The 115,343-nt window shown below is 55.7% G+C and carries 91 protein-coding genes (2 of these 91 cut by a window edge); 40 read left to right on the top strand and 51 right to left on the bottom strand.

Features of this window, described 5'->3' with window-relative positions:
- Positions 1–1,303, top strand: partial view of a serine hydrolase gene (locus VFX97_14300; GenBank protein HEX5704371.1) — the 3' portion only. It extends 539 nt beyond the left edge of the window; only the last 1,303 of its 1,842 coding nucleotides appear in the window; its start codon lies beyond the left edge, outside the window; its stop codon occupies positions 1,301–1,303.
- 550 nt (positions 1,304–1,853) lie between these two features.
- On the opposite strand, the gene VFX97_14295 is transcribed toward VFX97_14300, so the two are convergent.
- Positions 1,854–2,552 carry a hypothetical protein gene (locus VFX97_14295; protein HEX5704370.1) on the bottom strand — a complete coding sequence of 233 codons (699 nt, stop codon included), beginning with the start codon at positions 2,550–2,552 and terminating at the stop codon, positions 1,854–1,856.
- A gap of 414 nt (positions 2,553–2,966) precedes the next feature.
- On the opposite strand from VFX97_14295, the gene VFX97_14290 reads away from it, so the two are divergent.
- Positions 2,967–3,845, top strand: a complete 879-nt coding sequence (locus VFX97_14290; GenBank protein HEX5704369.1) for a dienelactone hydrolase family protein — start codon at positions 2,967–2,969, stop codon at positions 3,843–3,845.
- Between the two features lie 188 nt (positions 3,846–4,033).
- Entirely contained in the window at positions 4,034–4,477 is a 444-nt protein-coding gene (gene tnpA, locus VFX97_14285; GenBank protein HEX5704368.1) for an IS200/IS605 family transposase, read from the top strand.
- A gap of 192 nt (positions 4,478–4,669) precedes the next feature.
- Here the strand turns inward: tnpA and VFX97_14280 are convergent, their stop codons facing one another.
- A complete protein-coding gene (locus VFX97_14280; protein HEX5704367.1) occupies positions 4,670–5,944 on the bottom strand; it encodes an NAD(P)/FAD-dependent oxidoreductase in 1,275 nt (424 codons plus the stop codon).
- Positions 5,945–6,429: 485 nt separating this feature from the next.
- The gene (locus VFX97_14275; GenBank protein ID HEX5704366.1) at positions 6,430–6,972 is read right to left on the bottom strand and encodes a winged helix-turn-helix domain-containing protein; all 543 of its coding nucleotides are present in this window, start codon (positions 6,970–6,972) and stop codon (positions 6,430–6,432) included.
- A gap of 292 nt (positions 6,973–7,264) precedes the next feature.
- Here VFX97_14275 and VFX97_14270 point away from each other — a divergent pair, with 292 nt between their 5' ends.
- Positions 7,265–9,955, top strand: a complete 2,691-nt coding sequence (locus VFX97_14270; protein HEX5704365.1) for an alpha/beta hydrolase — start codon at positions 7,265–7,267, stop codon at positions 9,953–9,955.
- 168 nt (positions 9,956–10,123) lie between these two features.
- Here the strand turns inward: VFX97_14270 and VFX97_14265 are convergent, their stop codons facing one another.
- Positions 10,124–11,242 carry an alanine racemase gene (locus tag VFX97_14265; GenBank protein ID HEX5704364.1) on the bottom strand — a complete coding sequence of 373 codons (1,119 nt, stop codon included), beginning with the start codon at positions 11,240–11,242 and terminating at the stop codon, positions 10,124–10,126.
- Positions 11,243–11,505: 263 nt separating this feature from the next.
- Between VFX97_14265 and VFX97_14260 the strand changes: the two genes are divergently transcribed.
- Positions 11,506–12,474 carry a quinone oxidoreductase gene (locus VFX97_14260; protein HEX5704363.1) on the top strand — a complete coding sequence of 323 codons (969 nt, stop codon included), beginning with the start codon at positions 11,506–11,508 and terminating at the stop codon, positions 12,472–12,474.
- A gap of 430 nt (positions 12,475–12,904) precedes the next feature.
- Positions 12,905–15,451: a protein kinase gene (locus VFX97_14255; GenBank protein HEX5704362.1), complete on the top strand. Its 2,547-nt coding sequence runs from the start codon at positions 12,905–12,907 to the stop codon at positions 15,449–15,451.
- 270 nt (positions 15,452–15,721) lie between these two features.
- Here the strand turns inward: VFX97_14255 and VFX97_14250 are convergent, their stop codons facing one another.
- Positions 15,722–16,024, bottom strand: coding sequence for a DUF4199 domain-containing protein (locus VFX97_14250; GenBank protein HEX5704361.1), 303 nt, complete (start codon positions 16,022–16,024; stop codon positions 15,722–15,724).
- Positions 15,954–16,286 (bottom strand): DUF4199 domain-containing protein, encoded by a 333-nt coding sequence (locus VFX97_14245; GenBank protein HEX5704360.1) that lies wholly within the window; start codon positions 16,284–16,286, stop codon positions 15,954–15,956. The genes VFX97_14250 and VFX97_14245 overlap by 71 nt, the downstream gene beginning before the upstream one ends.
- A gap of 458 nt (positions 16,287–16,744) precedes the next feature.
- On the opposite strand from VFX97_14245, the gene VFX97_14240 reads away from it, so the two are divergent.
- Positions 16,745–17,902 (top strand): GSCFA domain-containing protein, encoded by a 1,158-nt coding sequence (locus VFX97_14240; GenBank protein HEX5704359.1) that lies wholly within the window; start codon positions 16,745–16,747, stop codon positions 17,900–17,902.
- 11 nt (positions 17,903–17,913) lie between these two features.
- Here VFX97_14240 and VFX97_14235 read toward each other — a convergent pair whose 3' ends face one another.
- Positions 17,914–19,116, bottom strand: coding sequence for a hypothetical protein (locus VFX97_14235; protein ID HEX5704358.1), 1,203 nt, complete (start codon positions 19,114–19,116; stop codon positions 17,914–17,916).
- A gap of 14 nt (positions 19,117–19,130) precedes the next feature.
- Positions 19,131–20,576 carry an MBOAT family O-acyltransferase gene (locus tag VFX97_14230; protein HEX5704357.1) on the bottom strand — a complete coding sequence of 482 codons (1,446 nt, stop codon included), beginning with the start codon at positions 20,574–20,576 and terminating at the stop codon, positions 19,131–19,133.
- Between the two features lie 163 nt (positions 20,577–20,739).
- Here VFX97_14230 and VFX97_14225 point away from each other — a divergent pair, with 163 nt between their 5' ends.
- Positions 20,740–21,075, top strand: a complete 336-nt coding sequence (locus VFX97_14225; GenBank protein ID HEX5704356.1) for a hypothetical protein — start codon at positions 20,740–20,742, stop codon at positions 21,073–21,075.
- Positions 21,076–21,395: 320 nt separating this feature from the next.
- Here the strand turns inward: VFX97_14225 and VFX97_14220 are convergent, their stop codons facing one another.
- The 7 genes from VFX97_14220 to VFX97_14190 all read right to left on the bottom strand — a co-directional run bounded on the left by VFX97_14220 (position 21,396) and on the right by VFX97_14190 (position 29,890).
- Positions 21,396–22,145 (bottom strand): DUF72 domain-containing protein, encoded by a 750-nt coding sequence (locus VFX97_14220; GenBank protein ID HEX5704355.1) that lies wholly within the window; start codon positions 22,143–22,145, stop codon positions 21,396–21,398.
- A 174-nt stretch (positions 22,146–22,319) separates the two neighbouring features.
- Complete coding sequence (locus tag VFX97_14215; protein HEX5704354.1) at positions 22,320–23,012, bottom strand: hypothetical protein; 693 nt, start codon at positions 23,010–23,012, stop codon at positions 22,320–22,322.
- A gap of 203 nt (positions 23,013–23,215) precedes the next feature.
- Positions 23,216–25,219, bottom strand: a complete 2,004-nt coding sequence (locus VFX97_14210; GenBank protein HEX5704353.1) for a hypothetical protein — start codon at positions 25,217–25,219, stop codon at positions 23,216–23,218.
- Positions 25,220–25,568: 349 nt separating this feature from the next.
- Complete coding sequence (locus VFX97_14205; protein HEX5704352.1) at positions 25,569–26,291, bottom strand: DUF305 domain-containing protein; 723 nt, start codon at positions 26,289–26,291, stop codon at positions 25,569–25,571.
- A 65-nt stretch (positions 26,292–26,356) separates the two neighbouring features.
- Positions 26,357–27,997, bottom strand: coding sequence for a DUF885 family protein (locus VFX97_14200; protein HEX5704351.1), 1,641 nt, complete (start codon positions 27,995–27,997; stop codon positions 26,357–26,359).
- Positions 27,998–28,286: 289 nt separating this feature from the next.
- Positions 28,287–28,745 carry a CARDB domain-containing protein gene (locus VFX97_14195; GenBank protein HEX5704350.1) on the bottom strand — a complete coding sequence of 153 codons (459 nt, stop codon included), beginning with the start codon at positions 28,743–28,745 and terminating at the stop codon, positions 28,287–28,289.
- Positions 28,746–28,861: 116 nt separating this feature from the next.
- Positions 28,862–29,890 carry a hypothetical protein gene (locus VFX97_14190; protein ID HEX5704349.1) on the bottom strand — a complete coding sequence of 343 codons (1,029 nt, stop codon included), beginning with the start codon at positions 29,888–29,890 and terminating at the stop codon, positions 28,862–28,864.
- A gap of 269 nt (positions 29,891–30,159) precedes the next feature.
- Here VFX97_14190 and VFX97_14185 point away from each other — a divergent pair, with 269 nt between their 5' ends.
- The gene (locus VFX97_14185; GenBank protein ID HEX5704348.1) at positions 30,160–31,803 is read left to right on the top strand and encodes a serine hydrolase domain-containing protein; all 1,644 of its coding nucleotides are present in this window, start codon (positions 30,160–30,162) and stop codon (positions 31,801–31,803) included.
- 299 nt (positions 31,804–32,102) lie between these two features.
- Here the strand turns inward: VFX97_14185 and VFX97_14180 are convergent, their stop codons facing one another.
- Together VFX97_14180 and VFX97_14175 are read right to left on the bottom strand one after the other, a co-directional pair.
- Positions 32,103–33,431 (bottom strand): alpha/beta hydrolase-fold protein, encoded by a 1,329-nt coding sequence (locus VFX97_14180; GenBank protein HEX5704347.1) that lies wholly within the window; start codon positions 33,429–33,431, stop codon positions 32,103–32,105.
- A gap of 188 nt (positions 33,432–33,619) precedes the next feature.
- Positions 33,620–35,023: a serine hydrolase domain-containing protein gene (locus VFX97_14175; protein HEX5704346.1), complete on the bottom strand. Its 1,404-nt coding sequence runs from the start codon at positions 35,021–35,023 to the stop codon at positions 33,620–33,622.
- Between the two features lie 370 nt (positions 35,024–35,393).
- Between VFX97_14175 and VFX97_14170 the strand changes: the two genes are divergently transcribed.
- Complete coding sequence (locus tag VFX97_14170; GenBank protein ID HEX5704345.1) at positions 35,394–37,103, top strand: hypothetical protein; 1,710 nt, start codon at positions 35,394–35,396, stop codon at positions 37,101–37,103.
- A 1-nt stretch (position 37,104) separates the two neighbouring features.
- On the opposite strand, the gene VFX97_14165 is transcribed toward VFX97_14170, so the two are convergent.
- The 5 genes from VFX97_14165 to VFX97_14145 all read right to left on the bottom strand — a co-directional run bounded on the left by VFX97_14165 (position 37,105) and on the right by VFX97_14145 (position 42,913).
- Positions 37,105–37,551 carry a hypothetical protein gene (locus VFX97_14165; protein ID HEX5704344.1) on the bottom strand — a complete coding sequence of 149 codons (447 nt, stop codon included), beginning with the start codon at positions 37,549–37,551 and terminating at the stop codon, positions 37,105–37,107.
- A 482-nt stretch (positions 37,552–38,033) separates the two neighbouring features.
- Entirely contained in the window at positions 38,034–38,516 is a 483-nt protein-coding gene (locus VFX97_14160) for a hypothetical protein (protein HEX5704343.1), read from the bottom strand.
- Positions 38,517–38,720: 204 nt separating this feature from the next.
- On the bottom strand, positions 38,721–39,758 hold the full coding sequence (locus VFX97_14155; protein ID HEX5704342.1) for an amino acid dehydrogenase: 1,038 nt from the start codon (positions 39,756–39,758) through the stop codon (positions 38,721–38,723).
- Positions 39,759–39,771: 13 nt separating this feature from the next.
- A complete protein-coding gene (gene speB, locus VFX97_14150) occupies positions 39,772–40,680 on the bottom strand; it encodes an agmatinase (protein ID HEX5704341.1) in 909 nt (302 codons plus the stop codon).
- Between the two features lie 238 nt (positions 40,681–40,918).
- Entirely contained in the window at positions 40,919–42,913 is a 1,995-nt protein-coding gene (locus tag VFX97_14145; protein HEX5704340.1) for a CocE/NonD family hydrolase, read from the bottom strand.
- 320 nt (positions 42,914–43,233) lie between these two features.
- Here VFX97_14145 and VFX97_14140 point away from each other — a divergent pair, with 320 nt between their 5' ends.
- Positions 43,234–43,827, top strand: coding sequence for a ferritin-like domain-containing protein (locus tag VFX97_14140; GenBank protein ID HEX5704339.1), 594 nt, complete (start codon positions 43,234–43,236; stop codon positions 43,825–43,827).
- Between the two features lie 275 nt (positions 43,828–44,102).
- On the opposite strand, the gene VFX97_14135 is transcribed toward VFX97_14140, so the two are convergent.
- Positions 44,103–44,312, bottom strand: a complete 210-nt coding sequence (locus VFX97_14135; protein HEX5704338.1) for a hypothetical protein — start codon at positions 44,310–44,312, stop codon at positions 44,103–44,105.
- Positions 44,313–44,579: 267 nt separating this feature from the next.
- Here VFX97_14135 and VFX97_14130 point away from each other — a divergent pair, with 267 nt between their 5' ends.
- From VFX97_14130 to VFX97_14100, 7 genes are all read left to right on the top strand, one after another.
- Complete coding sequence (locus VFX97_14130; protein ID HEX5704337.1) at positions 44,580–50,771, top strand: DUF4214 domain-containing protein; 6,192 nt, start codon at positions 44,580–44,582, stop codon at positions 50,769–50,771.
- Positions 50,772–50,821: 50 nt separating this feature from the next.
- The gene (locus tag VFX97_14125) at positions 50,822–51,451 is read left to right on the top strand and encodes a hypothetical protein (protein HEX5704336.1); all 630 of its coding nucleotides are present in this window, start codon (positions 50,822–50,824) and stop codon (positions 51,449–51,451) included.
- A 280-nt stretch (positions 51,452–51,731) separates the two neighbouring features.
- The gene (locus VFX97_14120; GenBank protein HEX5704335.1) at positions 51,732–53,426 is read left to right on the top strand and encodes a glycosyltransferase family 39 protein; all 1,695 of its coding nucleotides are present in this window, start codon (positions 51,732–51,734) and stop codon (positions 53,424–53,426) included.
- A 175-nt stretch (positions 53,427–53,601) separates the two neighbouring features.
- Positions 53,602–54,453 carry a ribonuclease HII gene (locus tag VFX97_14115; protein ID HEX5704334.1) on the top strand — a complete coding sequence of 284 codons (852 nt, stop codon included), beginning with the start codon at positions 53,602–53,604 and terminating at the stop codon, positions 54,451–54,453.
- A gap of 77 nt (positions 54,454–54,530) precedes the next feature.
- Positions 54,531–55,193, top strand: coding sequence for a DNA polymerase ligase N-terminal domain-containing protein (locus VFX97_14110; GenBank protein HEX5704333.1), 663 nt, complete (start codon positions 54,531–54,533; stop codon positions 55,191–55,193).
- A gap of 306 nt (positions 55,194–55,499) precedes the next feature.
- A complete protein-coding gene (locus tag VFX97_14105) occupies positions 55,500–57,647 on the top strand; it encodes a M3 family metallopeptidase (protein HEX5704332.1) in 2,148 nt (715 codons plus the stop codon).
- Between the two features lie 230 nt (positions 57,648–57,877).
- A complete protein-coding gene (locus VFX97_14100) occupies positions 57,878–58,462 on the top strand; it encodes a M23 family metallopeptidase (GenBank protein HEX5704331.1) in 585 nt (194 codons plus the stop codon).
- 171 nt (positions 58,463–58,633) lie between these two features.
- On the opposite strand, the gene VFX97_14095 is transcribed toward VFX97_14100, so the two are convergent.
- Positions 58,634–60,811 (bottom strand): prolyl oligopeptidase family serine peptidase, encoded by a 2,178-nt coding sequence (locus VFX97_14095; GenBank protein HEX5704330.1) that lies wholly within the window; start codon positions 60,809–60,811, stop codon positions 58,634–58,636.
- A 250-nt stretch (positions 60,812–61,061) separates the two neighbouring features.
- On the opposite strand from VFX97_14095, the gene VFX97_14090 reads away from it, so the two are divergent.
- Complete coding sequence (locus VFX97_14090; protein ID HEX5704329.1) at positions 61,062–62,135, top strand: VWA domain-containing protein; 1,074 nt, start codon at positions 61,062–61,064, stop codon at positions 62,133–62,135.
- A 10-nt stretch (positions 62,136–62,145) separates the two neighbouring features.
- Here VFX97_14090 and VFX97_14085 read toward each other — a convergent pair whose 3' ends face one another.
- From VFX97_14085 to VFX97_14045, 9 genes are all read right to left on the bottom strand, one after another.
- Positions 62,146–62,400, bottom strand: coding sequence for a hypothetical protein (locus tag VFX97_14085; protein HEX5704328.1), 255 nt, complete (start codon positions 62,398–62,400; stop codon positions 62,146–62,148).
- A gap of 67 nt (positions 62,401–62,467) precedes the next feature.
- On the bottom strand, positions 62,468–63,502 hold the full coding sequence (locus VFX97_14080) for a polysaccharide biosynthesis/export family protein (GenBank protein ID HEX5704327.1): 1,035 nt from the start codon (positions 63,500–63,502) through the stop codon (positions 62,468–62,470).
- Positions 63,503–63,741: 239 nt separating this feature from the next.
- Complete coding sequence (locus VFX97_14075; GenBank protein HEX5704326.1) at positions 63,742–64,689, bottom strand: hypothetical protein; 948 nt, start codon at positions 64,687–64,689, stop codon at positions 63,742–63,744.
- A gap of 142 nt (positions 64,690–64,831) precedes the next feature.
- Positions 64,832–66,925 (bottom strand): elongation factor G, encoded by a 2,094-nt coding sequence (gene fusA, locus VFX97_14070; protein ID HEX5704325.1) that lies wholly within the window; start codon positions 66,923–66,925, stop codon positions 64,832–64,834.
- 127 nt (positions 66,926–67,052) lie between these two features.
- Complete coding sequence (locus VFX97_14065) at positions 67,053–67,529, bottom strand: zinc ribbon domain-containing protein (protein ID HEX5704324.1); 477 nt, start codon at positions 67,527–67,529, stop codon at positions 67,053–67,055.
- A gap of 75 nt (positions 67,530–67,604) precedes the next feature.
- Positions 67,605–69,326 carry an ABC transporter permease gene (locus tag VFX97_14060; GenBank protein HEX5704323.1) on the bottom strand — a complete coding sequence of 574 codons (1,722 nt, stop codon included), beginning with the start codon at positions 69,324–69,326 and terminating at the stop codon, positions 67,605–67,607.
- A 13-nt stretch (positions 69,327–69,339) separates the two neighbouring features.
- Positions 69,340–70,212 carry an ABC transporter ATP-binding protein gene (locus VFX97_14055; protein HEX5704322.1) on the bottom strand — a complete coding sequence of 291 codons (873 nt, stop codon included), beginning with the start codon at positions 70,210–70,212 and terminating at the stop codon, positions 69,340–69,342.
- 109 nt (positions 70,213–70,321) lie between these two features.
- Positions 70,322–70,819, bottom strand: coding sequence for a permease prefix domain 1-containing protein (locus tag VFX97_14050; GenBank protein ID HEX5704321.1), 498 nt, complete (start codon positions 70,817–70,819; stop codon positions 70,322–70,324).
- Between the two features lie 25 nt (positions 70,820–70,844).
- Positions 70,845–71,177: a PadR family transcriptional regulator gene (locus tag VFX97_14045; GenBank protein ID HEX5704320.1), complete on the bottom strand. Its 333-nt coding sequence runs from the start codon at positions 71,175–71,177 to the stop codon at positions 70,845–70,847.
- A 261-nt stretch (positions 71,178–71,438) separates the two neighbouring features.
- Here VFX97_14045 and VFX97_14040 point away from each other — a divergent pair, with 261 nt between their 5' ends.
- The 5 genes from VFX97_14040 to glgP all read left to right on the top strand — a co-directional run bounded on the left by VFX97_14040 (position 71,439) and on the right by glgP (position 76,326).
- The gene (locus tag VFX97_14040) at positions 71,439–71,840 is read left to right on the top strand and encodes a DUF393 domain-containing protein (protein HEX5704319.1); all 402 of its coding nucleotides are present in this window, start codon (positions 71,439–71,441) and stop codon (positions 71,838–71,840) included.
- 188 nt (positions 71,841–72,028) lie between these two features.
- On the top strand, positions 72,029–72,730 hold the full coding sequence (locus tag VFX97_14035) for a hypothetical protein (GenBank protein HEX5704318.1): 702 nt from the start codon (positions 72,029–72,031) through the stop codon (positions 72,728–72,730).
- A gap of 271 nt (positions 72,731–73,001) precedes the next feature.
- Positions 73,002–73,394 (top strand): hypothetical protein, encoded by a 393-nt coding sequence (locus VFX97_14030; GenBank protein HEX5704317.1) that lies wholly within the window; start codon positions 73,002–73,004, stop codon positions 73,392–73,394.
- Between the two features lie 3 nt (positions 73,395–73,397).
- On the top strand, positions 73,398–73,958 hold the full coding sequence (locus VFX97_14025) for an O-acetyl-ADP-ribose deacetylase (GenBank protein HEX5704316.1): 561 nt from the start codon (positions 73,398–73,400) through the stop codon (positions 73,956–73,958).
- Between the two features lie 208 nt (positions 73,959–74,166).
- A complete protein-coding gene (gene glgP / locus VFX97_14020) occupies positions 74,167–76,326 on the top strand; it encodes an alpha-glucan family phosphorylase (GenBank protein ID HEX5704315.1) in 2,160 nt (719 codons plus the stop codon).
- A 570-nt stretch (positions 76,327–76,896) separates the two neighbouring features.
- On the opposite strand, the gene VFX97_14015 is transcribed toward glgP, so the two are convergent.
- Positions 76,897–78,441 (bottom strand): hypothetical protein, encoded by a 1,545-nt coding sequence (locus VFX97_14015; GenBank protein HEX5704314.1) that lies wholly within the window; start codon positions 78,439–78,441, stop codon positions 76,897–76,899.
- Positions 78,442–79,125: 684 nt separating this feature from the next.
- On the opposite strand from VFX97_14015, the gene VFX97_14010 reads away from it, so the two are divergent.
- From VFX97_14010 to VFX97_13960, 11 genes are all read left to right on the top strand, one after another.
- A complete protein-coding gene (locus VFX97_14010) occupies positions 79,126–81,084 on the top strand; it encodes a protein kinase (GenBank protein ID HEX5704313.1) in 1,959 nt (652 codons plus the stop codon).
- 81 nt (positions 81,085–81,165) lie between these two features.
- The gene (locus VFX97_14005; GenBank protein ID HEX5704312.1) at positions 81,166–82,065 is read left to right on the top strand and encodes a DUF4384 domain-containing protein; all 900 of its coding nucleotides are present in this window, start codon (positions 81,166–81,168) and stop codon (positions 82,063–82,065) included.
- A 39-nt stretch (positions 82,066–82,104) separates the two neighbouring features.
- On the top strand, positions 82,105–84,966 hold the full coding sequence (locus VFX97_14000; GenBank protein ID HEX5704311.1) for a CHAT domain-containing tetratricopeptide repeat protein: 2,862 nt from the start codon (positions 82,105–82,107) through the stop codon (positions 84,964–84,966).
- A gap of 198 nt (positions 84,967–85,164) precedes the next feature.
- Positions 85,165–85,503: a bacillithiol system redox-active protein YtxJ gene (gene ytxJ / locus VFX97_13995; protein ID HEX5704310.1), complete on the top strand. Its 339-nt coding sequence runs from the start codon at positions 85,165–85,167 to the stop codon at positions 85,501–85,503.
- Between the two features lie 51 nt (positions 85,504–85,554).
- Positions 85,555–85,875 carry a DUF971 domain-containing protein gene (locus tag VFX97_13990; GenBank protein HEX5704309.1) on the top strand — a complete coding sequence of 107 codons (321 nt, stop codon included), beginning with the start codon at positions 85,555–85,557 and terminating at the stop codon, positions 85,873–85,875.
- A 30-nt stretch (positions 85,876–85,905) separates the two neighbouring features.
- The gene (locus VFX97_13985; protein HEX5704308.1) at positions 85,906–86,292 is read left to right on the top strand and encodes a hypothetical protein; all 387 of its coding nucleotides are present in this window, start codon (positions 85,906–85,908) and stop codon (positions 86,290–86,292) included.
- Positions 86,292–86,564, top strand: coding sequence for a hypothetical protein (locus VFX97_13980; GenBank protein ID HEX5704307.1), 273 nt, complete (start codon positions 86,292–86,294; stop codon positions 86,562–86,564). The genes VFX97_13985 and VFX97_13980 overlap by 1 nt, the downstream gene beginning before the upstream one ends.
- Positions 86,565–86,865: 301 nt before the next feature.
- Positions 86,866–87,606, top strand: a complete 741-nt coding sequence (locus VFX97_13975; protein HEX5704306.1) for a CDP-alcohol phosphatidyltransferase family protein — start codon at positions 86,866–86,868, stop codon at positions 87,604–87,606.
- Positions 87,607–87,813: 207 nt separating this feature from the next.
- Positions 87,814–88,035, top strand: coding sequence for a hypothetical protein (locus VFX97_13970; protein HEX5704305.1), 222 nt, complete (start codon positions 87,814–87,816; stop codon positions 88,033–88,035).
- 275 nt (positions 88,036–88,310) lie between these two features.
- Positions 88,311–88,847, top strand: coding sequence for a DinB family protein (locus tag VFX97_13965; GenBank protein ID HEX5704304.1), 537 nt, complete (start codon positions 88,311–88,313; stop codon positions 88,845–88,847).
- Positions 88,848–89,382: 535 nt separating this feature from the next.
- Complete coding sequence (locus tag VFX97_13960) at positions 89,383–89,673, top strand: hypothetical protein (GenBank protein ID HEX5704303.1); 291 nt, start codon at positions 89,383–89,385, stop codon at positions 89,671–89,673.
- A gap of 88 nt (positions 89,674–89,761) precedes the next feature.
- Here the strand turns inward: VFX97_13960 and VFX97_13955 are convergent, their stop codons facing one another.
- Positions 89,762–90,538: a 3',5'-cyclic-nucleotide phosphodiesterase gene (locus VFX97_13955; protein ID HEX5704302.1), complete on the bottom strand. Its 777-nt coding sequence runs from the start codon at positions 90,536–90,538 to the stop codon at positions 89,762–89,764.
- Between the two features lie 87 nt (positions 90,539–90,625).
- Positions 90,626–91,804 carry a PrsW family intramembrane metalloprotease gene (locus VFX97_13950; protein ID HEX5704301.1) on the bottom strand — a complete coding sequence of 393 codons (1,179 nt, stop codon included), beginning with the start codon at positions 91,802–91,804 and terminating at the stop codon, positions 90,626–90,628.
- Positions 91,805–91,955: 151 nt separating this feature from the next.
- On the opposite strand from VFX97_13950, the gene VFX97_13945 reads away from it, so the two are divergent.
- The 4 genes from VFX97_13945 (at position 91,956) to VFX97_13930 (ending at position 99,961) form a co-directional block, all read left to right on the top strand.
- Complete coding sequence (locus VFX97_13945) at positions 91,956–92,213, top strand: hypothetical protein (GenBank protein ID HEX5704300.1); 258 nt, start codon at positions 91,956–91,958, stop codon at positions 92,211–92,213.
- 70 nt (positions 92,214–92,283) lie between these two features.
- On the top strand, positions 92,284–94,209 hold the full coding sequence (locus VFX97_13940; GenBank protein ID HEX5704299.1) for a tetratricopeptide repeat protein: 1,926 nt from the start codon (positions 92,284–92,286) through the stop codon (positions 94,207–94,209).
- A gap of 207 nt (positions 94,210–94,416) precedes the next feature.
- The gene (locus VFX97_13935) at positions 94,417–94,935 is read left to right on the top strand and encodes a Spy/CpxP family protein refolding chaperone (GenBank protein HEX5704298.1); all 519 of its coding nucleotides are present in this window, start codon (positions 94,417–94,419) and stop codon (positions 94,933–94,935) included.
- 454 nt (positions 94,936–95,389) lie between these two features.
- A complete protein-coding gene (locus VFX97_13930) occupies positions 95,390–99,961 on the top strand; it encodes a hypothetical protein (protein ID HEX5704297.1) in 4,572 nt (1,523 codons plus the stop codon).
- Positions 99,962–99,974: 13 nt separating this feature from the next.
- Here the strand turns inward: VFX97_13930 and VFX97_13925 are convergent, their stop codons facing one another.
- From VFX97_13925 to VFX97_13900, 6 genes are all read right to left on the bottom strand, one after another.
- Positions 99,975–100,745, bottom strand: a complete 771-nt coding sequence (locus VFX97_13925) for a class II aldolase/adducin family protein (protein ID HEX5704296.1) — start codon at positions 100,743–100,745, stop codon at positions 99,975–99,977.
- 2 nt (positions 100,746–100,747) lie between these two features.
- A complete protein-coding gene (locus VFX97_13920) occupies positions 100,748–101,326 on the bottom strand; it encodes a hypothetical protein (GenBank protein ID HEX5704295.1) in 579 nt (192 codons plus the stop codon).
- Positions 101,327–101,549: 223 nt separating this feature from the next.
- Positions 101,550–102,428 carry a hypothetical protein gene (locus tag VFX97_13915; protein HEX5704294.1) on the bottom strand — a complete coding sequence of 293 codons (879 nt, stop codon included), beginning with the start codon at positions 102,426–102,428 and terminating at the stop codon, positions 101,550–101,552.
- A gap of 47 nt (positions 102,429–102,475) precedes the next feature.
- Positions 102,476–102,955: a VOC family protein gene (locus VFX97_13910; GenBank protein ID HEX5704293.1), complete on the bottom strand. Its 480-nt coding sequence runs from the start codon at positions 102,953–102,955 to the stop codon at positions 102,476–102,478.
- A 49-nt stretch (positions 102,956–103,004) separates the two neighbouring features.
- Positions 103,005–104,000, bottom strand: coding sequence for a VOC family protein (locus VFX97_13905; GenBank protein ID HEX5704292.1), 996 nt, complete (start codon positions 103,998–104,000; stop codon positions 103,005–103,007).
- Positions 104,001–104,012: 12 nt separating this feature from the next.
- On the bottom strand, positions 104,013–104,630 hold the full coding sequence (locus VFX97_13900) for a sigma-70 family RNA polymerase sigma factor (protein HEX5704291.1): 618 nt from the start codon (positions 104,628–104,630) through the stop codon (positions 104,013–104,015).
- Between the two features lie 384 nt (positions 104,631–105,014).
- On the opposite strand from VFX97_13900, the gene VFX97_13895 reads away from it, so the two are divergent.
- Positions 105,015–106,817, top strand: coding sequence for a Calx-beta domain-containing protein (locus tag VFX97_13895; GenBank protein ID HEX5704290.1), 1,803 nt, complete (start codon positions 105,015–105,017; stop codon positions 106,815–106,817).
- A 94-nt stretch (positions 106,818–106,911) separates the two neighbouring features.
- Here the strand turns inward: VFX97_13895 and VFX97_13890 are convergent, their stop codons facing one another.
- The 9 genes from VFX97_13890 to VFX97_13850 form a co-directional block, all read right to left on the bottom strand.
- The gene (locus VFX97_13890) at positions 106,912–108,357 is read right to left on the bottom strand and encodes an MFS transporter (GenBank protein ID HEX5704289.1); all 1,446 of its coding nucleotides are present in this window, start codon (positions 108,355–108,357) and stop codon (positions 106,912–106,914) included.
- 13 nt (positions 108,358–108,370) lie between these two features.
- Entirely contained in the window at positions 108,371–108,769 is a 399-nt protein-coding gene (locus VFX97_13885) for a hypothetical protein (protein ID HEX5704288.1), read from the bottom strand.
- Between the two features lie 159 nt (positions 108,770–108,928).
- A complete protein-coding gene (locus VFX97_13880; protein ID HEX5704287.1) occupies positions 108,929–109,753 on the bottom strand; it encodes a DUF3667 domain-containing protein in 825 nt (274 codons plus the stop codon).
- Between the two features lie 17 nt (positions 109,754–109,770).
- The gene (gene ettA / locus VFX97_13875; GenBank protein ID HEX5704286.1) at positions 109,771–111,453 is read right to left on the bottom strand and encodes an energy-dependent translational throttle protein EttA; all 1,683 of its coding nucleotides are present in this window, start codon (positions 111,451–111,453) and stop codon (positions 109,771–109,773) included.
- Between the two features lie 298 nt (positions 111,454–111,751).
- A complete protein-coding gene (locus VFX97_13870) occupies positions 111,752–112,303 on the bottom strand; it encodes a hypothetical protein (protein HEX5704285.1) in 552 nt (183 codons plus the stop codon).
- Between the two features lie 87 nt (positions 112,304–112,390).
- The gene (locus VFX97_13865) at positions 112,391–112,825 is read right to left on the bottom strand and encodes a DUF1801 domain-containing protein (protein HEX5704284.1); all 435 of its coding nucleotides are present in this window, start codon (positions 112,823–112,825) and stop codon (positions 112,391–112,393) included.
- Positions 112,826–113,021: 196 nt separating this feature from the next.
- Positions 113,022–113,396, bottom strand: coding sequence for a DUF2255 family protein (locus VFX97_13860; protein HEX5704283.1), 375 nt, complete (start codon positions 113,394–113,396; stop codon positions 113,022–113,024).
- A 12-nt stretch (positions 113,397–113,408) separates the two neighbouring features.
- The gene (locus VFX97_13855) at positions 113,409–115,028 is read right to left on the bottom strand and encodes an amidohydrolase (GenBank protein ID HEX5704282.1); all 1,620 of its coding nucleotides are present in this window, start codon (positions 115,026–115,028) and stop codon (positions 113,409–113,411) included.
- 72 nt (positions 115,029–115,100) lie between these two features.
- Positions 115,101–115,343 carry the 3' portion of a CoA-binding protein gene (locus VFX97_13850; protein ID HEX5704281.1) on the bottom strand. Its footprint extends 201 nt past the window's final position, so 243 of the gene's 444 nt are visible here — the last part of the coding sequence; its start codon lies off the right edge, out of view — the gene reads right to left on this strand; it ends in the stop codon at positions 115,101–115,103.

Raw genomic sequence — 115,343 nt, 5'->3', positions numbered from 1 at the left:
CTTCGGTAAGTACGCGTACACCAATCTCGGCTACAACATTTACGGTCTCCTGCTTCATTACAATTTGCAGAAGAAATGGCAGGACGTGCTGCAGGAGCGCATATTCACTCCCGCGGGTTTACAACACACTACTGCCTACACTTCAAAGGCGCGCGCCAGGAAGTACAACATCGCGGCGCCATATGTGATCGACACCGACGCGGCCAACGCAGGCAAGATGGTGCGAAGCCAGCTTGAAAAGACTGATGAGAACATGCAGTCGGCCGGTGGCATGTTCATGAGCATCTCGGATCTGGGCAAGTGGCTTAACCTGAACATGAACAGCGGCAAACTCGGCGGCAAACAGGTCTTCCCTGCCGATCTTATCCGCAATGCGCACACTGGACTCACCACCAGCACACGTAATGAACCGCCATTTTCGGGCGAAGGTGAATACGGGTTAGGCTGGCAGATCGGTAAGTACCGCAACGAAAAGGTGATCTATCACCATGGCGGGTATCCCGGGTATCGCAGTCATGTTTCATTCATGCCTGACAAGAAAATCGCAGTCGGGGTGCTGGTAAACAACGACGCGCTCGGCGGGCGATTGGCGGACATGTTGGCTGCCTATGCTTATGACTGGTGGCTGCGAACGGAGAATTTTGAGGCAGATTTTGAAAAGCAATTACAGCAGGACGCTAAGACTTTTGAGAACAGAAGACAGCGCGTGGTGGATGAAGCCGCTGCGCGGGCCAAGAGAGAGTGGCAGCTGAGCAAGCCGTTCACTGACTATGCCGGCATTTATAAGCACGACATGCTTGGGACAATCGAGATCGTCGCAAAGGATAAAGCGCTCGCGCTCCGCATGGGTAAGCTCAACACAATAGCTACGCCGTATACCGAACCGGACACCATTCGCGTCGTGGTGCTGCCCGGAGGAAACGGTGAAGTAATCAGCTTCGCGAAGGATGCCGAAGGAAAGATCGTGTCTTTGAATTACGGAGGAGGCACCTTAATGAGGGTCTCTAAATCAGAGGACGTTACCGGTCGTGAGGTTTTGGCGATTGTGACGAAGTTCGAACCGAAGGCTTACACCGACGATCTCGGAGACGGAAAGGTTTTGGTTTCCGACATCGTTCGTTTTGCAGTGGTCGAGCCCACCGAGCTCAAGCACGTCACCGTCATGGCTTATTATCAAGGCGCCCCCAACCTCGAGGGGAAGAGATTGAAAGTCGGCGATCACGTGCGCTTCGAACTTCCAACCGCCGCGCAACGTAACGGCATTCTCCTGCAGGATCTCAAGGGCCTGCGCTTCCGGGAATAATGAGCTGGGTGTCAGTACCGCGGCGGTAGCGACCCGAAAAATAATAAGGTTCTGAGCGAGTGGAGCGCGGCTTTGCCGCCGCACATGGCGGAAAGGCTCCGCCTTTCCGGTGTGTCATCATTGTGAACATTCGAGGCTACGCCTCGAAACGGCGGCTTAGCCGCAAATCTTAAGAAGTAACTCCCGGTAAGCCGAAGGCTTACCGCTATGTGCTGCGGCAAAGCCGCATGTGAAAGCCATGAGCCCCCACTACCCGATACCCTCTCCTATTCACGCTTTACCATTTTACGATTTACTATTTCCCATCTATGAAACCCTTCTCCAGAAAAGTCGCATGGTTGGTCCTGATGGCGGTCATCATCGCGAGCGTACGTTCAAAGAAGAATTGATCGAGTTTCTTGACGAGCACGCTATCGAGTACGACGAGCGATATCTCTGGAAATGAATCCGACCCTTACAGGTCGATAAATCATTGGGCCGATTTCCGGTGGCGTTGCCACCGGCTATTAAATCCGTCCCCTGCGGGGACGATCGATTCACGATTCACGGTTTAGAAAGGCTTCTTCAAGATCCGGCCGGCTTTCTTAAAAAGCGACTTGATTTTTGAATCCTTGTCCTGGTTTTGCGTTTTGGATTGAGGAGTGGGTTTGTCCGGCGAGGGCTTAGGAGGAACCGAAATCGTGTTGGATCGCACTGCGGCTTTCGGGCTTTCAGCCGGCGCCGGTAATGTCTGGTTTGGCGTCGGTTTCGGTGCGTTGATGACCGGGGCAGGCGTTGAAATCTGAACGCGAGTTGCCGGCTCAATTGAAATTCGCTTCTCTGTAATGCGCTTCTCGTTGGCGGAAGACCTGGGCTGGCTCGGCTTAGCAAATGGATCTCGCGCGTGCGTTGCGGGCACCGGGGAAGCTTCAACCGGTTTTGCCGGACTAGCCGGCTCAGCTACCTCCGGGCTGTCTGAGACAGGAGCCTTCGGAACTTCATTCGCAACGGCCGGTTGGGACGTGGCAGATGATGCACTGGATTTAGGTGGCGCGGCGCGATAGAGAGTCACCAGCACACTGCCAATCACAATCAGGGCGAGCAGTGGAATCGCAAGAACGCTCCGAATGGATTTCAAGTCTTTTCTTGCCGTGGGTTGGGGAGGTGCAACCTGTGGCAGGAAGGACGTAAACCTCAGCACGGTGCCGTCCATATCACAGCACTCCTGCTCGTCCCCGTAAAGAAACTCACACTCCGGACAGCGTTTCATACGAGCCTCCTCAGCATGATTGGGGGGCGCGGGTTCTGGTGGGACCTGATCGGTAGCTTACCGAAAAGCCGGTCGCGAGGGGAAGAGTTTTGTCAGAGATGCATGGATTCGACAGCGATTCTGCGGTTTTAAGTGCATTCCCTCATCACGCCGCAGGCGTGGGAGAAGTAGCCAGGCCGGGGTCCCCACGCGGGCATCCCGCGTGGGGTGGGAGAGGTAAGTCCCGACTTGTCGGGACGCCACGCTTGGATCATGAGGTCAGTACCGTGAGCGGTACTGACATATTCGATCCACCAAGTTCGGAACCAAACTGACTAGGCGACGTTAAAAGGACTAAGTTTCATGTTCGACTGCTGCACGGACTCTACCGGAACTGCGCAGAAAATTGATTGAAAAAGATGTAAGTTAAGAAGCATGTGTACCAGCGACAATTGTAATGAGGACCGGCGATCGTTCCTCGTCGGCGCCACCGCCGCGGTTATCGGTGTCGCGGTCTCGCCAAAGATAAGCGCGCAGCAGCCGCCACCAACAAACGCCTTAAGCGACGAAAGCGTTCTTCAGAACATGGTCTCGTTCAAAAGTGGCGCGGATACCATCGAGGGCTATCTCGCGCGTCCTAAAAAACCCGGAAGGTTTCGCGCCGTTGTGGTGCTTCATGGAAATCTTCATCTGCCGGAAGACCATCGTTATACCGCGGCTCAATTGGCGCAAGCCGGTTTCGTAAGCCTCGCCATCAAGCGTTTCTCCCGCACGCCCGACCTGACAATGGCTGAGCTCAATCGATCGGATCGAGAAGACCGGCGCTACCTCAGCGGTGCTTTTAGCCAGCAGGAACTTCGAGATGCGCAAGCGGCGATCAACTACCTAAAGTCTCTACCTCAGGTGAAGCGTGGCGGCGTTGGCATGGTTGGTTTTTGTGGCGGCGGCTATCAAAGTCTGATGCTGGCCACCAAGTCTCGCGACGTCGATGCGGTGGTCGCGTTCTATGCCCCGCCCGTTCTGCTTGAACAGTTTCAAACACCTAATGATCGCAAACCGAATGTCATGGACGTGGTAAAGGAGATCAAGGTTCCGATCCAGGGTCATTATGGAACTGCTGATTATGCGATTAAGGTCACTGAGGTGCAGAACTTTGAGCAAGCGTTACGAGCGCAACGCACGCCCGCGGAGTTCTTTTATTACGAAGGAGCCCGCCACGCGTTCTGTGACTACACTCGCGGTAGCTATGATCCAGAGGCTGCGAAGCTGGCCAAGAGTCGGATGTTGGATTTTCTCAAGCGGCGGCTGAAGTAACGTTAAGAACTCGAGCGTCCTCCACCGCAGAAGCACCATACGCAACCCGAAGGGTTGCAAGAAAGTAGCCGGTGGTCGGAGTCTGCGGAGACCACCGGAAAAGTCGTCCTTACGACCCGCACCCCGGAGGGGTGCCAGACCTTCGATGTAAAGATCTTTTACGTTGACCTGTGATTTAGACTTCGTTCATGGGCTCAACCTTCTTCAGCCTGCACTATCACCTCGTGTTCTCGACCAAAGAACGAAGACCTTTCATCAAGTCCGAATGGCAGCCACGTCTTCATGCCTACCTCGGCGGGATCATTAAAGGAATGCACGGTTTGCCCGAGATTGTCGGGGGAGTTGACGATCATGTCCATATCCTGGCGAGTCTCAGGCCAGTGCACTGCATTGCCGATGTCCTTCGCGACTTGAAGAAGGAGTCGTCCACGTGGGCTAAGGAGAATTTTGATCGCAGATTCACGTGGCAGGAGGGTTATGCAGCGTTCACAGTAAGCCCCACGGCGACCGACTCGGTGCGGCGGTACATTGCCACGCAAGAGGCGCATCATCATAAACATTCCTTTGTTGCTGAATTGACAGAGCTTCTCAATGGCGCGGGTATCGAATTTGACGAGAAATATCTATTGTGAGGTCTGGCACCCCTCCGGGGCGGGTCAATTAATCTCGCACATCCGGTGGTCTCCGCGGACTCCGACCACCGGCTACTTTCTTTGCACCCCTGCGGGGTGCGTTAACGCACGCTCCCGATCCGGAGGTCTGCGCTTCGCTCCGACCACCGGCTACTTTCTTCGCAACCCTTCGGGTTGCTGCTCGATTCCACGTTACACAACCTGACCGGCGGCGAAAGCCGAGGCCCAAGCCCACTGAAAGTTGTAGCCACCTAGTTGGCCTGTCACATCCACCACTTCGCCGATAAAGTAGAGCCCGGGAACGCGCCTGGCTTCCATTGTTTGTGACGAGAGTTCCGCGGTAGAGACGCCTCCGACTGTCACTTCAGCTTTGTTGAAGCCTTCCGTTCCGGCCGGCGTAAGCTGGAGCCGGTGAATGTTAGCCGCAATTTCCTGAAGCTCCTTGCCGTTGTAAGTTTTCAGCGGCCGGGACGCTCCATAAAGATCGCACCAGGCGTGGGCAAACCGTCGCGGCAAGTAACGTGATAACAGATTAACCAGCTCAATCCGGGAGCTCGCTCCTCCGGTCGCGCCCTGTGTGACCCCCTGGGCAGAACCTGGTGCTGAATCGCCCTCGCTTATTCTGGCCGCCGAAATGATCTCCATTACGTCTTCATCGGGTAACAGGTTGATTGAGATCGACTCGCCGGGTTGCCAGTAATTTGAAACTTGCAGTATCGCCGGCCCACTCAAGCCGCGATGTGTAATCAAAATGTTTTCCCGAAACGATGGAGACGATGGAGACTGGGGACAAGTGACCAGGGCGTCAATCGAGACTCCGCTAAGCGCCGCCAAAGCTTTCAGAATCTGTGCCGGCAGCGTTAAAGGCACCAGGCCAGCGCGTGTGTCTTCAATGCGCAGCCCAAATTGTCGCGCAATGCGATAACCGAAGTCGGTCGCTCCCAGCGGGGCGATAGATAACCCGCCAGTGGCAATAACCAAGGAGGAGGAGTGGAAAGTGCCTTGATTGGTTTGCAGCATGAACGAGCGCCCGGCAACAGGTTCGTGGCTATTAATGTTTTGGGCCACCTGAAGGACTGCGCAGCCGCAGCGAATCTCCACGGCAGCGTCTCGGCACTCGCGGAGCAGCATGTCGATGATCTGTTGCGAGCTGCCGTCACAGAAGAGTTGGCCCAGCTTCTTCTCGTGATAAGCGATGCCGTGTTTTTCAACGAGGGCGATAAAGTCCGCAGGTGTGTAACGGGCGAGCGCTGACTTGCAGAAGTGTGGGTTGCGGGAAACGAAGTTATCGGGGCTGGTCCCGGTATTGGTGAAGTTGCAACGCCCGCCGCCGGAGATGGCAATCTTTTTGCCGACCCGGTCGGCGTGTTCAATTACTAAGACTCTACGCCCGCGTTTGCCCGCCTCGATTGCGCAAAAAAGACCCGCCGCCCCGGCGCCAATGACAATAACGTCCCACTCATGCATAAAGACGGCCCAGGCAGATCAGATTATTACGACGACGAGCATTGAGGCCAGGGCCGAAGGGACCGGCATTGAATAGCCACGGCCGTCAGGCCGTGGAAGATGAGTTATTACAGCCGAGCGCCGAAGGTGCGGCATGAGCCGGAACAATCGGAACGGAGCCACCGGTTATTCCGGTCCTTCGGACCTCGCAATCACTTCCTAACCGGATTCCCCGACCTAACGGTCGGGGCTATTGCATGACTGCGCTTCGCGCCTCTAGACCGTCGCTACCGCTCTCGGTACTGACTTGGTTGACGTCGCGCACCGAATTTGGAGTGCGCCGGCCTGACGGTGCTTTGTATTGCGTATGCAAGCGGCGACTAGTCGCCGCACTCCATATATCTGTCGCCCGCTTCGCGGGCTAAGCATCATTTTGGGTTCGTGAACCTGGGGCTTACGCCCAGGCTTTATCTGCCGTGCGCTCCGCGTACTCTGGCTGCAATTCTTCAATGCTGATGCATGATCCTGCCGATCAAGAAAAAGAGGAAAACCAGAAAGACCATCATCATTCCCACTCCGGTGAGAGTTGTTGGCAGGACCCACCACTGCCGAAAGACCCGTGGCCGCGGAGCCGGAATAGGATTTTGACGCAAGCCGGTTGCGATATCGCGCGCAGCGTGTTTGTCTTCCTCCGGGTGGGCCTTTGAAAGTTCGGCGATTAGCCGGTAGCCAGTTTTGGGAATGGTTTCTATGACGTAAGGACTCTCAGGGTCATCATGGAAGATTTTGCGGAGTTCCGATATTGCGCGGGTCAGCACATGTTGGGTGACATGCGTGTCGGCCCAGACGGTCTGGAGCAGATGCTCTTTGGTCACCACCCGGCCCGGCTGATTGGCCAGGCACATCAGAACGGCCATCACTTTGGGCTGAACCTGTATCACTCGGCCCTGATCTTCAATTCTGTTCAACTGCGGTCGGATGATCCGCCCTTCAATGACTACGTCGTCCTCAAGGCGACTCCGGCTGGTCTCATGCTCCGGGTTTTGCATTTCTTCGGTTCCAGGCTGATTGGGTTGTTCGAGCTACTAACGAGATCCGATGTGGCGCAAGTTCATACGAACTGGGCACCCTTCGGGTTCCTGCCGTCTGCCGATAAGCAACCCAAAGGGTTGTTAGGGTGACTCAACTACATCGTTACCCTCATGCCGTTTCTCCCGGAAAAGACTGCACTCACCGAATTCAGCGAAAGCTCAGGGAAAACTTAGCCATTTAATCCACGTCAGCGGCGTATTGATAGCGTGGCCCGGAGAACCTATTCCATACCTCGAAGGAGACAGCCCCGTGAAGATCGCCATTTGTACGACTCTCGCCATCCTGACTTTCCTGGTTTTAGACAGCACATCGTCGTTTGCCCGAAAAGCAAATAGCACACTCGATAGTGAGCGCCCCGCAATCTTTGCCGGGCGCGCACTGGCAGACACAAAGTTCCACGGCGTGTACCAAATTGATGCCGCGCACCAGCTGGTGATCGCCAACTGCGATCACAGCTTCCGCGGACAAGAGCCTAACCTTCTCTGCTTTCTGTATCCTCCGACTGGGCGCATAGGTGTTTTGCGGCGCACTACGGAAACCTCCTTTACATACGGCGCGAGTGGACCGGCAGGTGGAAAAAGCAATTTCTTGGGGGAAATCAATTTCTTGCTTACGACGGATGGAAGCGTCATCGGGATGCACTGGCGCGAAGGGGCCGCTTTTCCGGTGTTCGCAAAAGCAACTAATAGCATCCGCTTCGAAGAGGTCACCTTCACTAACCGCCGCGTGAAGCTGGCCGGAAGACTAACGCTGCCCATCACCCCGGGACCGCACCCGGCGGTGGTGATGATTCAGGGCTCGGGCGCGGGTGGCCGCGACTACGCTTATTACGGTCTGTTGGCAACCCACCTCGCCCGGCAGGGGGTGGCGGTGCTCACTTACGATAAACGCGGCTACGGATCTTCCCTGGGACCGAGTTGGAGTAATGCTGGGATTGAGGAGTTGGCAGACGACGCGCGCGCGGCCGTGAATTACCTTAAGCGGCGTCCGGACACGATCGCTAACCGGATCGGACTTTATGGTCACAGCCAGGGTGGCTTTATCGCGCCGCTCGTACCTGCGCGCGGCACTGACGTCGCCTTCGTCTGTCTGCTCGCGCCACCGGCAACTAACACCTGGGACCAGGAACTCAACGAGGCCGAGAACGATATGCGCAGTCGCGGTTTTTCCGAAGCCGACGTAGCTGACGCGCTTGACTCAATGAGACTGATGTTTCGCGTCGCAGCAACTGGTCGTGAGTGGGAAGCCTTAAGTCGGGCAGTGCAAAAGGCGCGTTCGGCAAAATGGTGGGGTGTGGTGGAACTCAGTTCATCCGAGCGTGACCTGGCGCGTTGGCGGCAAACTGCCTATGACCCGCGCGCAGCACTCGAAAAACTAAGGACGCCCGTACTGGCCATGTTCGGAGAATTAGATGGGGTGGTGCCGCCCAAACAAAATTTGCCTCTGTGGGAGCGCTACCTGCGCGCTGCGGGCAACAAGGATTTCACATTGCGCACAGTCCGAGCCGCCAATCACGGGCTGCTGCAGGTGAAAGATGGGGGAGCCGGACATATCCCGGATAACTACAGCGAGGAGAACCCGACGCAACTGGCGTCCGGAGTCCTGCAAGACATAACTCAATGGATAGCGAGTCGGAGCGGACTAAGAGTTTCGCCGTCGGATTTGAAAGCAACTGCCGGCCAGGAGACGGCAGCGCCCGTGAGTTTACTGGATCAAGAGAAACTGATCGGCACTTACGCCATTGGAGCGAAGGAAACAGCTGTGGTCTACAAGTTCGGCGATTTCCTTATGCTGCAGGACTTCAACACCGGTCGCACGGGAGGACTTTTTCCCGCGCCGGACAAACCGAACGTCTACAACCTGGTGGCCCATGGTCCGCGAACTTCTCCGGTCAAGGTGGCCTTTGAACAAACGGCCGAAGGCTCGCGCATTATTTTGCGGGAGCCGGATCGGCCTGAACGGAGTGGGAGCCAGATCGAGCTGAAACAGGAGGAGGTCACTTTTCGAAACGGCGATACGACGCTGGCCGGGACGCTGATCACGCCCGCGTCAAAGGGGCCGCACCCGGCGATTGTCTTCGTGCACGGTGGCGGAGCCGCGACCCGTCGGGGCTTCCTGACTTGGGCGATGTTGTTTGCGCGACACGGAATCGCCGCGCTCGCGTATGACAAGAGAGGAACAGGAAAATCTACCGGAGACTTTCGGACATCTCGCTACGAGGATTTGGCGGGCGACGTGTTAGCCGGCGTGCGTTTGCTCAAGTCACGCGCCGACATAAGACTGAAGGACATTGGTCTGCTCGGCACCAGCCAGGGGCCCTGGGTGATGGGGATCGCAGCAACAAGCGAGAAAGACCTTGCGTTCCTGGTCACCTCGAGCGGCGGGCCGATTACGCCGGCACTGCAGGAAACGTACCGACGCCTCTGGCTGGTCCGCGATGCGGGCCATTCAGCGGAGGAGATCAAGCAGGCCGAGGAGGTGCTCGGCAAATATTTCCCCTACCTTCGCAGCAACGGCAAAGAAGGCGCGATTGAAGTGAGCCGTTTGTGGCAGGCCCACAAAGACAAGCCCTGGTTTAAGCTGCTCGATCTTCCGGCGTCCGATCCGACAGTCGGAGAGTGGCCCGCCGCCCGGCGTAGTTTTGCGGCTGAGCTATTCTTCGACCCCGTCGTTCACTACCGCCAATTAAGGTTGCCGATCCTGGCGCTTTTAGGTGAAGCGGACAAAGTGGTTCCGGCCCAGGAGACTATCGCAGTCTTCAAGCGCACCTTGCCCGAGATGGGAAAAGGACAATTAACGATCGAGGTGTTTCCCGGAGCTAACCATGACTTCACGCTGCCGCCGGCTCCTGGCGACATCCCTCGGACCGCGCCCGGGTATTTCGACAAGATGGTCTCGTGGGTGAAGCAGCAGGTGAAGGTTGTTGCTAATCAGCCATGAAGCGAGGACGGTAAGGACGGGGGACAGGCGTGCGGATTTTTGGGATCCTCATTAGATCTTAACCAGCTCGGCGATTTTGATTGGGCGCTTTTGTTCGACGCTCTTTCGCGCCGCGATGCCGGCGACTGCCCGGCTCCTCGCCGGGGCATTGTCATGTTTGACCACAGATTACCAGCCGGCATGAATCTTCCAGTGGTCCACAATGTGCTCGCCTTCGAGCACGTTGTAGTAGGAATGTTGGGCCGCGGTCAGACACGAATGGTTTGCCAAAACTCTGACGCGCGACCCAACGCGTAGCCGGTCGAAAGTGTTCTCATCCTTCACCATGACGACGCCGTGCTCTTGTGACATCTCGCTGACGGTTAGATTCAGATCCTCGCCCAAGAGGTTCAGTACTCTGCCATAGCCACAATCCGGATTGAGACCCACCGGACCGCGGTCCTTCGATAGCGCGATGGCGCCGGCATCGATGATCACTTTTTGTCTGCCCCGGTCGCGATGCACGACTGAAGCGAGGACCGTCAGTGCGCAGTCTTGAAATGAACAGCTACCCAGGGTCGCCTGGAACGCGTCGAAAAAGATGTAGTTTCCAGGGCGTGCTTCGTCGATGCCGTCGAGATGATCGACACTCGTGATAGTTGGAGTTGAGCCAATACTTACGATTGGTACCGGGCCGACTTCCTGGCGGAGCGTCGCAGCAAAGCCGGCCATCACATCGCGTTCATGTTTCGCGAGGGCCAGAACCTCTGCTTTTGTCTGACAGTTATAACTGTGACCCGCGTGGGTCAGGATTCCCGCAAACCGCAGGTTTGACGCGTTGGATATGCGGCGGGGAATCTCGGTAGCCGCTCCTTCAGTGGGCTCGACACCGCACCGATGATATCCACAGTCGACCTTCAGAAAGAGATCCAGATGAACGTTCGCCTGTTTGGCGGCCGTATTCAGAGGATCGGGCAGATCAGAGTCGTCCGTTATCAAAGCCAGTTCGCAATCTCTGGAGAGCTCAATCGCTTCAGCAAATTTGCCCGGCTCGATCGGGATGGCGTAGGTGATTTTGGAGAATCCATTCGCAGCGAACGCTCGTGCTTCGGCAAGGGTTGAGACCGTGACGGCGCCGGAGTGCCCGGCAGTTTGAATGCGAGCAACTTCAATACACTTGTGGGTCTTGATGTGCGGGCGAAGATCAGCACCAAATTGGCTGATCCGTTGGCTCATGCGGTCGGCATTGCGCTTAACCTTCGCGACGTCGAGTACGAGACTCGGTGTTTTCAGAGTTTCAAGGTTCATTGTTCGTGAGGCCCGAAGGGGCCGTCATTAAATAGCCACGGCCGTCAGGCCGTGGTTTGATTACGGAAAAATAACCGAGCGCCGAAGGTGCGGTATTGATCATGTCGGCCCTTCGGGCCTCGATGCGGTCTGCGTATGTTACTCCGACCTGACGGTCGGGGCTATTGCATGACAGCGCTTCGCGCCTCATACCCACCCGCTAACGCAGATGGTACTGACTCTCTATTTCTCAAATAGCCTCCCACTGAATTACGATCCCAACTATGAAAGCCATCCAGGTTACGCAAACGGGCGGGCCCGAAGTGCTCACACTCGCAGATCTGCCAACGCCTACGCCTAAACCAAACGAAGCGCTCGTCGAGATCAAGGCGATCGGAATCAATTTCATCGATGTCTACCTGCGCGAGGGCAGATATCCCGCGCCGCTGCCATTCATTGCCGGACAAGAAGCGGCGGGTGTGGTTGCGGAAGTCGGCGCTGACGTGACGAATCTCAAACCGGGTGATCGCGTGGCGTACTGCGGAATAACCGGGAGCTATGCCGAATACGCGTGCGTGCCTGCGGATCGCCTCGTCAAGGTGCCGGCGCAATTGGATTTCGACACGGCCGCCGCGGCGATGCTGCAAGGCATGACCGCGCATTATCTCTGTCGCAGCACCTATCCGGTAAAAGCCGGTGAAACTGCCTTGATTCACGCGGCGGCGGGCGGCGTGGGCCAACTGCTGGTGCAGATGTGCAAAGGTCTCGGCGCACGTGTTATTGCCACGGCCGGCAGCGAAGAGAAGGCGGATCTGGCGCGCGCAGCCGGAGCGGATGAGTGCATCGTCTATACGAAAGACGATTTTGAATCAGAGACAAGACGCCTGACGGACGGCCTTGGCGTTCACGTGGTCTATGACGGCGTGGGCAAGGCAACTTTTGATCGCGATCTGAATGTGTTGCGCCCGCGCGGGTACCTGGTTCTGTTTGGCGGCGCGAGCGGGGCGGTGCCGCCGTTCGATTTGATCAAGCTGTCGCAGAAGGGTTCGCTGTTTATCACGCGACCGACGCTCGCACATTACTCCGCGACACGAGAGGACTTGGAATGGCGCGCGGGCGACGTGCTCGGGATGATTGTTAATGGTGAATTGAAAATCCAGATTCATCATCGATATCCGCTCGGTGAAGCGCAGCAAGCGCACCGCGACCTCGAGGGACGAAAGACAACGGGTAAGTTGTTGTTGATTCCGTGAGGGGTAGATGGACAACCGCGGAGGGGCGACAGATTTGGAGTGCGCCGGCTGACTTCCGACTTGTCGGGACGTCGACAGCGCTTTGGATCTTTTCGCGCCCAGCGATAGTTGCATCCTGGATGAGTTTGAATCCAAGCGCTGTCGCCGCTACGACCACCCCAGCGCGGATGCCGCGCCGGGGACCCCGGCGCGCTCTGTTGCGCACCCCAAATTCTTTCGCCCGCTTCCCGGGCTCACCGATATTGGGGGCTGCTATCTGGGGCTTACGCCCCACGCTCCATGTTGTCGTGCGCTGCACCCAAGAATGGCAAAATCGCAGGCCATGACCCCGATCAATTCTGACCTGACCCCGATTAATTCGACCCCGATTAATTCAACACATTAGAGCTATTCCTAAACTCCTTTCCTGAGTAAAATAGCCAGACCCTCAATGGCCTTAACTCCCGGCACAAAACTCGGCCGTTACGAAATCCGTTCGAAGATTGGCGCGGGTGGAATGGGAGAAGTGTATCTGGCTGAAGACACACGGCTCCGCCGAAATGTCGCCTTAAAAGTTCTTCCCGCCGAACTCGCTTCAAACAAAAATCGAATGCGGCGGTTCGAACAGGAAGCGCAAGCCGCGGCGGCTCTCAACCATCCCCACATCGCGACGATTTATGAGATTGCCGAACATGAGGGCTACCACTTCATTGCGATGGAATTCGTCGATGGCGTGACGCTGCGTAAGAAGCTCCGTCGTCAGCATACCGAGCTGCGCAGGTTCTTGCGGTACCTGCAACATGCGGCGGAGGGTCTGGCCCAGGCACATGCTGCGGGGATCGTTCATCGCGATCTCAAGCCTGAAAACATCATGATCACGCGCGACGGGCACGTGAAGATTCTGGATTTCGGTCTGGCGAAACTTGTCGAACCTCAAACCAGTTTAGGCGGGGGCGAGGTGGCGGGGGGTAGCCCGCCTCTAAACGAGAATGAGAGTTCAAACGAAGACGCTGAGACGGCAATCATGCAGCAGCAATCAACGCCCGGCGTGATTATGGGCACCTTTGGTTACATGTCTCCGGAACAGGCCCAGGGTAAGACAAAAGAGATCGACCAGCGATCCGACATCTTCTCGTTCGGATGCATCCTGTATGAAGCGGCCACCGGCAGCAAGCCTTTCGAAGGTGAGTCGCTCATTAAATCCTTACACATGGTTGTTTATGAACCGGAACCGTCCATCGCTGATTCCAATCCATCCGCGCCTCCGGAACTACAGCGTATTGTGAGACGTTGTCTCGCGAAAGATCCCAAAGACCGCTATCAATCGATTAAGGAAGTTGCAAATGAGTTGAAAGAGCTGCGGCGCGAGGTTCGCGGCGCCGGCATCGATACAACTGTGCCACCGGCCAGAAGCACCACGACTGAGCCGGCGGGCGCGAAGTCCACCGGCAGCGAAAGCTTCGGTCCAACAATCAGTACGCCATCGGCTTCGATTGAGACGAGCGCCTCCAGCGGCGAGAATGTTGTCTCCCGCATCAAACAGCATAAATTCGCGGCGGGAATTGCTTTGCTCACGTTGCTGGCGGCGGCCACGGCCGTCGGCTTTTATCTGCGTGGCCGCACTTCAAGCGCGACTATTGAATCGATCGCGGTGATGCCCTTCATCAACGAAAGCGGCAAAGTGGACGTCGAATATCTCGCGGACGGGATGACCGAAACCCTGATCAGCAGCTTGTCACAATTGCCGAATCTGAACGTTAAAGCGCGCAGTTCTGTCTTTCGCTACAAAGGAAAAGATACCGACCCAAAAATCGTGGGCAGCGAACTGAATGTGCAGGCGATTTTGAATGGCCGGGTTGCTCAATACGGTGATCGAGTGACGCTAAATCTTGAATTGGTTGACGTCCAAACCGAAAACGTAATTTGGAGCGAGCAATACAATCGCAAACAAACCGACCTGGTGTCTTTGCAGAGCGACATTGCGCGCGACGTTTCCAGTAAACTCAGAATCAAATTGTCAGGCGCGGACGAACAGAAGTTAGCCAAGCACTACACGCAAAATACCGAGGCTTACAAGCTTTACTTGCAGGGCCGCTTTTACGCCAACAAACGCACGCCAAAGGACTCGCATAAAGCTATCGACTGTTTCGAGCAGGCTGTGCGCATCGATCCAAACTATGCCCTGGCGTACGCCGGACTGGCGATCAGTTATGCCTACCTCACGATTTTTGGTGATGAGCCGTCCGGAAACACATTTCCCAAAGCCCGCGCGTTTGCCTCAAAGGCAACCGAATTGGACAGCTCTTTGGCTGAACCCCATATCGTGCTAGGCGTGCTCAGGTTTCTTCAGGACCACGATTTTGCCGGCTGGGAACGCGAGGTTCAATTGGCACTGGCGGCTAATCCCAATTCAAGTGACGCTCATCGCCTGAATGGTTTGCGACTTCTCTATCTGGGCAGGTTTGCTGAGGCGCTCGCCGCGACCCAGAGGGCGTTGGAGATAGAACCTTTATCAACCGCCGGTAACGTCAATTATGCCGTCTGTTTTTTCTATTCGGGGCGAATCGACGAGGGCGAGGCGCAAATGAAAAAGGCGATCGAGCTGGCGCCCGATTACTGGTTTTCGCATTACTATCTCTACAACGTTTATCGCTTTAAGGGTAACTATGCTTCGGCTATCGACGAACTTGCGAAGAGCAAAGACTTACGAGACGAAGCGGAAGCCGCCAGATTGATCAGAGAGAGTTTTGCCAAGCGAGGGTGGCAGGGATTTTTGCGCGCGGTGACCGCTCAGCCTGCGGCGATGAAAATGAGTCCCTACAACATGGCGGGGTTTTACGCGGAAACCGGAGACAATGAGCGGGCTTTTGCGGCACTCAACGAAGCAGTCAAGGCTGATCAATTGGTGGGCTTTGTGAAAGTCGATCCCTTCATGAAACCGCTGCGCGACGATCCGCGCTTTCCGGAGTTGCTAAAGAAAGTCGGTTTCCCACCATAAGGCAAGCTGTTGGCTGGCTGTCCGCAGCTATCAAGTCAGACAGTAGAATCCTGATGGGCTTCTCTGTGCATGCTCTGTGATTCTCGGTGTCTCTGTGGTGGTAAATTTCTGGCGGCAAATTCATCACAGAGGCACGGAGTTCCACAGAGTCCCACAGAGATTACGAAATCAGGTCACAACCCAACGGGTGAGGACACGACCCGCAACCCAACCAGGTCAGGCCGGCGATTTTGCGATTCTCAGAAGCAGTCGCCTACGGCTGACGCCCGCTCACCCTGTTACGGGTGCAATTTCCGCGTCGCCTGAGTCCCCGTCACGCTTCGGTAGCTTCCTTCTCAGAATCAAAGCAGAGATTACGGTAATCAACAGTCCCACCGGAAAAGGCTCCATCAGCGTCATGGCGTAACGCAGGAAAGGATTCTTGTACCACTCCTTGAATTGCTGGTACTCCTGAACCGTCTGGTTGAGCGCTTCCGGCGTCGCTCCCTGCGCACGCATCTTCTCAACCATGTAGTTTGAATATTGATCGAGAAAGTCCGGCAGGAACCAGTGGTAAACAAATTCCCAGGTCACGATGTAAATCGCACAGGAAATCAGCGTGATCAAAAATTCCCACTTTGAAGGCCCGTCCAAATGTGATCGTCCCTCCCGCAACCCGGTCGCGATATGAGCGGATGCCGAAGAACACCATCACAAAACAGGTGACGAATGTCGCGTAACCAACAACCGTGAGATATTCAAAGGGAATGCGACCGATGAGCGGGATGGTGACGAACATCATCAAGGCCGCGATGGCACCCGAAAACAATCCGAAGTACAGAACAGTCTTTTTCATGCGTTCCCACTCCTCTGCGTTTTGAAGTCGAGTGGAAGGTAATCTTTAAGCACTCACCTTGTCGTCATCCTTTTGAGTGACTTTGGCCGCTGGAGTGAAAATCACTAAAAAGGGTGACACCGGCGCGGGCACTAGTCTCTCTAGCATGAATCCGATGTTTCGGGACAGGGACCTCATTGATTCCAAATGACGGTTCAGGCAATCATTTCACTGAAACAGGCGCACGTTTACCCGTAACGGACCTTTGAGTATAAACTGCCCGCTCAAATGCCGCCTGAAAGTTTGGACGACACCGTCAAGGAATCAGAATGAGCCACAACATTACGGATATTGAATTGCAGGAGATCGTACAGCATCGGCCCGCCGGCGAAAGCGAGAAAGAAATTGGCAGCTCCTTTTTTCGTGGAGACACTTGCAATTTCAACCCGTACAAAACGGATTTCGCGAATCCGGATTTTTTGGAAAACTTCGTGCTGCAGGGATGGCTCCCGGAAAGACCGTTCCTGAACAGTCGTACAAGAATCACCGCCTTTGGGAGTTGCTTCGCTGCACATCTGGTCAACTATCTGAGGCAAATCGGATACGACGTCGCCAGGGATCGCCACCCGGAGATCTACATATCTTCAATGGGCGAAGGTCTGGTTAATACTTATGCCCTGCGCCAGCAGTTCGAGTGGGCGCTGGAAGACCTGGAGCCGCCCGAAAACCTCTGGTATGGATTCCGCGCTGAAGAATTTGGCTATCGGCCTGAAATAAAAGAAAGAACCAGGAAAGTATTTCTCGAGACGGATTTTTTCGTTATCACTCTGGGCCTTTCGGAAGTTTGGTATGACGAAAAGACCGGCGGCGTGTTCTGGCGCGCTGTTCCGATGAGGTTATATGATCCCTCTCGACACAGGTTTCGCGTCTGCTCGTTTGACGAGACGAAGCAGAATATCCGCCGCATATGCGAATTGATTTTCAAGCACTCTCCCCAGGCCAGAGTGTTGTTCACTTTATCTCCGATTCCGCTCGCTGCAACCTTCCGCCCAGTGAGCTCCATGACCGCAAACTCCGCATCTAAGTCCATCCTGCGGGCAGCGCTGGATGAATTTCTGGGGGAGAATTCGGAAATCCTCAACAAGAAGATTTTCTATCTACCGTCCTACGAAATATTCAACGAGCTTTTCCCTAATAAGTTTACCGACGACAACCGCCATCCTTCTGACGATCTCATTCTCTTTTTCCTGAAGCTTTTCGAAGCGATCTATTGCGAAACTCCTCTTAGCCTCGATGACGTTGGTTCGCTTTTTCGGGAAACACGCGAAAAGAATATTGCCTCTCTGTCTGGCGCAGCCGGAAGCGAGAAACCTTCGCCACTTCAGAAATCGCTCGACGTGGAAGAGCGCGTGCGCGCCGTGATTGCCAGATTGTTTGAACTTTCCCCTGAGGAAGCTAAAGGTCAGTTGAGAATTGGCAATCCTCCTCGATGGGATTCAATCGGACATTTGGAGTTGCTGGTTGGAATCGAAGAAGAATTTGGGATCAGATTTCCGACTTATGAAATAGCCGGACTGAATACCGTCGAGGCAATCAGTGAAGCCGTCCGGGCGCAAAATGGACACCAATCGGGGTAACCTCGACGGCGCTAAGGCTCGGCGTCAATGTAATTGGTATTAAACTTGAACGAAACCCTTCCCTTTCCTTCCGACGTCAACAGATCAATCTCCGACAGGTCCGCCGGCGGATCGTCCACCAGCCTCATCTCTGCCATTTCCTGGATCACGATATCGGCACGCTCGGACGCAATCAGCACCGGATCAAGTCGGGGGGCCGCGACAAAAACTGCCCGACTGAAGTTCTGAGGAAAGAACTGGATCATGAATTTGTTCATTGAATCACCGAACATTACCAACCGGGGCAGATCCTCCCCTCTACGTTCTGCAACTGTGGCGTAAAGCGGCTCTGCCAAAACGGTAATCGGCTCGTTGCTAAGCATCGAAAAAGCCGGCTTGCGCACGCGAAGGTCTGCCGAGTTTTCTTTATCGTGGCCCCCCAGACCCAACATGCCCACGAGATTTCCCGCCCGCTGGCGATTAACCAGCACAAGATCAGACTCGGAAACGGGCTGCAAATCAGGAAATGATTTGCGAAGTTCGTTGATGATAGCCTGATACCCCACGAAGCCTCCGGCAGAGTTCCAATGACTATCCACCTTGTAAAATACCGGGCGACGAGTCTTCGCTTCATGAAGCGCCGGCCGGAGATCGAGGATTTTCAGATCTGAATTCTTCCTGAGGTAGGCCAGCAGCTGGTCGAGGCGTGTTTCATTCTTCCGGCGAAACGTCGACGGAAGATACTCGGGGTAAACGGACTCTTTATTTGGGCAGACTACGAACAGATAGCGAATTCCCCGCCGCGCCAGCCAGTCGCGTCTTCCTTCCAAAAGCTGCCGCCATCGATCCAATTGCTCTTTAGTGTAAGCCGGAACCGTAGGTTGCCCGTGGGCCGTGTACTCGCCCGCATAGAAAAGCCAGCCGTCCTTTCCCACGATTACGTTTGGCGAAGCCGATTTAAACAATCTCAGCTTGGCCAGCGCCTGCCAACGAACCAGCGAGGCCCTAAAACCAAAATTGTCGTTAAAGTAAGCCGTAAACTCTTTCGGAAAGTTAGAAATCGCTTCTGAGTTTGCCGGTAACGCAGGGAGCTTCGCTAATCGCCGGTTCTCGAGCTGCTCGGACATTACGTCCCAACGGAACACCAGACCAACCATCGGTAAGCTTATGGCGACGGTGAAAAGAAACGTCAGTAAGGTGTCTTGAACCGCGCGAAATTTTTTAGAAAGCTGCAAAGTGTCTCCTCACTCTAGAACTTGAAGTAGATGAAGGGACTGTAGGTTCCCGCCGCCGACAGTGACACCGAACAAAGAAAAATCACGGCCAGGCTCGCGGTATTGAAAACCCCGAACCCGGCGTCTAACAGATTCCCCCGCGCATCCCCAAGTCGACTGCTCAAGCTCTCCTGCCAATTTCTAATCGTTGGAGCCAAGGGCAAACAGCCCAGTATTCCCGCACTGAGAGCGAGGAGAAACATCGGGGTCAAGTATGTACTTAGGACGTGTCCAGCTCTCCCGGAGTTAAGCGCAAACATGGCCTGATAAAAACGCAACGCGTCGGAAAGCGAAGGCGCGCGCACTAAAATACAGGTGACTAAGATCACAAACACAACGTAGAGATGGCGCAGTAGTCGCGGCCATCGCGCCAGCAATTTCGCGAAGCCCATGCGCTCAACGGCAAGCACACTGCCAAACGCAAAACCCCAGACAACGAACTTCCAGCTCCCCTCGTGCCAGAACCCGCAAAGCACGAACACGATTATCAGATTGAGATGAATGCGCCAGGTTGGGCGCCGGTAGCTTAAAGGGAAAAACAGATAGTCGCGAAACCATCCGACCAACGTCATGTGCCATCTTTGCCAGAAGTCTGTGACTGACTGAGCAACGTAGGGATAGTTGAAGTTTTCCGGAAGATGAAAGCCGAACATCAAACCCAGACCAATCGCCATATCGGTGTAGCCGGAAACGTCAAAGTAGAGTTGCAACGCGTAAGCAACCGCCCCCAGCCAGGCGATCCCCGGCTCTAATTCCGCGAACGGAACTTTGAAGATCGTGTCCACCGTCAGCCCGAGCGTGCTGCTGATTAGCATTTTTTTGCCCAGACCGATAGTGAAACGCCTGATGCCGGCTGCGAAACCGCCAAGACTAACGTGGCGTTCGACGAGTTCTTTTGCAATGCCCGCATATCGCACAATGGGGCCGGCAATCAAATAGGGAAATAATGTGAGATAGAGCAGGAAGACATGAAACTTTTTCTCTGGCTTGATTTGTTTTCGGTAAACATCAATCACATAGGACATGCCCATCAGAGTGAAAAACGAAATACCGACGGGAAGGTGCGAGCGAGGCGAGGGTATGGAGCTCAAGTCCAACATCCCGAGCAAGCGGTTGAGGTTCAACACTATGAAGGCCGGGTACTTGAAGGATCCGAGTAACAGAAGGTTCGCAGCGATGGCCAGCGCCACAATCAGTCGACGCGGTTTCATTTCTTCAAAGTTGCCGATCGCCCGCCCTAGCCAGTAGTTGAGCAGAATCGAGATCAACAGCACGACGACGTAAATATTCTGGCCCCATGCATAAAACAGAAAGCTGGCGGTCAAAAGTACCGCATTGCGGATCGGGCGGGGAGAGGCGAAGTAAATTGCTAAGAGCGCAGGCAGAAAAAGAAATAGAAATAACGGCTCAGTGAACAACATTGTCGGGTAGTTTCGCCGCCGAGTTGAAAAATTCAAAGTTGCGGCATTGCTCAGCTTTCAACGCTTCTCTGTGGCCCGGAAAACTGGTCGGTCATTGGTATGTCTGCCCCTGGTGCTTGAGCCAGCCGCCCGGATGTCGCCCGGCAGGGTCGTCGTGAGTCCAATGAACGACCCCGCCCTCCGGATTCCAGTCGTATTCCCCGCGAAAATACACCTCGTCTCCCACGTGTGGGCCAGGTACTCGTGGCGCCAGGTCAATGTTGTGGGCAATGAGCAGGGTCTGCCCCGAGCTGAGTTCCAGGATAAAACGTTGATGCCTGCTTCCCTTGTAGTCGTCAGGAAGAATCTGCTTGACCACGCCCCGGCCTTCGACTTGAAGCTTGCGAGCCTGACTCTCGAAGGCGCGTCGAAGTATTTGGTCGTTCTCGGAAGAGAAACCTTGCTCTATTCGCGGCGAGCAGCCGAAAACACTTATCGCGAGAAGGAAGACGAGAGTTAGGAATCGCATTGTTTTAGCCAAGCGGGAACTAGCCTGCGAAGCGGTGTCAACATAAAGACTTTCACCCCACTGACGGTCGGGGGTTTTGCATCTCGGGGCTGCGCGCATCACCACGAGAGGTCCGAAGGACCGTTATGAAATAGCCACGGCCGTAAGGCCGTGGTTGACGAGTATATATGACACCGAGCGCCGACGTTGCGGCATGAATCATGTCGCCCCTATCGGGCCTTAACTATTTCTTTTGGACCGCAACCCCGACCTGACGGTCGGAGCTATTTCATAACGGCGCTTCGCGCCTCACTCGGGCTGGCTCCCATCTTTCATGCCTTCGGCGTACGAGATCCCAGGAGCTTGCAGAACCTCAATGCATCTTCGGTCATCTTGTAGTTATTAAAGAAGACGTAAGACTTTTTCCGTTTCGGCAGCGCGAGGGTCAACTCTTCGAGCTCGCCCTCTTCATATTGATACCGCCAGCCGTTGCGCCCATGAAGCCGGAAGTAGGGGCGATTCGAAGTCGTAGTTTTGTTTACGAACGGATCGACTACATGCCACAAGCGAAGCTCGTCACAGATGGACTTGACGACGACGCCGTCCCAATCTCCGCGTGGCTCCCAACCAAGATTCAGGCCCTCTCGATCAATGGAGGTAACGAATTTCTTAAGGCTGGCAATGTGCTCTTCTGTTTGAGTAAAGCTAGCCGGACATTGGAAGAGTATCGTCCGGGCGTTCAAAGCCCTGGCGGACGCGAGGGTAGTTTCCCAGGCTTGCCGCACGATGGCTGAATCACGAAAATAACCCGCCTCTTCCTTTTCAATGTCTGAGAGTTTCACTTTGAGCCGTCTGTAGGTGGGGCTCCTGGCGTCATGGGTGATCAATTGCCAGGCCTTGAGGACGAATTCAAAGTCAGGAGGCATGAGAGCGCGCCAGCGTTCCAGGGTACTAAGTTTAGGTGGCTGGTAGAAGGTATGTTGAACTTCGACGCAAGAGAAAGTGCGTGCGTAGTCGGCCTGCGCCAAACCAAAACCACAGGTTCCGACTCGAGTGCCCCCGGTTACTTCTCTACAAGTCATTGAGTCGGATTAGGATTTGCCTGAAGAGTGCTCATCAGTTTTCTTGCCGGGTCAGGTCCGAAGGACCGTGATGAAATAGCCGCGTCCGTCAGGCCGTGGTTACGTCGTTGAGAAACGTTCCGAGGGTCCGCAGGATCGATATGAACCAGAACATTTCGAGGCGCCAGGTCGGGGCTATCGAATCTCGGCGCTGCGCGCCTCACTGGCTCCAGCCCTTTCCAAACTGTACTTTGCCAACTCGAGCGGATGCGCTTTGTCCGCAGATTCCAAATGGCGCAGGAGCCTTTCGCGTCGCGCCTTCTCTGCCGCATCCACGCCGGGGGCAGAGATTAATTCGCGCAAGTCGCGCTCGGCGTCGGCCTTCGTTTCGTTTTTTAAACAGACCAGGGCGAGTCCGGCAAGCTGAAACCGGTCGAAGCCTTCCATCAGGAAGTCCCGCAGCGCGGGACTGTGACGCAGATGAAACCTGATCGTCTCTTCAACGCCACGGACCGGATATTCAGGGAACACAGCTGAATGAATGATCGCAGAGGCGAAGTTGTTCAGGATTAACTCCGCCATGGCCTTCACCTCATTGAGGCTCGCGGCGTCGCCTTCGACCCAGGCTTTGTTGTCATAGAAGTAAGGACGCAGGTAAGGCTTCTCGATCAGGATCTTCAAGTGGTCAGACGTCTCGGACATCGCCCGCTGCACCAGTTGGATCTGAGGCTGCTGCCGGGCGCTCTCCAGCTGCCGCCGCGCTGTCTCAAGCTGGTCCCGCGCGGCGCGTAATTGTCTGACGAAGACGGAAAAATTCAGGAGGCCGGTCAGGACCAGCAAAAGGGTCCCGCCGAATGTTAGTAGAGGGATTAAGAGTTCAGAGTTCACTGGTTAATGAGGTCAGTACCACCTGCGGTCGCGGCTGGGTTCATGAGGCAGGAGGGGCCGGCATTGTCATTCCAGTCTTCCGACCTCTAGATTAGGTATTCGATGCTACCCCGACCTAACGGTCGGGGTATTGCATTCCGGCGCTTTGCGCCTCTACCCACCCGCTACCGCAGGTGGTACTGACCTCATTATCCAACTCACTCTTACCGCACCGGCCTAAGCAAAACATCCGCAAGGCTTCGCAGCCGATTCGAGTCCGCCGCGCTCTTGGCCGTTGTCGCACTCTTTTGCACCGACATCCCCAGGCCACGCAGCTTCACCAGCGAAGCGCGACTCAGGTTTGAGCTTTCCGCAGTTCCAATCGCCTGCCGCACACTCGCGATTTGATCGGCCGGCAGGGCCTGAGATCGTTCCAGCTGATCAAGATACGCTTTCGCCACGCTCAACTTGCGTGGCCAGACAATCTTTTGCTGGTTCTGCACGTTGAACTCAGTCATCCGCACTGTCTTCGCCGCATCGATCTCGTTTTGAGACAGATCCTTCGTCGGTACGAGCTCAAAGACATCCAGGCCGCGGGCGATCTCAGAGGCGTAGATGTAGCCGTTGTACCAGTAAGCTGACCAGTCGCCGCCCAACACCAGCAGGTTGGGAAGAATCGGCCCGCGATCGAAGTAGCCGATTTCAACCGGATGCTCGGCGTCGGTGAAGTCCATGATTGAAATACCGCCCTGGTACCAGGCCTGCACTTTGATGTCGCGCCCCGGCACCGGAAGCAGCGAGCCGTTGTGCGCCACGCAGTTTTCGCTGTCCGTCTGGGCCGCCGGCAGTTTGTAGTAGCTGGCGAAACTCAGCTTGTTGTTGCTCAAGTTGAAAATCGCATTAGCACCCCACTTGTTCGGATCGGTAGCGCGACAACGCGCGCCGAGTCCGCCGCCCCACTCGTCGGTGAAGACGACTTTTTTCCCGTCGTTTGAAAACGCGGCGGAGTGCCAATAGGAATAATTAGGATCGTTGACCGCGTCCACCCGTTTCGGATGAACCGGATCTCTGATGTCCAGGAGGATTCCATTTCCCGAGCACGCCCCGGCCGCCAGTCCGAGCTGTGAATACACGGTGATGTCGTGACACTGATTGGTGAGCGCGGGCTTTTCCATCGCCTCTCCCGCTTTGCCGTGAAATGGGCCACTCGTGAGTCCCGCGACGTTGCCTGATCGCGGATCGATAAAAATGCGGGGACTGGAAACTACTTTTGCATTCTGCGGCGCCGCCAGCGGCACCTTGATCACTTCAATGCGAAAGAGCGCCGTATTCGGATCCTTCTCAGGCTGTTCGCCCGAGCACCCCGCCAACTCTTCGTTTCGGCGCACGTAAGAAGTGCCCGAAACATAGAGGTAAACGTTTCGTTTATCTTTCGGATCGACCACGAGGGTGTGCGTGTGCGAGCCGCGGCAAGTTTGCACGGCGGCCACCTGTTTGGGATTGCTGATGTCGCTGATATCGAAAACTCTCACACCGCGGAAACGATCCTTTTCTGCGGGCGGTGGAGGCGGATCCTTCTCTTGTCCCGCCGGCGGTGGAGGTGACGGTGGAAATCCCTGGGGGCCGCAATCGAGCCGGCCGTTCGACATCTCAACCGACATGAACAAGAGATTCTTGTAAACCGACACATCGTTCTGTCCTCCGGGACAGATTATCGAAGTCAAAAGCCGGGCGTTCGCGGGAGTTGAAATGTCGTAGATATTTAAGCCATAGAAATTTCCCATGAACAGACGGTTGCCCTGAAATGCCAGGTCAGAGTTGGCAAACGCCAGCTGCGCCGTCGGCAACACAGCCGACTTCTCAAGCTTCGAGGGCTCACCGATACCAAGCAGCTCCAGGGTCTTCTGGACTCGCGGATCGTCAGGATTGTCGGATTCGAGTTGAAAGGCGTCGGGCTTCTTCAGTAGTAAGAGATGCTTTAGCCCGAGCGCTGCTTCACCGGCGTCGTACATTCCCGGCTTCAGATTCGCGCGAGGGTCCGACGTATCTGAGCCCGTCATTCCCGGCGGCAGCGCCGGCGCCGTTTCCGGAGCAAACGGGTTTTCAGGCGTAGGCGAGGGTGACGGCGAAGCTGAGGGATTCTGCGCCTGCGTCCCGGTTGAAAAATAAAACCCCAGAACGAGCGATGCGATTAGCACCAGGAAAGCGAGACTATGTTTCCGATTCATTCGTTGTCTCCTTCAAAGAAGGTTATTTTTGTTCAAAGCCCGCGAAGCGGGCGATAGCATAAAGACTTCCACCCCAGCCGAGATGCTCGGCCGGGGAGCCCGGCCTGGGGCGTAAGCCCCAGGATCAGGCAAGCAACCAATTTGGAGCCCACGAAGTGGCGACAGCCGAGTCATTGCCGTTGGCCGATCTCCGATCTCTAACCTGCCCGAGCGGCAAATTGGAAATTTGCAATCAAAGCGGTCTGTCGCCCGCTCCCGCGGGCTCGTTCGATACTTCTGACTGATCCCGGGGCTCTACGCCCCGGGCTTTATGCTGTCGCGCGCTCCGCGCGCTTTGTCACCGGCAAATTCACGGTCGGGCTACTGCCCCCGCTCCCAGCATCTTTTCCATGACCTTAATCTCGGCACGTTGGCCACTGTCAACGTCGGTCGCAAAACTGAATAGCTCGGCGTCCTGACCCGCGCCGGCGGTGTCGAATAACTGCTTCACCATCACGAGAGCGCCGTTGTGATGCTGAATCATTCCACTCAAGAACAGTTTGTCGAACTCGGCGCCTTTTGCTTTTCGCAGCGCCTCCATCTGCTTCGGCGTCAGCATGCCGGGCATGAGCATCGAGTGGCTCGTCATATCCATACCCGGCATGTGGGTTCCCATCGACGGCATCTGGGGCACAACCGGTTCACCTCTGGCGGCGAGCCAGCGTTTCATGAACGCCATCTCGTCTGACTGCGAATGGCTGATGCGCGCTCCGAACAAACGCAGCTCTTTGTTCGTCGTGTGCGATGCAATCAGCGCCGTCATTTCCACGGCTTGAGCATGATGCATGATCATGCCCTGCATGAACTCAATATCCTTTGGCGACGTCGGCGGTAGAGTGGGTCGCGTCGATGACGGCAGCCTGCGCGTCGGCTGACCGGGCGCGCCCGGCTGAACGACGACCGGTGGCGGCGGATTAGTCTGCTGTGCGCAGACCGGCAGCAAGAACGAAGCTGCGAAAATACTGACGGCGGCAAGCAGCACACTTCGTGCCGGCAGGAGCTTAGTTTGCAAGCTGAGTTGAAGATCCTTCATCGGCCTGGAAAGAGAAGGATAACCCACCCGGTAATCACGACAAATCGGGAGTGGGATTGAACCCCTTACGTCGCATCCAATCGTTCAATCTCGTCACTCAAACCAAGGTACTCCCAACGCAATAACGCAATCGGTACGTTGCCGTTCTTCCACAAGTAATCGTGGAAGGCGCGCAGCTCAAACTTCTCCTTCTGATTAAGGCGCGCGTCGGCGAGAAACTTCACGATTTGGAGTTTGCCAATCTGATAGGTGATCGCCTGACCCGGTGAAGAAGCGAAGAAGACGGCCTCTTGTCGCGCGGTGCCACGATCGACCGGGACGATCGTTTCCAGGTAGTCGGCGGCTTGATCGATGGTGAATTCGCCGGTGGCCAGCTTCACATCAACTTCCACCCGCAGCGCGCGCAGGCGCATGAAGTTGTACATGACCTCGCGCAGCTTTGGCTTGTCATCAAAGAAACCAAACTGCAGCATCATCTCTTCGGCGTAAAATCCGATGCCTTCGTTCGCACCCGAATCGTAGTAGCGGCGGCGAATTTTGTTTTCGTGCGCCCACGAGAGCGTCATTTGAAAGTAATGGCCGGGGACGCCTTCATGCACGATCAGAGGTCGCGGGTCTTTGGCGATCGACAACGAAAAATAATCCAGATCGGGAGACGGCGGCTTGATGTAACTAACGCCATCCTCTTCCAGTCTGGTGTCGGAAGTAAGATCGTCAGTCACACCCATGAATCCCAGAGGCGCGATGTACGACGGCAGAGGCAGGTTGCGATAGTGCTTCATCCATGAAGGCACGGTGAGAATGTTCTTCGCTTCGAGAAAGCGTCGCGCCTCCCCTTCCCAGAATTCTTCCTGCGCCATCTGGGTCGCTTGATCGGGAAACAAGTCGAGTTCCGGTTCGCCGCCGTTCCGGGTTTGTTCTAATGATTCGAACGTGACCGAGCGTTCCCATTCCGACGCACCCATGACCAGCAGTTGCTCAGGCGTAAATGGCATCAGCGCGACATGCTTGAGGAAGTAGATGTAAGCCTCGCGGCCGACGGCCGTCTCTTCCGTCATGCCGTCGAGTTCAGCAGTCAACCAATCGTGCAACGATTCGAGCGCAGTGATTGCGTCCATGACCGACTGGTCAAATTCCGATCGATCGACACCTGAGAGGAACGGGCCAAGTTCGGTGCCGACTTTTGTGAGCCGGGACCGGGCGTCCACTAACTTCTCAAGCGCAGCGAGCGCAAACGGTTTGACTGCTTTGCCGGCGAGATTCTCTTTGGCGGCCGTCACGGTTCCGCTGAAGCTTTGCAGGTACCGGATGATGTCGCGGCTGCGCGCTTCCGTAAATGGAGGGGGTGTCAGCACCGACTGGAACAGCAACCCCAAAGTCTGTTCTACATAGAAGCCGGGGTTGGTCTCCTGGCCGCGGGTAACATTCAACTCCCAATGCACGCGCGCGATCGCCGAGCCGATCAAGCGGTAATCAACCTGCTGCGGCACCGGCCAGGCACTCGCACTTATTCCCTGATGGCGGTTGGCGAAATCAGCTGCCTCCGTCCGACGCCGCTCAATTGCCGTACGAGACCAGTCCGGTGTCCAACCGTCAGGGCGCTCAATACGGGGAATGTCATCACTGGATATTGGTTGATTAGCAGCGCGCCAGACCCAGAATTCTTCCGCGAGTTGTTGCAGTTGATCGTAGGTGGATGTGCTCATGTTGGTTCGTGAATTTTAGCCTCGGACATCAATTATTGCAGGCTACGACTCGCCCCGGGCGGAGCGCAAATAAGGAAGAGTCACTTGCGGGTTAGCCGGAGGCTTACGCGCTGTGCGGCGGCAAAGCCGCAGTAGAAGAAAAGAAGCGGGGCGCCTTCTGCAAATGACGCCTCCGCTTCTCAGCAGTCGCTGCTTCGCACCCTCGCCCCAGCCCTCTCCCAAGGGGAGAAGGAGAAAATCCAGAGGGAGAGAGGAAAGCCGCAAGGTGGTGCTGATTCGCCACGAAGTCTTACGGCAAGTTGTGCCATTTTTCATTATTGTCTTCGTTGGACTCGGCATTGAGTTTGGTCGCGTCGGCGATCACTTTAAAGGTTGTGTCTTTGAGATTGACGGCGTTGGGCAGAATACTTGACGCGTCCACCGGGATTTTTACGAACTTGCCCGGCTCTATCACTGGAATTGTCGCCCTCTTAGTTCGGCCCACGGCGGCGTCACCGATTTTGCGAACCGTCAACTCCAGAATGCAACGCTTTGATGGAGCATCACCGTTATTGGAAACATAAACGTTCACCGTTTTGTTCCCGGCGAATTCAAACTCATTTCCCCTGACAATTAGATCCGGCATTGGCGGGGTCAAATTCACGGCGACGCTTTTATGCTCGACATTGTCTTTGAACCCCGAATTGCTCGCTAAAGCGACTTGCAAGGCGCAGACGGCGATGAAACACAAGCAGATGATTTTTTTCATTTTTCCTTCTCCTTTTCTTTATGCCACTAGTTGCAGCAGAGGCGGGTGGGTTAACTACGCTGAAATCCAAAGCAAAGGCCCGCAGCCCGTCAACGGCGGCGGCACTATACCACCGGTCACGGATTGCTGGGCGTGTTTACTTTAACGTCCTTGATCTCGGTCGAGAAGCGAATGTAGTTGCTGAAGATTGAAATCGACTCAGTGTCGATTCCGTCGAACAGCTTTTGGTAATCGGCGCCGTTAATACGAATAATCCGCGGCAACCAAATGCCTTCGGGTAGACGCTGCATCTCGACATACACGGCCGGCGGTCTTTCGCCAGACGCTGGCGGTGGATTGGTTGAGCCGGGAATACTCGCCACGGGGGATGGCCAACCCGTGAGCCGGGTCACGATTCGATCGTGGGCGTCGATCCAAATCTCGCCAGTTAGTTGGGCAATGTATTTCTCGCTGTCTTTGAATTGCGCGTCCGGCCGCGGCGTAAAATTGAAGACTAATATCTCCCGGCCTTCATGCTGGCCGCGACGCGTCAGAGTCAAATCACACGTTCTGAGAAAAGTATGAATCCCGAGCCTCGCGCTGCCCTTTTTGAAGAAGCTCGACCGGCCGTTGGTCGTGTAAGTGTACATACCGAGGGGCAGCATGCCCTTCGCACTCGAGTCCGTCTGTGGCGGTAGTGACTGACGCTCACGCGCGCTCTTCTCTTCCGCTTTTTCCAGACGTTCGCCCGCCTCAGTCCGCGCCTTCTCCAGCTCCGCCGCCGGCACGGGCACGCCATCACGAGCGGTAATCACCAGAACTCCCTTGCCCCGCGTCCCGCTCTTCAAAGTCGGAATGAAAACTTCGTAGGTGGTGGACCCTTGTTTTGTCTGTCCCTTCTTATCGATCGAGCGCCCCAGGGAATTCATTACGTAGCTGTACTCAGTGATCATATCGCCGGCGCCTTTACAGTATGCTTCTTTCACCAGAGCGGGGATGTCGACGGTGCCTTCGATTGAAGCCGGGACTACTGACTCGCAAACTTTGGGGATTCGGCCCACCTGTTTCCCCACCGTGACGGAAGCATTTTGGGCGAAGGCGGGCAAAGCCGGCAGCAACATCACGAGCAATAGATTGCAAAGACTGTGGGGGAATTTCATCCGCATTATGTTTTCCAGGGGTCGGTAAAAAGTCTTGTGGAGAGAGCGCGCGGAGTATAGCAGCGCGTGCGAGTGTGCGGCTAGACTCAAGGAATGATCCAAGATTACGTAGATTCCACAGAGGTCTTTGGTCTTTGAAACTTTGACTTGAGACTTTTCGATCCCGCCGTGCCTTTCTGTTATTCGTTGTTTTCAATCTGTGCAATCTGTGTAATCTGTGGATAATCTCTTTCGGCCGTTGACTAATGCTTATTAACTAAGAGGTGATGAACTTTATGAGAAGAACAAACTTCTTATTCGTTTTCGCTCTGGTTGTGTCTCTTTCTAGCGCAACCTGGGCTCAGGCGCCCAACAGAGAGAAAGTCATCGCCGGCGCGGAACGAGCATTCGAGAAATTTGCCAAGGCTTACGTCGGGCCAGCACCCGGTTGTGCCGCCGCAGTGTCGCTGAACGGCGAGACAGTGTTCGAAAAGGCGTTCGGACTTGCCGATCTCGAGCATAATGTTCCGAACACGCCGCAAACAATTTTTGAGTCAGGCTCAGTCGCGAAACAGTTCACCGCCGCCGCGATCGTACTGCTGCATCAGGATGGAAAGCTCAATCTTGACGATCCGGTCATGAAACATATTCCCGAACTCCCCGACTACGGTTATCCGCTGACGATCCGACATCTGTTGCATCACACTTCCGGACTGCGCGACTGGGGCTCAGTCATGAGTCTGACCGGCGCGGGTCGGGGTGATCGAGTCGTCTCTCAGGATCTCGCACTTGACGTTATTAAGCATCAGCGCGCACTCAACTTCACACCCGGCGCGGAATACTCGTACACAAACAGCGGATACAACCTGGCCGCGATAATCGTCGAGCGTGTTTCGAAACAGAAGTTTCCCGCGTTCGTCGAAGAGCGGCTATTCAAACCGCTCGGGATGAAGAACAGTTCGTGGCGAGACGACTACCAGCGCGTTGTGCCGGGCCGCGCCCAGGCGTATGCGCGGCAAGGCACCGGACCGTGGCGACTTAATATGCCTTTCATGAATGTGTATGGAAACGGCGGCATGCTCACAACGGTCGGCGATTGGATGAAATGGAACGCGATGTTTGAATCGAAGTCGCTGGGTGCGCCTTTGGTTAATACGCTGGAGACACAAGGCGTGCTTAATGATGGGAGGAAGATTGCGTACGCGCTTGGGCTCGAAGTCGGGACACACCACGGATTGAAGGATGTCTCGCATGGCGGCGCAACTGCCGGCTATCAAACGTTTCTGGCGCGTCTGCCCGACAAGAAGTTCTCAGTCGGTGTCATGTGTAATGGCACATCACCGGGCGCAGGTGGAATCGCCGAGGCCATCACTGATGAGATCTTCGGGCCATTTCCAGAAACCCCGATCGAAGCTGCCAAGGTCTCAGAAGACGAGCTGAAGAAACTTGCCGGTATCTGGCGGAATGAAAAAACGCATGCGCCGGCGCGTTTCGTAGTCGAAAACGGCGTCTCGCGCTGGGGCGGCGCGCGCCTTGTACCAACCGGAAGCGGACAGTTTGCTTTTGGTGACAACCGATTGAAGTTCACGCTGGATAAAGACGGCAAGCCGCTGTTTGCTGAGACCGTCGATACCGATGGTGAAGTCAGGCGCTTCGCACCGGAGAAGGAATGGACGCCCACGCCAGCGGACCTTGCATCATTTAAGGGAGATTGGTTTAGCGAAGAGGCTGGCGCGAGATTGACTGTCGCTGTCGAAGCCGACAAGGCCTTCATCAAGCAGCGACCGGTTACGAGTCTGCCGATGCAGCCGCTGTATCGGGATCATTTCTCCGTGCCGGGATTTATTGTCTGGTTCACACGGGACAAAAATGGGAAGGTCAATGCCATGCACGTGGGCGCATCACGATTGCGCGACATGCCGTTCGTACGAGTGAAGTAGATTGTGGGGTCAGTACCGGGAGCGGCGGCGACCGGGTGAGGTCCGAAGGACCGAAATGTAATAGCCCCGACCGTCAGGTCGGGGTTACATCGTTTACATTGTTCCGGAGGTCCGAAGGACCGGCATGATCAATCCGGCCCCTATGCTGCGCACCCTCACCCCTAACCCCTCTCCCAGAGGGAGAGGGAAAGACTAATTGTGGGACACCTTACCCCGACTTTACGGGGGGACTATTGTGCAACGGCGCTTCGCGCCTTACTTTCTAAAGACCTCGCGCTGCTCCACTCACCACCCTGACGCTACTGCTCTCGACCGGCGAGTGCAATCAGGCCATCAGACACCGAGGCACGCCAGTTAAGAAACTCATGACCTCCGGCTACCTCGGAATAGACGAACGAGTACCCTTTGGACTCCAACACATCGCGCAAGCGCCGGTTTTGAGCCAGGAGGATTTCCGGACAATCGTTCTCGAACAATCCGGCTTCCATATAGAATCTGATGGGCAATTTTCGCGTCGTCACGTATTGCCTAATCAACCATCCGAACGGAGAGGTATCGTTCTCTTCTACCTCGTCCCAATCCGGGAAATAGCCGAACGCGCCCGACTGTGAGAGGACGTTGCCGAAGACTTCCGGATAACGGAGCGCACAGTATGCGGCGTTGAGGCCACCGAGACTCACGCCCCCCACAATGGCGCGTTCTGGTTCAGCACTAAAACGATAACGCTGGCGCGCCCACGGAACCAGTTCTTTGGCCACGAAGTCCGCGAATGGTGGATAACATTCAAGGTCGCGATCGCGCGACGCTTCATTCAGGTTGTCTATCAGAATCGCCACCAACGGGCGAATCTTTTTCGCGGCCACCAGGTTGTCCAGAATCGTCGGAATGGGCATGGGTCCCCGATAATCCTGGCCGTCAAAAAGAACCAGCAAACCGTACGAGCCGCCCTTCGGGTCATAGCCCGGAGGCGTGTAGATGGAAACCGATCGATCTTCCTTCAGGATTTCACTTCTGAGCTTCTCGGGCGTGACTGTCCCTTTTGGAACCTCCGGCTGGACCACGGTCCAGGTCTGCGGAGGTGCGGCTGGAAGTTCGGCGTATGAGGATGATCTGAACCTCAGCGAATTGAGTGGATCGGCAGTCTGTTTTATTCCTGGACGCTTAAAGCCATAAGTGAAGCGCGCGGTCGCCGGCAACCGCAGCGTAAGAAACCAGACGTCTGTGTTCCCCAAACGCAGTAACGGCGCGTCTATTGAGTCCGGCGGGATGTTCCCGTCAAGTGTGACTTCGCTGGCTTCGGCTCCTCCGCGCCAGAGAAAAGTTACCCGGCGGAGTTGGTCATCACCGGGAAGCGGTTCGATCAGCGGTGCTTTGCCTTGAACTTCTTCCCAGAATTGTTTGATTGCCGCGCGGTTTCCAGCTCTCACCTTACGATCCAACGCAATCAGACGCGGACTATCCAGCCGGCGCGGTGGTTTCGGCTTTGGTTGTGCGGGCGCACTGGGTCCGGCAGGAAGAGTAGAAGCATCCTGGCCGTTGATGCGAACCGACGATGCCCCCAAGAGTGCAATCGGGAGCAAGTAAACGGTTAACGCCGATTTGCGAAAAATGAAGAAGCGATACCGCATAGTTTAGAACCTCCTTTAACGAACTAACGCCCAAACGAGCGCCGTAGGTTTGGATGAATCATGCCCTAACGCGCGAAGCGGGTGTCAGCATAGGGACTTCCACCCCAGCCGAGATGCTCGGCCGGGGACCCCGGGGGCGTGGCACTCACGGCTAACCTCGGCCGTCCTGACGAAAAGTTTCTCCAACCCTAATTCCCCACCGCCACCTGAAACTGCTCCAGCTTTCCGTCCGGCATTTCGTAAGTCCAGGCGCGGACCGTCTTGCTCGCGAAGCGAACGATGTAAGAGCGGCCGGTCATGCCGCCGCGAAGACTCTGGCCCGTTTGGGTGAATGAATCCCACTTGCCGAGCGGGCCAAGACTGTTCTTGAAATCTTCGAGGGCTTGCTCACTGAAGTAACCGTTCGCGTTGTCAGTGAAGAGTGAGCGCTCAATTTTTCCCTGCTGCAATCCTTCGAAAATCTTTTTTGCCTGGTCCAGCTTCGCAGTCGTCACTGCATCGTTCGCCACAAACAGCAGCGGGGGAATGCCGTTAGCGATTGGGCCGGAAGCGCCGCCGCTATCCAGGTTCGTCAGTGCGACCACTGCCACGCGATCGTCGGGAAAGACAATGTTGCTCGTGGTAAAGCCTGAGACGCCGCCTCCGTGCGAAAGCGCGCGGCGGCCGCCTGGAGAACTCACCGTCACGCCGAGGCCGTAATTTGTCCCCAAGCCGTCCTTCAGCAACGTTTCAGTTCCAAGCACGAGATAGGAACTCGGTTTCAAAAGCTTCTGATCGATAATCGAGATGTCCCACTTCGCCAGGTCCTCCGCCGTCATTGCCAATTCGCCCGCAGCGAACAGCCAGCCGGTTCCCTCTTTCGGTGCGACACGCAAAGGACCAAGCGCGTAGCGCAGATATCCGATCGGATCGCTTTCCGGCAGTCTTCCTTTGTCGACGGTGATAACACTTGTCATGTTGAGCGGCTTAAAGATGTTCTGTTGGAGGAACTCAAAGAACGGCATCCGCGCGACCTTCTCAACAATCGCCCCGGCGATGACATAGCCCGTGTTGCTGTATTGCCACTTCGTTCCCGGTTCAAAGTCGAGCGGCTTCTTGGCCCAGGTGTCCATGATCTTGCGCGCCGTGATCGGCTCAAGCATCGGCTTCATCACGTAATCCTGCGGCCAGTAATCCTGATAACCGGACGTGTGCGACAACAGTTGCCGGATCGTTATTTCGTTCGCGCGCGTCAGGTCGGGAATGTACTTCGCGACTTTGTCGTCGAGCGAAAGCTTGCCCCGCTCCTGCAAAAGCAGAATCGCCGCCGCCGTGAACTGTTTGCTGATCGAGCCGATGCTGTAACGCATGCCGACCGCCGCAGGCGTTTTCGGATCGAGCTTCGCGTCGCCGTAGGTTTTGGCGTATGCGACTTGTCCGTCTTTCACCACTGCGACTGAGGCGCTCGGCACACCGGTGCGGGCGAGGGTGTCAGTGACGAGTTTGTCGATCTGCGTAGTGACTTCAGCCGGCAGTTGTGCCTGCGCGAATCCGTGAAAAGCAAAAGCGAGTACGATGACGAACGAGCACAGTAAAGTTTTCGCAAGTCGCACTTTGGATCCTCCTTGGCGGATGGAAATGTCAGTACCGGGAGCGGTAGCGACCGGGCCCCGCGCGCGGGCAGCCCCCCGCTGGCTAAATTCAATCGTCCAGTACGCGGACGAAGTCCATCAAAAACTGCGTGATTATATAGCAGCGTTGCGATAGAATCCCCCCTCCCCCGAAGTCCGTAGAGTCCTGAGAATCTTATGTTTCCGTAGCCCAGGCGTTCACGCCTGGGGAAACGAGTTGATTAAGATCGAAAGCTTATTAATGGGGCCTCAAATCCCGTTCTCTTTTTTGAGTGCCAAGGCGTAAACGGGTGGGCTACAGAAACGTAAAAAACACCAAAGTAGAGAGACGCAATCCAGAAAGGATAAGTCCATGAAACACCTACGACTCATTCTTGCCGCCTTCGTTGTTTACCTGACCTGCGTTGCCGTTCCGCAGAACGCTCTTGCGCAGGACCAGAAAAAGCCGGCGCCGAGTCACGTTCATTACAAAGAGCCGACGCAGCAGACAGTTTCTCCGACGGGCGCGATCGCGCCGCGCCTGCAGAAGCTCGGCAATCACAAATTTCCGGTGTCGACAAAGAACGCGCAAGCACAGCTCTTCATGAATCAGGGCTTGAATCTTTCGTACGCGTTCAATCACGCGGAAGCGGGCCGGGCGTATCGCGAAGCCGCGCGGCTTGATCCGAATTTAGCGATGGCTTTTTGGGGAGAAGCTTTGGCCCTGGGTCCCAACATCAACGCGTCTATGGATCCGGCAAATGAGCCGAAAGCACTCGAAGCCATTCAGAAAGCGTCCGCGCTGAAAGCGAAAGCGTCACCGCGCGAGCAGGCTTTGATCGATGCGTTGAAGTCCCGATACAACGGGCGAGCTGAGGACCGGGTCGCGAATGATCGCGCTTACGCCGACGCGATGCGCAAAGTGCATTTGCAGTTCCCTGACGATCAGGACATCGCGATGCTCTACGTTGAATCAGTCATGGATTTGCGGCCGTGGGGCTACTGGACGCGCGATGGCGTTCCCTACGAACGCACTGCCGAGATTGTCGCGCTCACGGAAAAGACGATGGCGCGCAATCCGAATCATCCGGGCGCGCTGCATCTCTACATTCACTTGATGGAAGCTTACGAGCCGCACAAAGCTGAACCCGCATCGGATCGTTTGTTGACCTTGATGCCGGCCGCAGGTCACATGGTGCACATGCCGGCGCATATTTATCAGCGCGTAGGGCGTTATGCCGATGCGGCGAAGAGCAATGAGATGGCCATTGCCGCCGATGAAGATTACATTTCGCAATGTCGCGCGCAGGGCCTCTATCCGATGGCCTACTATCCGCACAACCTGCACTTCCTCTGGTTCGCGGCGACGGCTGACGGCCGCAGCAAACTGGCGATCGATGCGGCGCGCAGGACGGCTTCGAGAGTGGACGACGAAACTTTGAAAGCGGTTCCGCTGCTGGCCGGCTTTCGCGTCGTGCCTTACTTTGCACTGACGCGTTTCGGAAAATGGGACGAGATGCTGCGTGAGCCTGAGCCGCCGGCAACCAGCGCGTATATGCGGGGCCAGTGGCATTACGCGCGCGGCACCGCGTTCGTCGGCAAAGGCCAGACGAACGAGGCTGAACAGGAACTCGGAAAATTGGAAGCAGTGCTGGCGGACAAGTCGCTCGATGCGCCGCTGTTCTCGCCGAACACCGGGCGCGCGGTCCTCTCCATCGCCCGGGAAGTTCTGGACGGCGAGATTGAAGCCGCAAAGAAGAATTACAACCACGCCATCGGGCACCTCGAGAAGGCGGTCCGCCTCGAAGACGCACTCGTTTACACCGAGCCTTCCGAGTTTCATTATCCGCCGCGTCATGCGCTGGGCGCGATCTTGTTAGCGGCGAATCGGCCCGCCGAAGCTGAGACGGTTTATTGGGAAGATCTGCGACGTAACCGGGAAAACGGCTGGGCACTGTACGGACTGATGCAGGCCCTGAAAGCGCAGAACAAGAATGATGAGGCGGCGTTAGTCGAAGCGCGTTTCAAGAAAGCGTGGGCCAGAGCGGATTTCGTGTTGAGTGGGTCGCGGTTGGGAAAGTGACCTAACGCTGAAGGAAATCAGACGCCTTCGCGATCTTCGTCTTGCAGTATCGCTGGATCGTTTTGAAGTCGTCGTAGTTCTCAGTCACTACAGTCGCTCTCCATCGGCGCGAGCTGACTGCAATGAGCACATCAAGCGCCATCCGTTGAGCCATTCCGGCCGGTAAGCGTTTCAGCTTGCCCTTGGTTATTCGCCTTCGTCCTTGAGTTAACCAAAAAAGAATTCGGGAAGCGAGGAGCCAATCGTTCTCGTCCGGCACAATCAACGAGTTGTCTTGCTGATAATAACGAAATAATCGCTCGTAGACTTTGCGCTGTGAATCGTCTTTCGCACTAGCCGTCAATTCCATTAGGACTACCGCTGACATCAGAAAGCTACCGGGAAGGCCGGGGAGATCCGTTACTTTCCGTGAAATGATTACAGAAGTGTCGTAAGTGAAGTACGACATCAAGAACTCTTACGTTGATGTTGGTTTTCGTACGCGATCCGAAAAGCTTTCAATGTTAACTTCTGTCGCTTCTCAAGCATTCTCTCTCGTTCTCCGGCTACGCGGGGATTCCGAATATGCTGATACTCGTACTGCGTCCCGTTAGCATTCGTAGAAACGTCCGGCCAGCCCCCGTGTATAAGCACTTCACTAACACGCGCAGGCGAATCGACCGTTTTTGCACGCCGGCGCTGCTTAGCCTTAGCACTCGATTTATCCTTAGGCATGGTTGCTAGGATACCACTGTCTACAGCGCCGAGCATGAGGCGTCTGTAAACCGTTCTTCCGCCAAACGATCCGCCGCTTCGTAAATAGGAATGCGTTCCGCTTCTCGGTGTGAAGAAATTCGAGGCCGGTATTTATCTCATCAACTTCTTCCAATCCGCGAGCTACCCGACTCACGGGGTGCGAATCTATCGCGTGATTGCGAAAGCTCTCACCCTTTACAGTTTGATCGGTTTTTTACCGAATCTTTTACGCAAATTATTAATGGACTTTTGGACTGCGGGTCGGCTGACGATTTTGTGCTCCAGCCAACGCCGGCCGGGAAAATCAACCAGCATCACGCCGAACAAAATAGTAACCAGCCCCGGACCGGGAATGCCCGGCATGGACAACACCACGCCGAGCGCAATTAGAATTACTCCCGCCAGGTTCTTACCGATGATTCCCGCCCAGCGAATGGCCGGATGCTTGTCCTTCAGAATTTCGCGATCATGGTCGGGATGAAAATAGGTGACCGGTAGCTTTACCACTACAAAGGAAACCACCCCGGTAGCCACGACGAACGTGACTACTACAACTAGCGCGCCAAGGCCAACGTTCCACCAAGTCAATTCCGGCAACCAGTCCGTTATGCCAAGAATGACACCCGGTAACAGGAGTCGGCCGCTGAGAGCTGAAAAGATTATCGCGAATTCAGGCATCGGCTTCAGTGTATCGTAGTGGTGAAGTAAGAATAAGCAGCGGGACTCTGATCGGTAGGGTCCCAATTTCAAAATCTCTGTGGGACTCTGCGGAACTTCGTGTCTCTGTGGTGAATTGTCTTAAAGAAACTACCACCACAGAGACACCGAGAACCACAGAGCATGCACAGAGAAAAGCAAATTGGACACTACCAGTTTGATTTACTAATTACTCTCGCTCAGCCGCCGCTCAGCGATCCGATCTGCCGCTTTGTAGGTAGGAATTCCTTCGGCTTTGGCGGTGCGGAAGATGTCGAGGACCGTGTCGTAAATCTCATCAACTTTCGCCAGTGATTGTGCCGGTTCCCATCCGAGCAATTCGCGGCAGCCGTTGATGATCCCGCCGGCGTTCGCCGCGTAGTCGGGCGCATAGAGAATCCCGCGCTTTTCAAGTTCGTCACCGTGACGATCTTCCAAAAGCTGATTGTTCGCTCCGCCGGTGATTACCTCAGCTTTAATTTGTGCGAGCGTCTCATCGTTGATGGTGCCGCCGAGCGCGCAGGGCGCGTACACTTCTGATTCGACCGAGTAAATTTCCTCAGGCGCGACGACTGCAGCACCGAACTCTTTTACCAGACGATCGATTTTCACCGGATCGACGTCGGAAACAATCAAGCGCACATCGTCAGCGTGAAGCAACGAGGCCAGGTGATAGCCAACGTTCCCGCAACCTTGCAGCGCCACGGTTTTTCCCACCAACGACTCAGAACCCCACCGGTGCGTCGCTGCGGCTTGCATTGCGCGAAACACACCGCGCGCCGTGAACGGCGATGGATCACCCGACAAACCGTGCAGGCCGGCCGCGTGCGCTGTCTCTTGCCGGACAATGGCGATGTCGTCGGGACTTGTGCCGACGTCTTCCGCGGTGATGTAACGTCCGCCGAAAGTGTCTACAAAGCGTCCGTGAGCGCGAAAGATCTTTTCCCGATCAATCACGCCTTCGGGACGCAGCATGATCGATTTGCCGCCCCCGAGCGGCAGTCCCGCCAAAGCGTTCTTATAAGTCATCCCCCGCGCGAGCCGCAGCAAGTCTTTGAGCGCGGCTTCATCACTCTCGTACTTCCAAAACCGCGTGCCGCCGACGGCCGGTCCGAGCCTGGTGCTGTGAATCGCCACGAACCCGCGATAGTCACCATCAACGCACGAGGCAACGTGTTCGTAATCGGGGATGTTTAGTTCGGTAATCTGCACGATGTTCGCCAAAACTAACGATACGTTATGAACCTGGAACTGGTTCCAAAGTCAGCATTTTTCCCGCCAACTCCTTCAAGATCTTAGCGCAAACGACCGCGGTCATTCCCGTCGGATCCAGCTCAGGATTGAATTCAACAATATCGGCGCCGATGACGGGCGCGTTAATCGATTGAATAATCTCGATTAGTTGCCGGGTCGACAGGCCGCCTGGTTCGCGATGAACCACGCCCGGCGCGAAAGCGGGATCAAGCGCGTCGATATCGACCGAAACGTACACCGGAGTATCGAACATCAGCGCTAATCCCTCCTCTATATTCTTCATCTCGATCACTTCAACGCCGAACCTTTCAGCCTGCTCCCGTTGATGGGCGTTCATTGTCCGAATCCCGACCTGCACCAGCCGCTGTGCGAGTTTCGCTTCCATGATGCGGGCGAACGGGCTGGCATGCGAGAAAGGATTGCCGCGGAAATCGTGATAGAGATCGGGATGCGCGTCGAAATGCAGGATGCTAAGCGATGAATATTCCCGCGCAATGGCCCTGACAATCGGGAAAGTGATCGAGTGATCGCCACCCAATGCCAATGGACGCCGGCCCTGGGCCATCAGCGAGCTAACTGCATCCTCGATCTGACTCGGAGAAGCAGAAGAGATATCGCCGGCGTCGTCTAGGATTCCTTCCCTGCCCAGATCGATTCCACCTTCGGTCCAAAGGTTTCGCGCGGCGGAAAAGAGCTCGCGTCGAATTAGCGGAGGACCTTTGGCAGCGCCGTGCAAGAAAGAAGAATTTTCGTCGGTACAGAAGCCGATGAGAGCGACTGCTCGGGGCTTCTCCGACTGATTAGACGGGAGTTTGGCGCTGTCGCCCGCTAAAGCGGGCTTTGGATCAGGTGGGGACTTGATCCCCGGGTTACGCTCGCTTCGCTCGCTCACCCGGGGCTAAATTCTGCCGCCGCTCCGCGGCTCATTGAGTTGTCCACTGCTACTAAAGCGAAGCTGGAGCAGAACATCTTCATGCAGTGAGATTGCTTCGCGAACATTTGCCAAAGCCTCCTCCCGCGTTTTCCCTGGGCTTGCACAACCGGGAAGGCTCGGCACCTCCGCCACGACGTAACCGTCTTCGCCAGGATACAAAACAACTCTTCTGGTCATCGCTGAGATTTTATCACGACTATCTCTTCATCACCGGTAACAAAACTCGTGATGGATATTGAACTGAGTGATAGACACGCTGTGTCGCTTTCTGAAAATCTGCGTCCGTGCCGAGCTTATAATTCGGCATGAACTTCTGCGGATTGCGCGCGACGAGCGGAAACCAGGTGCTCTGGATCTGCACCATGATGCGGTGGCCCTTCTTGAACGTATGCACGACCCCCGGCATCACGTACGAAATTTTCGTGGGCCGGTTCGCGATGAGCGGCGACGGCGTCTCGAAGCTGTCGCGAAAGCGCGCGGGCATGGGCTCACCCCGCAAAAGCATTTGATAGCCGCCGGGTCTGAAGACCGACCACGCGGAATTGTCAGGCGGTTTGATCCTTTCCGGGTCGCCATTGGATAACTTCTTGCCGGTCTCAGGGTATTCGTAGTCGTCAGGAAAAACGTCAATCAGCTTTACCACCAAATCCGAATCGGTACCGCTGGATGAAATGAAGATTTCGGGCTTAATGTTGCCGGCGACAGTGATGTCTTCTTTCAAAGGCTCAGTTTGATAAACGAGCACATCGGGCCGCATAGCCGCGAACCGCTGGTCTTCCGTCATGAAGTCTGCCGGGTAATTGCGGGTGATCTTCTGTGTGTACGGCACCGGATTCCACGGATCGCTGACGTATTCATCGTGCACCTTTGCACCATCGGGCGGCCGTTTGCCGGCCACGCCGTCACCAAACTTCAACTGGCCGTTATCGAGCAGGTAAATGGGCGTGTCGGTCGAGCTCGTCGGTGACCAATCACCAAACTCCCGCCAGTCGTACGAGCCCGTGTCAAAGCCGTTGACTTCTTTGATCTGCGCGATGCTTCCCTTGTCTTTCAAAAAGTAATTGAAGAAAGGCAGCTCGTAGGTGGCGCGATAGTGCACGCCGGTTTTGCCTCCGAAGTACGCAGTGCCCAGCCAATCGCCATCCGACCTGGACCAGCCGCCATGAAACCACGGCCCCATCACCAGCACGTTGTAGATTCCGGGGTTCTGTTTTTCGATGTGACGATAGGTTTCCAGCGCGCCGTAAAGATCTTCGTTGTCGTACCAACCGCCGACGGTCATCACAGCGGCGCGAATGTTCTTAAGATTCGGCAGGATGTTTCGCTCTTTCCAAAACTGATCGTAGTTGGGATGCAAGAGCAACTGATCCCACAACTTCGAGCGAAAACCCAGTTTCTGCCAAAACAGATCACCGGATTTACCAAGCCCACCCATTTCGAGGAAAAACTTGTAGCCGTCCTGCGTGCCCCACGGATACGGCTTTACGTAATCGTTCGAGCCCGTGGGCGACGGGCGCACCTGGCCCATGTACGCAAAGAAGCCGAAGTTCTGCGCGAGAAAAAGCGCGCCGTTGTGATTGGTGTCGTCGCCGTGAAACCAGTCTCCGATCGGCGCCTGCGGCGAAATGGCTTTCACCGCCGGGTGGCCATCGATACCCGTCATCGAGGTGTAGAAACCCGGATAAGAAATTCCCCACACGCCAACCCGTCCGTTGTTGTTAGGCACGTTCCTGATTAGCCACTCGACCGTGTCATAGGCGTCCGTAGTTTCATCGAACTGGTTGCCGGTCTTGTTGTGAATGTAAGGCCGCACATCTTCATAATCGCCTTCACTCATGTACCGGCCGCGCACGTCCTGGTAAACAAAGATGTAGCCTTCGCGCGCGAACAACTCGCCTGGTCCAAGCAAGGTCTTGAACTCTTTCGGTCCGTACGGCGCGACGCTATAAGGCGTGCGGTCGAACATGATCGGATACTTCTTGTCCCTGTCTTTCGGCTCGTAGATAACCGCAAAGAGCTTCACACCGTCGCGCATCGGAATGTAGACCTCACGCTTGGTGTAGTGATCTTTGATGTAGTCGGCGAGTTCGCGCTGTTCCTTTGTCAGGTCGGCCTGCGCAACTGCCGGGAAGGCAGCCAGCAGAATCAGCAGAGCAGCGACGACGAAAGTTGACGCACGTTTCAGCATCATGACGGACTCCAATCAGCCAATAATAATTAGCGGAATTTTCGACGCGATTGTAATCAGGATTGACGCGCGCACCAAACGCCGGTGCCGTCGGTCGTGCGGTGAAAACTTTGATGGCGTCGGGCCCGGCAGTCTGTACGCGTCTGGTACGTTGATGCTCCCATGCTTGTTTAATTCTCAACCACTGAGCTCTTTTGCTTAGGCTCGTTTCGTTTCCACGGCAGCATAATCCCGAGCCCCGCACACGGTTGTGACAGATTCCCAAGCGGCCTTGGATTTGCAGCTACCTTCACAGAATCTTGATCAAATAACCGGAGGAAGAAATGAACGAGCAGCAATTGAATGAGCTTTTATATCAGGCATTAGAGACTGAACTTGGCGGCGTGCAGGTTTACACCACCGCGCTGGAATGTGTGCAAAACGAGGATTTGAAAGAAGAGTGGGAAAAGTACCTCGAACAGACACAAAATCATGTGCAAGTAATGCAGAACGTGATCACCGAGTTAGGACTCGATCCTGAGACCGAAACACCAGGTCGCCAGGTTGTGCGCCACCACGGCGAGTCATTGGTAGCGGCGATGAAAATGGCGCTGGCAAATGACAAGCCCGAAGCAGCCGAACTAGTAGCGACCGAATGCGTGGTGATGGCCGAAACCAAAGATCATCAGAACTGGGAACTGATGGGCGAAGCGGCCAAGAAGGCCAAGGCCGACGTCGCTAAAGTCTTGAAGGCGGCAGTTGAAGAAGTTGAAGAGGAAGAAGACGAGCACCTCTATCACACGAAGGGCTGGGCACGCGAGCTTTGGATCAAATCGCTCGGCATGAAAGCAGTGCTACCGCCACCTGAAGAAGAGAAGAAAGTTAAGACCGCGATCGGAGCGGCGCGCGCGAAACATGCGCGAGCAGACATGCTCTAGAATCGGATTGGAGCGCAAGCGTCCCGCTTGCTCTCTTGATCGAATCAAAGAAGGCCAGGCAGCACTCGCTGCCTGGCCTTTTTTCTTTGTCGCTTTCCCCTCCGCGCTCGCGGGGAGGGGTTGGGGCGGGGTTAACTCGGCGCCCACCTCTCCCCCTGCCCTCTCCGCGAGCGGAGAGGGGAGAAGTCGTATCGTTGCCCGAGGTAATTTCCGTCGGCTCGCGAAACGGCGGCCAGTAGCCCGCCTCTAAACGATCCAAGCTAATCACTTACCACTTACGGCGCTTCGTAGATCAGCACCTGCTTCTGTTTAGCAGAACCCCACAATAAACCGCCCAGCGCTCCGAATCCCGCGCCGAACATAACGCCGACGATCGTGTAAACATACCCGCATCGCTTGTCGAATTGGCCTTCGCTCCGCCGGCTAAAGGCGCAGTAAAAAGCTGACAATCGTGGCCTGGAACCGGTGGTCGCGATTCCTCTCATGGCGACCACTTTTTCTTGGGCTGGCGTTTTTAAAAAAAACTGTTGTCAAGATTTCGGAAAGGTAGTATAAGGCGTTGCATTCATCATTTCCCGAGATGCTTCGGGCGTCTTTTTTCCATTCGTCGGTGCGCACGGGCAGTGTTGTCTCCCCCGTCTGAATTGCCAATTCACTTACCCGGGTTTTAGAACCTCAACGCGGCCGGCGTCATAAACCGATGACCTCCGGTCCTGCCAGGGGCCGGCCTTCACAAAAAGGAGTGTCCTACGATGCACTGCGCTCATCGTTCTTCTTCGCGACGATTTTCCCGCTATTTGAATGCACTGCTTGCTTGTACCTTAGTCGCAGCGATCGTCACACCACCGGCGTTCGCCAAATCGCTCGCGTTGCAGGTAGCGGCGACATCCGACTCCAAAGCATGGCAAACCGTCAAAGCATGGCTTGAGTCGAAGGACCGCTCACAAGATCCACTGTCACGCGGCGTGAAGCCGCCTCCGTCCGAATCGAGGGCCGCGAAGCAAGGGCGTGTGTCGCGGCTGGAGATCAACCCGCAGGGCCCCGTCCGAGTGCAATCACGTCAGCCGCTCGCGTTCACGGCGGTACCACGTGATAGCTCTGGCAATGCCATTCATGGTCTGTTCGCGGAGTGGGAATCGAGTGACAAACAAATCGTCTTCGTGAAGAAAAATGGCCAAGCGCTGGCCGGTAAACCAGGCACAGCTGTTGTCACTGCGAAGGCTGGTTCCCTAACGGCATCGGTCCGCGTAACGGTGAATAATGCTGCCAACGGAGAGCGGTTTGGCGGAAAGAAAAAACAAGACACGATTCGCAGTAATCGTGGGCGCGCGGCGGATAAGCAGAAAGCGAATCGAGAGAATGTCGCCGCGCAAGCCAAGCGCAACCACGCTCTTGTTGTCACTACCGCAATTTCTCCGGTGCCGATGCGGGATCCAAACGACGATCCTCTTCCTGACAATGAGACAAGTTCCCTCTATCAACCAGCGAACGCAATTGGATCGCCACCAGGAAGACAGCGCGCGGGCGCTACCACTCCCGGTTCCACACTGGACTCCGTAGAAAGCGGGAACAAGAACTTCTCGTTTGGGCTTCCGGTGATTGGTCTGCCTGGACGCGGCTTAGATGTCTCGCTTTCGATTGTCTACAACAGCAATGTCTGGAACAAATCAAGTGATGGTTTCGGTACCTGGATGACCTATGACGTCGATTCCAGCTGGCCCGCCACCGGCTGGCGGATGACTCTTGGCCAGATTGAAGATCAGGGCAGTTATGGCTTCACGCTGACCGACATGGACGGCACACGGCGCGCCCTCACGTACACCAGCGCTTACAACTATCACACCACTGACGGCAGTTTCATCCACTATTACGGCGCCGGAAGTTGGGGCGTCTTGTATTACCCAAACGGGACGATTGCCTACTACGGAGCGGGCGGCGGTGGCTATCGCCTCTACCCGACGCAAATCATCGATCGCAACGGTAACTACATTCTGATCAGCTACGTCAACAGCGTCGGTCCAAAAATTTCAACCATTACCGACACCGTCGGTCGTTACATTAACTTCTACTATGCCAGTAACGGCGATCTGGTAACGATCACCCGGCCCGGACTGGGAACCTCTGACCTTCAAACAATACGATTTTACTATACGGACGTAACGCTCGGTTCGGGGTTGTTCGATTCAAGCATCAATGTGAGCAGCCCGAGTTCTGTGCACACGCTTGAATACATCTATCTGCCTACCAGCTCCGAAACAAACGGCGCGCATGTGGGTTACAAGTTTGAGTATTCGCCGTACGGCATGGTACGGCGACTGACCGAATATCGCGGTATGACGGCTTCCACCACCTCAACGACGACAGCGGGGACCGTGAGCATAAGCGGCGCGGCAATTTCCGCGCAGACCACTTACAACTATCCCGAGAGTGCTCAGGCGCTGACCGATGTTCCGACGTACTCAAGGCGCACTGATGACTGGGCCGGGCGGACCACGAGCATGAATGGGGGCGCGCCTTATTATGACTTTTCGGTGAATGAATCCACAGGCGTATCAAGCGTGACGGCGCCGGCCGGAACCATTTATGAGACCCATGCAATCGTCAACACCGGGCAATGGAACGACGGCCTGATAAGCGACACCTACGTTAAGGATGGCTCAACCACGTACGCCCAGACACACACGGATTGGGAGTTGGATTCAAATGGGAAAAATCCGCGCGTTTATCAGATCCGCAGCACGGATACTCCAGCAGGCCTGACGAAGGCCACGGTACTCACCTACACAAGCTACAACAACGTTTCCGTTGTCAGCGAGCGAGATCTCACCACCGACGGCTCAGTTTCGTCGACTGAGTTGCGGCGGACAGAGGCCACATATGTCACGTCCTCGTCCTACATCAATCGGCACCTGCTGCATTTGCCATCCATGGTCAAGGTTTTTCCGGGCGGATCGTCAACTCCAAGCTCCAGGGTTGATTACACCTACGACAATTACGGGACCTCGCATGCCAACATGACTGCGCGCGACGACATCATCATGCATGATCCCGCGTACGATCCATTTCAGGAAACCCAGGAAAGTTGCGACTGGGTCTGCCGCGAGTGGGACCATTGGTGGGTCAATTGTATTGATTGGCAGTGGGAATGCACTTATTACAATCCTTACGACGCGAACACCGACTATCGCGGCAATGTAACCACCGTTACGAGTTACGCCGACGCAGCGAATGCTTCCGGTGCGATCAACCATTCGACGACATACGATATCGCGGGCAATGTAACAACCGCTGACGTTGATTGCTGTCAACTTAAATCAATCAGCTACACAGACAGTCCGAATACCTACACGTATGCCTACCCAACTTCCATAACGAATGGCAACCCGAGCGGCCTTCATACCACGATGTCCGCGACTTACAGCTTAAACACGGGATTGCGTGCCACGACGACGGATGAAAACAATCAGACGACGACTAATTATTACCATAGCGATTCATTGCGCCTTGAACACGTCTCTTTCACGGACGGCGGCGCGACTTATCTGACCTACTCAGACGCGTTGAGCGCTGACGGCGCGGGCCGATATCTGTCGTACGTTGAATCAGCAACGAAGCTCGACAACAACGGTTCCGGTGGCGCAACCCGGTATGTGACGAGCCGGCAGTACTTCGATGGTCGCGGCGCGGCCGCCCGCAATATGAGCAATCAGACTTCCGCCGATGGCTGGTCTGTACAGGACATTGAATATGACACCACGGGTCGAGCTTATCGCGCCAGCAGTCCGTATTACGCCAGCAGCTATAGTTCGACTCCACTCAGCTCAACAAACATGTTCTGGACGACGACGGTCTTCGATCATCTCGGCCGCGTCACCCAGGTGACGATGCCGCGCGGCGACAACGACAACTCGCTGCTGACGTCGGTGACGTTCAATTTTGACGGCGTCTATACCACGGTCACCGATGCAGCCGGCAAAGTTCGACGTCAGAAAGGGGATGGGCTCGGCCGCGTCATCCGTTTGGACGAGCCGACAACTTCCGGATTGGGCTCCACGAGCTCGCCGAACCAGGCGACTAACTATTATTACGACGCCCTGGACAACCTCGTAAGGATCAATCAGGACTCGCAGGATCGCTATTTCAAATATGACTCGCTATCGCGTCTAATTCGCGAGCGACAGGTCGAGCAGACAGTAAATTCAAATTACAATTTGAGTGACTCGCTGACCGGCAACAGCTCGTGGACGCGCAAAATCGAGTACAACAGCAGCGGCTTGGTAACCAACGCCTACGACGCTCGGGGAGTGCAAACCAGTTTCACCTACGATGCCCTGCATCGGGTGACCGAGATCAGTTATTCGGATTCCACACCCACGGCGCATTACTACTACGATGCGCAGACTTTGCCCTCGGGCGCACCGAGCACATCTTCGCCTGACAATTATTCACGCGGCTACTCGACTGGGCGGCTCGTCGCGATGACCTACGGCAGTGGCGCGACGGGAACTTATTTCGGCTATGACTCGATGGGCCGGGTGGTTCAGCAGTTTCAGTTGACGGGCTCGACCCCGACGAAATACAAACTTGGCTACGCCTACAACTACGCGGGAATGCTGACCGGGGAAACCTATCCGTCAGGTCGCAGCCTAACCTATTCGTATGACGAAGGCGGCAGACTTGCCTCGGTCGGCGATGGCACGAACACGTTTACACAATCCTTACAATACGCGGCCCACGGCGGACTTAAATCTGAGACCTGGGGCAACACTGCCGTCCACACGAGGGACTACAACCGGCGTCTGCAACCGTCTCAAGTGAAGTTGAGCCTCGGCAGCGCTGTTCAGCAGCAATACGATTACGGCTACGGCGAATTCAACACCAGCTCGGGCGCGGTGGACACCTCGAAGAACAACGGTCAAATCGGAAAAATCACGGCTACCATCGGCACCACAGCCCAGTGGTCGCAGGGCTTTGGCTACGACGAATTGGGTCGCATCGCGAACGTGCGTGAGTACCAAAGCGGCAGTATGAGTTCGCAGACGTATTCGCACAGCTATACGTACGATCGCTACGGCAATCGCGCGCAGTCCGCCAACAGCACCTTAGGTCTGTCGGCCGTCTCATTGTCCGACTACAGCACGAGTACCAACCGGTTTACGTCAAATGTGACTTACGACAATGCCGGCAATATCACTCAAGACAATAAATTCCGCGGCATGAGTTACACCTATGACGCAAACGGACGCATGACTGTCGCCGATAGCGTCAACAATGACGGCTATCAAACCTCAATCTACGATTCCGCCGGGAAGCGCGTGCAGACGACCTCGAATGCCGGCACGCGCACCATGGTCTATGACTTGTTTGGCCAGACCGTCGCCGAGTACAGCGGGACCAGCGGTTCGACTTTGGAGCGCGAGAACATTTATCGCGGTGGGCAGTTGCTGGCGGTTTATGAAACCGCCGCGAGCTGCTACATGTCGATCAGCGATTTTGTGGATGGGTTCTACCAGGGCGCTCTGGGCAGGGCGTACAATTCCTCCACTGATCCGGATTGGAAGAACACGCTCAGACAGGCGCAAGCTCAGGGCCTGTCGCAGTTGATTATTGCCGCCCAAAACCTCGGAGCCAGTCTGTTTACCTCTACCGAATACCTGAATCGCAATCGAACCAACGGCGAATTTGTGACCGACCTTTACGCCAGTTACTTGCTGCGCGCCCCCGATCAGGGGGGCTACGATTTCTGGTTGGGTGCGTTGAATAACTCGACGCGCGACCAGGTGCGTTTGGGCTTTGCCTACAGCACTGAGTTCCAAAACAATGTGAGCCGGTTGTGCACCAGCACCTCCAGCGGCAGCGCCACGATCAAGTATGTTTTGACGGACGTGCAGGGCGGAACGCGAGCAGTGATGAATAACAACGGCAGTTCCAGCAGCGTGATTTCGCGTCATGATTTCCTGCCGTTTGGAGAAGAAATCTGGGCGGGTATTGGTTTGCGTTCGACCTCGCAATCCTACGCTGCGACGACCGCGATCCGCCAAAAATATGGTTTGACAGAGCGCGATGAAGCAACGGGACTGGACCACACGGCGTGGCGAAAGTATGAAAATCTGTCAGGACGCTGGACGACTCCCGATCCTCTCAGTCGCAGCATGGTCATCGCCAATCCGCAGAGCTTCAATCGCTACACCTACACCCAAAACGATCCCGTAAATTTCATCGATCCGACAGGTCTGCGTTTTATCGAAATTTGCAGTTGGTGGGCGTGGTTTGATGTGACAGACCCGGACAATCCCATCCAGGTCAGCGATCCGTTCTTGAGATGTTCGCTCTATTGGATACCCGATGCTGGTCCCTTCGGCGGCGGTAATCCCGGTGGCGGTGGCCCCGGCGGTGGTTCGCCTGGCGGCCAGGAACGGCGGCCGCCAACCCTGAAGCCTGATCCCAAACGGGAAAAGGAATGTGCAAAGCACCGCGAGAACCTACTTGGCAACCCCGAGAATAAGGCGGCCCTCGACGCTGCTTGGAAGAACTCGCAGCCTGGAACGGCTAACACTCGTGAACAAGGAGGCTTGCTGGGCACATCGCTGCTGATTCATTCCGACAATCGGAGCGTCGTCGAATTCTACGAGCCGCCGGCAGGCTCAGCGAGAGCGAGCTTGCCTGGAAAGACCGCCTGGGTGAGGCAGCAAGTAGCAAACAGCGGCGGCAACATACGCTACGACTACAGTTTTCACACCCATCCGTTTAACGAAGGCGACCCGAATCCTGATGGTGGTCCGGGAACAATTGGTAGTCGGAGGGATATTAGTGACCGCGATGCGGGGGCCATACGTCAACAAGCCATAGCTGCCCCAGGGATTCACGGTGTCGTGGTCAGCAGCACGAGCATCATAGTGTACGATAGCAACGGCACAATTCTTTGTACCTTCGACAGGCAGTAGGTAACGAAGCATTCTCGTTGTGCGCATAGTCGCGTGAGGACACAAGCACTATGAAGGCTTATATTTTTATAGCGGCGACGTTAGTTCTGACTTTCGCTCCGGCCGTGGGCCGGGTCGATGCTGAACTTCTTACGACGGCCCAGGCGATGCAATCCGCCGGGCGAGGTAATCTCGACCCCGATTCGCAAATCGATATCTACCAGCGAGCTTTAGCGGAGGAGTCGGCCGACTTGAACCTGGAGAACTTGAGTAAGAGCCGGTCAAAAGATGAAGTGCGTCTTTGGGTCGGTTTCGGACTCATAACTCCCAGGCTCTTTGTCTTAAGACGGGAAGGTGGAATCGAAAAGGCGACGTATTACTCAACGGAGCCTAACCCCGACAAGACAGCGCGGCCCAGGACAGGGATTAAGGTCGTCTTACCTTTAGAGTCGCCAAGGTCGGGCTGGAAGGATTTTCGTACATTCCTAAAGCAGAACGGAGTCGGTGCCCCTTTGAAGCTAACGTCCGACTCTGAAAGTCTGATTGATCCTGATAGTGAGGCCATTGTCATAGAAGTGAAGTCCGCTCGTGGGTATGAGATGGTGTTCTTTACAAAGGGCACTAAAACCGCCGATGGGCGTAAGGCGGTCGGTGTCTGCCAACAGATTGAAAGTGAATTCAAGGTACGTATGGGATGTTAGTTACATCTCTTGAAACGCGAGTTTCGCGACGTTAAGTGATCCTGAGCGACGCACAGATTTCTTTTCACTTGTCCGTCCGGCAAGTTCAAAGCATATCCGCCACCAACAGCCGGATTAAATTCTCACCTTAATTCTCGTTTCTCATCTGGCAACGGAGATCCCATTCAGGTTGCTCACGCCGACAATTAACGATAAGCTTTGCCCCTTGTCGGGTTCCTGACACTCTCTAAGTGCTCCTCAGTAATTGGCTCAGCATCGCCTTTGGAGGTTTTCGCGAAACTTGTCCCCAGCCCTGCCGATCGTCACCGCTGGCCTGCGGCCTGACCTTTTTTCACAAGTTGGAACGCGGTCTTTAAGCCGGTTGATGCTCGCCGCCATGCTCAGCATGTTTGTGCTCGCCGGCCTGGGATTTCGCACGGCCGGATTGAGCAAAGAGGCTCTGAGCGAAGACGAACTCAACAAACTGAACGCTGTCACAGAATATCGGGCCAAGGGACTGACCGCCGCCAACAGCGAGCATCCTTTGCTGATGAAAGCGGCGCTGACCGTGAGCGTCATCGCTTGTGAGCAATGGAACTCTCTGGTCGGTGCGAATCCGGCGCTGAACATTCCGGTTGAGACTGCTTTGCGCATTCCGGGCAGCATTCTCGGCGCGCTGTCCGCGGTGCTTATCTTTTTAATCGCGATGGAGTTGTTCGGACTCGAAGTCGGATTAATTTCGGCCGCTCTCTGGTCATTTGATCCGCTGACGATCAGCTTCAATCGCATCGCCAAGGAAGATACTTTCGTAGTCTTCTTCTTCCTGCTGATGAACGTGTTTTGGCTGCGCGGACAACGGGTCGCGGAAAGCCAGCCGCATCGGAATCCCGATCGTTTTTATTGGGCGGCGGCCGCGAGCTTCGGCGCGATGATGGCTTCAAAGTATGTACCGCAGTTGTTCTCGATTCCCGTCGCGTATTACTACGTGTTTCAGGGAATGACGGCGACGCGTTGGCGGCTGGGCAAGAAAAAGTGGCTAAAGTTCTTTGTGGTGATGGGCGTCGCGTTTCTGATTTGCAACCCAACGATTGTGCTGCCCGACACCTGGCGAACAATCGCGAAGTTCGCCGGCTCGAAGATGATGGGCCACGACAGCTACGAGTTTATGGGCCTGCTGTATCCCCATCGCGCGTTTGACTGGTTGCGTGGCGAGCCGTGGTACTTCTACTTTGTTCTTTTAGGAGTGAAGCTCCCGATCGCTGCGCTGATCGCGTTCGCCGGCGGCGTGGTCCTCCTCTTCCGGCGCGCGACCGGTGATGGCCGATATCTTTTGCTGTTTTGGCTGTTCTTCTGGGGACTGACGTTCACGTTTACCGGGGGAAAATTCACGCGATACGCAACCTCCCTGATGCCGGCGGTGATCATCACGGCAGCGCTCGCGATTCAGTTTGCGGGACGACAATTTGGAAAAGGGTTAAAGCGAATCTTTGATCAACCCGCCATCCCGGTCTATGCGCGTGCGGCATTGATATCGCTCGTCATCATTTCGACGATGTGGTCGGCGGCCAGCGCGGCGCCGCATTTTCGGCTTTACATGAATTCGCTGGCAGGCGGGCCTCTCGCCGGCGCGTATTTTCCGCAAGACGAGTTTTACGACGCCTACATGTTCGATGCGATGAAGGAGATCGCGGCGCGCGCCCGACCAGGAGCGCGGGTGGGCACTGAAATTCCCTCACTTGCTGATTACTACGCAAAGCGCGCCGGACGAACTGATCTCACGTGCACAGAGTTTTCTCCGCGGTCGGAACTGGAGAAGTTAGTGGTTGGGGATTTTCTTATCGATGCTCGCGGGCGGACGTACTACAGTAATCAGGCGATGCTTCAACGTTTGCGCCAGGCCAGCAAACCGGCGTTGACTATCTCTGTCGGAAGCGTTCCAGCAGCGGACGTGTATGTTTTGGACGCGGCCTCGTTGAAAGCTTTACGCGGCGAGTAACAACAGGAAGAGGCCGCGGATGAACTTACGGTACGCACGCCTCTGGCGTGCTTCTGAAAAAGTCCACGCGAGACGAGTGCCGTACCGTAAGCCCGCGTACTTCGCCAACACGACAATTTTTGCTTGTTTTAAGTTTTGCTTCCGCGCGTATCCGCGTTAATCTGCGGCAGTAGTCATGCCAACCCTCGAAGACATCCTCGCCAAATCAATTCCCGAACTTAAACAGCGTTACGTCGATAGGGCGCGGCCCGTGCCTAAGGGTTTGGTCGAAGCGCTCGAGTGCGATTCGCGTCACGGCGCGCATCAGGTCGCTAAACAGATTCGCGACCGGTACCGAAAGAATCGCGCCGAGGGCCAACGGCTGCACAACCTGCTGCGGTTTGAAATCGATTTGTGGGAACAGGGTTTCAATTTCATCGCGGGCGTTGACGAAGCCGGCATGGCGCCGCTCGCGGGACCTGTAATTGCCGGCGCAGTTATTCTGCCGAAGCACTACAAGCTAAAACGACTGAACGACTCGAAGCAGATTCTGGACGAGGCAGTCCGCGCGGAACTAGCTGAACAAATCAAGCAAGATGCGATCGTCTGGGCAACCGGCCGCGCGGAAGTTGAAGAGATCGATACGATCAACATCTATCACGCCGGTCTGTTGGCGATGCGTCGCGCCGTTGAAGGACTGACGGCGCAACCTGATTTCGTGCTGGTTGATGCGCGGCGCATTCCGCATTGTCAGACACCGCAACGCGGCATCATCAAAGGCGACGCGCTGTCCGCCAGCATTGCCGCCGCCTCCGTGATTGCGAAAACCACGCGCGATGCGATCATGGCGGAATTTGATTCCCTGCATCCCGGCTACAACTTCAAAACTCACAAGGGCTATCCCACGCCTGAACATTGCCGTTGCCTGAAAGAACTCGGCGCCACACCGATTCATCGCCGCAGCTTTGCGCGCGTCAGAGAGGTCCTCGGCCTCGATCCGATTCAGGATTCGCTGTTCGAAGAAAAAGCTGAAGCGGCGAACGCGTAGTCCAAGGTCCGAAGTCCAAGGTCCAGCGTCCCGGTCGCGGACTTTGGACTTTCGACTTTGGACTTTAGACTACGCGTATGGGTCTCGCCGAATATAAAAAGAAACGCCGCTTCAACGTCACTCCGGAACCCGGCCCGAAAGAAAAGCGATCAGAACTCGGCAATATCTTCGTCGTGCAGAAGCATCGCGCGACGCAACTGCATTACGACTTTCGTCTGGAAGCCGACGGCGTCTTGAAATCGTGGGCCGTGCCCAAAGGCCCTTCGATGGATCCGGCGGTGAAGCGCCTCGCGATGCAGGTCGAAGATCATCCGGTGGACTATGCCGACTTCGAGGGCGTGATTCCCGAAGGCGAGTACGGCGGCGGCACCGTGATGGTTTGGGACTACGGCGTGTACGCCCCTGAGAACGTGAAGAAGGTTTCCGACGGGCTGAAGAAAGGCGATCTCAAATTTGTTCTCCTCGGCAAAAAGTTGAAGGGTTCGTTTGTGCTGGTCAGAACACGCGACCGGCAGTGGCTGCTGATCAAGCACAAAGACGAGTACGTAACCGACGAAGAGATCGCGGAAACCGAGCCGTTCTCAGTTTTAACGAAGCGGACGCTCGCCGAAATTGCTGAAGACGAAGGCGGCGACGTGAAGAAAGCATCCACCGCCGACCCAAAGAAATTACCGCGGCGCACTGGCACCAAGCGACGAAAGAAGAGCGCGAAAAAGAAGGTTTGGCACAGTAATCGGTGAGCGGTAATCAGTGGGCGGTGGGCTGTGAGCGGTGGGTAGTAAGTAGTAACCGGACTCTGCTGACGCAACTAAGACTCTCGGCAAGCTCGAAAGAAACCCATCGACCTGACGAGTCGTGCTGCACACAGCACACCGCACACCGCAAACTGATTACTGCTCACTGCTCACTGCTCACCGCCCACCGCCCACTGATTACTGCTCACTGCTCACTGATTACTGCTCTCCCGGCTGTACAACCACTTCCACTCGTCAATATACTAATCAAGCTCATCCCCGAAAAATCTCAGTCTAAGAGGAAGTAAAACGATGCGTATTTCATCAGTTGGTTTCCTGGTGCTGTTGCTCGCACTGGCGGTTGCTGCCGTATCAATCAGCGATTCGCAGGTTAACGCGGCCAGGATGGCTGCCCTGCCCGCGGATCCTAATCCGCTCCTCGCCGAATGGAAGGGCCCGTTTGGCGGCGTGCCGCGTTTCGATCTCGTCAAGGTCGAGTTCTTCAAGCCGGCCATGGAATCGGCGATGGCTGAGAACCTCGCGGACGTCGAAAAGATCGCGAACAACTCGGCCGCACCCACGTTCGACAACACCATCGTCGCGATGGAACGCGCGGGACAGACACTCGATCGGGTCAGCGTGCTTTACAACGTCTGGCAATCGACGATGAATACGCCCGACTTTCAAGTCGTCCAGCGCGAGATGGCGCCGAAGCTGGCGGCCTTCAACGACAAGATCACGCAGAACGAAGCGCTGTTTAAGCGCATTGAAGCCGTTTACAACTCGCCTGGAAAAGCGAAGCTGAACGCCGAGCAGCAGCGGCTGGCCTGGTATTACTACACCAACTTTGTGCGCGCGGGCGCGAAGCTGGACGCGAAAGCCAAGGTCCGGTTAACCGAGATTAACCAACAACTCGCCGGCCTGTTCACCAAGTTCAGCACCAATGTGCTTTATGAAGAAAACAATCAGTTCGTGCAACTGAAGAGTGAAGCTGATCTCGCGGGTCTGCCCCAATCCATCAAAGACGCTGCCGCAGCAGCGGCGGCGGAAAAGAAGCAGGAAGGCTGGCTGATCGTTAACACGCGATCCTCCGTCGACCCCTTCCTTACCTATTCCGATCGTCGCGACCTGCGCGAAAAGGTTTGGCGCATGTTCATCATGCGCGGCGACAACGGCGACGAGCGCGACAACAACGCGACCATCACCCAGGTCCTCCAACTGCGCGCCGAACGCGCCAAGCTGCTCGGCTATACGACGCATGCGCACTGGCGTGTCGAGAACTCAATGGCGAAAACGCCTGATCGGGCGATGGAGCTCATGATGGCCGTGTGGAAGCCATCCGTGAAACGCGTGAACGAAGAAGTAGCCGACATGCAGGCGCTGGCCGATAAAGAAGGCGCCAAGATCAAGATTGAACCCTGGGATTATCGCTATTACATGGAAAAGGTGCGTAAGGCGAAATACGATCTCGACCAGAACCAGGTGAAGCCTTACCTGCAACTCGACAAGCTGCGCGAAGCGATTCACTGGGTCTCGGGCGAGCTGTTCAATTTCAAGTTCACCCCGGCTGATGTTCCGGTCGCGCATCCGGACATCAAGGTTTGGGAAGTTACCGACAAGACTTCGGGCAAACACATCGGCCTCTGGTACTTCGATCCGTTCGCGCGTCAGGGTAAACGTTCCGGCGCGTGGATGAATGCTTACCGCACTCAGGAACGCGTCGATGGCGAGATCACGACGATCGTTTCGAACAATTCGAACTTCGTGAAGGGCAAGCCCGGCGAGCCCACGCTAATTTCGTGGGACGACGCCGTCACGATGTTCCATGAATTCGGCCATGCACTCCACGGCTTGAATTCAAACGTGACGTATCCATCGCTGTCGGGAACGGCTGTCGCGCGCGACTATGTCGAGTTCCCTTCCCAGTTGATGGAACATTGGCTGTCCACACCGGAAGTCCTGCAAAAGTTCGCCTTGCATTACGAGACGGGCAAGCCAATCCCGCAGGAGTTGGTGGCGAAGATCGATCGTTCGAAGACCTTCAATCAGGGATTCGCCACCGTTGAGTATCTGGCGGCCGCGATTCTCGATATGAAGCTGCACCTGCTGGGCGACAAGAAGGTCGATGCACGCACGTTTGAAAAAGAGGCGTTGACTGAAATCGGCATGCCGAAGGAAATCGTGCTGCGTCACCGCCTGCCGCACTTCCTGCATGTGTTCTCGAGCGATGCCTACTCGGCCGGTTACTATAGCTACCTTTGGTCGGACGTGATTACTGCCGACGCGTTCGGCGCTTTCACCGAAGGCGGCGGAGCGTACGACAAGAAAGTCTCTGAGCGTCTGCGCAAGAACATCTTCTCAGTCGGCAACACCATCGATCCGGCGCTTGGCTACCGCAACTTCCGCGGCCGCGATCCAAAGGTCGAAGCCTTGATGAAGAAGCGCGGATTTGGTTCGTAGCCTGTCAGCGCGGGCATCTTGCCCCGGAGCTTCACGCCGAAAGCGTGAAACAAAATAGCCCAGGGTGATCCAATCGGTCGGGAGACACCCTGGGTTTCTTGTTTCCGACTTGCGGCGCCCTGAAGGGCGATAAATACGGTTTATTCAGGGCTTCCCATTCGGTTCTAATAGCTTTGCGCTTTTCTGACAAGCACAACAAACGTCCTGCTTTTCTGCATCCTACACTCAGCATGAAGAGGCGTTTAATTACACTCGCAGTCATCATCCCCGCTCTGGCCATACTGAGCTATTTCGGAGGCGATAAACTGATCCTTGTCGGACGCATCGCGCAACTCTACGCCGCCGCACCTGACGAACGCCTGGCGATGCCTGTCGCCGGCGTTTCAAAGAGTAAGGTTAGCGACTCGTGGCTTGCGCCGCGTAGTGGCGGCGAGCGCCAGCATCAAGGACAGGACATATTCGCACCCAGGGGGACGCCGGTGCTTTCGGCTACAGACGGCTACGTCGTGCGCGTCGGTGAGAATAGACTCGGCGGGAAGACGGTTTCGGTGATGGGCGCAGGTGGAAGGATGTATTACTACGCCCATCTCGATGCTTACGCGCCGAACCTTGGCCTCGGAGAATACGTCACACCCAAGACCGTGTTGGGGTTTGTGGGCACAACTGGTAATGCCGCCGGTACGCCGCCGCATCTTCATTTCGGAGTCTACTCGACCAAAGGGGCTATCAACCCGCTTCCGATGTTGAGTGAGAGGGTGGAAGCAACGCCTGCCGGCAAAGCCGCGAAGGCGCGGTTGGGCAAGGAACGCAACTGACACTGCAGCTGCCTGTTCTTTCGCGCCTTCAGCGCGATGAAATCAAATGAAATAGAAAAACCCAGGGTGGGTCCCGACGTGTCGGGACTTACCCTGGGCTATCTTTTTGACGGACCCTCGCTGCGCGAGTGGTGTTTATTAAGTGCGGGCAGGATGCCCGCGGTCCCAGCCTTACAACTTAGGCGTGACGCCCCAGTTGTAGAACATGAACGAGAAAATGTCCGCGTTCTGCTCCAAAGCTTTGGTGGTGCTGCTGGCGCCGTGACCCGATTTGGTATCGATGCGGATAATAATCGGGTTGTCCCCGCCCTGCGCCGCCTGCATGGCCGCAGCGTACTTAAACGAGTGCGCCGGCACCACGCGATCGTCGTGATCGGCGGTAGTGATAAGCACTGCCGGATACTTCGTCCCCGGCTTGGTGTTGTGAATCGGCGAGTAGGCATGCAGCGCTTTGAACTCAGCTTCGTTCGCGTCGCTGCGGCCATAGTCCGCCGCCCAGTTCCAGCCAATGGTGAACGTGTGGTAACGCAGCATGTCCATCACACCCGCGTGCTGGTGCACTACTTTGAACAAATCCGGACGCTGATTCGCGACCGCGCCGACCAGCAAACCGCCGTTCGAAGCGCCCTGAATCGCCAGCTTGTTCGAGGAAGTGTACTTGCTCTTGATCAGCCACTCCGCCGCGGCAATGAAATCATCGAACACGTTCTGCTTTTTGAGTTTCATTCCGGCTTCGTGCCATTTCTCGCCGTACTCGCCCCCGCCGCGCAGGTTCGCGGACGCGTAGACGACGCCCTGTTCGAGCAGCGCAATCCTGAGCGCGCTGAAGCCCGGACTGTTATTGACGTTGAAACCGCCATAACCGTAGAGCACCGTCGGGTTGTTGCCATCAAGCTTCAGGCCCTTCTTGTAGGTCAGGAACATCGGCACGCGCGTGCCGTCCTTGCTGTTGTAGAAAACCTGCTTCACTTCGTAATCGGTGGCATTGAACCCGGGAATCTCGACCGCGCGAAATAGAGAAGACTTTTTCGTCGCGATGTCATACTTGAAAATTGTCGGCGGATAGTTGAATGACGTGAAGCTATAGAAGACGAACTTGTCGTCTTTCCAACCGCCAAAGCCACCGGCCGATCCCAGGCCCGGCAGAATAATTTCATTCTCGAGCTTGCCGTCGAGGCTGTACACGTACGCGCGCGTCGTGACGTCCTTCAGATACGTGACGAACATCTTGCCACCCGCAGTGCCTGATTGTTGCAGCGGTTCGGGTTTCTCGGGGATCACATCTGTCCAGGTTTTCGTGGCCGGATCGTAAAGGACAACTTTGCCGTTCGGCGCCTTATGGTTGGTTTCAATCAGGAACTTGTCACCCATGTTTTCGATGACGGAGAAGCTGTCGTTCGTGATGTCCGCCATGATCGGTGTGAAAGTTTTGTCGCCCTTTTTCAGATCGCGGAAGAAGAGAGCGTTGCCGTCCATTCCCTTGCCACGTTCCGACACATAGAGAATGGCGAAGCGTTCATCTTCAGTTACGCCAACACTGTGAAACCGCTGCCCGTTCTTCTTATCTTCGTAAACCAGTTCGTCCTGGGACTGCGGTGTGCCTAACTTATGGTAATAGACTTGCTGAAACTCGTTCTGCTTATAAAGCTCTTTCCCTTTTTCCGGCTCCGGATAGCGGCTGTAGAAAAAGCCCTCTTCGCCCAGCCATGAACCCGTCCCGTTCTTAATAAAGGTCAAATGATCAGACAATGGCTTTTTCGTGGCCACGTCCAGAACGTAGACGTCGTTCCAGTCTGAACCGCCTTTTGACACGCCGTACAAGTAGTATTTTCCTTTCGGCGACCACTGCGGTCCACGCAACTGCGACGTTCCCTCCGCGGAAAACTTGTTCGGGTCAAGCAGGACTTCGCGCGGCCCATCCAGACCTTTGTGGATGTACACCACGCTTTGGTTCTGGAGACCGTCATTCTTTGACGAAATAAACCATTCACCACGACGTTGGGGAGCGCCATACTTCGGATAGTTGAAAAGCTTAGTCAGCCGGTCCTTGACCGCGGTGCGATAGGAAATTTGATCAAGGTAACCAAATGTCACTTTGTTCTGGGCCTCGACCCAGGCGGCCACTTCGGGCGAGTCGTTGTTCTCGAGCCATCGATAAGGGTCGGCTACCTCAGTACCAAAGTAAGTATCGACCGTCGTGACGGTCTTAGTTTCAGGATACTTAAGTGGCGAACTGGCGCCGCCATCACCATTCTTCTGCGCTTGCGCCAGTCGAAGCGGACTGGCCACAGACAGGGACAGCACGGCCACCAAGGCGAGAAACAGGAATGCATACTTCGTCTTCTTCATTAAATTAAACCTCCGGAACAGCTGAAAACTGATGTCGGGGACGCTGCATACTGTAATCGACACGGCCGGAAAAGCCAAAGCGTGTTACCGGTAAATCCCTCGACGAAAATTTGCCTTTGCGTAGCCGCCGGATTTGATTATTATTCTCACCTCTCCGGCCCAACTGAAACTCTTCCCAGGTAGCGCGTAAAACCACACACCGGCTCTCCTCTGGTTTCTAAACCGTTTCGCAGAACAGGAGGAGAAGCTCATGAAGAACCCGACTTTTCTAACGTCTTTCACCTCATCACCACTAAAACTGGGTACGGCATTGCTGGCCGGACTTCTGGCGGCAATCGCACTTCCCTTTTTGTTTTCCGCGCAGTCGCAATCGCGGCCGCGGACCGTTGCCAGTCAACCCTATTCGGCACCAGGCCGCAGCGATGAAGTTCTAAAGGTCGACGTTGATTTGATCACCGTGGATGCGCTCGTGCTGGAGAAAAAAAGCGCCCGTGTCGTCGGCGATCTGCGCCAAGCAGACTTTACGCTTTCAGAGGACGGAGTGAAGCAGACGATCACACACTTCAGCCAGGACAGCTTGCCCATCTCTATGCTGCTGTTGGTTGATCGCGGCGCCTGTCTCGACCCATTCGGGACGGAGGTGCGTGAAGCGGCACGACAAGCAATCGCCCGTCTGAAACCCAGCGACGAGGTGGCTTTCATGAGTTATCACGATGAAGTTGAGCTGCTGCAGGAGTTCACGCGCGACCGTGAGCTGGTCTCCAAATCGCTGGATCGCGTGCCGCCGCATGAAGAGCATGGGCGCCACTGCTTGAACAAAGCATTCGGCGCCGCGGCCGATTACGTGCAAAAGGCCGGCAATCCGATCGGGCGGCGCGTAATCGTCGTGATTACCGGAGTCACTCGCGACTTTGACTGTCCCAGTGGAATGTCGGGCAAGGCCGCGGCCCAGGCAATCTACGAATCGGGCGCGGTGGTTTCGGCGATTGTGCCGAAAACTGCCGGACAACAAATGGAAAACGCAATGATGGTTTGGGCGACCCGCTTCGGCAAGCTCGGTGGCGCTCCTTACATGGACATTAAAAAGCTGGCCGATGAAACTGGCGGCGAGATTCTCTCGGACAAACCGGAAAGGCTCGATACGACGTTCGCCGACTTAATCAGCCACCTGCGGACTCGCTATAACCTGGCGTTTACTTCGACAAACAAGAATCGGGATGGGACCACTCGGAAGCTGAAGATTGACGTCGGCGCGGCCGCGCAAAACACTAAAACCAAGCTGGTAGTTAAGGCAAGACGCAGCTACGTCGCGCCAAAGACTTAGCGCTTTCCAGTTACTTGTTGGCGAGATTGGAAGAGTTTGGAGCGGCGATATTGCCTGCCGCATCGGGCGAACGCTCGTCACCGCCCAGGTCAGCAAACGCCACGATCAAAAGCAGCGCCGTAACACCAAGAGTGGCGAGCACGTAAAGCAGCGCCGTGCGCTCGAAATAAATGAGGGTTGAGACGACCACCAGGATCCCAACAATCCAAAGGTAGGTAAGCCAGCGGCGTTTTCCAGTCTTCTTCGCTTGTATCTTCTGACTCATATCACACAAAAGAAAGGCTGGCTTTCGAACCAGCCTTTCGCTTCGAAACTAGTTTCAGAATTCCAACTTAGAATGGGATTCGCATCGGCAGCGAACCCAGAGTACCCATGCTCATGCCCTTCAGCATTTCGCCGAGGCTCTTCGGAGAAAATGTTCCGACTGGCCGCACATCGACGATGTCATAAGCCTGAAGCAGAACGTCCGGCGCTTTTCCTTTACGAATCGCATCGTAGTCGAATTTCAAATCTTCCGATCCGATCTTGCCATCCTTCTTCCGGTAAATGTGTACTTGCGAGGTGTTCGCCAGCTTCTGCGGCCCGCCCGCCATGGCGATCGCGCGCGACAGCGTGATTTGGTCCTTGATAATCATTTCGCGCGGCTGGAATACGGCGCCGGTGATAAAGACCGGGTCGCCTTCGTTCACGATTACAATGTCACCCGGACGGATGTACGGATTGTTTGCCGCCGAGCCACCTTTAAGATCTATGATCTTGAAGGATTCGAGTTTCCCAATATCTGATTCTTTACTGTGATTTGCTGCCACCGCAGAAGCGGCGGCCACAGTAGTCGGAACTTCTTCAGGCTCAACACACATCTCATTTTCCGTGTGGAGAATATCGATGGTCCCGCTCGCGTTCTGGGTGACTCCGCCGGCTGTCACCAAGACTTCGTGCAGTCGCAGGCGACGATTCATGGAAACGCGCGAAGGCAATCGCACGGCGCCAAATACGATGGCAGGCGGACGGCTCCGGCGCTCAGTGATACGAACGCTAACTCGCGGCTTCACGATGTATTTCGCGTACGCTTCAGTGATGAGCTTTTGCACTTCTTTTTCGTTCTTGCATTTCGCGGGAATGGGATCTTCGATGAAGGGCAACGAAGAGATGTTTCCATCTTCGTCCACTTCGACCGCCGAGGTCAGATCCGGCTGGCCAAAAACTCTAACATCGAGGATGTCGCCCGCGCCCATCCGGTACCGCCGGATGCCCTGGTTATCAACGGATGACGGTTGAAAATCACCGCCGCCACTCTGCGTCTGCGCCAGCGCGGTGACCCCGAGGGCCGCGAACACCGCGAACAAAATTAGGAGTTTATTTCTCATGGCAAAAACCTCGATAAGTCGGCTGAAATCGACCAAAGACGATTTCGTTTGATTGGCGTTCTACTCACGGCGCTTGGATGCTCGGGGAGACAGCATGATGCCGAAACCTGTGAATAACCAGTTGCAATGATCGCACAAAAGGGACCGTATGCCAAACATACGGATGAACCACGGCGTACGTTTATAACCACGGCGAATTTTGCTGCTGCCGCACCGAGGGCATTTGCTGGTAATGGCTTTCACACGTCCCCCTTATCGGCCCGTTGCTGCCGCTTTCTGGCCTGATAAGGGGGTTGACCATCTACCGCCTGGGTCGTCTTCAGCCGGGCTCGAAGCAACTCTATTTCACGAGTAATCTGATCCGCAGCTACTTGATGATCCGCGCCCGCTCGCGTCAGGTAAAACAGAGCATCGCGGTAACAATCGATCGCGCGCCGGTAGCGGCCTTTGAAAGTCGCGCGCTGGGCCAGCTCGACCCAATGCGCCACCCGACTGGAAATCATGAACTCGCGCACCGCCGTCCCCGAGCGGCGCAATTCTTCATTGTCCGGATAGCTCTTTAAAGCTGTATCGATGCAGTCAAGCGCCCGGTTCGCGCTCTCGATTTTCTCATGAAGCCGGGCCTGCTGGTGCGCCTGGTGCGTCAGCAATCGAGCCGAATCGCGTGCCCACGAAAGCATGTGGTGCTTTTGCAGCGCTCGCACCCGCTCTTGTCGAGCGCGCACCGTGATCCGACGTTCCGACGAGACCGCCGGCGAGGCCAGCGACCTATCGGCAGTCTCAAGAAACTCGCCGCACAACTGAAAAACTTTCAAATGAGATTCGGGAAGCGAACCCTCACCGTCGGCTTCTTTTGATTTCTGGTCCAGAATACGAAGTGCCTCGGTTTGCGAGAACGAAGTCGGCCGCTGCGCTTTTACCGGCGCGGATCGGCGCGACGCATTGGACCTATGAGTCGAGTTCTCTTCCGACACGTGACGCGTCCACGCTCGCCGCATCACTACTCCGCGCGCTGACGCCGCGACCAGCATTACGACACTCGCCGCCAGGCCGGCCGGCACCCACGGGTGATCCTCGCTCTGCAACATCCACCAAAGCACAAAGAACAGGGCGGCCGCGGCTGCCGCGGACGCGACCATATAACCGGAAGTCGAAGGACCTCTGCGTCGCGGTTGAGGGCGAGACACGAAAGGACGCCTGGGCGGGTTTGAATAGTGCTGTGGCTGACGCTCCACGGCCGGAATAATAGCAAGACGTAGCGTTGAACCCTAGACGTGGGTACGCACGCCGCTGGCGTGCAGCATGCCAGGAGGCATGAGTACCAACCGATTAATCTTCTTCCGCTACGCGAATGCGGCCTTCGTCCTTCGCCTGCTGCACAATCTTCTGGGCCAGTTGTCCCGGAACCGGATCGTAGTGTGAGAACTGCATGTGAAAACTGCCGCGCGCGGCGGTGATCGAGTTCAGCGTCGATTGATAGTTCAACATCTCGGACATAGGCACTTGCGCCTTAACGACCTGGTTTTTCCCGCGCGCATCCATTCCCTGCACCCGCCCGCGACGTGAATTGAGGTCGCCCATGATGTCGCCGCTGCATTCCTGGGGCGCTTCAATCTCAACATCCATGATCGGTTCCAGCAGTGTCGGCTTAACTTTTTCCATGGCGTTGCGGAACGCCTTGCGGCCGGCGGCGCGGAAACTATGCTCGTCCGAATCGACGTTATGATACGAGCCGTCAATCAGCTGCACTTTGAAATCGACCAGCGGATAACCGGCGATAGCTCCGTGTGAAGCGGCCTCAATAATTCCTTTTTCGATCGCGGGCCGAAACTGTTGGGGCACAGAACCCCCGAAGATCTTGTCTTCAAAAGCAAACCCGCCGCCGCGCGGCAATGGTTCAAAGATGACTTTGCAATCACCAAACTGGCCGCGGCCGCCGGTCTGTTTCTTGTGCCGGCCCTGTACTTCCGCTCGCTGCGTAATCGTCTCTTTGTAAGGCACCTTCGGCGGATGCAGCATCACTTCGACGTTGTAGCGCTTCTTAAGTCTGTCGACGACCGTCTCAACGTGCACCTGGCCTGAACCGGCAAGCAAAAACTCTTTCGTCTGCGAGTCGCGCGTGAATGACAGCGACGGATCCTCTTCCAAAATCTTGTGAATCGCCACGCTGATCTTCTCTTCGTCCTGCCGCGACTTCGGCTCAATCGCGAAGGCGATCGCCGGCTCGGGATACTGAACCGGATCGTAAACAAGGGCTTTCGCCTTGTCGCAAAGCGTGTCGCCGGTTTGAGTTTCCTTCAGCTTCACGCAGGCGATGATATCGCCGGCGTTGGCTTCGGCAACTTTGTCGAGCTGTTTGCCCTGGATTGTGTGCAGCGCGCCCAGACGCTCAGAAACGCTGCGCGAGCAGTTGTAAACGGTCGCGTCAGTGCCGACTTTGCCGCTGATGACTTTGAACACATTGATGCGCCCGGCAAACGGGTCGGCAATTGTGCGGAAGCAATAAGCGGAAAACGACTCGCTGCTTGAGTACTTGCGCGATTCTTCTTCGCCTTTTTCGTTCTTGCCATGTTCGGCTTCGTGATGCGCCGGGTCAGGCGCGAACTCGACGATGTGATCGAGCAACGTCGAGAGTCCCACCAGATTCGTGGTTGAAACCGCGAACACGGGACAGAGCTTGCTGGCGGCAATTGCTTTCGTGATGTTCGGCAGCACATCCGAATCCTCGAGCGTGCCCTGCTCAAAATACTTCTCCATCAGCGCGTCGTCAGACTCGGCGACTAGTTCAATGATTCGTTCGCGCGTTTTGTCCACCACATCGCGGCCGTCCGCGGGAATTTCGATCTCTTTAGCCTTTCCATTCGCGTCGAATTCGTAGGCCTTCATGTGGACGACATCGACCACGCCCTTGAAGCCGGCTTCTTTACCAATGGGGAGAGTGAAAGGAACGATGGCTCGCTTGAAAACGTTGTGCGCGCTGTCGAGCGCGATTCCGATGTCCGAATGCTCTTTATCCAGTTTCGTCACCACCATCATGCGCGGCAACATGAATTCATTCGCATAATTCCAAACTTTTTCGGTCTGCACTTCGACACCTTTGACGCCATCAACCACCACGACGCCGCAGTCGGCGACGCGCACGGCCGGCCGCGCGTGCGACACGAACGCGGCGTATCCCGGCGTGTCGATCAAATTGACTTTAGTTTCTTTATGTTCGAGGTGGGCGAGTCCGGTGTTAAGGGTGATCTTGCGGGCAATCGAGTCTTCTTCGTGATCGGTAGTGGTCGTGCCCTCATCGACCTTGCCCCAGCGGGGCGTGGTGCCTGCGACGTAGAGAAGCGAACTAACCAGTTGCGTCTTCCCTGCGTCGCCATGTCCAATGACCGCAAGGTTGCGAATGGCTTCGGTGGCGTAAACTTTCATAAGAGCGAGTGAATCCTTTCAGAGATTGATTCCCAGACACCCCGTGGTTTCCTGTAGAAAAAGCCGGGCGTGATTGTGATTGACGGGTAATTTATCGCGAGCAATGGGCGAACGCAAGGTGACCCATTCAGCTCCACAGCAACGGACGAAACTTGAGAAAATAAGCAATTGCCAGTGCCTGAACGGCCAGCAGAACAATCCATAAGACTAATGAAATTCGCATATCGCGTTTAGCTTTCTCATAGTCGGCATCGCCAAACCCGAACCTTCCAAACCGGCGGAACCATAAGATAATCGCCGCAATAGACATCACTGAGTTAACTACGTTCACCAAAGCCAGCATGGGGGCGACCATGATTACTCCGAGTAGGGTGGCGACAAAGACAATGATCGCCGCGTACTCGGCGGTTTTGATTGTGTTGGCAGAGCTACATGCCGCGGTGTTGAAAACGACGATGAACGTGCTGAGTTTCGCGTATTGGGGATCGATCGGTTCGCGGCAGTGTGGGCAGAACTCGGCTTTCGGCGCGATCAATCGCTTACAGGTTGGACACTCCGCGAACGGAGATACCGCCGGGTCGGTAAAAGATGAGTCGGTCCCCAAACTGCTGCCTCGACTCTATTCTTAACTGATTTGATGCGCGGATTGAAGTTACGAAATCGCAGCCGCGGAACGTCGCTAACGTGAGTTCCTGGCTTTCACCGAACGCCGCTGAAAGAAGAGATGCGCAAGCGCAAGGCACAAGATAGCCATCGCAACCACGCAGATGCGTTTGAAGACGAGTACAGGACTGATGAGATCCTCATAATTCCAAATTTGATACAGCATGGGATTATATAGCCAGTGGTGGTAGCCGTTGCTGTACAGATAGAACAATCCCACCGCCGCTCCGATGCTAAACACGTACGCCACATGCTTGTTACGCAAGACAATATTTGCCAATACGCAAAACGCGATTACAAAGGACGTGCCCGGCAGCAGGATCAATCCGTAAACCTTAAAGTAGGCGAGTAGATCTATTGGCGTGTGACTTCTAAGAAGTTGAATCACAACTGCGGCCAGACCAACTGCCAGGATCACGCCGCATGTCAGCAAAAGAGTTGACAGAAACTTCGATAGCAGCAAGACATGGTTCGGAACAGGCGTCGACCAGAGGAACGACTCAACCCGAACTTCCCGATCGCGATGCATCGCTTCGCCGGTATAGAAGACCGACAAGCCGACCAGGAATATTAATAACAACTTTGCCGTGTTACTCGCATAAGCCGCGGAATAAGAGACATCGATAGGGATGTTATAGAAAGCTACTTCCAGGATCGAGAGGAAGATTGCCAGCGGCATCACCACGACAACACTTCGTTCAGCGCGCAGCAGTCGAAACTCAACGCCCAGGGCGGCGATCAGCTTATTCACATTGGCACGAATTCCTCCGTTTACCCTGGCAACTTCAGGAACGTCCACGCGGGGCACAAACTCGCTTGATTCAAACTTTTCGAATCCTTCAGAACGCGCCGGCAGCGAACTCTCGGAGTAATAGACTCCTTCGGCAGCCGTCGAAAGGTTCAGGACCGAAAACTTTTCTACTTTCCCGGGTCGCTCAGATATGGCGAAGCGTGCGTAGACAATCGTCAGACAAATCGCCGCAAACAGAATCATCATCGCGCGACCGATGATGAGTTCCGAGCGGTAGGGGACTACAAGTTGATTTAACCATTCGGCGCTGCGGTTGTATGTGTGTACGTTGCTGTAGTTCATCACCAGGGGATCGAGGACAACGCGCCAGAATTGAGGCAGGCCCTTTAATAAGATCGCCTGATAAAAAGCGTAAACCGGGTAAAAACAGACTCCGATACCGTAGACTATCTTCGCATTACGAGTCAGAGCACCCACCGCAAAATAGAACGCGGCCAGACCCAGGTGCGAAATCACCACGAATATCAAAAAATGCTTTAGGTAAGGAAACGCCTTCCAATCCAGAGTAATCACGCCTTGTTTGGGAACTGCCTGGAGCACAAACCACGTCAGCACGAAGGCTGACTGACAACAGACCAGGACAAAGAAGTTGCCGAAGAATTTTCCCAGGAGATAAGCGGCGCGGCTGATGGGTTTTGAAAAAATAAGTGGATCGATACCGGCGCGGAAATCTTTGGTCACCGGATCCGCCATGAACAGAACGGTGAACATATGCAGAGTCATGAACGAGTAAACCGGAAGCGCGCCGGCGATGAAGAAGTCGGCGTTAACGGCCCACCCACGCCCTCTGGCAGGTCCTCGAGCCCACCAAAGCAATGCATTCCCCGCGCAGAGCAAAGCCATGAAATATGGCGCGACGCGCTTGGAATTAAGCAGCACCTCATTCTGAAAGATTGCTGCGAATGGAGTCCGGGTCGGGTTTATCATCTCAACTCGCTCGTTACTGCTGATTAACCAGATCAAAGTAATAGTCTTCGAGCACCGGAGCTGCCGGCGTGAATTCTTCGCCCGGTCGCTCTCCTTTTGAGATCACCCTCAGCCGCGCCTGTCCGCCGAACATCTGCGAAGAGATTACCTGGTGGCGAGACTTTACGGCCGCAACCTGTTCGCGCGGCGTAGTGGCTTCCCACACTGAGTCTTTAAGGTTTTCGATCGCTTGCTGTGGCGTGATGGAAGCCACGATTGCACCTTGTCGAATAACTGCCATTTGACTGCAAAGGCTCGAGACGTCGGCGACAATGTGAGTTGAGAGAATCACGACCGCGTCTTCACCTGCCGTTTCGGAGAGCAGGTTATGAAAACGAATTCGTTCTTCGGGATCCAGGCCGGCGGTCGGCTCATCGACGATAATGAGTTGCGGCTGACCGATCAGGGCCTGCGCGATTCCCAGACGTTGCCGCATGCCCCCCGAAAACGCGCCGACTCGTTGTCGCCGCGCGTCGGAAAGATTCACTCTGTCAAACAAAGCGTCCACCAGCGCCGCGCGCTCTTTCTTATCGTGGACGCCTTTTAGCTTGGCAAAGTAATGAAGCGTTTGTTTTGCGGTGAGCGTGGGATAAAGCCCGAAGTCCTGCGGCAGATAGCCAAGCATCTTCCGCGTCTCATGTTTGTCAGCTATCAAGTCAATGCCATTCATCTCTGCGGTGCCTGAGTCAGGCTCAAGCAGCGTGGCCAGGATCTTCATTAACGTTGTCTTACCTGCGCCGTTGGGCCCAAGCAAGCCGAACATTCCTGCGGGCACCTCAAGCGAGATTCCCTTCAGTGCCTGAATCCCGCTCGGGTAAGTCTTTGTGAGCTCCTTGATATTAAGCATTGTTCTCGTGAGGCCTTGCCGGAAACGGGGCACACCTCTTCGCAAAGAGCCCAGCATATCCAGCTCAGATTTTGGTCTTAGTTTTTCTCAGGTCTCGCTTAGAGAAAATCTATTTGCAGGAAATCACCCGCTCGACGGGTGTGCGCATTTTCTGATCGTAAGCCGTAAACGACACTTGCGAAACATTCAACTTTAAGGGCGACTTGTCAGTAGCGTCTGAAAGGAAATTTGAACGATGCAAACCGCGCACATAGACCAACAAACGGCCAAGCAGACCAATCATCATTAAGAGATCGCCGATGCGCGTCACGCGATATTCAATTGCGAGGCCGTGCACCATTACTCCGGTGAGGAAGATTAAAACGAGTAACCCTTTCAGCGCGCGAGCCTGAAGACTGTTCCTCGTGCTGATTTCTACGCATTCATCCCTGACCTGTTCAAAACTGCCAAAGCGTTCTTCGGCTTTGGATCTCGCTTCGTCCGGGGTCATCGCCTGCCGGCAATGTTCGTCGGTAAGAAGATCGAGATGAAAGCGCAGCTCGTCTTCAATTTCACGTTTGGCCTGCTGGTTATTAAAGCTTTGGAATAGGCCGGTCAGGACTTTCATCGTCTAACCTTTCGGACTTAGATCTTTATGCGGTCTGCAGAATTCTGGTAATCGCCTGCGAGATTCGCTGCCAATTCGCCTCTTCACCGTCCAGCTGTTTCCGCCCGGCGCGGGTCAGTTTGTAGAACTTAGCGCGCCGATTGTTTTCCGAGACACCCCATTCCGACGCCACCCAACCGCGCTCTTCCATTCGATAAAGGGCCGGATAGAGCGATCCATCCTCAACTTTAATCACGTCGTCGACCGCTTCGTGTATGCGCTGGGCAATACCGTAACCATGCATGCTGCCGCGCGAGAGCGTTTTTAGGATCAAAAGCTCCAACGTGCCTTGCATCAAGTCGGTGCGTACCTTTGCCATCGTTTGCCGATTCCGTCGATTGCCAGCCCGGAGAAGCTACAATCGGCTCCCTAGATTGTCAAGGGAAGAAGTTAGACACGCTCCAGGAGATGTTTGTTCCCGATCAGCGATTATTACTTTCGTCTCGATAACGGCGACGGCGGTCGGCTGATTGGCAGAAGTTGCGGCCTCTCGCCGACGAAGTCTCTGGATCATGCTGCCGCGCCAATTTTGTGCCCAACCGAACCCTGTTGTATCGTGCCCGCAGCAAGCGCTATAACCTTGGCAAGTCAACCAAAAATCGAAGTTTACACCGACGGCAATTGCAACCTCTGTCGCTGGTCGCGCGAACACGTTGAGCCCCTCGATCGCGATCAAAAGCTTGAGTGGTTGGACTACAACCAACCCGAGATTCTGAAACGTGCTGCACCGCACACGGCTAAAGAAATGGCCGAAGAGATGCACGTCCGGCCCCCGGACGGACATTGGTACAAAGGCTACTTCGCTTGGATCGAAATAGTACGCGTGCTGCCGCGTTGGAAGTGGCTCGCTCCCGTGATGGGCGTTTGGCCCTTCACGAAACTGGGCCCCATCTTCTACCACTGGCTCGCTTCGCATCGCTACACTCTGTTCGGCGTACCGCCGCCGTGTGATGAAACTGGCGTGTGTAAACTTCACAAATGACAGTGGGCGGTGGGTGGTGGGTCGTGAGTGCGTGGAGCGCACTCACCGCCCACCGCTCACTGCCCACTGCTCACCGCCCACTGATTCATGCCAACCTTAGCGCCCTCAAACGCATCTTAAACTCAACCCAGACAACTCAATTAACAACGATTTCTGGCGAAGTGTTCGCCAGTTTGAAAGGTAAAGTTATGTTTAAGAGAAGTTCCTCATTCATTTTCGCTATCGCGTTCTTATTCACCGTTGGCTTATCGACCGCGAGCGCAAAAGAGGCTGAAGCGGTGCGTGTGCCGCTTAATATCGCGATCCTCATTCAGGACAACTTGACGTCGCAGGTGGGCAACGAAATCGGCGTCACCAAAGAATTCATTCGTTCCTTGCCCGCAGGTTCGCGCGTCATGGTTGGCTATATCACCGCCGGTCGTTTGCAGGTGCGGCAGTCCTTCACTACGGACTTGGATCGGGCCGCGAAATCGCTCCGGATTCCCATGGCCAGCACGGCGGCGTCAGCTTTTAATCCGTACGTGGAAGTAATCGATGCTTTGAAGAAGTTCGATCCCAGCTGGCGTGGTAACAACGCAGTGCTCCTGATTTCCGACGGGCTCGATGTCTCTCGCGGTTTCGATGCGACGGCTGCCGGCAACACGCTGGACATTCATCGCACGATTAAGGAAGCGAATCGCCGCGATGTTTCGATCTACTCGTTCTACGCGCCGTCGGTGGGCCTGACCAGCCGGAGCCGTCTCGCGGCCAGTTACGGACAGAGCTCTTTGCAGCGCGTCTCGGACGAAACTGGCGGCCGCGCCTTTTTCCAGGGCGTTAGTGGTTTTGTGACTTTCGATTCACATTTTCGCCGTCTGCGCGAAGAGCTGAATCGCCATTACTCCTCGTAAGAGACCCTTCCTGTCAGAACCGCCTGCGGTCGCGGGCGGTTGATCTCAATTCCTACCGAGTCTTTGGTATTGAGGATCAACCGCCCGCTACCGCAGGCGGTTCTGACTAAAAAGCTCTGGCGTTGTAGCACTTAGCGGTGGTAAATTAGGCCCACTCTTCGGGCCATTCGCAACGCAATGGCCTCACGCATGACGGCTAAAGAAGCTGCACCCCTTTCTGCGTTACCGCGCGACCGCTGGTCGTCGACGGCACATCTCGCTTTCCAGAACAATGACTGATAACAAAGGCCGCGAATACTGCCTGATCGTCGAGGGCGCTTACCTGACTGAATCGGAAGCCGAACACGCTTTGCGCGATCCCTTCATTGAAGATTGGGTCGAGGAGCACGGCAATTTCAAGATTCATAACATGGACGACATTCAAGTTACGCCGGGCGTCACGCTCGGCTCGCTGGGGGTCTACATGCTTGATGAGCGAGTCTTCGAAATCGCCAGCGAGGATCCCGAACGACCTTTGACTGAGCACAAAGCCAAAGGTGTAGCGGAAGCTTTGCGCCGGCAGGACATGTTCGACGAAATCAACGTCGAAGCGCGCGATGAGGAAGCCGCCGTGGAAGAGGTAGCCGCGGACGAGCCTCCCGCAGAGGAAGCGACCGCGGATTAGCCAATGGACGGCGATCAGAAACAACAATTTCTCAACGGCCGCATCACGGTCATCGTGGGCGACATCACGAAGCAGGACACCGACGCGATCGTGAATGCGGCCAATGCTTCGCTGTTTGGCGGGGGTGGCGTAGATGGCGCAATCCATCGGGCCGGCGGACCGGAGATTCTCGAAGAATGTCGCGAGATTCGACGCTCGCGTTTTCCGAATGGATTGCCAGCCGGCGAAGCCGTGATTACGACCGGCGGCAAGCTGCCCGCGCTTTACGTGATTCACACGGTTGGGCCGATCTACGGCGAGGAAGGCGGAAAGGAAGCTGAACTCCTGGCCAACTGCTATCACAATTCGCTGACTCTCGCCGTCGAGAAGAATCTTACTTCGGTCGCGTTTCCGGCGATCTCAACCGGCGTGTTCGGTTATCCGCGGGAGGAAGCGGCTGAAGTCGCTTCCCGGACGATTGAGAATTTCCTCGGCACTGATCATCAGTTGAATGAAGTTCGTTTGGTGTTTTTCCAGCCGGCCGACGCCGAGGCGTTTTTGGCGAGTCAGAAGTTTAGCGAGTGAGGACGTCATCGCTAGTGAGGTCAGTACAGGGAGCTGTAGCGACCTGGTCACAGTTCCGCCTGGATCGATTCCCGATTGGTTTAGAACCCAGTCGCTAACGCTCCCGGTACTGACTTCATAACGGCGGTTGACGCAGTCCACAATCTTCTGCAAAATCGGTCATTCCTCAGGCGGCGCTGGCCGCCTTACTCTTGCTCATCGATCTAATATGAATCCTGAAGTCGACACTGAAACGAAACCGGTCGTGCGCGCGCGCGAATTGCCCGCGACTCTCAAGCCGCTCGAAAAACTCGCCTGGAATTATTGGTGGAGTTGGGCGCCCGACGGGCCGGAGATCTTTCGCGACCTTGACCCAGGCCTGTGGCAGCAGTGTGAGCAGAATCCGCGTGCGCTGCTGGCGCAAACGTCGGATCTGAGGTTCGCGCAAATGGCCGCCGACCCGGCATTCGCGGAACGACTCCAGCAATTGTCCGATCGCTTCGATGCGTATATGAGCGACGCCCGGCCCTGGCCCGGCTTGCGCACTTCGGAACGCGTCCGTCCCCAAACTCCGGTCGCGTACTTTTGCGCCGAGTACGGTGTGCACAGTTCCCTGCCAATGTACTCGGGCGGCCTGGGCATTCTGGCCGGCGATCATCTGAAGTCGGCAAGTGATCTCAACCTGCCGCTCGTCGCCGTCGGATTGTTCTATGGCTTTGGATATTTTCGTCAGAGCGTCACCGGCGACGACTGGCAAGACGAAACCTACAAAGAAACATACCCGGACGAACTTCCGGTTGAGCCAGTAATCGACGCGACCGGCGCGACCGGTGCGCCCCTCATGATCGAGGTGACCATGCGCGGACGAGTCGTGCACGCCCGCGCGTGGCGAGCAAAAATCGGCCGCGTCCAGCTTTACCTGCTCGACACCAACGTCCCTGAGAATGCGGAAGTTGATCGTCTCATCACCGGCCACTTGTACGGCGGTGATCGCGAGACGCGTCTCGTCCAGGAAATAATGCTCGGAATCGGCGGCGTGCGTTTACTCAGACAGCTACGCCTCTCGCCGTCAGTGTTCCACATGAATGAAGGCCACTCGGCATTTCTGTCGCTTGAGCTGGCCCGCGAGATCATTGAAACGGAACACGTCAGTTTTGCCGACGCGGCCGCACGCGTGCGCGAACGCTGCGTTTTCACGACGCACACGCCGGTGGCTGCTGGTCACGACGAGTTCTCTCCGGAATTGATCACGCAGGGTTTTGGAAACTGGCATGAAAAGGCGCTCGGCCTATCGCTTGAAGAGTTTCTGGCGCTCGGTCGTGTCAACGGCGGCACTGACGCCGCGTTCGGGCTCACGCCCCTCGCGCTGCGGATGTCCCGCTCAATAAACGGCGTCAGCCGGAAGCATGGTGAAGTGTCGCGCCAGCTCTGGCAAAAGATGTGGCCGGAGCGAAAGACCGACGGTGTGCCGATTACCTCAGTGACGAACGGCGTGCATCCCGCCACGTGGGTCGCGTCGCCGATCCGTTCGGTCTATCAGCGTCTGGCGGGTGATGACTGGCTCGAGATGGCACGTCACGCCAGCGCCTGGTCAGTCGCTATCGACAAGCTTTCCGAGGAAGAACTTTGGCAAGCGCATTCCCTTTTGAAGCAGCGGCTGGTCGCGTTCGTTCGCGATCGATGCTTCGATGCGCGGCTGGCTCGTGGAGAAACCGATGATTACATCGAATCCGCGCGCACAATGTTCGATCCCGACGTGCTGACAATCGGTTTTGCTCGCCGCATTGCCGGTTACAAGCGTTGGGATTTGTTGCTGAGCGACGAAAAACTGCTGACCAAACTTCTGACAGATTCGGAACGTCCGGTGCAGTTCGTTTTCGCCGGCAAAGCCCATCCGCACGATCAAGGCGCGAAACTCATTCTGCAAAAGCTTTTGCGGTGGCAGCGCAATCCGTCTGTGCGGCAGCACGTCGCGTTCATCGAGGATTACGATCAGGAAGTTGCGCGACAGCTCGTGCAGGGCGTCGATGTCTGGATGAATGTGCCGCGGCGGCCACAGGAAGCGTCAGGCACGAGCGGCCAGAAAGCTGCCATGAACGGCGTCCTCAACTTTTCAATTTTGGATGGTTGGTGGCTGGAAGGTTACGACGGGCAAAACGGTTTCGCGATTAGCGATGTGAGCACTCTTACCGATGAAGATGCCGATCAGCGTGACGCCGCGTCCATGTATCAGGTGCTGCAGGAGCAAGTGATTCCGCCCTTCTATGATCGCGATGATGACGGCGTGCCGCAGCGTTGGGTGGGGATGATGAAGCGCGCGATTCAAACTCTGGTGCCCGCGTTCAATAGCGACCGCATGGCGGCGGAGTATGCGGAGCGGATTTACTAGACACTACCTGTCCGACCCACGCCGGATGAAGGTCGCCGGAGCAAGCTCCGCCACCTTCTGTTTTGTCACTCGGTATTACAAGAGCACGTATCAGGTTGCTACGTGCGACGCCTCAAGAACCTGCCACTACTTTCCGTCCCGCACGGACCTATGAACCTCCGCTACCCCACGTGCAAATAAGGCCCGGATGAGAGGTACAATCGCCGTTCGTGCCGCACTTTGTTTTGTGCGACTTCATACCGGAGCAGGTACAACCGTTGGCATGGATACAACCACCCTCGGTTTCGGGGTCATCGTCGTCTAGTACGGCGGTCATCATGGCACTCGCTCGAATCGGCGATTTAGGTTGTTTGGCCGACCGGTCTTTTAACGCGATGTGCTTGTGCTCGACGGTGGAAGTTGAAGAGATGATCGACGACTTAACTTGATGATGGTTACGGACATGTTCCGCACTGACAGATGAGTGATCATCCGTGCACGCAGATGCTGCCGTCACCGAAAGGAGCATCATGAAAACTCCAACTGCGAACATACAGCATAGTTTCCTCAGGGACATGGGTTCCTCCTAAGTTAGTAAGGTTGATTTGGAGCTGGCGACTCTGCGTGAAGTTCCGGGTTTGTGGCAAGTATCTCAGCACAAACGATTGCTTGTGATAATAAAGACGCCTCTTTATGGGTGAGAGACTGAGCGGCTTGCAGAGCTCGGTCTCTATTAACGTCAGTGAGTCGATGAAAAACTGTTTCAAGATCAAGCATATCTAAGGTCACTTGGAGTTCTCTTGATGATGCGGTTGATTTGGGCGAGGAAAAGTCTACGGTGTTGATGGTCTTGATGGCAGAGGCAAGAAGTTGGAAGCTTCGTTCGGCATCGTACCGTGACATCTCAAGCACCAGAGTCAACAATGCCCTGGCCTTCTGTGGTGTGTTATCAGCCTTGTCGATCCATTCGGAAATCTCTTCCAGGATCAAACGGGCTCGATCATCGTCCTTCGAGGCGCGGAGCTTTTTCGCCAGAACATTAAAGGCCGCTATTCGCTGAGGCAGGAACTCTATCCTTCGCGCATAGCGATAAGCTTCCTCCAACTCCCCGTTTTTCAGCAGCTTTAATGAAGCTTGATAAGATATCAGGGAGACCTGGATGCTGCGTTCCGCTAAATCACTAATCTTCTCGGCGATTGAAAGCGCTAGATCGATTTCTCCCTGACGCGCCGCAATCTGTGAGACCTGAATGAGACGGCGGTCTCTTTTCTCGCTACCGACAATTGATTCAGCCTGGCGCACTAGTTCAGCGATGTCTTCGGGCTTGGATAATGCTGCGTCGGCTTGCCTGGTGGTCATGTTTCCCAGCAAGACACCCATACGTTCACGCAACAGGGCGACTTTCTGAGGAGTGAGACGCTCGAAAAGGGGAAGCAAGGACTCTAGAACGCGGTGCTCCTGTTGCGCCTCTGCTCCTCTCGGAGGATTCGCGTGCCCGGTAGCTGATTGCCACAAAAGCCTGTCGGCCGCATATGCAAGAAATGGTCTGACGGCGTCATCGCGTGAAGGATCGGGAGGCTGCCCATAAAACGCTTCGGCTTCGCTGGGCAACACGTAAACGGATAGAATTTCAAGATTCTCCGAAGCGTTAAGATTCTGGCGCGCCACTGCCACAGACTCACTAAACAGTTGTTCTGCAAGTGGTTGGTTGTTGCGTCTGATATTGACCAGAGCCCATCCCAACTCTTCTGTGATTCCTTTTCGCAATTGTGAGCGCACGAACTGGGCTGTTCGCTGTGGTTGCTGCTTAGCAGAAGCGGCGGCGATGTCCCAGGCAAGCTCTTCTTTTTCAGCGAGTTCGGCTGCGCTCTTGCCGGTGTTGCTATCGATTTTTGGCTCTTTAAGTGATTCGCGCAAGTCGTCGGCTAGTTTGAAATCGTGTGCGGCGATGGCTTGTAAGACTTCTGCCCTGACACCTGCGAGTGGGCCATGACCACCTGTCGCAGCGGCTATCCGCACCCTCTGGTCTTTGCCTGAATCGAGTTTAATTGAATCAATCGCATTAAAAGCCCCGGCAAAGAGTCGGCGCGCCTGAGGTTCGTTGAATTGCCAGAGAGTGTCCGCCACCTTGGCCATTACCCTGACCTTTAAGATGCTGGCGTCCAGCTTATTCGCCCGTTCTCCTATTTGTTCAAGGAGCCATAAAGCTTGTTGCCGCTCGTTAGATAACTCAGCATTCTCCTTTTTGGTGTCCTTCTTCCCGGGCTTAGAGACGACTCGATCACCAGGCGACTGTGGGAGACAGGCTGGGCGCTCGTTTCTTTGGGCAAAAACAGCCAGGGTGGTTACGCATAGACAAGTGGCCAACGTGGAAAGTTTGAACCCGAACACACTGTGACCCCGCGCTCTATGGCTGCGTTTCTTGAGAAGGTTAGCTTGTATTGGGATTACTTGCATTTGTGTGGAAGCAAGAAACCTGGCAAAGCTGGGAAACCATGCCCTTTTATACGCGGGACGAAGGATTGTCAATAGAATGATTTCGAGGTTGGTGAGCTTCGCGAGGCGGCCCGCGTGTCGGCCCGTGAAGTCATGTGCGGGAGGAGTCTGCACCACATATTGAAACCAGCACGACTCGGATTTGATGGACGGTCAGGATCTGTCTCGCGCAGACGATTAACTCGGCTCATCGAGAGTCTAACTCTGGCGGCAGGAAACCGAGTACCTCTGGTGTATGCGTTCGAATCAATTGTTCAGTTGGATTGTTCACCGTGCTGACGCACATGGTACTGACCTCATCATCGTTGTACACTAGATTCCCGCATGAAGTTTTGTCCCGCCTGCACTAACAAGTACGACGACACCGTTAGCTTCTGTCCCAAGGACGGCGAGGTCCTGGAGGAAGACCCACACTCGTTTGTCGGCAGTGTGCTCGACGGGCAGTACCAGATCGAATCGCTGCTCGGTCGCGGTGGCATGGGTGCCGTATATCGCGCGCGCCACATTCTGCTCGGGGACCGCGTCGCGATCAAAATGCTCCCGCCAGAGATGCGCAGCAATTCGGAATGGCTGCGCCGTTTTCAACGCGAAGGTCAGGCCGCACGCCGCTTTCGCCATCCGAATGCCGTCACGGTTTACGATCTGCGCACGTCGAGCGACGGGATGATCTATCTGGTGATGGAGTACGTCGAGGGCACGACGCTCGACGCAGAACTTAAGAAGCGCGGAAGGTTTTCACCCGCTGAAGCGTTGGCGACATTGAAGCCGGTCATCAGTGTGCTTAACGCGGCCCATGCGATGGGAGTCGTACATCGCGATCTGAAACCCGAAAACATCATGATCGGCAAAGCCGGCACGGGTGGCGAACCGGTGGTGAAACTTCTCGATCTGGGCATCGCAAAGCTGCGCGAAGTGGCGGGCGCAGAGAAGACCGGTAGCACGAATCTCACCGTGGCGGGCCAGATGCTCGGCACGCCGTACTACATGTCTCCCGAGCAATGGGGCGAGTTGCCGGAAGATGGCAACTCGGAAATCGACGGGCGCGCGGACCTCTATAGTCTCGGCGTCGTGTTCTACGAAATCATCTCCGGCAAACGGCCCTTCAGCGGTGTCACAATTCTGGAATTAAGAAAGCAGCACGTGACGATAACGGCCCAGCCGCTTCACGAAGTGGCATCCAATGTTCCAGTCGATTTCGGCAGAGCGCTCATGCGCGCGATGGCCAAGGATCGTGGCGACAGACAAGCCACCGCCGGCGAATTCGAAAAGGAGTTGGAAGCGTCCGTGGGGGGCGAGAGCGCGGCGACAATCATGTTGCCCGGCTCAAGCGACGCGCCGGCCCGCGGGGATCACGGAGTCACACTTGCCGATCGGCCGACACCGACCGTAGGTGATTCCGGCGCAATGACGCTTCTCGAAGGCGGTCCTGCTCATCCGGTCGTTAGCGAAGCGTCGACTATGCCGACAGTTGTGGCGAGCGCGGACGAACTACCTGCGCGGCAGGCTGCAAAACCCATCGACTCGCCACCACACACGGTGCCGCCCGCGCACGTGGACGTCCCGATTGGCAAGAGTCGTTCGCCGCTCGTCCTGACAGGGGCCGTCGCCATCGTCCTCTTAATCCTGATCGGCGCAGGAGCTTTCGCGTTCATGAAGTTCAAGGGGACTAACACCGGCGCGACCACCGGCGTTACAACTCCGTCCGGTGGTTCAGATTTGCCAGTGCCGATGCACGAAGTCGCGCGATACTGGCTCGAGGTCGAAACGAAGGATCGCAATGCGGCGATTCGCGCCGGGGACACGGTGCCGATGCAATCCGGCGAATCGTTCAAGTTTCACTTTTCGCCAAACGAGAATGGTTTCCTCTACATCGTTGGACCCGGATCAAACAACGCACCGACAACATTCCTGACGTATTACTCTCCAAAATTCGCGCCTGGGGTGAATTCAGTCGCGAGTGGCCGGGACTTCGTCTTTCCGGCCGACTCTGCAGACAGAAGCAACTGGATTACTCTGGACAAAAACGCGGGCACCGACGAATTCACGTTTGTCTTTTCACCGGCGCCGCTAACTTCGCCGGCCTTTTTCGCCGCCCCCGCGCCGCATGAGCTAACGCCGGCTGAGATCCAAGAGTGGGAGAGTTTTCAGTCGCAGGCACAATCAAAACCCGCAACCATCGAGCCGGTTAAGGGTGGCACTTCGCCACAGACTGCAGTAAAAGTGCCGCAAAACGAGACTGAAAAGGCGTCCGTCGTGTTTAGAGTTCGCATCGAACACAAGTGAATCGCGAGTTCCAGGTTTCAAGTTTCGAGTTTCATGTGTAGAGGCGGGCTACTGCCCGCCTGAGGTGACTGAGGAAGTGTCATGAGAATAAGATCGCTAGTCACGATGTCAGCGTTGATTGCGTTGCTGACCGGAGTTTTCGTCGTCAGTGCTCATCAGGATGATGTGCGCGGAGCATTTCTCGAGAGTCGTCCGAAGACAACCAACCTGAAAGGCCCTTCGCGACGTCATCGTCGCCGGCCGGCAAAGACAAACACGAATGCGAATTCGGCAGCGAACGCATCCGCCGCCACGAACGCGAATACCACGACACCAGCTGCGACGAACCGGCCCGCGTCGAAAAAAGCTCAGCCCGCAATTGGTTTGGGTTACACGATCTTCATGCGCGAGCCCAGCGGGCGCGCCATCCGGGTTGAGCCCACGCGCGAGTTCCGCAATGCTGACCGGATCAGAATTGCTCTTGAGCCGAACACCGATGGGTACCTGTACATCTTTAATAGCGAAAACGGTGCGGCGCCGCGCATGATCTTCCCCGACGCGCGTCTTGACGCCGGCGAAAACTGGATCGAAGCACATGTACCCGTAGAAGTGCCTTCCAGCGAAGAGGCCGAAGAGCGCCTCCGCTGGTTTGAGTTCTACGGCGACCCTGGCACCGAACGCGTTTTCATTGTGGTTACGCGCGAGCCGCTTAGCGGCGTGCCCACGGCGGACGAACTCGTCGCGTTTTGTGGGCTTAACAAAGACAAATGTCCGTGGCAAGCGCCGAACGACGTGTGGCAGCAGATCGAAAAAATGACGACCGCGCAGGTCAAGGTCGCGACGACTCAGAACTTTGGCCAAGCGCAAACGGAACGTGAAAAAGTTGCGATGACGCGCGGTTTGGGCTTAGACCAATCAATGCCCCAACCGTCCGTAATCAGGATCAGCGCCTCGAGCAACGAGCCAATGCTCGTGACGGTTTTAGATTTGGTTCACAAATGATTTGGAGTGCGCCGCGCAGGGCGGCGCTTTGGATTTACAATGCGTTTCAAAAAGTATTTCGCGCCGCTCGCGCTCGCTGTTTCAATCGGTACCTTCCTCTGGCAGGAGTCGCAATCCGCTGACGCTCGCGGCGATGCGACAGTCGCTCAAGCCGATCCGTCCTCTGCCCTTTCCACCGGCCGCAGTCTGCTCAAGCAAGGACATGCCGATCAGGCTTTAAATCATCTGCAAACCGCTCTGACTCTGTACACTCAAGCAAACAATCAACGCGGCATTGCGGCCGCGCGTGATGCGCTTGGCGATCTCTATCTGCTTCAGGGCCAGTACAAAGTTGCGCTCGAACATTTCGAAAAAGCCTTCGAGGCATTCACGGCCGCTGCGGCTAAGGATCAAAAAACGCAAGCCGTCACCAGCTCGGTTGCCAGTCAGGCCGGCGCCACCACGGGTGCTGCTGCCGAAACCGCCGCGAGCACCGCTGACAACAGCTTCAACGCGAACCTGATGCTCGCGAAGATTGGCGACACGAGCTTTCGGCTCGGCGACATGTCAAGAGCAGGGACCGCTTACGCGCGCATGACTGTGAAGAAACCTGAAAGCGCGGCCGCGAAAGCCGGGCGGCGTTTTGGCGGTCTGGGCGGAATTGTCGGCAGCATCTCGACCGGGCGCGCTGATATAGCCACGCCCGTAAGCAGCGCGATCGGCCTGCTCGAAGTGAAGAAAGAGATGGACGAGTATCGCGTCGCGATCGTTTACATGACTTACGAACTCGGCACTGGTCGCATCGCGTTTGCGAACAACGACCTGCCGACAGCGAAGAAACATTTCGAGAATGCGATGAGCGCCGGCGGCGGCTCACTGCCGATCGTTGCGAAGCTTGGCCAGACTCGGCGCTTTCGTACCGCTGCGCGCACCAGTCTCGGCGACGTCGCGCTGAAGGAAAGTCGCTATAAAGACGCCGCCAAGTTGTACGAAGCGGCGCAAAAAGGCGCCGACGAAGACAAGCGGCTCGATTTGATGTGGCCGGCGCAACGCGGTCGTGGCCGCAGTCTCTGGTTGCAAGCCGGGACGGAAAAAGACGGCGCGAAGCTTCGCGAGCAGGCGCTCGCTGCTTATCGCGATTCATTGAACACGATCGAGCAGATTCGCGCGGGCAGCGTTCGTGCCGATGAATCTCGCACGACATTTTTGGCGACAACCAAAGACGTTTACGACGAAGCCGTCGCAGCGTTTGCTGAAATGGCGATCACCGGCTCGCCGGCCGGCCAGCCCTTATCTGGTAAGGCGCTCGAATACGCTTCTGAAGCGTTACGCATTTCCGAGCAGGCGCGCGCGCGTTCCCTGCTCGATATGCTCGCGGAAGTAAATGCGCAAATTACGGCGGGTGTGCCGGGCGATTTGCTCAAGCGGAAGCAGGAGAACCTGAATCGGCAACAGGAAATCGCGGCGCAACTGACTGGGGTAAGTGTCGCTGCCGATCAGAAGGCGAAGCCGTCCGATCTCGAAAAAGAACTCGAAACGCTACAAACGGAATTCGATCAAATCGAGAACCAGATCCGCACGGCCAGCCCGCGTTACGCCTCGTTAACTGCTGCGCAACCGTCCTCGCTCGCCGACATTCAGCAGAAAGTCCTGGACGACAACACGGTCCTGTTGGAATACGCGCTCGGGAACGACGCGTCGTATCTGTTCGCCGTCACGCGCGCAGGGCTGTCAGTGTTCAAGCTGCCTGCAAAAGCTGAACTCAACAAGCTGGCGACGGATTTTCGCGCGCAGCTAATTCCGCCGAAGCTTCAGCGCCGATTGATTGGCATCGATGTGGCCGATGAGCAGCGTGGTTTGGGCCTGGCACAGGGACCTTCAGAGAACGTTCAGTCATTCGTGACGGCGTCGAACGCGCTCTATCAGGCTGTGGTTGCGCCGGCTGCAAGTTTGATTGGCGACAAGCGTGTGCTGATCGTGGCCGACGGCGCACTCAATTACGTTCCCTTTGAAGCGCTGGTGGCTGGGAGCGCGGGCGCCTCGCCCGCAGCATCGGATTACGCGTCTCTGAATTATCTGATCAAGTCGAACGAGATTGTTTACGCGCCTTCGGCTTCAGTCATCATCGCGATCAGGCAACAGCAGTCCGCTGCGACAAACGTCAGGGACGGCTCAATTCTTGTAATCGCGGACCCGGTCTTCAGCACAGATGACTCGCGGCTGACTGACCTCAAGGTGGCGCGCACTCCTACCGGCGAAACACGCGGTTTAGGCATCGCACTCGAGAGTGCCGTCAGCGACTTTGCTGGGAGCAGCACACCGCCCGCGTCCGGTCTTCGCCTGGCAAGGCTTCCCGGAACACGCGCCGAAGCTGAGGCCATCGCGGCCAGCGCCCGCACCGGCGGCGCCAAAGCTGACGTGTGGATGGATCTGGGCGCGAGCGAAGAAAAAGTTCACGCGGCTAACGTCTCGAACTATCGCATCGTGCACATCGCGACCCACGGACTGCTGAACGTCGAGCGGCCACAGTTCACCGGCGTCGTACTTTCCCTCGTCGGAAATACCACCGCCGACGGTTTCTTGCGCACTGACGAAATTTTCAATCTGAAGATGGCGCCATCACTCGTGATGCTGTCGGCCTGCGAAACCGGACTGGGCAAAGAGAAGCGCGGCGAAGGCGTCATGGGGTTGACGCGCGCATTCATGTACGCGGGCGCGCCGACGGTGGGCGTCAGTCTGTGGTCAGTCGCCGACAAATCGACCGCCGAACTGATGACAGATTTCTACAAGCGCTTTCTCGCGGCCGGCTCACCCTCACGATCGGCGGCTCTGCGCGAAGCTCAACTCGCGATGATTTCCGGCAAGAAATACAGCGCGCCGTTCTACTGGGCGCCGTTCGTCCTGGTTGGCGAGTGGAAATAGGGTTGGAGTGCGGCGGCTGCGGGGTCCCCGCGCGAGCATCTCGCGTGGGGTGCCTAGACGCCGCTTTTCATTCTCCTCGGGCTCCTCAATACAGTCAAAGCGCCGTCAAGCCGGCGCATTCCAAATCTTCACTACACTTTGGGCCGCACACGTTTGCGCCAGCCTGCGGGTCAGTTAAGATGATACGAAGCTTGAGTTATGACTGAAAACGGATTCATGGAGTTGAACGATGTCCAGCGGCTGGATGAGCTTTTAGGCCAGTCTGCTGAACAGCCGATCATACTCTTCAAGCACAGCGACACTTGTGGCATAAGCGCGCGCGCCTTTCGCGAGATGACAAAGCTGGAGAAGCCCGTCGCCCTCGTCACGGTGCAGAAGGCTCGCGCCCTTTCGAACGAGATAGAGGCGCGATTTGCTCTACCGCACGAAACGCCGCAGGTGCTGGTTGTGCGCGACGGCCAGTTGGCGTGGTCGGCTTCGCATTTTCGCATCACCGCCGACGCCGTGACCCGTGCAGTCGAAGAAGCTGCTCAGTGAATAGGCCAGATCCCGGTCAATCGGGATAGTGGCGGGAATGGTTCTTTAGTTATGATCGACGCCGCACAAAAACGCCAAACGATCGAACCGACAGAGATTTCGCAAGAGAGCAACTCGCGCTTGCGCATAACCTGGGCCGACGGTCGGGTTTGCGAGTACGACGCTCCGATGCTTCGGCGGGCGTGTCCCTGCGCGCAGTGCGTTGACGAATGGACGGGACAACGCACGCTCCGGCCTCAGGCTGTCTCTGACGAAATCGAAATCGGGGATTTGAGCATCGTCGGCCGGTACGCTTTGAACTTTCGCTGGAGCGACGGTCACGAGACAGGCATTTACAGTTTTCAATATTTGAGAGACCTTTGCGAGCGGTAGCGTGGGAATTCTGAATCGGTTGCTGACGCGATGACGCAAAACATTCTGTTTGTCGGCGGCGCAAATCTCGACGGATCGGTGCGTCGACGCCTGGAACAGAACGGCTTCGCAGTTTCATCGGTGTCAGCGCCGGCGCCTACAATTCAGGTACTGACCGATTCGCTAATTGATCTGGTAATCGTCCATCTGGATGAGCGCCAAAACGGAACGGATTTAATCAGGCAGGTTCGCGAAGTCCTGGGAACAAAGACGACCGGGGTGTTGGCCGTCGCCGAATGGGGAACCGGGCTACCGACGGTTGCGTTAGCGGCCGGCGCCGATGCTTATGAACCAGCTCCGATAGATCCGGAACGTTTAATTGACGCCGTTAAGCGCGTACTTCATAAGCGCGCAGCGGTGGTGGGAATGAACAAATAATGCGCGAAAGCGACTTTTTCAACGAGAAACAGGAAACCAAGCGGGCGTCATTCGTATGCCCGTTCTGCCGCGAGCGCGGCGATTACGACGTCCGCTGGCTAACCCGCCGAAAGAAATCCGCGCCGCCGCGTGGGATGAACGAAGACCAGCGCGCTCAGTTCGCAAAGTCACGCGATTATATGGTGCGCGTTGACGACATGCTCGCCTGCCGTAACATGCGTTGCCGGAAACGATTCGAGATTCCGTCTTCGCAATCAGTAGTTTTTATCTAGGAATCCTTCTAGTGCAGCGGTGGCGGGTCCCCGCGCGAGCATGTTGCGTGGGGTGCCTGGTCGCCGCTTTTTATTCAGCTCCCCATCACGCTCAAGTACAATCAATGGCCGTCGAGCCGGCGTACTCTCCACATTAGGTCCGCAGAACCGCCGGATAATATGCTCCAACTGTCGGGGATTTGTTTCTTGAAAAGGAACGGCAGTCAGCACAGACTGAGGTCCAGGCCCGTTCCGACCGTGGCTCGATGATTGCTGAAAGCTAAATCTTTTGGACGGGTCTAATTCCGCAGAGGTGAATCAAATGCCAGGTGATGCAGCAGTAACAGTAGTCAACGAGACTCACGGGCCGGATTGGTCGGTACGGGTTTACGGCAAACAGAAGTTTGCCGGCGCCGGAAAGTCGAATTCGGGATTGCTGGTGCCCCTTGAGCGCCGGCTGGCCCGCGTCGTCCTGCCGCGCATACCCAGCTGGATCGAGACCTATCACCTGACCCTGCTGACCCCCTTGTGGTCTCTGGGCATTGTCGGATTCTGTTATCTCGCGAAGTTTGACCTGCGGTGGCTTTGGATGGTGAACCTGATGATCGTGCTTCATTACTTCACCGATCATTTTGACGGGAAGCTCGGCAAATATCGCGACACGGGTTTGTGCAAGTGGGGCTTCTACATGGATCACTTGTTCGACTACGGCTTCCTCTGTTCGATTCTGCTCGGGTACACGTTGCTAATCCCGGAGCGGGCCTTCTTTAACATGCTTTTGGTGCTGTGCGTCTTCAGCGCTTTCATGTTTCACACCTACCTGATGTTGGCGACGACCGAGGAATTCAAAGTCAGCTTCTCGCGTTTCGGGCCGACGGAGATGCGCATCGGTCTTATCATCATTAATGCTTTGCTGGTTAAGTTTGGGACAAGACCGCTTAAAGGCGCCTTGCCGTACGTCGCCATTGGCGGCGTGATTGTGCTCGGCATTTTGGCTTATCGGGCGCAGAAAAAGCTTTGGCGGGCGGACATGGCCGCCAAGCAGGAATCAGCTCAAGCTTAATTTCTATGGCTTTTTGGCGGTTTGCCGTGCTATCCTCCGGACCGAGAGACAATTAACGTTCTGCAACCAACTGCCTCCGCCGAACGTCTAAGTAGTGCTTTCCCTAAAAAGACGCAAATTCCATCGGGAACTTTCGTCATTAGTTTTCGTAAATTCAATTCCAAGAAAGCAACGGCCTGCTGCAAGCAGTTACGTTGAAATCAGGCAATGTCAGAGAAGAAAGTTGTAAAAGTAATTAAGCGTGAAGAGCGCGTTCTGAACAAACCGAACCGCCGTTCGGCCCGTCAGAACAAACGCAAGACGCCGACCGATATGGTTTCGACCGTCAGCGGTTGGGTGAATGATTTCCAGAAGCGACAGCGAGAGGAAACCTCGATAGCCATCGAGAACCTCATCCGCGCGCGCCAACAGCAGCCGAACGAAGCCTAAGCTTCGCTTCCCTTCACCTTCACTCACCGTCAAAAACCGTATTGACACTTTCGGGATGCGGCTATAGCATCGCGCAGGATTCCGCCTGCATCTGCGATGAAGTCTTCCCGCTCGAAGAAGCGTCGCCAAAAGAAGTCGATCATTAGTTCGATTCGGCGGCCGCTTGCGCCTCCTGGTCACCCCATCGAGCACGTTAAGCCCGACGAAAAAGCGAGCCCGGCGCGACGTAAAGCCAAGCATAAGCGACGGCCTGAAGAGGAGTGAGGCAATTCGGTATGAATGAAGTGGGCCGGGCGTTCATCTCTGAAGCGCGATCGCTTCTGCTAACGGATTACCTGCCCAAGCTCGAACGATGCGCCGCCGCGTTAAGCGACGAGCAAATCTGGTGGCGCGCTAACCTTCAGTCAAACAGTATTGGGAATTTGTTGCTGCATTTGAACGGCAACGTGCGGCAGTGGATAGTCGTCGGCTTGGGAGGCTCGCCTGACCAGCGCGACCGCGACGCGGAGTTTGCGCAGCGTGAAATTATTCCGCGCGACGAACTTATCCAGCGTTTGCGGCAGACTCTGAACGAAGTTGACGCGACGTTGGCGGCGTTTGACGCCAACCGGCTGCTGGAGCGCTTTACCATTCAGAAGTCCGACGTGTCGGCATTGGCGGCAATCTTCCATGTGGTCGAACATTTTTCGATGCACACGGGCCAAATTATTATGATGACGAAAATGTTTGCGGCCATCGATCTCGAATTCTATGACTTCAAAGACGGCGCGCCGATTCATGCGTGGAAGTCGGCCTCATCATCCCGCGAATGAAATTGCGTGGCGTTGGGTGCCCTGTGTTAGGATGACCGCGTTTTTCGAGCGCAATATCTGAATCACACCTGGAGGATGATTCGCTTATGACGTACGTGGTGGCTGAGCCCTGCGTTAACTGCCGATACACTGATTGTGCAATGGTCTGCCCCGTGGATGCCTTTCACCTTGACGATGACATGCTCGTCATAAATCCCGAGACGTGCATCGACTGTGACGCTTGCGTCCCCGAATGTCCCGTCGAGGCGGTTTTCCCCGAGGCGGATGTTCCCGAGAAATGGGCGCAATTCACCGAGATCAACTCTGAGCGCTCATTGAGTGGGTTGCCCATTTTCCCGAGCAACGCGGCCAAACTTGTTCCGATGTGCCACTAAGAATTGGCGCAGGATTTTTCCTAAAGCGCGACAACCGCGGTTTACTGAGCGGAAGTCGCGCTTTCTTTGTGTGCGGGAACGGGGGTTGCTATCGGAGTTGACGTACCTGTGCGGATTTGCCAAGGTGACTGTGGACGTCGCGATGACGTTCTGAGTCGACAATGAAGAAGTCAACGAAACGGCTGTTAGGTGGAGTGGCCGTGGCCGCGGGCGCGATCGGCGCGATTGGAGCTTTGATGATGAGAGGCAGCAACAAGCGCCGCACGGACCGCGACAGCGACAACATCTGGGCGCGACCCGGGATGGAAGTCGTGTTTAGAGCCGAGTTGATGCCGGGACGCGATGGCTCAGAACGAACCTTCCGAGTACAAGAGCTGCTTCCCAGCGGGCGCGTCTTGCTTGAGAATTTTTCCGGGGAACATGCTGAGAAGGAATTTGAGCGCGTGAGGTAGGTGCAACGAGCGAGGAGCTAAGGGCAAAGGTGGACGTTACTTTTCCTGGCTTTTAGGTCTTGACTCTTGCCTTTAGCTCTTGACCGTTTCACCACTCGTAAACTCTTCCCGCTTCCATCACGCTTAACTTTTCGATCCCCAACGCTTCGATTTCTTCAATTACCTTCGCGCGATAGGCCGGCTTCACATGCACTGCCAGAATATCGATTCCGTTGTGATCCAGTTTGCGTAATTCCTGGGCCATGGTCTCCGGCGTCAGGTGCTTCGAGACTCTCGCCAGTTCGCCCATTGAGTTGGGAAACGATGCTTCGATCAGTAGCGCATCCAGGCGGGGTGCACGGTTGGCTACTGCCCACAGCTCGTCTGTTTCCGCGGTGTCTGAACTAAACAAGACCGACGATCGGCCATCAGAAACCAGTAGACCCACGGTCGGAACGATATGATTGACGTTCACGGCAAGGACCGTGAGATGTGCGACGGTAAAGGGCTCGCCGGTTTTGAACGGCACGTACGTCATCACGGGCCCGTGCTGATTCCGCAGCTCCGCAAAGCGCGGATAGACACTGTCGTTGAAGACATCGCGCTCCAGCAGACCAATTACCTCAGCCGTCCCGTGAATGCGAATGGGTTCTTTTAACTCGGCAAACAGGTCATCCACAAAAATAGGAAGACTTGCGATGTGATCCATGTGCGGGTGCGTGACGATCACATCGCGCACCGTGCGCCGCTGCGGTTCAGTCAACGCCAGACCCAGACTACCGGCGTCGACGGTCACCCGCTCGTCAATCAGGAAGCACGTGAGTCGCTGCGCCGGAGTGGACCTTCCGGCGGCGTCAAAAGAGCTGGGTAAAAGTTGAATCTTCAACGGGTAGTTACCGTTCAGATGTGCCTGCGCAGTTCGGGCGCAAGTATAAGCTAACTGTCGCTGCGGACGCGAAACTTTTTTGGCGCTTTAAGGTCTGCCCTGTTGGCGCTGCGCGAACTGCTGCCGGAGTTCGTGCAAAGCCGATCGATACTCTTCTTCGCGTTCAGCCGCCTCTTGCGCATTGCGGTGAAAGCCACGAGCGACGCGACTGCGATGAAACGCCAACTCGCTCGCCATTTGATTACAGCGCCTGCGTATCCGCCAGCCTGAAAACCCGTGCGACCAGAAGGCACTCCAGGACATCTTCATGCGCCCGCGCACACTGCAAAGCCTTTCAAATTCATGCTGATCGAAAAAGCCCTTCTGATAATCCGGATACAGGAACTGCTGGACCAGCCGGCCTTCGCGTTTCAATTGAAAATGAGTGACCATCAAAGTAATGACCAAAGCCGGTCCCATCACCATGAAGTAAGTCACAAAAAATCCACCACCGCCGAAAAACACCGCCGACCCATTCCAAGCCGCGTGCATGAGTACGGCGAGACCGAAGCCGAGAAACGGCGCCACGATTTTCGTGAAGGTGTTCTGCGATTGCCGCGCCCAGCCAAGTCCGATGCCGGTCATGCTGGTGAACAAGGGATGCGAGAAGGGCGCCGCCATCCCCCTCACAAACCAAACCACCTTCAAAAATTCAGGCCCCTTTTCCACGGCGCGACCGTAGTACAGAATGTTTTCAGTCATGGCAAAGCCAAGACCAACCATGCCGGCGTAAACAATTCCGTCGACAATCCCGTCGAACTCGTCTTTCTTCCAAAAGAAAAGAATGACGAGAATTAGGGCCTTGGCGCTTTCTTCAACGATGGGGGCAGAGATAACCGCGCCCACGGCGTCACCTACTTCTTCGCTGTTGCTGGCAACCGTGGCAAAAATCTGAACCCCGGTATTGAAAATCAATGAAATGAAGACCGCGATGATCGCGCCCCAGAAGAAACTTGTAGCGAGCATCCAAAGCGGTTCCGCTTCATAGCGATCGATCCAGAGCAAGAGCATCACATAGATCGGCACCGGCAAAGTGGCGCAAATCATGCCGATAACCAGTTCTTCCCACCCCGTCTCGGCACCAATCAACAACAGAATCAGCAGGCCGAGCAGCGCTCCGAACATGGCCGCGATGATCGCGGCGATAATCTTGATCGCGCTCAAACGCTTCGATTTCGGCATCACAATCGGTTGATAGGCAACGGGATTCTGGTTGAAGCGGTTCATGCAGTGTGGTGATTTGGCAGGCGCAGTATAACGAGAATTCAAACCAGCGGCCACCAATCATTGTGAGCTCGGGACCGTAAGATCGTGCCCTGAGACTAAACCGCCGCCTAAATTGGTGCGACTAGACATAAGCGACAAGCTGTCAGCAGTTATGGGCGATCCGCAATTGAGCTTGCAAAGCGGTCGCGGTACGTCTATGCTACGCGCCGAAAGCGCGGTTACTGCGTGGCTTTTGGCAGAATCACTGGAAGTTTCGGGGTTCGTGATGGCGGTTTGTATCTCGCGGGGCACAAAGGACGTGGTCTTTTTCCCTGGCATGGTCACGTACCTGCATGGTTCAACGACTTCAGCAGTGATGCAAGGAAATAGATATTTGCGATTATTCAAGGTTTTCTATTTTGATTTGTGAATTTTATCCCCTCATGCGCAGTACTTCAGCGAGCGCGCAGAGTTGATGCACCGACGAAAGGGAACGTTACATGAAACTAGAGTCTCAGACAAAAACTCGACTTGCCGCAGGCCTCGGATCCGTTGCCGAGCGGGCCACCATAGCCTGTGGCCACGCCAGGGAGTTGGAGAAACTGGGCGACTTTGAAGGGGCCCGGGAAGCCCTTAGCGAGTTTTGGGACGAATCGACGAATACCGTTACGGTTGATCAGCTTGAAGACGCACAAAGGGCCGAGGTTCTGCTCCGTATCGGGTGCGTGGCGAGTCGGCAAGCATCCACTCGTCCACGCGAAGGCACTCAGGAAATAGCGAAAGACTTTATTAGTCAAAGTTTGCGTATCTATGAGCAACTCGGCCGGCGCCGCAATGTGGCACAAGCGCGCGCCGATCTCGGGCTTTGTTACTGGCGCGAGGGAGCCTTCGATGAAGCGCGGATCAATCTTGCCAACGCGCTAGCCGACATTACAGAAGACGATGGCGACCTGAAAGCCTTGATTCTCATCAGGGCCGGGATCGTAGAGACCGCTTCGCGACGTTTAAGCGAAGCCCTCAAAATCTACAACGAGGCCGCCGACCTGGTTGAGCACAGCGGCGATCATTATCTGCAAGGTACTTTTCACATTAGCCTTGGCACGACCTTGAGAGGCATGGCCGACGCCAACAATCTAGAGGCATATCTCGATCGAGCACTAATCGAATATGCGGCCGCCAGTTTCCACTTCGAGCAAGCGCGGAACAAGCGTTATTTCGCGAACGTCGAGAATAACCTGGGGTTCCTCTTGTTTACGATTGGACGCTATCAGGAAGCCCACAGCCACCTCGATCGCGCGCGGCAACTTTACTCAGAACTGAAGGACGCCTATTCCGTGGCGCACGCTGACGAGACCCGGGCGCGTGTTTTCCTGGCCGCGGGCCAGTTAGCGGATGCGGAACGTGTTATTCGTTCAGCGGTACGGGTGCTCGAACGAGGTGATGAGAAGGCGATGCTTGCGGACTCGCTTACCACGTTCGGAACCGTCAAAGCGCGCCTCGGCAAATTTGTCCGTGCGCGCCAACTTCTGGATCGCGCCATCGAAATAGCTGAAACCTGTGGCGACCTGGAAGGCGCCGGCCGAGCCAAACTCAGCATCATTGAGGAACTGACGGCGCAAACTTCGCCGCTGGAGCTGGCGGCGATGTACGAGGCTGCTGCGGACCTGTTAAAGAATTCGCAGGAGCCGGCCACCGCCAGCCGACTGATTTCAGGTGCGCGCATAGTCATCGACGCGTTGAGCGAAAGCGGTGAGGAAACGCCACCTGCGATCACGGCATCGTGGGACAACTTTTCGATAAAGCGGGAGGTCCGCGCCTTTGAGAAGTCACTAATTGAGCGCGCGCTACGCGATTCGGGTGGTGCGGTCACCAAGGCAGCGCATTTGCTCGGATTTAAACACCACCAGAGCCTTATTTCGCTAATCAATAGTCGGCATCGCGACCTGCTTGTCCAGCGTTCGGCTGTGCGACCACGTCGAAGTCACCTGTTCTCGAAACCGCGCCGCGCTAAGCAAAGGCTTGGCGCCGCCAACACCGGGCGCACGCCGGCCCACATCCGCATCTTGCACGTTGAAGATGAAGCCGAGGTCGCGGATGCCGCCCGGAGCGCTCTGTCCGCAGAGAAGTGGGAAGTCGAGCTGTGCACGGATGGCGATAGCGCGCTCAGAAAGCTTACGAGTAGCGAGCACTATGACATAGTGATCGTTGACAGCAGTCTTTCCGGCGTCACCGGGCTCGAGTTGGCGCAGCGCACTCGCAAGATAACTCATCGCCGCCGGACACCGATTCTCATGCTTTCGGGCGACGATTTAGAAAATGAGGCGTTAGCCTCCGGCGCAGATGCCTTCCTTAAGAAGTCTGATCAGTTAACTGAACTGACGCCGACCGTAGCGCGCCTCCTAAGAGAAGGTTCGAAAAACCGGTAAATCTCTATTAAGCTTGAAGGGCGCGCGGTTCCAATGTTTGGTTCCGCGTGCCTTTCTTCTGCCCAGGTTCATCAATCCCTCTAAATGGTTTGCGAGCGTTTTGACTCGCTTGTCATATAACTCCTCTTCCTCTGCGACTAATTCATCAAACAGGTAGAAAGTGACGCGTGCACTTTCCATCCAGCTATTTTCAAAAGGAGTATTGACGTGAAACTGAACTGGAAGAAATTCAGCGTTGTTGCGACCTTCGCAGGCGCACTTTTGTTAACGACCGCGGCTGTCGTTTTTTCGCAAAACCCGCCGCCACGGCCCGACGGTCCGCCGGGACCGCCGCGCGGCCCGTTTGGACACGGCCCCCATGGTCCGCGAGGACCTGGCGGCTTTGGCCCGTTGGCTGGATTGAACTTGACTGACGCTCAGAAGGAACAAGTCAAACAGATTCATGAAAGCTTTGCCGAACAGACCAAAGCGTTGCGCGATCAAATGCACGCGCTTCATGAGAGTCAAGGCGATCCGATGAGCAACTTTAATGAAGCAGCCGTTCGCTCAGCGGCGGAAGCGCGCGCGAAGGTTCAAGTGGAAATGGAAGTCGCCCACGCGAAAATGATGTCGCAGGTCGCAAACGTCCTGACTGCCGAACAGCGAGCCCAAATGGCCGAGCGACACAAGCACCGGCGCCAGGGTCCGCCGCGGCCGCCAGCGCCTCCGGGCGAACCTGAGTTCTGAGAGGAGACGAGGCACTCCTCGGAAGGACGGCTCAATGAACAGGCGTGCCAGCTTAACCGGCGCGCCTCGGTTATTGAGCCGTTTTCCTTCGTCGGGAGCGGCCATGCCATCCGGCTCGTTTCGGGATCGGGACAAAGAATCGAAGGTGCCGCAAACGGGAACCGTTGCATAGATCGTCAAAATGCTTCGGAAATCGTGGCATTTACCCGTTCCAGAAGCGTTCCAGAAAACCTGTTGACCGGTGAGCCATCCATTTGCAAGAATGAACATGGCCGTGAAGTGACCTTCCGGCCCTTCAGACCGGACTAACCCTGGTCCAATCCCGCTGAAAGCTGTTAATTGAGTTTCCTCAGAACCTTGACTTGTTTGCTGAGAGCCTGCAAGCTACGCAAACCCTGAACCCTTAACCATCGCGAGCACCCCTCGACCTCGGCTCAGCATGGAGAATCAGAACATGGAAGATTCGTCTTCGCGCCCCAACGTCTCTAAATCCGAACAGGACAACCCTCGTTCCGCCACCAGCAATCAAGCCGGTGCTAACTCGTCTTTCAGTCCAGAGTCGATCGCGGACTCGTTGACGTCTGCCCTCGAAAACGGTGATCTCGATCGCCTCGCCCAATCGCGTCGCGCTTTTCAAACCGAACGCCGGACAGCCTCCAGGACGGCCGACGAATGGACACTGCCTGATTTGGAAGCGATGCTCGAACGCCGCAACGCACAACGCGCAATCGACGAGGCCGTGATTTCCACCGACGATCTCCGCAAAGAAGAAGAAGCTCTGCGGCAGGCGCAGGAAGAACTCGAACGACGCCGTCACGAAGTTGAAGCTGCCAAGCGCCGCGCGGAAGACGAGGCGAAGCGCAAAGCCGCTGAAACACAGCGGCGCGCGATTGAAGCTGAAACTCAACGCCGCGCGCGCGAACACAGCGAGCGACTGGCCGAGTTGGAAGCAATCCGGAAGGCTGCCGAAACTGCGGCCCTTCAAGCTGCGCGCAAAGAGCAACTGCTGAACGCTGAAATCGATGCGTTACGGCAGACCGAAGAAGAACAACTGAAGCAACTCGCGGAAGCCGAGCACCGGTTACGTGAACAAGTCGCCGCGTGTGACGCAGCTGAGGTCGAAGCCCAGAAACGCGCCGAGCGCGAGCAATGGCTCAGCGCTGAACTTGAATCATTGCGCAACGCAGAACACCAGGAAGTTACCCGCCTTAAACAAATCGAGGGCGAAATTCTTTCGCAACTTGAAGCTCGTCATCGCGCGGAAGAAGAAGCCAACAAGCGCGACGAGAAATTGCGCCAGCTGGACGCCGAGATTGAATCGCTCAACAAGGCGGCCGACCAACAGCGTCAGGCAATCGCAGCGAAGGAGTCTGAACTAACTCAGCTCGAACGCACGCGCCTGGCGGCTGAAGAGGAAGCACAACGACAGGCGCACACTCAGCAACGTTTGAATTCCCAAATTCAAGCGCTTCATGAAACCGAGTATCACCTTGCGCAGACTGTTGAAGCGGCGAATGCGCGACTGGCTGAGCAAGAGAATGCTCGTCAGCTGTTAACACAGCAAATCGACGCCCTGACGCTTCGCGAGCAGCAGCTCAAACAAGATATCGAAGCCCTTGCCGTGCAGGAGGCCGAACAACGCGCCGCCGCCGTGCGGCTGGAAAGCGACATGCATGCGTCGCAGCAGACTCGCGCACAGGCGGAAGAGAGACTTGCTGAGCTAAGCCGCAAGGAGCAAGCGATCGCTGCCGAACTCGAGCGCCTGCGCAACGATGAGCAGGCGTCGCTGCAACGGATTACCGAAGCTCAAGAGGAAGTGCGCAACGCCGAGCAGGCATCGTTGCAACGGATCGCCGAAGCCCGGGAACGCGTCCGAGCCTCCGAAGAAGAATCGCGACAGCGAATCGCGGAAGCCGAAGCGAACGTCAGAGCCGCCGAGCAGCAGTCTTTGCAGCGACTCGCTGAGGCCGAAGAGCAGGCGAAGGCTGCCGAGCAGGAAACGTTAAAACGAATCGCCGACGCAGAAGCGCGATTGCGCGAACAGGAAGAAGCGCACCTGAAAGCGAAGATCGAAGAGGAACTTCGCGGTCAGAAAGAAATCGACCGGCTCGCGGCAATGGAAGCCGACCGCAACAAATTGCGCGCGGACATTCAGGAGCGCGCGCAACGTGAGCACTCGCTAAATTCGCAGATCAAGGCGCTCGAAAAGGATCGGTCCGCGCATTCCACGCGGCTGGCAGAAGTCGAAGCACGGGCGAAACAGGCGCAGGAAGATTTTGATTCGGCCGTGCGCGCGTTTGAGCAGGCCTCAGCGGACTACGAAAGACACCTGGCCGAGTATGAAGTGAAACGAAGCGAGCTGGCCACTCTGGGCCGCGAGCGTGCCGAGCAAGAACGAGCACGGGCCGCGGAAATCGACGAGCTTACCGCGAAGGACGCCGAACAGGTCGCGCGTCTCAAAGAACTCGAGACCCGAGTCGGCAACCAGGAAAAAGCGTTAAGTGAGCGGCAATCTGAGATTGAGCAACTTTATCAAAAAGAGCAGACGCTGATCGCCGACACGCAGAATGCCCGGCACACGGAACAGAATCTGTTGAAGCGAATCGTCGAAGTTGAAGCGCGCTTCGTCGAGGTCGCGAAGACCAGGCAACTGGCGGAAGCTCAAGCCAAGCAGCAAATCGAAAAAGAAGATCGGCTGAAGGCTGAAATTGAAAACCTGCAACAGTCTGAACAGCAACACCTGAAGCGGGTTGAGGAAATGAACGCGCGCATTCCGCAACTCGACGAGTCGCGCCGCGTCGCTGAGCAGGAAGCCCAACTTCGGCAGGAACATGAGCAGCAACTGCGGCTGACGCTGAATGTGCTGCGCGAACAGGAGCAGGACCACAACAAGCGAATCGAAGAGATTCAGAAATCACTTTCAGCGCAGGTTCAGGCGTGCTACAGGCTGGAAGAGGAAGTTCGCGAACAGGCTGAGAAGGAACAGGAAGTTACCGCCCGCCTCGAAGAGGTGCGCAACGCCAAACATCATCAGGTCAAACGCGTCGAAGATGTCGAGGTGTCGCTGCGCTCGCTGGAGCAAACACGTCTTTACAACGAAACCGAATCGCGCCGGCGCACCGAACGAGAGCAGCAATTAACTGCCGAGATCGACGCGTTGCGGCGTGCCGAAGCGGAACAACTGAAACGCATCGATGAAGCCGAAGGACGGCTGCGTGAGCAGGAGCAAGCGCGTCAGGCTGCCAGAGCTAAGGCCACACAGCTGGCTGACCAGGAAGAGCAACTGGAAGAGGAACTAAAAACGTTCCAGGCCGAGGAGCGCTCGCAATTCGATCGGTTGCAACAACTTCAAGCGCGCGTGCGTGAAGAAGAAGAAGCAATTCAGGTCGCGACGGCCAAAGCGCGCCGAGAGGCCGACAAGGCCGAACAGCGACTGGCTGAGCTTGAGGGCATCCGTAAGGGCTTGTATACGCGCCGGGCCGATGACAAGGAAGAAATGCTCGCGGCCGATATAGAGAAGTTGCAGAATGCTCGAGCCGAGCAAATCGCACGGATCGAAGAGGCTGAACAACTGCGGAACAGTCTGCAATCTCAGCTGCAAAATAACCAGGAGCAGCAGCTAGTCGCCGAAATCGAAGCGCTACGAACTGCTCAGGCTGATCAGCTTGCGCGCCTGGAAGAAGCCGAACAAGTACGGAACAGTCTGCAATCTCAGCTGCATGATGACAAAGAGCAGCAGCTAGTCGCTGAAATCGAAGCGCTGCGAACCGCCCAGGCTGAGCAACTGGCGCGCCTGGAAGAAGCCGAACATGTGCGGAACAGCCTGCAATCTCAGCTGCAAAATAACCAGGAGCAGCAGCTTGTTGCTGAAGTCGAGGCACTACGTGTTGCTGAGGCCGAACAACTTGCGCGCGTGCAAGAAGCTGAAAAGCTGCGCACCAGCCTGCACTCGCAAGTGAGTGGCGACGTACAGCAGCTGGAGGCGGAGATTGAGTCACTGCGGACTGCTGAAGCTGAACAACTTGCACAGATTGCAGAAGCTGAAGCTCGCTTGCGGGTTCAGGAAGAAGCCCGGCAGGCGGCCCAAGCGAGGATGAGCCAGCTCGCAGAGCAAGAGAGCGCGCTCGCTAACGATCTCGAATTCCTGCGCGTCGCCGAAGAAGCACGACTGCGCCGGCTGGAAGAAATGAAATCCAGCAAGCAGGATCTTATGCAGCGCGGTGATGAACCAATCGACTCCAAAGCGATTGTGCCCGTTTCTGAAGCAGCCGAGTGGAATCAGAGCGCGCCCTTGCAAGAGTCACCAGCCGAGGCGCCCTGGCTGCAAATTGATCTTCAACACTCCGAAAACGGAAACGGTGACGTCCACTCTGACTATCCGCCGATTTCTAACGCAGGCGAACCGCCCAGCCTGGCATCGGTGCTTGATGCCCACGACAGCGGCATACCTGCGGCGCTGCTCGAAAAGCTTAATGGTGATGCTTCCAGTCAGCGGGCTGCGGCCCTCGCCGACCTGACCGAAATCGGAGGCGAAGAGGCGTTCGAGCTAATCACGAATGCATTTGATGATTCGGTTGTCGAGGTGCGTAACGCCGCGGCGCGCGCCTTGTACGACCTAAACTCCGATCGGACGGGTTCGTTTACGCGTGCTTTGCGCGAGGCTTCACCCGAACGGCGGCGAAAAATTGGCGCGGCTATCGCGGGTTCAGGCCTGGCGGCAAACGCGCTGAACGCTCTTTCAGGTGAAAGCCGCGACCGGACCTATGACGCGTACTCGTTGCTGTTCCTGATGGCCAAAGTCGGCGAAGTATTTCCGCTGCTGCAGGCCGTCAGTCGCCACTCGAACATCGAGGTGCGGCTTACCGCGATCAAGCTGATTGCGTTGAGCAACCAACAGCAGGTGCTGTCATCGCTGCGAAACATGGCCGCGCGCGACGCCCTGCCACCGGAAGTGCATGCGGCGGTAATGGAAGCGATTTATTCAATCAGCGCCCAGGCCCGCGAACACGCGCCTTCACTCGCCTAATTAATCAGAAGAATCAGTCGCGATAGGTTGGATCGATCCGATCCAGCTTGCGCAAGAGACCGGGCCAGGTTAGCTCTGCACCCTGGCCGACGGTAACCGCACTCATTTGTTTGGCGGTCAAATCAATGATCGGTTCAGCGACGCGATGTAACTCAACCCCGCCGGATTGCGCGAGGATTTGAATGCGACAAGCGCGCTCAAGGATGTACATCAAGAGAAATGCCTCGGCAACGGTCTCGCCAATCGTAAGCAAACCGTGGTTACGCAGAATCATGTAGTTCTTGTCACCAAGATCGGAAACCAGCCGCGGCTTCTCTTCCTCGTTCAACGCCAATCCCTCGTAATCGTGATACGCCAGCGAAGCGAGGGGAAACATCGACTGCTGTGAAATCGGCAGCAGACCATCCTTCTGCGCCGAAACAGCGATGCCATAATCCGTGTGCAAGTGCATTACACACAGGGCGTCTTCGCGCGCGCCATGCACGGCGCTGTGAATGGTGAAACCGGCCGGATTGATGAAATACGGGGACTCCAACACCTTGTTGCCGCTGGGATCAACCTTGACGAGGCTGGAGGCGGTGACTTCATCAAACATCATTCCGTAGGCATTAAGCAGAAAGTGATGCTCGGGTCCGGGAACGCGTGCCGAGATGTGCGTGAAAATCAGATCATCCCAGCCGTAAAGCGCGACCAGTCGATACGCCGCGGCGAGATCGACACGCGCCTGCCATTCGGCTTCGCTCACTTGATCGCGAATCGATGAAGCTTTGGGGGATGGCGTCATGGTTACTTAAACTCGAACGATTTCAGATAGTCGTTGTACGGCTGCTCCCACTTCGCGACGGTGTTGAGCGGGCCGGTAAGCTTCACGAAGTAATTTCCTTTTGGGGTTTCAATCACTGCGGCACGCAGCCGATATTTCTCGTCGTTGTGCCGGTCACCGCCGCCGGGCGTCATCTCGGCAGTGTAGGTGCCGGACACATCGACCGTTGTCACTTTCAGACCGTTGATGGTGGTTGTTTCCGTTTTAGCTTTGTCCTGAGAGGAAGAGCCGTCCGGTTGTTTGATTTGATTGATCCAGCGCTCGACGTTTGCCTGCACCGAGCCGCCCTGCGCACTGCCGAAATAGTAAAGCACCAATGAAGCGTCCTGCAGATCAGCGTCAGACTTTGGCAGCTTGTACTGCGCGACCCGCATGGAGGAAGTTGTCTTCTCGGTGACCCAACCATCGGGAGCTTTGAAGCGCAGTTCGCCGGAGGCCGGCACACTCGGCTGCTGATTCGTGGTTTGATTTGCGCTACTGGAACACGCCGCCGAAGACAAGAGCAGCGACAAGAAAAGTACGGTGTAGATTCTTAACTTCATTGTTACCTCGGCTGAAGAATCTACACCGGCTCGATTAGTTAGGCAAAGTTACTTACCGCCGCGGGTTGGTTCAATTTGATTGTGGCACGCGCATTCTGTGCGTGATTCACGGGGCGGGACGCCCGCAGCATCAGGAGTTTGGCTTGAGTTATTAGTGAGAGTGAGGCACAGAGGACCTGAATTAACGCGCCTCATCTTCTGCGGTTCCGAGCTGAAGAATGTACTACTGCAGGATTACACTGCCTAGTTTAAAAGGACCACCTGACGCGCAATCGACCCTTTGTCTACAAAGGTCCGGCGTTTCCTCGGTGCAGATCTTATATCCAACGCATACCTTCTTACAGACGATATTGTTACCCTCGAACACGCATGTCTGACACGAGGGGGGCGTTCCAAACCCGTCACATCCCAAATCACCACCAGTTCCGAGGGTCCTGGCAGCAAACATCGCTCGAGTAAGTCTGGCGAAATCACCTGGAAAAGGGACGGGCCACGTCCAGTTAATAGAAAAACTATTTTCTTTGCCGTCATTATTGGTCCGGGCAAAAGATGTGTTCTTGATCGCCGCGGTCATACACCTACTAGCAAGTGCATTTCGCGCACGAGACAACGTTGAGTTCGTCACAGAAAGTTTGGGTGACACCCATCGTCCTTTTGATCTGGTAAAAGTATATTCAAAGGCGATCGTGCCCTTTCCAATCCCCTTTTCGTTCCCCTTTTCTATTTCGGCCCAGCAGTTTTTAAGCTTTGGAATCACAGTGGCGTGAAAGTAGCGATTGATTCTCTGTTGCGTGATTATCGTTTGCGCAGCAACTTTTTTCTCGATGTTTGCCTGCCCCGAACCGCCCTGCGCAGCGCCGAAATCGCAAGGTGCCAACGCAGCTTCTTGCAGGTCAATCTCAGACTTCGGCAGTTTGTACTGCGCGACGCGCATGGCCGAAGTTGTCTTCTCGGTGACCCAACCCGCAGGAGCTTTAAAGCGTAGTTCGCCGGACGCCGGCCCGCTCGCCTGTTGGTTCGTAGTTTGGTTTGCGCTACTGGAGCAGACCGCGGCAGACAGAAGCAGCGACAAGAAAAGTGCGGTGTAGATTCTTAGCTTCATGTTACCTCGGCTGAAGAATCTACACCGCCTCGATTAGTTAGGCAAAGTTACTGGCCGCCGCCCGACGCCGCCGCACTGTGCTCTTTCGCGCGGCGCTCCATCTCTTCCGCCGGCACGTCCTCTTTATGAGTTGAGATGTGCCAGATATGCCCAAAGGGATCCACGACCGTGCCCGACCGGTCACCATAGAACTTGTCTTCGAGGGCTTGTTTCACCGTCCCTCCCGCACTAACTGCACGCTCGAACACGCTGTCAACATCTTCGACGTAGATCATCAGACTCACGGGTGAGCCGCCGATTGTCTCGGGCCCGCTGTAGCCCATCTGGGGGTGTTCGTCCCCGAGCATAATGATCGAATCGCCAATCTTAATTTCGGCATGACCAACTGTCCCGCCCGGCGCCGGAATTCGAAACAGCTCAACTGCGCCGAACGCTTTCTGGTAGTACTCAATCGCTGCACCGCCACCCCGCACAATCAAGTACGGCGTCACCGAATGGTAACCCTCGGGAATTGGTTTGACTGACATTTCTGTTCTCCTTCTTGGTTTGGAATCGTGTCAAAAGCTCTCACTGCGATCATAGTTGGGTGGCAATGTACCAAACGTTATCGAACGGGTCCTTAATCGTGCCGACGCGCGCGCCATAAGGCTGATCGGACGGCTCGCCCATTGATATCGCTCCTTCAGCGCTTATCGCCCGCGAATACCAGGCATCAGCGTCGTCCACGTATAGCATAAAGTGCATCGGTCGCGGCTTCCATGGGCCGTGCGCTTCGCCGGTTTCGATGATTGAATCGACAATGCGAAGCTTCGCATGATGCACGATGCCTTCGGGCGATTGATGACGCTCAACTTCCTCGGCGCCGAATGCTTGCTTCAGAAAATCAATCAGTTTCGTGGCCCCGACCGGATTAAAGAAGGGCATCAGGACCGGCAAGCCTTCGGGAACATAAGTCGGGCCTTGCGCCGTCGCTATGTACCAGTGGTTGCCGCCGATGTCCTCGATCGCCGCGCCGCGCTCGCCATAGTCCATATCAGTTGGTGGCATGATTGATTTAGCCCCGGCCTGTAATGAGCGCTGGTAAATCTCGTCTACATTTTCTACGTAAAGATGAAGTGAAGCAGGCGCGGGCTCACCTTTCCACTTCGACTTGCCGCCACCGCCACCGATCATCACCATCGAGTCCCCGACTTTGTATTCGGAATGATACCCACCCGCGGACCCCAATCCATACACCTGCCCTTCGGCGCCGAACGCTGCCTTTATGAATTCGATTTCAGCAAAAACGTCAGGCACAGTGAGATAAGGCGTTATCGCTCGAAATCCTTCGCGAATCTTGCCGGACGTCTCGGTGGCGCTCGCGGCTGCGGTCGTTGTTGTCATCAGTGCTGTCCCTTCAAGTTCATTCCGCAGGCGCGCTTTGAAATCCGCGCGCGGAAGCGCCCGCAAGTCCGTGGCAATGTCCAGCAACGCCACGATCTCAGCATCAAGCGACGCTGGCGTTACTTCGGCATCCGTCAACATGATGCTGACCGCCTGATCGAGTTGTTCTGTTAAGAGAACCTCACTCATAATTATTCTTCATCACTTCGTCTGGCTCACGAGCTTTGCTCGCAAATTTTGCAGCGCCCTCAATTGCAGTTGCTTCACCGCACCCTCACTGCGACCAAGCTCGTCCGCGATTTCACGAATTGATCTTTCTTCGGCGAACCGCATGACCACCACGCTCCGCTGGTCACCGGAAAGGCCATCAACCAATCTGAACAAGTGCGCGCGTCTTTCGGCTTCCTCTAAATCCGTCTGCTGAGTCTGTTTCGCCCTCGGTTGCGAGCGGGCCGGCTGCTCGACCATCAGAGAGGGCGTATCCCCCGGGCCACTGCCCCGTTCTCGTGCGGCCCGCTTTGCGCGATCGGCAATTAGATTTGAAGCGATTCGCAACAGCCAGGCGCCAAACGGCGCGCCGGTCCATTTGAATCGCGCCAGACTTTCTAACGCTTTGCGAAAAACTTCCGCTGTCAGATCCTCTGCTTCATTGCGGTTCAGAGTTCGGCGGGCTGTGTACGCGTATACCAGGTCGAAATATTTTTCGTATATCTCCACGAAACGCGCGCGATCCTGCTGGGCGGCTTCAATCAGCCGCCGCTCCTCCGCCTCCCTCTCTTTATCGAGGCGAACTTCGCGTGCAGATTCGCTATCAGCCATGCCTCTTCACTCTATATAAACTTTTACCAGGGAAAAAGGTTACGGGTAGTAGCCCCCAAAGCCTCGCCTGAATCTTCTTTTCTGAGCCAACATTACGCTCGAGCAAACGCCCGGTTGGAAGAAAGGCCATGACGAGCGCAGTCGCTGCGGCTGATGCTCAGACAACCAAAGTAAACGCGGAGGTCGCACGGAAAGGCATTACTGACGCCGCTTACATGTCCGCTTGAGGCAGGCATCCCTTACTCCGAAAACCGTTTCTAAGGGTTTCCTCATACGCTTAGAGGTTAACTCCCGGCACAACCATTGCACTCAATCGCTTGCCTGAAGAAGCCTGAGCATTAGAAGAGGCTTTCCGCTCGCGTTGCGACCTTAATGAGAATTAGCATGACGAATTACTGCTCCAACTGTCCCAGATTTCTGGCAGCAACCTTCTGCTTGCTCATCTTTTCTTCTTTGATAGCGGCCCAGACAGCCGACCCCAACATCCGCATTAGTCAGATCTATACGCGCGGAGGCGAAGCGGGCGCCACTTTCCAAAACGACTTTATCGAACTGTTTAATCGAGGGAACGTTGACGTCGATGTAAGCGGATGGAGCCTGAACATTTCGAACTATACTGGGACTCCGCCAAGTTTCCAGATGTCGGTTTCCACCATCAAACTATTTTCCTCGAGCGGAATTATCATCGGCCCCGGCAAACACCTGCTCATCAGGTTTGGGGGCAGCGGCGCTAACGGCCAGCCCACCCCTTTTGACATCAATCTCAACCCTTTTCCCCTCAGCGATACGGGTGGGCAAATTGCCCTGCTGGGTAAAGACAAAACGCTGGCGCACTTCTATTGCCCAGCGTCTCCGGACCTGACCGGAGCCGTGGTCGACTACGTCGGTTTTGGCCCGGCCATTTGTTATGAAGGCGCCGCCACGCTTTCGCCGCCGCCAGGTCAGGCGATGACCCGTATCAACGGCGGCTGTACTGATCACAACAACAACCTTGCAGACTTTTCGTTAGCCACGCCAAACCCGCGGACACGCCTCGACGCTGCGACGCCTTGTGGTGCGCCAGGCAGCAGCGTAATTGATTTTGGCGCGCCCCAGTTCGACGTGTCTGAGAATCAAGGTGGGGCGCAGATTACCGTAACTCGCATTGGCGACGTATCGAGCCCGGCGACCGTTGACTATTTCATTTCAGACAACGAAGCCAGGGAGCGTACGGATTACACCACGACCCTGGGAACTTTACGTTTCGCTCCGGGAGAAACCCAAAAGACATTTGAGGTGCTGATTACCGACGACGCTATGCCGGAAGCAAACGAAAATGCATTCCTTGGTTTACTGAACGCCACGGGCAACGCCAGCATTGGGCCGCGTAGCAGCGCATTACTCGTGATTCATGACGACGATCTGACCTTGGGTCCGAATGTCGTGGATATTTCAAACAGCTACGTTCGCCAGCACTACCATGATTTTCTTAACCGCATGCCGGATCCAAGCGGCGAAGCGTTCTGGGTCGATAACATTGAGTCATGCGGCAGCTCCGCTCAATGTCGTGAAGTCAAACGCATCGACACGTCGGCGGCGTTCTTTCTATCAATTGAGTTTCAGAAAACGAGCTTTCTTGTTTATCGGATTTACAAGGCTTCGCTGCCGGAAACGGCCCAACGGCCCCGCGCGATGCCACGCTATCGCGAGTTCATTCGCGACACGCAGCAGGTGGGCCAGGGCGTTGTCGTTGGCCGGACTGGATGGGAGCAGGCCCTCGAAGCCAATACGGTGGCTTTTGCAAACGATTTTGTTTATCGGCCGGAATTCCTGGCGAACTATCCCGAGACGTTATCAGCCCCGGCTTTTGTCGAAAAACTCAACGCCCAGGCAGGGAACGTCCTGACCTTTGATGAGTTCTTCAGACTGGCAAATGGGCTGATGGCCGGCTTAGAGACGCGCGGCAGCATACTCCGCAAAGTTGCTGAACATCAAAGGCTCAGCGATAGGGAACGCAACAGTGCTTTCGTTCTGACGCAGTACTTCGGATATTTGCGTCGCAATCCTGACGATGCGCCGAACACTGATTTTTCAGGTTTCGATTTCTGGCTCGGAAAATTGAATCAGCACGGCGGAGATTACCGCGCTGCAGAAATGGTAAAGGCCTTCATCAGCTCGACCGAATACCGCACGCGCTTCGGGCAGTAAACTGGTTCACATTACGGTGGTCAATGCCGGCTTCTACTCAAACCGTCACCCGGAGGAAGCCCCTGAGTCGGGCACAACGCAGTTCTCTCACCCATCACTTAACCTCTTGCCAGATCCGGACGTGACGAGTTTCGGGAAGCAGCAACGAGCCAATAATAAAAGTCAGACCCGCGACGACAATCGGATAATAAAGTCCCGCATAAATGTTTCCGGTTTGGGCGATGACGCTTAAGCCGATCAGCGGCAGCAGCCCGCCAAAGACTCCGTTACCGATGTGATATGGCAGCGACAGCGACGTGTAACGAATCTTCGCCGGAAATGCTTCGACGAGATAAGCAGCGATCGGTCCGTACACCATGGTGACAAAGATCACCTGGATAAATACGAGCAGAATCAGCTTCCACGCCACGCTGTTTTGAAAAAGGTTCCCCAAACTCGTGTAAGTCAGAACTTCGCCGGCGGGCTGAAGAGCTCCGTTAACAGACGTTTGCGGGGTCAGATTAATCGCGCCCGTTACCGCATGCCGCTGCGATATGGCGGTGACGACCTGTGAACCCGCGGCTTGCTGCATCGCGTGATAGATCGGCAAATATGTGACCGCCGCGAGCAAACAGCCGAGCATCATTATTTTCTTGCGTCCGAACCGATCGGATAATGCGCCGAACAAAACGAAGAATGGAATCCCAAATAACAGCGCCGTCGCGACGATATAGTTCGCCGACGTCGTGTTCACCTTCAGAATCGTTTGCAAATAGAAGAGCGCGTAGAACTGACCGGTGTACCACACTACTCCCTGTCCGGCCGTCGCGCCGAACAAAGAGATCAGGACGCGCTTGAGATTGGCCCACTGAGTGAACGCTTCTTTCAGCGGTTGCGCTGAAGTCATTCCGGCGGACTTGATGTGCGTGAAGATTGGCGACTCCTGCATCCGCAGACGGATATAAAGCGACACGGCGACGAGGAATATTGAGATGATGAAGGGCAGGCGCCATCCCCAGGTGGCGAATGCTTCCCTGCTCATCAAGTTCTGAATAACGAGGATGACGACCAGCGAGAGAAACAAACCGAGCGTTGCCGTAATCTGAATAAAGCTCGTGAAGAAACCGCGTCGCTCGTCCGGCACATGTTCTGCGACATAAACCGCGGCGCCGCCGTATTCGCCTCCCAGCGCCAGGCCCTGAAGGATGCGGATGACCAGCAGAATAATCGGTGCGGCAATGCCGATCGTCGCGTAGGTCGGCAGAAAACCAATCAGCGCCGTCGCGCCGCCCATGATGAGCAGCGTCACCAGGAACGCATACTTGCGCCCGACTAGATCGCCGATCCGGCCAAAGAAGAGCGCGCCAAACGGACGCACGACGAAACCGACCGCAAACGTCGAGAGGTAAGCGATCAGCGCCAGTGTGTTGTTGCCCTGCGGATAAAAAAGCGGCGCGATGATCGTGGCCAGACTTCCAAAGATGTAGAAGTCATACCACTCGATCATCGTGCCGACCGACGAGGCACCGATAATTTGCCAGATTCGAGTTTGTTTACTCACGCCTTTGGCGAGTTCACTTTCGCGGCAGCATGCCGGCCATCATCTCAAACGAATCGTGTACGGCACTGAAAGAGGCTTCCAGTTGCGCGTCAGTCCCGCGTTTCGCATCTTTGCGCAACTTGCTGAGCGCGCTCTTAAACTTCTTCAGCTCCTTGCGAAAGTCTTCCCGGTAGCGTTCAGCTGTGGCTTTCGGCATGCCGACGCGGACGATAGCGTCCCCGCGTCGGGCTAATTCCGCGGCGTTGGTTCTGATGCGTTGAAAGTCTTTTGCGGGCACGGCCTCGTGTTCCAGGGGATGAAGCAGATCGTGAAAGACGTTGTATTCCCTGACGCTGAAATGCTCTTCTGCGGACGCGACTGGTGTCAGCATCAAAAAGAGTGCGGCGACGAAAACGATAGCTATACGACTCATTCTCACCTCTGAAGTTGATTTGGTTCTAACTAGCTTTGCAAAAGTACTTTCGATTCATCGGTTTCCCCCCTCCCCGTATACGGGGAGGGGTTAGGGGTGGGGTTTTGCGCGCCAACCTCTCCCCCGGCCGCTTCTCCGCTTGCGGAGAGGGCGAGAAATCTATCCGCGAACGCCGGCAATGCCGAAAGAGATCATAAAGCCCGCGATGTTTATGGCGATGAACAACGCCGTCTCGCAAATGAACAGCACGAGCGACTTCACTATTGTAATTGGCCAGCGCTGCCGGTACACGCGGCGCAAAGCGAACATCAGATAGATGAATGCGACCGGGTAAAAGAAATTCAGCGCCATCCCCGGCAATTTTCTGCCGAACGCCGCCACCGCGAGAAATAGCACGGCAAACAGACTCTTGCAGAGGAAATCGAACGAGTAATAGTGAAATGAAAAGATCAGGTGCTCAACATAGTAGCGACGTGTCGAGAAGTACAGGAGCGACAGAAATACGCCTGACAGCAGGACACTCAGAAATCTCAACACCGCCGCGATGCGCTCGGCCCGATCATGAATCCGCTCAGCGAACACCATCGGATCGAGGCCTCTCTGTTTCGCCATCTGAATGACCGCCGGACTCCGGCTCATTCTTACCGCGCCGCCGCCACGCGCATCTGACAGTGTGCCCCAGGCGAACAGAAAATAAAGCGCACTGAAGGTCAGGTACAGACGCACCGGCCCAATGTGAAAGCCTTTTCGGCCCGCGAGGTATTCGGACGTTAGCTGCCCGGGACGAAACAGTAACGCACCAAAAGTACGCAGAATCTTGTTTGACTGAAGGTCCGTGAGTTCGCTGAGAACGTGAGCAAAGAAACGGCGGATTGAGAGATCGCGCCGGTCAACTTTCTTCTGGCCACAAGCAGCGCAATACTTGCCGGATAGATCGGCGCCGCAGTTGAGGCATTGTCCTGCCTGCTCGATGACGTCAGACATTTAGGTCGGGATTGAATCTACGCTCGTGTCAACTGCCGGTACTTAATCCGATGCGGCACTTCGGCCTCTGATCCCAGGCGCGCCTTGCGATCCTCTTCGTAGTCCGAATAGTTACCTTCGAACCAGACGACTTTACTGTCGCCTTCAAACGCCAGCATGTGCGTGGCAATCCGATCAAGAAACCAACGATCGTGTGAGATGACAACGACACAGCCGGCAAAATTCTCCAAAGCCTCTTCCAACGCGCGGAGAGTGTTTACATCCAGGTCGTTCGTCGGCTCATCCAGAAGCAAAACGTTCGCGCCTTCCTTCAACATCTTGGCGAGATGCACGCGATTCCGTTCTCCGCCGGAGAGTTTGGACACTTTCTTTTGCTGATCTGAGCCGGAAAAGTTGAAGCGGCCAACGTAGGCGCGCGAATTCACCTCGCGAGTACCGAGCTTGAGCATGTCCTGTCCACCTGAGATTTCTTCCCAAATTGATTTGTTTGCATCAAGCGTGCGGCTTTGATCGACGTAAGCCAACTGCACCGTTTCGCCGATTCTAATCTGACCGCTGTCCGGTGTTTCGTCGGCCGTAATCATGCGAAACAGAGTTGTCTTCCCTGCTCCGTTCGGACCGATGACGCCGACAATGCCTCCCGGAGGAAGCGCGAAGGTCATGTCCTCAACCAGCAATTGGGCGCCGTAGGCTTTGCTCACTTTGTCGGCTTCGATGACGACGTCGCCGAGACGCGGACCCGGAGGAATGTGAATCTCCAGGTCTTCGCGCCGTTTGTCCGACTCTGCCGCCAGAAGGTTTTCGTACGCGTTGATGCGCGCCTGGCCTTTCGCTCGTCTTGCTTTTGGCGACATGCGAATCCATTCCAGCTCGCGCTGTAAGGTCTTTTGCCGCTCGCTTTCAGATTTCTCTTCGCGTCGCAAACGCTCCTGCTTTTGTTCCAGCCAGCTTGAATAGTTTCCTTTCCAGGGAATTCCCTCGCCGCGATCCAATTCGAGAATCCAGCCGGCCACGTTGTCGAGGAAATATCGATCGTGCGTCACGGCGATGATCGTTCCCGGATAGGTTTGCAAGTGATGTTCAAGCCACGCGACGGACTCGGCATCAAGGTGATTAGTTGGTTCGTCCAGCAACAGGATGTCGGGTTTCTGAAGCAGCAGCCGGCAAAGCGCGACGCGTCGTCGTTCGCCACCCGACAAAACTTTCACCGGAGTATCAGGCGGTGGACAACGCAGCGCATCCATCGCCATCTCGAGTCGCGAATCCAAATCCCAGGCGTCCAGTTGATCCAGCTTCTCCTGCACGACGCCCTGCCGTTCGAGCAAGCCGTTCATCTCGTCGTCGGACATCTCCTCGCCGAACTTCGCGTTAATCTCCTCATACTCCTTCAGGAGGGTTACCGTTTCCTTCACCGCCTCTTCGACGACTTCACGAACCGTTCGCGAGTCATCAATCAACGGCTCCTGTTCGAGATAGCCGACGGTGTAGCCGGGCGAAATCACCGTCTCGCCGAGAAACTCTTTATCAACCCCGGCTAAGATCCGTAGCAACGAAGACTTGCCGGAACCGTTCAGGCCAATCACGCCGATCTTCGCGCCGTAGAAGTACGAGAGATAAATGTCTTTCAAGACCGGCTTCTTGTCGTAAAACTTACTGACGCCGACCATTGAGTAAATAACTTTGTTAGGCTCTGATGACATGGTTCACGCTATTTCTTATCCGCTTCCAAAAAGATTGTCCAACGCTGGATCGATTTCTATGAGCACACCTGGTTTTTTCCAACGGCAAGCTACCCTCTTTTCTTATCGGGCCTCGGGAAAAAGCCTGATTGCGGTTTGGGGTCCTGCGGCAAATTGGGTTTCGACTTCTGAGCGGGGTTCGCGCGTTCCAACTTATCTTTCTTTATCGCTTCCAGCCGACGCTTTTTTGCACGCTTATTCATGAAGAGATTATAGCTTAGAAGAAAATCGATCGCTTCAGCGCCAGCCGTGATCCGCCTTAAAACGCTAGTGATCGGCGGAAGATGGAAAGGAACTTTACGTTGTCTTTCAGGATTGCCGCGACTATCGCCGTTGGCGAGCGGCCCTTCAAACTCAGCACTCGTCCGTCTTGTTCAAATCTTATCGGTCTGCCGGCAGCAAAATAAACACGCCGTTCGACGTCATCCCTTTTATCGAGATAAAAGACCATCTGCTCAGATTCATTAAACACAAACTCAGAATATTCCTGGCGATCGGATCGAGCGACAGCGACGACAATCTTGAGCAGCCGATTTGGATAAGGTTCTTTTTCGCGGTCGCCGTAAGTGTAATAAAACTTCACCACCGGACGATAGATGCCAACCGCCGGATAAGACCCATTGTTCTTGTTTACGGCTAATTCAGTGAGGTAGATGTTCGAGTATTCAGGTTCGGCTTCGCTTTTGGCGATGTCCTGATCAATCGTCGTCCGGAGTGTGTCGATGGCCTGAATGCGGCGACCAGATTGAGCGCTGGCGCCGGCAGCGAAGAGCAGCAGCACAAAGATCGTAGTTGTAAATGTTCGGGTCATTATCGGGCTATTCTCGACTTCGTCGAGAACCCTTCCCTCTCCCAAAGGGAGAGGGATGTGCACGCGACACCCTCCGGCTGGTCAGGGCTACATCCCTGATTCGTGGAACCCGTGGCTCTTTAGTCTCTTGACTGACAACTTAATTATTTTCTTCAGCGTCGGCAGATCGACGTCAGAGAGACGCTTGATGTAAAGACACGCCTTGCTGGTCGTGTGTTTGCCGAGTTTCTTCCACAGGTCGGGGTGTTCTTCAAACCCCATCCAGACATAAAGCGTGAGGTTCTGTTTTCGCGGCGAGAAACCAATGATGGGCATGTCGCCTTCGCGCCCGGTCGCGTACTTGTAATGGTAACTGCCAAAGCCGATGATGCTGGGTCCCCACATCTTCGGCTTTTCGCCAGTGGCTTCACTCATTAACTTTGAAATTACCGCGCAATCCTTGCGCACCTGCTCGTCTGGCTGGCTCTTAATGAACTTGTCCACACTCGCCTTAGTTGGTTTTGTCTTTGCTTCTTCGGCCATTATTTTCCTCTGAGAAATGAGTATTGATGAGATCCCTTCGCTCAGTGTCTCTGTGAAATTCTCTGTGTCTCTGTGGTGAGTTTTTGTTTAGACATTTTCACCACAGAGTCACAGAGAAACCACAGAGCCACAAAGAAAAACGTAACACAGGACCACTACCATTACTGCTCACCGCACACTACTCACTGCCCACTGATTAAAGCGGGACCAATTCCGTCGTCGTGTCCCGCCGCTTTTTCTGCTTGAAACCTTTCACGAAATGGAGCGAGCCCGGCGTGTTGTATTTTTTGGCGTACGCGCCATCGACCAGTTTCTTCAAACGCTCGCTGCGCGTGAAGACGGGCCGCACCTTCATCTGCTTGCCGTTGACCTCGATTATTCCGCGCGGCTCCTCAAGAAAAGTGCGATACCAGCTCCGTTCTTTCAGGCTGTACGAGCGTACGAAGACACGCCCTTCGGCTACTACCACCCAAATGCCGATGATGCGATGCGGCTTTGTTCCCGCGCGAATGCCGAGGATCTTCGCAGCTTCGAGTGCTTCGATAACTGATTTCGGAAAACGTTCTTTCATTGGGAGCGAAAGCTACCGGATCGTCGGATACTTTATGCCCAGCTGCTCCAAATACGTTTTGTATTTCGCGGGGTCGTAATAGAACTTTCGCATCTGCTCGCGGTAAGTATCCATCGTGCGCTTGTTCATCCAAATCGGCGGCTTGTCAGTCGCCGCAATCAACGGTTGATACTTCGTGTCTTTAGTCTGCACTTCGCGAAAATATTTCCATGACTGATCGATCAATTCCGGCTTGGTCAGCAGATCCAGCATCGTCATCGCGAGGACTTTGGCGCCGGCAACGACTCCTTTGTGAGCAATCGGCGTGGCCATGGTGATCGCGTTAGACCAATTGTGACCCGGCAGGTTCGGAATATTTGACGGGTAACGCAGCCGCACGGTCGGCACATTCCACGACACGTCGCCAATATCATCTGAGCCGGCGCCGCCTTCTTCAGCGTTTGGCCCAGTGAGCGCGGCCAACTCAGTCGCCAGGCCCCGTTCAGCCACCTTCAGTTCTTTCTGCACGGCTTTCGCCAGTCGCTGATCGTCTTCACTCCACTGCGGCAGTCCCACCCGCTTGATGTTCTCGAACATCGCTTCCGCGACCGGCTTGTTGAAGTGCTGCGGCCAGGCCGCGCCCAGCGTTCGGGACGTCACCGTCGTGTCGGTCATGGTCGCGGCGCCTTGCGCGATGCGGTCGCCGGTCTTTCGCATCTCGGTGATGCGCTCATAGTCCAGTTCGCGAAAGTAGTACCAAACGCTGGCTACGGGCGGTACGACATTCGGCTGATCCCCGCCATTCGTAATCACGTAGTGCGAGCGTTGCTGCGGCCGCAGGTGTTCACGTCGAAAGTTCCAGCCGGCATTCATCAGCTCAACTGCATCCAGCGCGCTGCGACCCCGCCACGGCCCACCGGCCGCGTGCGCGCTCTCGCCTTTGAACGTGTACTCGACGGATACCAGACCGGTCGACGAAGTTTGCCCGGCAACGACGCTCAGGTTGTTTCCCACGTGCGTGAACAACACCACATCGACGTCCTTGAAATAGCCATCGCGCACAAAGAAAGGTTTGCCGGCCACCAGTTCCTCAGCCACTCCGGGCCAAAGCTTGATAGTGCCCGGCAGTTTGTGACGCTCCATCTGCCGTTTGACCGCGATCGCGGCGACAATGTTGAGCGGTACGCCAGAGTTGTGACCTTCTCCATGACCCGGAGCGCCTTCGACCAAAGGATCGTGATAAGCGACGCCGGGCTTCTGCGACGCCTGCGGAATGCAATCGATGTCTGAGCCGAGCGCGATCACCGGCTTGCCCGTTCCCCACGTCGCCATCCATGCCGTCGGAATTCCCGAGATGCCACGTTCGACGCGGAAGCCTTCTTTCTCGAGCACCCCGGTCAGATATTTCGAAGTCTCAATTTCCTGAAAGCCCAGCTCACCAAAGCTGAAGACCATGTCGACCATGACCTGCGCTTCCTTAGCCATTGAGTCGACATCGCGCGCGGCCTGGGCTTTGTGATCCTCAGACGATTGGAACGCGAGCGTCCCGCCTGCTCGTTCGTGCGTGTCAGCGCCGACACTGCCGTGCGGCATTACAACGAACAGTAACGCTAAACCTAACGTGACAATTGGGATTATCCAGACTCTGCGCATAGGTCGCTCTGCGTTTCGCTCGCGCGTTTTATCACATAACCCAGCGCCAGAGAAGAAGGAAACGGAAGGCAACTATGTGAGGCGTCGATGATCGACCATGAGGCAACGATCCTGCACGACTTTAATGCCGGCGCGGGCGAGCTGTTCGGCAACGCCGTCGTGACTGATGCCCAGCTGCATCCACACCGACTTCGGTTTCTTAGCCAGCAAATCGTCGAGGTGAGGCGGAATGTCTTGCGGGCGGCGAAACACGTTAACCATATCGACTTCGCCCGGAATCTGCTGCAATTGGCGATGAACCTTTTCGCCGAGGAT

This window comes from Pyrinomonadaceae bacterium, assembly GCA_036277115.1.
Taxonomy (GTDB): domain Bacteria; phylum Acidobacteriota; class Blastocatellia; order Pyrinomonadales; family Pyrinomonadaceae; genus UBA11740.
Note: the sequence above shows the minus strand (reverse complement) of the source record. Positions and strands in the feature narration are given on the sequence as shown.

Excerpts from the sequence above, each read along its gene's own strand:
- VFX97_14265 (HEX5704364.1), bottom strand. The coding sequence starts at position 11,242 with ATGAACCTTGAAACTCTGAAAACACCGAGTCTCGTACTCGACGTCGCG.
- VFX97_14100 (HEX5704331.1), top strand. The coding sequence starts at position 57,878 with ATGAAGAGGCGTTTAATTACACTCGCAGTCATCATCCCCGCTCTGGCC.
- VFX97_14220 (HEX5704355.1), bottom strand. The coding sequence starts at position 22,145 with ATGACTTGTAGAGAAGTAACCGGGGGCACTCGAGTCGGAACCTGTGGT.
- VFX97_14045 (HEX5704320.1), bottom strand. The coding sequence starts at position 71,177 with ATGGCAAAGGTACGCACCGACTTGATGCAAGGCACGTTGGAGCTTTTG.
- VFX97_14010 (HEX5704313.1), top strand. The coding sequence starts at position 79,126 with ATGAAGTTTTGTCCCGCCTGCACTAACAAGTACGACGACACCGTTAGC.
- VFX97_14180 (HEX5704347.1), bottom strand. The coding sequence starts at position 33,431 with ATGCGGTATCGCTTCTTCATTTTTCGCAAATCGGCGTTAACCGTTTAC.
- VFX97_13900 (HEX5704291.1), bottom strand. The coding sequence starts at position 104,630 with ATGGCTGATAGCGAATCTGCACGCGAAGTTCGCCTCGATAAAGAGAGG.
- VFX97_14245 (HEX5704360.1), bottom strand. The coding sequence starts at position 16,286 with ATGAAAAAGACTGTTCTGTACTTCGGATTGTTTTCGGGTGCCATCGCG.
- VFX97_14165 (HEX5704344.1), bottom strand. The coding sequence starts at position 37,551 with ATGTCGTACTTCACTTACGACACTTCTGTAATCATTTCACGGAAAGTA.
- VFX97_14025 (HEX5704316.1), top strand. The coding sequence starts at position 73,398 with ATGGACGGCGATCAGAAACAACAATTTCTCAACGGCCGCATCACGGTC.
- VFX97_14275 (HEX5704366.1), bottom strand. The coding sequence starts at position 6,972 with ATGCAAAACCCGGAGCATGAGACCAGCCGGAGTCGCCTTGAGGACGAC.
- glgP (HEX5704315.1), top strand. The coding sequence starts at position 74,167 with ATGAATCCTGAAGTCGACACTGAAACGAAACCGGTCGTGCGCGCGCGC.
- VFX97_14090 (HEX5704329.1), top strand. The coding sequence starts at position 61,062 with ATGAAGAACCCGACTTTTCTAACGTCTTTCACCTCATCACCACTAAAA.
- VFX97_13975 (HEX5704306.1), top strand. The coding sequence starts at position 86,866 with ATGCCAGGTGATGCAGCAGTAACAGTAGTCAACGAGACTCACGGGCCG.
- VFX97_14050 (HEX5704321.1), bottom strand. The coding sequence starts at position 70,819 with ATGAAAGTCCTGACCGGCCTATTCCAAAGCTTTAATAACCAGCAGGCC.
- VFX97_13880 (HEX5704287.1), bottom strand. The coding sequence starts at position 109,753 with ATGTCTGACGTCATCGAGCAGGCAGGACAATGCCTCAACTGCGGCGCC.
- VFX97_14035 (HEX5704318.1), top strand. The coding sequence starts at position 72,029 with ATGTTTAAGAGAAGTTCCTCATTCATTTTCGCTATCGCGTTCTTATTC.
- VFX97_13950 (HEX5704301.1), bottom strand. The coding sequence starts at position 91,804 with ATGAACCGCTTCAACCAGAATCCCGTTGCCTATCAACCGATTGTGATG.
- VFX97_14145 (HEX5704340.1), bottom strand. The coding sequence starts at position 42,913 with ATGATGCTGAAACGTGCGTCAACTTTCGTCGTCGCTGCTCTGCTGATT.
- VFX97_13980 (HEX5704307.1), top strand. The coding sequence starts at position 86,292 with ATGCGCGAAAGCGACTTTTTCAACGAGAAACAGGAAACCAAGCGGGCG.
- VFX97_14290 (HEX5704369.1), top strand. The coding sequence starts at position 2,967 with ATGTGTACCAGCGACAATTGTAATGAGGACCGGCGATCGTTCCTCGTC.
- ettA (HEX5704286.1), bottom strand. The coding sequence starts at position 111,453 with ATGTCATCAGAGCCTAACAAAGTTATTTACTCAATGGTCGGCGTCAGT.
- VFX97_13960 (HEX5704303.1), top strand. The coding sequence starts at position 89,383 with ATGAAGAAGTCAACGAAACGGCTGTTAGGTGGAGTGGCCGTGGCCGCG.
- VFX97_13965 (HEX5704304.1), top strand. The coding sequence starts at position 88,311 with ATGAATGAAGTGGGCCGGGCGTTCATCTCTGAAGCGCGATCGCTTCTG.
- VFX97_14210 (HEX5704353.1), bottom strand. The coding sequence starts at position 25,219 with ATGAATCGGAAACATAGTCTCGCTTTCCTGGTGCTAATCGCATCGCTC.
- VFX97_14225 (HEX5704356.1), top strand. The coding sequence starts at position 20,740 with ATGAACGACCCCGCCCTCCGGATTCCAGTCGTATTCCCCGCGAAAATA.
- VFX97_13885 (HEX5704288.1), bottom strand. The coding sequence starts at position 108,769 with ATGAGTCGTATAGCTATCGTTTTCGTCGCCGCACTCTTTTTGATGCTG.
- tnpA (HEX5704368.1), top strand. The coding sequence starts at position 4,034 with ATGGGCTCAACCTTCTTCAGCCTGCACTATCACCTCGTGTTCTCGACC.
- VFX97_14080 (HEX5704327.1), bottom strand. The coding sequence starts at position 63,502 with ATGAGAAATAAACTCCTAATTTTGTTCGCGGTGTTCGCGGCCCTCGGG.
- VFX97_13870 (HEX5704285.1), bottom strand. The coding sequence starts at position 112,303 with ATGACCCGAACATTTACAACTACGATCTTTGTGCTGCTGCTCTTCGCT.
- VFX97_14130 (HEX5704337.1), top strand. The coding sequence starts at position 44,580 with ATGCACTGCGCTCATCGTTCTTCTTCGCGACGATTTTCCCGCTATTTG.
- VFX97_13985 (HEX5704308.1), top strand. The coding sequence starts at position 85,906 with ATGACGCAAAACATTCTGTTTGTCGGCGGCGCAAATCTCGACGGATCG.
- VFX97_13920 (HEX5704295.1), bottom strand. The coding sequence starts at position 101,326 with ATGAAGTTAAGAATCTACACCGTACTTTTCTTGTCGCTGCTCTTGTCT.
- VFX97_13905 (HEX5704292.1), bottom strand. The coding sequence starts at position 104,000 with ATGAGTGAGGTTCTCTTAACAGAACAACTCGATCAGGCGGTCAGCATC.
- VFX97_14125 (HEX5704336.1), top strand. The coding sequence starts at position 50,822 with ATGAAGGCTTATATTTTTATAGCGGCGACGTTAGTTCTGACTTTCGCT.
- VFX97_14185 (HEX5704348.1), top strand. The coding sequence starts at position 30,160 with ATGAGAAGAACAAACTTCTTATTCGTTTTCGCTCTGGTTGTGTCTCTT.
- VFX97_14255 (HEX5704362.1), top strand. The coding sequence starts at position 12,905 with ATGGCCTTAACTCCCGGCACAAAACTCGGCCGTTACGAAATCCGTTCG.
- VFX97_14005 (HEX5704312.1), top strand. The coding sequence starts at position 81,166 with ATGAGAATAAGATCGCTAGTCACGATGTCAGCGTTGATTGCGTTGCTG.
- VFX97_14115 (HEX5704334.1), top strand. The coding sequence starts at position 53,602 with ATGCCAACCCTCGAAGACATCCTCGCCAAATCAATTCCCGAACTTAAA.
- VFX97_13990 (HEX5704309.1), top strand. The coding sequence starts at position 85,555 with ATGATCGACGCCGCACAAAAACGCCAAACGATCGAACCGACAGAGATT.
- VFX97_13970 (HEX5704305.1), top strand. The coding sequence starts at position 87,814 with ATGTCAGAGAAGAAAGTTGTAAAAGTAATTAAGCGTGAAGAGCGCGTT.
- VFX97_13930 (HEX5704297.1), top strand. The coding sequence starts at position 95,390 with ATGGAAGATTCGTCTTCGCGCCCCAACGTCTCTAAATCCGAACAGGAC.
- VFX97_14170 (HEX5704345.1), top strand. The coding sequence starts at position 35,394 with ATGAAACACCTACGACTCATTCTTGCCGCCTTCGTTGTTTACCTGACC.
- ytxJ (HEX5704310.1), top strand. The coding sequence starts at position 85,165 with ATGACTGAAAACGGATTCATGGAGTTGAACGATGTCCAGCGGCTGGAT.
- VFX97_14000 (HEX5704311.1), top strand. The coding sequence starts at position 82,105 with ATGCGTTTCAAAAAGTATTTCGCGCCGCTCGCGCTCGCTGTTTCAATC.
- VFX97_13860 (HEX5704283.1), bottom strand. The coding sequence starts at position 113,396 with ATGAAAGAACGTTTTCCGAAATCAGTTATCGAAGCACTCGAAGCTGCG.
- fusA (HEX5704325.1), bottom strand. The coding sequence starts at position 66,925 with ATGAAAGTTTACGCCACCGAAGCCATTCGCAACCTTGCGGTCATTGGA.
- VFX97_14030 (HEX5704317.1), top strand. The coding sequence starts at position 73,002 with ATGACTGATAACAAAGGCCGCGAATACTGCCTGATCGTCGAGGGCGCT.
- VFX97_14280 (HEX5704367.1), bottom strand. The coding sequence starts at position 5,944 with ATGCATGAGTGGGACGTTATTGTCATTGGCGCCGGGGCGGCGGGTCTT.
- VFX97_13910 (HEX5704293.1), bottom strand. The coding sequence starts at position 102,955 with ATGTCAGTCAAACCAATTCCCGAGGGTTACCATTCGGTGACGCCGTAC.
- VFX97_14190 (HEX5704349.1), bottom strand. The coding sequence starts at position 29,890 with ATGCGGATGAAATTCCCCCACAGTCTTTGCAATCTATTGCTCGTGATG.
- VFX97_14135 (HEX5704338.1), bottom strand. The coding sequence starts at position 44,312 with ATGAGAGGAATCGCGACCACCGGTTCCAGGCCACGATTGTCAGCTTTT.
- VFX97_13945 (HEX5704300.1), top strand. The coding sequence starts at position 91,956 with ATGGGCGATCCGCAATTGAGCTTGCAAAGCGGTCGCGGTACGTCTATG.
- VFX97_14140 (HEX5704339.1), top strand. The coding sequence starts at position 43,234 with ATGAACGAGCAGCAATTGAATGAGCTTTTATATCAGGCATTAGAGACT.
- VFX97_14200 (HEX5704351.1), bottom strand. The coding sequence starts at position 27,997 with ATGAGCACATCCACCTACGATCAACTGCAACAACTCGCGGAAGAATTC.
- VFX97_14205 (HEX5704352.1), bottom strand. The coding sequence starts at position 26,291 with ATGAAGGATCTTCAACTCAGCTTGCAAACTAAGCTCCTGCCGGCACGA.
- VFX97_14105 (HEX5704332.1), top strand. The coding sequence starts at position 55,500 with ATGCGTATTTCATCAGTTGGTTTCCTGGTGCTGTTGCTCGCACTGGCG.
- VFX97_14060 (HEX5704323.1), bottom strand. The coding sequence starts at position 69,326 with ATGATAAACCCGACCCGGACTCCATTCGCAGCAATCTTTCAGAATGAG.
- VFX97_14085 (HEX5704328.1), bottom strand. The coding sequence starts at position 62,400 with ATGAGTCAGAAGATACAAGCGAAGAAGACTGGAAAACGCCGCTGGCTT.
- VFX97_13865 (HEX5704284.1), bottom strand. The coding sequence starts at position 112,825 with ATGGCCGAAGAAGCAAAGACAAAACCAACTAAGGCGAGTGTGGACAAG.
- VFX97_14160 (HEX5704343.1), bottom strand. The coding sequence starts at position 38,516 with ATGCCTGAATTCGCGATAATCTTTTCAGCTCTCAGCGGCCGACTCCTG.
- VFX97_13855 (HEX5704282.1), bottom strand. The coding sequence starts at position 115,028 with ATGCGCAGAGTCTGGATAATCCCAATTGTCACGTTAGGTTTAGCGTTA.
- VFX97_14110 (HEX5704333.1), top strand. The coding sequence starts at position 54,531 with ATGGGTCTCGCCGAATATAAAAAGAAACGCCGCTTCAACGTCACTCCG.
- VFX97_14095 (HEX5704330.1), bottom strand. The coding sequence starts at position 60,811 with ATGAAGAAGACGAAGTATGCATTCCTGTTTCTCGCCTTGGTGGCCGTG.
- VFX97_13915 (HEX5704294.1), bottom strand. The coding sequence starts at position 102,428 with ATGAAGCTAAGAATCTACACCGCACTTTTCTTGTCGCTGCTTCTGTCT.
- VFX97_14295 (HEX5704370.1), bottom strand. The coding sequence starts at position 2,552 with ATGAAACGCTGTCCGGAGTGTGAGTTTCTTTACGGGGACGAGCAGGAG.
- VFX97_14230 (HEX5704357.1), bottom strand. The coding sequence starts at position 20,576 with ATGTTGTTCACTGAGCCGTTATTTCTATTTCTTTTTCTGCCTGCGCTC.
- VFX97_14260 (HEX5704363.1), top strand. The coding sequence starts at position 11,506 with ATGAAAGCCATCCAGGTTACGCAAACGGGCGGGCCCGAAGTGCTCACA.
- VFX97_13925 (HEX5704296.1), bottom strand. The coding sequence starts at position 100,745 with ATGACGCCATCCCCCAAAGCTTCATCGATTCGCGATCAAGTGAGCGAA.
- VFX97_14015 (HEX5704314.1), bottom strand. The coding sequence starts at position 78,441 with ATGGCCAAGGTGGCGGACACTCTCTGGCAATTCAACGAACCTCAGGCG.
- VFX97_13940 (HEX5704299.1), top strand. The coding sequence starts at position 92,284 with ATGAAACTAGAGTCTCAGACAAAAACTCGACTTGCCGCAGGCCTCGGA.
- VFX97_14055 (HEX5704322.1), bottom strand. The coding sequence starts at position 70,212 with ATGCTTAATATCAAGGAGCTCACAAAGACTTACCCGAGCGGGATTCAG.
- VFX97_13895 (HEX5704290.1), top strand. The coding sequence starts at position 105,015 with ATGACGAATTACTGCTCCAACTGTCCCAGATTTCTGGCAGCAACCTTC.
- VFX97_14195 (HEX5704350.1), bottom strand. The coding sequence starts at position 28,745 with ATGAAAAAAATCATCTGCTTGTGTTTCATCGCCGTCTGCGCCTTGCAA.